79 protein-coding genes are annotated in these 115,343 nt (G+C 46.7%); 15 read left to right on the forward strand and 64 right to left on the reverse strand.

Annotated elements, in window-relative coordinates; translation table 11 throughout:
* The 7 genes from MUG84_RS21115 to MUG84_RS21145 form a co-directional block, all read right to left on the reverse strand.
* The coding region (locus MUG84_RS21115; protein WP_244728610.1) for a DUF7402 domain-containing protein at positions 1-5,321 on the reverse strand (5,321 nt) is incomplete at its 3' end.
* A gap of 409 nt (positions 5,322-5,730) precedes the next feature.
* The gene (locus MUG84_RS21120; RefSeq protein WP_244728612.1) at positions 5,731-11,151 is read right to left on the reverse strand and encodes a discoidin domain-containing protein; all 5,421 of its coding nucleotides are present in this window, start codon (positions 11,149-11,151) and stop codon (positions 5,731-5,733) included.
* 317 nt (positions 11,152-11,468) lie between these two features.
* Positions 11,469-18,188, reverse strand: a complete 6,720-nt coding sequence (locus MUG84_RS21125; RefSeq protein ID WP_244728614.1) for an FN3 associated domain-containing protein — start codon at positions 18,186-18,188, stop codon at positions 11,469-11,471.
* Positions 18,189-18,351: 163 nt separating this feature from the next.
* Entirely contained in the window at positions 18,352-23,202 is a 4,851-nt protein-coding gene (locus MUG84_RS21130; protein WP_244728616.1) for a carbohydrate-binding protein, read from the reverse strand.
* Positions 23,203-23,317: 115 nt separating this feature from the next.
* Positions 23,318-24,919, reverse strand: coding sequence for an ABC transporter substrate-binding protein (locus tag MUG84_RS21135; protein WP_244728618.1), 1,602 nt, complete (start codon positions 24,917-24,919; stop codon positions 23,318-23,320).
* Between the two features lie 235 nt (positions 24,920-25,154).
* The gene (locus MUG84_RS21140) at positions 25,155-26,054 is read right to left on the reverse strand and encodes a carbohydrate ABC transporter permease (protein ID WP_244728621.1); all 900 of its coding nucleotides are present in this window, start codon (positions 26,052-26,054) and stop codon (positions 25,155-25,157) included.
* A 27-nt stretch (positions 26,055-26,081) separates the two neighbouring features.
* On the reverse strand, positions 26,082-27,071 hold the full coding sequence (locus MUG84_RS21145; RefSeq protein WP_244728623.1) for an ABC transporter permease: 990 nt from the start codon (positions 27,069-27,071) through the stop codon (positions 26,082-26,084).
* A 239-nt stretch (positions 27,072-27,310) separates the two neighbouring features.
* Between MUG84_RS21145 and MUG84_RS21150 the strand changes: the two genes are divergently transcribed.
* Positions 27,311-29,623, forward strand: coding sequence for a helix-turn-helix domain-containing protein (locus MUG84_RS21150; protein ID WP_244728625.1), 2,313 nt, complete (start codon positions 27,311-27,313; stop codon positions 29,621-29,623).
* Between the two features lie 66 nt (positions 29,624-29,689).
* Here MUG84_RS21150 and MUG84_RS21155 read toward each other — a convergent pair whose 3' ends face one another.
* Both MUG84_RS21155 and MUG84_RS21160 read right to left on the reverse strand, forming a co-directional pair.
* The gene (locus tag MUG84_RS21155; RefSeq protein WP_244728628.1) at positions 29,690-31,045 is read right to left on the reverse strand and encodes an MFS transporter; all 1,356 of its coding nucleotides are present in this window, start codon (positions 31,043-31,045) and stop codon (positions 29,690-29,692) included.
* A 38-nt stretch (positions 31,046-31,083) separates the two neighbouring features.
* Positions 31,084-32,190: an alpha/beta hydrolase gene (locus tag MUG84_RS21160; protein WP_244728859.1), complete on the reverse strand. Its 1,107-nt coding sequence runs from the start codon at positions 32,188-32,190 to the stop codon at positions 31,084-31,086.
* Between the two features lie 659 nt (positions 32,191-32,849).
* Between MUG84_RS21160 and MUG84_RS21165 the strand changes: the two genes are divergently transcribed.
* Positions 32,850-33,698 carry a hypothetical protein gene (locus MUG84_RS21165; protein WP_244728630.1) on the forward strand — a complete coding sequence of 283 codons (849 nt, stop codon included), beginning with the start codon at positions 32,850-32,852 and terminating at the stop codon, positions 33,696-33,698.
* 293 nt (positions 33,699-33,991) lie between these two features.
* Here MUG84_RS21165 and MUG84_RS21170 read toward each other — a convergent pair whose 3' ends face one another.
* The 7 genes from MUG84_RS21170 to MUG84_RS21200 all read right to left on the reverse strand — a co-directional run bounded on the left by MUG84_RS21170 (position 33,992) and on the right by MUG84_RS21200 (position 39,418).
* Positions 33,992-34,585, reverse strand: a complete 594-nt coding sequence (locus tag MUG84_RS21170) for a hydrolase (RefSeq protein ID WP_244728632.1) — start codon at positions 34,583-34,585, stop codon at positions 33,992-33,994.
* Positions 34,586-34,605: 20 nt separating this feature from the next.
* Entirely contained in the window at positions 34,606-35,817 is a 1,212-nt protein-coding gene (locus tag MUG84_RS21175; RefSeq protein WP_244728861.1) for a multidrug efflux MFS transporter, read from the reverse strand.
* 107 nt (positions 35,818-35,924) lie between these two features.
* Positions 35,925-36,755: a helix-turn-helix transcriptional regulator gene (locus tag MUG84_RS21180; RefSeq protein ID WP_244728634.1), complete on the reverse strand. Its 831-nt coding sequence runs from the start codon at positions 36,753-36,755 to the stop codon at positions 35,925-35,927.
* A 315-nt stretch (positions 36,756-37,070) separates the two neighbouring features.
* Positions 37,071-37,682, reverse strand: a complete 612-nt coding sequence (locus MUG84_RS21185; RefSeq protein WP_244728636.1) for a class I SAM-dependent methyltransferase — start codon at positions 37,680-37,682, stop codon at positions 37,071-37,073.
* 20 nt (positions 37,683-37,702) lie between these two features.
* Entirely contained in the window at positions 37,703-37,978 is a 276-nt protein-coding gene (locus MUG84_RS21190; RefSeq protein WP_244728638.1) for an Rrf2 family transcriptional regulator, read from the reverse strand.
* Positions 37,979-38,029: 51 nt separating this feature from the next.
* The gene (locus tag MUG84_RS21195; protein ID WP_244728863.1) at positions 38,030-38,935 is read right to left on the reverse strand and encodes an NAD(P)/FAD-dependent oxidoreductase; all 906 of its coding nucleotides are present in this window, start codon (positions 38,933-38,935) and stop codon (positions 38,030-38,032) included.
* 96 nt (positions 38,936-39,031) lie between these two features.
* Complete coding sequence (locus tag MUG84_RS21200) at positions 39,032-39,418, reverse strand: Rrf2 family transcriptional regulator (protein ID WP_244728640.1); 387 nt, start codon at positions 39,416-39,418, stop codon at positions 39,032-39,034.
* Between the two features lie 274 nt (positions 39,419-39,692).
* On the opposite strand from MUG84_RS21200, the gene MUG84_RS21205 reads away from it, so the two are divergent.
* Positions 39,693-40,853 carry a lyase family protein gene (locus MUG84_RS21205; protein WP_244728642.1) on the forward strand — a complete coding sequence of 387 codons (1,161 nt, stop codon included), beginning with the start codon at positions 39,693-39,695 and terminating at the stop codon, positions 40,851-40,853.
* Between the two features lie 133 nt (positions 40,854-40,986).
* On the opposite strand, the gene rpoN is transcribed toward MUG84_RS21205, so the two are convergent.
* Together rpoN and pruA are read right to left on the reverse strand one after the other, a co-directional pair.
* Positions 40,987-42,294: an RNA polymerase factor sigma-54 gene (gene rpoN, locus MUG84_RS21210; protein WP_244728644.1), complete on the reverse strand. Its 1,308-nt coding sequence runs from the start codon at positions 42,292-42,294 to the stop codon at positions 40,987-40,989.
* Between the two features lie 103 nt (positions 42,295-42,397).
* A complete protein-coding gene (pruA, locus tag MUG84_RS21215) occupies positions 42,398-43,945 on the reverse strand; it encodes an L-glutamate gamma-semialdehyde dehydrogenase (RefSeq protein WP_244728647.1) in 1,548 nt (515 codons plus the stop codon).
* Positions 43,946-44,113: 168 nt separating this feature from the next.
* Between pruA and MUG84_RS21220 the strand changes: the two genes are divergently transcribed.
* The 5 genes from MUG84_RS21220 to MUG84_RS21240 all read left to right on the forward strand — a co-directional run bounded on the left by MUG84_RS21220 (position 44,114) and on the right by MUG84_RS21240 (position 49,476).
* The gene (locus MUG84_RS21220; RefSeq protein WP_244728649.1) at positions 44,114-45,034 is read left to right on the forward strand and encodes a proline dehydrogenase family protein; all 921 of its coding nucleotides are present in this window, start codon (positions 44,114-44,116) and stop codon (positions 45,032-45,034) included.
* A gap of 88 nt (positions 45,035-45,122) precedes the next feature.
* A complete protein-coding gene (locus tag MUG84_RS21225; RefSeq protein WP_244728651.1) occupies positions 45,123-46,868 on the forward strand; it encodes a sigma-54 interaction domain-containing protein in 1,746 nt (581 codons plus the stop codon).
* A gap of 243 nt (positions 46,869-47,111) precedes the next feature.
* Positions 47,112-47,909, forward strand: coding sequence for a lipase family protein (locus tag MUG84_RS21230; RefSeq protein WP_244728866.1), 798 nt, complete (start codon positions 47,112-47,114; stop codon positions 47,907-47,909).
* A 157-nt stretch (positions 47,910-48,066) separates the two neighbouring features.
* Positions 48,067-48,663 carry a YjgB family protein gene (locus tag MUG84_RS21235; protein WP_244728653.1) on the forward strand — a complete coding sequence of 199 codons (597 nt, stop codon included), beginning with the start codon at positions 48,067-48,069 and terminating at the stop codon, positions 48,661-48,663.
* A gap of 108 nt (positions 48,664-48,771) precedes the next feature.
* Complete coding sequence (locus MUG84_RS21240) at positions 48,772-49,476, forward strand: DUF6199 family natural product biosynthesis protein (protein WP_244728654.1); 705 nt, start codon at positions 48,772-48,774, stop codon at positions 49,474-49,476.
* 104 nt (positions 49,477-49,580) lie between these two features.
* Here MUG84_RS21240 and MUG84_RS21245 read toward each other — a convergent pair whose 3' ends face one another.
* The 5 genes from MUG84_RS21245 to MUG84_RS21265 all read right to left on the reverse strand — a co-directional run bounded on the left by MUG84_RS21245 (position 49,581) and on the right by MUG84_RS21265 (position 55,674).
* Positions 49,581-50,357, reverse strand: coding sequence for a nucleotidyltransferase domain-containing protein (locus MUG84_RS21245; RefSeq protein ID WP_244728656.1), 777 nt, complete (start codon positions 50,355-50,357; stop codon positions 49,581-49,583).
* A gap of 43 nt (positions 50,358-50,400) precedes the next feature.
* The gene (locus MUG84_RS21250; protein ID WP_244728659.1) at positions 50,401-50,769 is read right to left on the reverse strand and encodes a helix-turn-helix domain-containing protein; all 369 of its coding nucleotides are present in this window, start codon (positions 50,767-50,769) and stop codon (positions 50,401-50,403) included.
* 340 nt (positions 50,770-51,109) lie between these two features.
* Positions 51,110-52,249 (reverse strand): GIY-YIG nuclease family protein, encoded by a 1,140-nt coding sequence (locus tag MUG84_RS21255; RefSeq protein WP_244728674.1) that lies wholly within the window; start codon positions 52,247-52,249, stop codon positions 51,110-51,112.
* 60 nt (positions 52,250-52,309) lie between these two features.
* Positions 52,310-53,851 carry a response regulator gene (locus MUG84_RS21260; RefSeq protein WP_244728681.1) on the reverse strand — a complete coding sequence of 514 codons (1,542 nt, stop codon included), beginning with the start codon at positions 53,849-53,851 and terminating at the stop codon, positions 52,310-52,312.
* A complete protein-coding gene (locus MUG84_RS21265; RefSeq protein ID WP_244728683.1) occupies positions 53,848-55,674 on the reverse strand; it encodes a sensor histidine kinase in 1,827 nt (608 codons plus the stop codon). The genes MUG84_RS21260 and MUG84_RS21265 overlap by 4 nt, the downstream gene beginning before the upstream one ends.
* A 203-nt stretch (positions 55,675-55,877) precedes the next feature.
* Between MUG84_RS21265 and MUG84_RS21270 the strand changes: the two genes are divergently transcribed.
* The 4 genes from MUG84_RS21270 to MUG84_RS21285 all read left to right on the forward strand — a co-directional run bounded on the left by MUG84_RS21270 (position 55,878) and on the right by MUG84_RS21285 (position 61,110).
* Positions 55,878-57,200, forward strand: coding sequence for an ABC transporter substrate-binding protein (locus MUG84_RS21270; protein ID WP_244728694.1), 1,323 nt, complete (start codon positions 55,878-55,880; stop codon positions 57,198-57,200).
* Positions 57,201-57,291: 91 nt separating this feature from the next.
* A complete protein-coding gene (locus MUG84_RS21275; RefSeq protein ID WP_244728696.1) occupies positions 57,292-58,164 on the forward strand; it encodes a carbohydrate ABC transporter permease in 873 nt (290 codons plus the stop codon).
* A complete protein-coding gene (locus tag MUG84_RS21280; RefSeq protein WP_244728698.1) occupies positions 58,161-58,982 on the forward strand; it encodes a carbohydrate ABC transporter permease in 822 nt (273 codons plus the stop codon). Before MUG84_RS21275 ends, MUG84_RS21280 begins: the two co-directional genes overlap by 4 nt.
* Before the next feature lie 13 nt (positions 58,983-58,995).
* Entirely contained in the window at positions 58,996-61,110 is a 2,115-nt protein-coding gene (locus MUG84_RS21285; protein ID WP_244728701.1) for an alpha-galactosidase, read from the forward strand.
* A 76-nt stretch (positions 61,111-61,186) separates the two neighbouring features.
* Here the strand turns inward: MUG84_RS21285 and MUG84_RS21290 are convergent, their stop codons facing one another.
* The 20 genes from MUG84_RS21290 to MUG84_RS21385 all read right to left on the reverse strand — a co-directional run bounded on the left by MUG84_RS21290 (position 61,187) and on the right by MUG84_RS21385 (position 88,811).
* Positions 61,187-65,311: an OmpL47-type beta-barrel domain-containing protein gene (locus tag MUG84_RS21290; protein WP_244728704.1), complete on the reverse strand. Its 4,125-nt coding sequence runs from the start codon at positions 65,309-65,311 to the stop codon at positions 61,187-61,189.
* Positions 65,312-65,679: 368 nt separating this feature from the next.
* Complete coding sequence (locus MUG84_RS21295) at positions 65,680-66,345, reverse strand: spermine/spermidine synthase domain-containing protein (protein ID WP_244728706.1); 666 nt, start codon at positions 66,343-66,345, stop codon at positions 65,680-65,682.
* Between the two features lie 179 nt (positions 66,346-66,524).
* Positions 66,525-67,742, reverse strand: a complete 1,218-nt coding sequence (locus MUG84_RS21300) for a VWA domain-containing protein (RefSeq protein ID WP_244728708.1) — start codon at positions 67,740-67,742, stop codon at positions 66,525-66,527.
* A 2-nt stretch (positions 67,743-67,744) separates the two neighbouring features.
* Positions 67,745-70,141 (reverse strand): DUF5682 family protein, encoded by a 2,397-nt coding sequence (locus MUG84_RS21305; protein ID WP_244728710.1) that lies wholly within the window; start codon positions 70,139-70,141, stop codon positions 67,745-67,747.
* Complete coding sequence (locus tag MUG84_RS21310) at positions 70,138-71,238, reverse strand: ATP-binding protein (RefSeq protein WP_244728712.1); 1,101 nt, start codon at positions 71,236-71,238, stop codon at positions 70,138-70,140. The genes MUG84_RS21305 and MUG84_RS21310 overlap by 4 nt, the downstream gene beginning before the upstream one ends.
* A gap of 15 nt (positions 71,239-71,253) precedes the next feature.
* Entirely contained in the window at positions 71,254-73,119 is a 1,866-nt protein-coding gene (locus tag MUG84_RS21315) for a HEAT repeat domain-containing protein (protein WP_244728714.1), read from the reverse strand.
* 27 nt (positions 73,120-73,146) lie between these two features.
* Entirely contained in the window at positions 73,147-74,580 is a 1,434-nt protein-coding gene (locus MUG84_RS21320; protein ID WP_244728716.1) for an SWIM zinc finger family protein, read from the reverse strand.
* A gap of 416 nt (positions 74,581-74,996) precedes the next feature.
* Positions 74,997-75,221 carry a hypothetical protein gene (locus MUG84_RS21325; protein WP_244728718.1) on the reverse strand — a complete coding sequence of 75 codons (225 nt, stop codon included), beginning with the start codon at positions 75,219-75,221 and terminating at the stop codon, positions 74,997-74,999.
* Between the two features lie 61 nt (positions 75,222-75,282).
* The gene (locus MUG84_RS21330; RefSeq protein ID WP_244728720.1) at positions 75,283-76,353 is read right to left on the reverse strand and encodes a hypothetical protein; all 1,071 of its coding nucleotides are present in this window, start codon (positions 76,351-76,353) and stop codon (positions 75,283-75,285) included.
* Positions 76,354-76,710: 357 nt separating this feature from the next.
* Positions 76,711-77,628 (reverse strand): N-acetylglucosamine kinase, encoded by a 918-nt coding sequence (locus MUG84_RS21335; protein WP_244728722.1) that lies wholly within the window; start codon positions 77,626-77,628, stop codon positions 76,711-76,713.
* A gap of 43 nt (positions 77,629-77,671) precedes the next feature.
* On the reverse strand, positions 77,672-79,225 hold the full coding sequence (gene nagZ / locus MUG84_RS21340; RefSeq protein WP_244728724.1) for a beta-N-acetylhexosaminidase: 1,554 nt from the start codon (positions 79,223-79,225) through the stop codon (positions 77,672-77,674).
* Positions 79,226-79,275: 50 nt separating this feature from the next.
* A complete protein-coding gene (locus MUG84_RS21345; RefSeq protein WP_244728727.1) occupies positions 79,276-80,415 on the reverse strand; it encodes an exo-beta-N-acetylmuramidase NamZ family protein in 1,140 nt (379 codons plus the stop codon).
* 88 nt (positions 80,416-80,503) lie between these two features.
* Entirely contained in the window at positions 80,504-81,211 is a 708-nt protein-coding gene (locus MUG84_RS21350) for a PIG-L deacetylase family protein (protein WP_244728729.1), read from the reverse strand.
* Positions 81,212-82,180: a GNAT family N-acetyltransferase gene (locus MUG84_RS21355; protein WP_244728731.1), complete on the reverse strand. Its 969-nt coding sequence runs from the start codon at positions 82,178-82,180 to the stop codon at positions 81,212-81,214.
* Between the two features lie 30 nt (positions 82,181-82,210).
* A complete protein-coding gene (locus MUG84_RS21360; RefSeq protein ID WP_244728733.1) occupies positions 82,211-83,407 on the reverse strand; it encodes an anhydro-N-acetylmuramic acid kinase in 1,197 nt (398 codons plus the stop codon).
* A gap of 1 nt (position 83,408) precedes the next feature.
* Entirely contained in the window at positions 83,409-84,269 is an 861-nt protein-coding gene (locus tag MUG84_RS21365; protein ID WP_244728735.1) for a carbohydrate ABC transporter permease, read from the reverse strand.
* A 20-nt stretch (positions 84,270-84,289) separates the two neighbouring features.
* On the reverse strand, positions 84,290-85,192 hold the full coding sequence (locus tag MUG84_RS21370; protein WP_244728737.1) for a carbohydrate ABC transporter permease: 903 nt from the start codon (positions 85,190-85,192) through the stop codon (positions 84,290-84,292).
* 87 nt (positions 85,193-85,279) lie between these two features.
* Entirely contained in the window at positions 85,280-86,701 is a 1,422-nt protein-coding gene (locus tag MUG84_RS21375) for an ABC transporter substrate-binding protein (RefSeq protein ID WP_244728740.1), read from the reverse strand.
* Between the two features lie 36 nt (positions 86,702-86,737).
* Positions 86,738-87,652, reverse strand: coding sequence for an N-acetylmuramic acid 6-phosphate etherase (gene murQ, locus MUG84_RS21380; RefSeq protein WP_244728742.1), 915 nt, complete (start codon positions 87,650-87,652; stop codon positions 86,738-86,740).
* Between the two features lie 301 nt (positions 87,653-87,953).
* Positions 87,954-88,811, reverse strand: coding sequence for a MurR/RpiR family transcriptional regulator (locus MUG84_RS21385; RefSeq protein ID WP_244728744.1), 858 nt, complete (start codon positions 88,809-88,811; stop codon positions 87,954-87,956).
* A 460-nt stretch (positions 88,812-89,271) separates the two neighbouring features.
* On the opposite strand from MUG84_RS21385, the gene MUG84_RS21390 reads away from it, so the two are divergent.
* Positions 89,272-89,520, forward strand: coding sequence for a hypothetical protein (locus tag MUG84_RS21390; RefSeq protein WP_244728746.1), 249 nt, complete (start codon positions 89,272-89,274; stop codon positions 89,518-89,520).
* A 114-nt stretch (positions 89,521-89,634) separates the two neighbouring features.
* On the opposite strand, the gene MUG84_RS21395 is transcribed toward MUG84_RS21390, so the two are convergent.
* From MUG84_RS21395 to MUG84_RS21425, 7 genes are all read right to left on the reverse strand, one after another.
* Complete coding sequence (locus tag MUG84_RS21395) at positions 89,635-90,597, reverse strand: Gfo/Idh/MocA family protein (RefSeq protein ID WP_244728748.1); 963 nt, start codon at positions 90,595-90,597, stop codon at positions 89,635-89,637.
* Between the two features lie 25 nt (positions 90,598-90,622).
* Positions 90,623-91,453 carry a sugar phosphate isomerase/epimerase family protein gene (locus MUG84_RS21400; RefSeq protein WP_244728750.1) on the reverse strand — a complete coding sequence of 277 codons (831 nt, stop codon included), beginning with the start codon at positions 91,451-91,453 and terminating at the stop codon, positions 90,623-90,625.
* A gap of 81 nt (positions 91,454-91,534) precedes the next feature.
* A complete protein-coding gene (locus tag MUG84_RS21405; protein ID WP_244728752.1) occupies positions 91,535-92,914 on the reverse strand; it encodes an ABC transporter substrate-binding protein in 1,380 nt (459 codons plus the stop codon).
* Between the two features lie 82 nt (positions 92,915-92,996).
* Positions 92,997-93,863, reverse strand: coding sequence for a carbohydrate ABC transporter permease (locus MUG84_RS21410; protein WP_244728754.1), 867 nt, complete (start codon positions 93,861-93,863; stop codon positions 92,997-92,999).
* A 56-nt stretch (positions 93,864-93,919) separates the two neighbouring features.
* The gene (locus MUG84_RS21415) at positions 93,920-94,852 is read right to left on the reverse strand and encodes a carbohydrate ABC transporter permease (RefSeq protein ID WP_280521449.1); all 933 of its coding nucleotides are present in this window, start codon (positions 94,850-94,852) and stop codon (positions 93,920-93,922) included.
* Positions 94,853-95,284: 432 nt separating this feature from the next.
* Entirely contained in the window at positions 95,285-96,748 is a 1,464-nt protein-coding gene (hpaB, locus tag MUG84_RS21420; RefSeq protein ID WP_244728759.1) for a 4-hydroxyphenylacetate 3-monooxygenase, oxygenase component, read from the reverse strand.
* Between the two features lie 85 nt (positions 96,749-96,833).
* Complete coding sequence (locus tag MUG84_RS21425) at positions 96,834-97,244, reverse strand: hypothetical protein (RefSeq protein ID WP_244728761.1); 411 nt, start codon at positions 97,242-97,244, stop codon at positions 96,834-96,836.
* Between the two features lie 137 nt (positions 97,245-97,381).
* Between MUG84_RS21425 and MUG84_RS21430 the strand changes: the two genes are divergently transcribed.
* Complete coding sequence (locus tag MUG84_RS21430) at positions 97,382-98,245, forward strand: class I SAM-dependent methyltransferase (protein ID WP_244728763.1); 864 nt, start codon at positions 97,382-97,384, stop codon at positions 98,243-98,245.
* A gap of 7 nt (positions 98,246-98,252) precedes the next feature.
* Positions 98,253-98,972, forward strand: coding sequence for an RluA family pseudouridine synthase (locus tag MUG84_RS21435; RefSeq protein WP_244728765.1), 720 nt, complete (start codon positions 98,253-98,255; stop codon positions 98,970-98,972).
* A gap of 96 nt (positions 98,973-99,068) precedes the next feature.
* Here the strand turns inward: MUG84_RS21435 and MUG84_RS21440 are convergent, their stop codons facing one another.
* The 14 genes from MUG84_RS21440 to MUG84_RS21505 form a co-directional block, all read right to left on the reverse strand.
* Positions 99,069-99,827 carry an SAM-dependent methyltransferase gene (locus MUG84_RS21440; RefSeq protein ID WP_425313257.1) on the reverse strand — a complete coding sequence of 253 codons (759 nt, stop codon included), beginning with the start codon at positions 99,825-99,827 and terminating at the stop codon, positions 99,069-99,071.
* Positions 99,828-99,898: 71 nt separating this feature from the next.
* The gene (bshB2, locus tag MUG84_RS21445) at positions 99,899-100,555 is read right to left on the reverse strand and encodes a bacillithiol biosynthesis deacetylase BshB2 (protein WP_244728767.1); all 657 of its coding nucleotides are present in this window, start codon (positions 100,553-100,555) and stop codon (positions 99,899-99,901) included.
* A gap of 47 nt (positions 100,556-100,602) precedes the next feature.
* The gene (locus tag MUG84_RS21450) at positions 100,603-100,947 is read right to left on the reverse strand and encodes a YojF family protein (RefSeq protein ID WP_244728769.1); all 345 of its coding nucleotides are present in this window, start codon (positions 100,945-100,947) and stop codon (positions 100,603-100,605) included.
* 196 nt (positions 100,948-101,143) lie between these two features.
* On the reverse strand, positions 101,144-102,364 hold the full coding sequence (locus MUG84_RS21455; protein WP_244728772.1) for an MFS transporter: 1,221 nt from the start codon (positions 102,362-102,364) through the stop codon (positions 101,144-101,146).
* 37 nt (positions 102,365-102,401) lie between these two features.
* Positions 102,402-102,812 (reverse strand): MarR family winged helix-turn-helix transcriptional regulator, encoded by a 411-nt coding sequence (locus MUG84_RS21460; RefSeq protein WP_244728774.1) that lies wholly within the window; start codon positions 102,810-102,812, stop codon positions 102,402-102,404.
* A gap of 164 nt (positions 102,813-102,976) precedes the next feature.
* Positions 102,977-105,421 carry a DNA gyrase subunit A gene (gyrA, locus tag MUG84_RS21465; protein ID WP_244728776.1) on the reverse strand — a complete coding sequence of 815 codons (2,445 nt, stop codon included), beginning with the start codon at positions 105,419-105,421 and terminating at the stop codon, positions 102,977-102,979.
* 11 nt (positions 105,422-105,432) lie between these two features.
* Complete coding sequence (gene parE / locus MUG84_RS21470) at positions 105,433-107,418, reverse strand: DNA topoisomerase IV subunit B (protein WP_244728779.1); 1,986 nt, start codon at positions 107,416-107,418, stop codon at positions 105,433-105,435.
* A gap of 79 nt (positions 107,419-107,497) precedes the next feature.
* Positions 107,498-108,487 carry an ABC transporter permease gene (locus MUG84_RS21475; RefSeq protein WP_244728781.1) on the reverse strand — a complete coding sequence of 330 codons (990 nt, stop codon included), beginning with the start codon at positions 108,485-108,487 and terminating at the stop codon, positions 107,498-107,500.
* Positions 108,480-109,463: an ABC transporter ATP-binding protein gene (locus MUG84_RS21480; RefSeq protein WP_244728783.1), complete on the reverse strand. Its 984-nt coding sequence runs from the start codon at positions 109,461-109,463 to the stop codon at positions 108,480-108,482. Before MUG84_RS21480 ends, MUG84_RS21475 begins: the two co-directional genes overlap by 8 nt.
* A gap of 30 nt (positions 109,464-109,493) precedes the next feature.
* A complete protein-coding gene (locus tag MUG84_RS21485) occupies positions 109,494-110,333 on the reverse strand; it encodes a GDSL-type esterase/lipase family protein (RefSeq protein ID WP_244728785.1) in 840 nt (279 codons plus the stop codon).
* 218 nt (positions 110,334-110,551) lie between these two features.
* The gene (locus MUG84_RS21490) at positions 110,552-111,334 is read right to left on the reverse strand and encodes a CAP domain-containing protein (RefSeq protein WP_244728788.1); all 783 of its coding nucleotides are present in this window, start codon (positions 111,332-111,334) and stop codon (positions 110,552-110,554) included.
* A 204-nt stretch (positions 111,335-111,538) separates the two neighbouring features.
* Positions 111,539-112,567: a galactose/methyl galactoside ABC transporter permease MglC gene (mglC, locus tag MUG84_RS21495; RefSeq protein ID WP_244728791.1), complete on the reverse strand. Its 1,029-nt coding sequence runs from the start codon at positions 112,565-112,567 to the stop codon at positions 111,539-111,541.
* 21 nt (positions 112,568-112,588) lie between these two features.
* On the reverse strand, positions 112,589-114,100 hold the full coding sequence (locus MUG84_RS21500; RefSeq protein WP_244728793.1) for a sugar ABC transporter ATP-binding protein: 1,512 nt from the start codon (positions 114,098-114,100) through the stop codon (positions 112,589-112,591).
* A gap of 105 nt (positions 114,101-114,205) precedes the next feature.
* Positions 114,206-115,258 (reverse strand): galactose ABC transporter substrate-binding protein, encoded by a 1,053-nt coding sequence (locus MUG84_RS21505; RefSeq protein ID WP_244728795.1) that lies wholly within the window; start codon positions 115,256-115,258, stop codon positions 114,206-114,208.
* Between the last annotated feature and the right edge of the window lie 85 nt (positions 115,259-115,343).

A 115,343-nucleotide genomic window follows, 5' to 3' on the forward strand; every position in this document is an offset into this window, starting at 1 on the left:
CCTGTTCCTTCGCCTGATCTTTCAGCACGTAAACTAAATGATGTGTCCTCTGACCCGATACGAGCTTGAATATCGCCTTCTTCGCTTTCCGGTTCATTGCTTGTGATGGAGGTTAACACAACGGAGGCGATTCCAGACAAGCTGTCACTGACATCCAGCGTAGCATTCACCTTCACCATTTTGTGATTTGCCGGCCAGAGCGTTACTGGATCCAGCTGAACCGTGAGGTTTGGACCCGTCTTGTCGATCTTCACGGTGACGGTATGACGCTCTTCTACATTTCCTGCCTTGTCTTTGCTCCAGTACACTAGGGTGTGAACGCCTTCTTCAGTGAAAACGACCGAATTTCCGGTTTGCTCCTCTCCATCGTTTACAATGTAATGGGTGCTAGCCACTCCTGTTCCACTGTCGGTTGCGTCCAGGAGTACCGTAACGTCTTGGTTCACCCATCCCTCGGGTGCATTATCTGATGTCGTTGGCGCTTGTTTATCCACTAATTTGACTCTGTAAGTAGCCTTCGCTTTCAGTACAGTTCCTTCAACAGATCCGTAGACCGAGAACACACCTTCCTTGGCAACCATCTCTGGGGTGATTTCCTCCCATTTAACATCCACTTGACCTGTTGTTCCATCGTTGTACACGGCATCAACCTGTTCTGGAAGTGTCGGGAATTGACCCAGGTTCGTATCTATTACGGGAACCGTTTTGTATTCTACGATGGTCTTCTCCATTTTTTGTGCTTCATAAACTTCAAATTCTGCCAAGCCGCATTCTGCATCGGTCGGATTATTGTATTTATTGTCAGGGTCAATCGTAAATTTAATCCAGCTTGTCGTTATTGGTGTTTCAAATGTCACAATATTATCCGGTTGACCATTCCACTTGATATTTTCAACCTTTCGGCTGCCGCCTTCCCATTCCAGAAGACCTTCAACAATCTGATTCACGTCGTGTCCTCGGTCAACCAAGTTAATACGCCCTATTTGTATAGGTTCAGAAAATTGAAGTTTTATCCAAGGCGTTCTATCCGCTTTTTTCGCCGCCCAAGATGTCGACTTATTCCTATCCGTAGCCTTTACGCCCAAATAACGATCATCCTGATTATTCCCATTCGGATCACCATTTCGATCCCTAACGGACGATACGGATACATTCGCTATGCTGGCGATATTCCCGCTTAATGCCGTGATCGTTGCCTCATTGGTATCCATGGTTAGGCCATCAAGCGTTACTCTTCCCTTCACCGTCGATTGGAATGGCTGAGTAACAGCATCTTTTAAGACAATGGTATTGCTGCCCGGAACGGCCTCTAATCGAGGATCACCGAAGACATACTCAACTGTGGCTGCAGATAAGTCAGCCTGTTCGCCTGTGTTTAACGTTCCCGTCAGAGCGCCTACGATCGGTTCGTTCTTCTTAATAGTGTTACTACTTAGCGAAAGCTTTACTTCCCTCAGATATGGGTTCAGATGCATGATTCCATTAGCATCTACATCGACATAGAAGAAATCGCTAGCACTGTAGCCATTAAGACTTGCGGTGACTTGGATTCTCGCCTTACCTTGTGATCCAGCTGTAATCACCCCATCCGCGCCAACTGCTGCAACCGACGGGTTTTCGCTTATCATCGTGATTTTCGCATTGGTCAGGTCAAGAGGATCACCTAGGAAGGAATAACCTTTTACATCAACCGTTACCGCTTTGTTATCCGCTCCGATTTTCGGATCAAGCTTAAGGTTCGCAAGTGCAGTTAAATCTCCTGATGAAAACACTTGAGCTTCCAGCACATCGATCGGACTACCGCCTTGACCGCCGCCCGGGAAGGATATTCTTACATAACGTGCCTGCACGCTTGGTTTGCTCGGATCAACCGGATAGTTGTAATACAGACCTTCTTGCTCCCAAGCATATAAGGTTGTATCGCTTTTCGGAACCGCCAGCGTATCTCTCGATGTTGGCAATCCGCCGCCAGATAATTTGCTTGTTTCATGACCAGCTATCCAATTTACACCGTCAACGCTATACTCAATCTTTACTTTGTTAGGTACATTGTAGTAAGTAACGTTGTCGGCGTTCGGCATATGGTTGTTGAAGAATACATTGACACGGGAAAGATCGTGCATTTTGCCCAAGTCATAGGTAATGCTTGGATTTTGATCACTTGCCGGTGCTGACCACTTTGTGCGATTGCCGCCGGTAGAATCGTTGATTATGCCATCAGATAATTTTCCGGCATTACTGCTATCGCTTGTAACCGTCGGCGTAATACCAGCTGCTACATTTACATCCTGAATGATCGTAATGTAGTTACGGGTTGTCGTATACGTCTTTCCATCTACTGTGATGTCAGCCCAGTAGCAGTACATTGTAGAATTAGTAACAGTATTGGTAAAGTTCATCATGTTGCCGTTTACAGCGAACGGTACTTGATCGGCAGGCACTTCAGTTACAACGATTTTGCCTGTAGGGTTGTTACGGTTACCGTCTACGGTTGCATAGTGATATTTGATATTTGTGCCGCCCAGAATATCAACTGCGCCACCTTTTTGCGTGAAACCTTGGAATGTCACGGGTATATCTTTGTTCGTGGAGAATTGTCCCCAGAACAAATTACCGTCCGTAAACATATTCACGCCGACAAGAGGTAGCGCAGCCGAAATTGCGCCGCCGGATACCTTTACAGGGTATGTGTCGGTCTTAACCTGCGGAGCATTCACGCCATCATTGTAGGTTGCGGTTGCCGTGATTGTCGCTGTGCCGTCACCGACAGCCGTAACCAAACCCGTAGCAGCGTCAACCGTCGCAACGCTTGTTTTGTCGCTTGTGTAGCTAAGCGTTGCAGGCGCGAAAACATTGGTAAAGTCGTTCATGTAGCATTCCGCTCTGAGCTGCAGCTTATCTGTTGATGTCTGGCTGCTGAACAACTTCACGCTTGTCATCGCAAAATTTCTTGCAGGGTCTTCGGTTGTAATTTTCAATATCGTGTCGATTGGATCGGCAACAACACTTGAAGTGTCGATGGTAATGTAGTATTTGCCTCCGCTTTGTTGTGTGGTGAAGGGCAGAGAAACTCCCTTGTTCAGCCATTCGATCCTTTTAATCGGATCATTGAAGGGACCAATTCCGCTCATGGAGGCTTGGCCGGTAAACCCTGTCTTGCTCGTACCGGAAATAAGGTTTTTGATCATATGCATATAGACATACTGATCACGGGACATGGCGTAACCCCAGTCCGGACCCTGACCGTGGGCGATCGCCATCTGCGGGTCCGTATACCAGCCTGGTTTAATGGTGCAATCCATCGTATATGGCATTGTGCCGTACAGCGACTCGCGCAGGTCGGGACCGCCGGCGTTTGCCATCCATTTTACAATGGAAGTACGCATATCCGACAATTGCTGCGAGGAAATCGGCACCATGGCAAAAATGTTGTTGTTATCCAAATTGCTGCTCAGGTTATCCATACCGCGGGTAACCGTTATGGATGAATCATAATTCATGACATAACCGTGTCCGTATTGGTTAATGATTTCCTTTGTTGCTTCCGGCCAATGGTCGCGTTCGTTTCCTTTGGCGTAAATTGTCCAAACGTCCAATGCGGTTGTGTACGGGTCGTTCCATTCTTCATGGGCAACTTTTCTCGTTTGCGTCAAAATACCGTTTCTCCAGCCGCCTTCATTATATGGTTCACTATGCCAGAACGGTCGCTCATGAAGCGTAATATCTTGGTCACCGGTTTGAGCATTAGGGTTAGCATCAATTAATACACGATCGTTATAGTTGCGGGCAGAACTCCACGCCACGTCAACATTGGAATAGCTCTCGGGGCCGCCATCGGCAAAGACATACCATGGATCGTATCTTTCTACCAAACCTTGGATATCGCTTTCTAAAATTTCTTTACCTTCGTAAAGTGACGATACGTACACACCGAATTTCAATCCGTAACGCTCTGCAGCCTGCTTGGCTTGCATCACTCTGTCTTTTACTTGCCATTTACCGTCCTCAGACTGGTACAAGGCGCCAAATTTATACAATTTGTTGCTATCGCTCGGGGTTAAATTTGCGTTGGGTGACGGCCAGTAGTAAACGGTATTTTGTAAGGATTCTGTCGAAAGCATCGTCATTCCCATTTCTTTCGCTGTCTGTGCCCACTCGTCATAGTTGAAGTTCGGGTCATACAGGTTCGGCATTGTACCTGTGGTATGTGAAAGAGCCGACATTTTACCTTGGATAAACCAATCAACCGGGTTTTTCTTGACCGTTATCGTATATTGCTGTGTTGCCGTAGAACCTTGAGCATCAGTGACCTTCACCGCGAACTTGTAATCCTTTTGTGATGTACCATGAGCACCGTCTGCCACCATACCTGCAATGTGACCGTCTTCTGCCAATGTCAGACCTGGCGGCAATGCTCCATCCACAATACCCCAGGTGTAGCCGGGATTTCCGCCTGTAGCCTGGAATGTAAAAGGAGATGCCTGAGGGGCAACGGAAGATGTGTTCTCCTTCCCGTCAATTTTACCAACCATCCATACATATGGATTTTCATCGTAAGCGTATGGCAGTGTGTTAGACGGATAGTCGTTAGCCGGAACATTTGCATTGCGGGCAATAAAAGCATCCTTATCAACAGTAAGGCCCTGTGTAACAATTTTCAGTTGGTTGTTAGTTACGTTTGGTCCCGTTACAGAATAGGTGAGACCGGAAATTTCGTTTCCATTGTTGTCGGAAAGTCTTGTGTAAAAACCGAGGAAATTCTTATTCGTGCCGGGGTTTTTGTGCTGCATTTCAATGAGAAGCTTGTTCCAGCCTTGTTTTAATGCGATTGGATATTTAGTACCGTTCTTGTTCACACGCGATGCGGCTGAGGTTTGTTGCCCGCTTAGCGTGTCGCCCGCGAAAAGCTTATACACCCCCGAACCACCGACCTGCCACTGAACCGTTTGTACTTTGGGACTGTAAACATAGGTTGCGGCCACAACCCATTTGTCGGTTGTATTCTGTCCCTGCTTCACATCAAAATAGCCCATCAAGTCATTGTAATCATCATAGTTGCGGTTGAAGATACGATCGTCAAAATATTGCCAGATGGATGTTTCTGAGTTGCTCTGATCGATTATAGACTCGCCAATGACGGGATCGACGTTTCCAATCGGCTGCTCTTTGGTGAAAGGACCGGTAACCGCCCATTGATTGATGTAGGGCGCAGTGCCGCTCGTTCGAGCCGCTTCTGCCGTTTTCGTATCCAACGAAAATGATGGAACCACAATTGCACTGGCTAATAAAAAAGTAAAGACTTGCTTTATTTTTTTCCTCACTCGTATATTCCTCCATTTAAGTTTTTTGTTAAGTACTTCGTGTTGATCGTTGCTTAACAAATCTGTAGGAACTACTCGATAAGCATCCTCCCCCGTGTTTCAAAAATCAAAATAGTACGTTGCAATTTCACCTTAGTGGATCAACTAAATATTGAATACAGAAAATAGGTGCTCTTTCTCTAAAAATAGGCTTTTCGGGTCTTTAAAATAAGCACTTTTCTTTAAGAATGTTAGTTTTCGATTCTTTTTACTGAAATGGATGAAAAAACCGTTCGGACGATAGAGATCGTCCGAACGGTTTTTGGTGTGGTGTTAGGATTCAATTATCTTCGCAATCGCCACAAGGTCAGCGATCGAGATTTTACCGTTGTGGTTGATGTCGCCAGGCAATTCAATGGTCGTCGTTATCTTACTTTTCAGATTTCCCTGACTGATCATGCGGCACAGATACGGTTGCAGTCGCAACCGTTTGGTTACCCGCTTTGTCGGTTGCGGTGTAGGTAATCGTATAGATACGGCCTGTTCCTTCGCCTGATCTTTCAGCACGTAAACTAAATGATGTGTCCTCTGACCCGATACGAGCTTGAATATCGCCTTCTTCGCTTTCCGGTTCATTGCTTGTGATGGAGGTTAACACAACGGAGGCGATTCCAGACAAGCTGTCACTGACATCCAGCGTAGCATTCACCTTCACCATTTTGTGATTTGCCGGCCAGAGCGTTACTGGATCCAGCTGAACCGTGAGGTTTGGACCCGTCTTGTCGATCTTCACAGTGACGGTATGACGTTCTTCTACATTTCCTGCCTTGTCTACGCTCCAGTATTCCAGCTTATGGATACCTTCATCGGTGAATACAACCGAATTTCCGGTTTGCTCCTCTCCATTGTTTACGATGTAATGGGTGCTAGCCACTCCGGTTCCACTGTCAGTTGCGTCCAGAAGTACCGTAACGTCTTGATTCACCCAATCAGTAGGCGCATTGTCTGTGGTTGATGGCGCTTCTTGATCGACTACTTTGACTCTGTAAGTAGCCTTCGCTTTCAGTACAGTTCCTTCAACAGATCCGTAGACCGAGAACACACCTTCCTTGGCAACCATCTCTGGGGTGATTTCCTCCCATTTAACATCCACTTGCCCTGTTGTTCCATCGTTGTACACGGCTTCAACCTGTTCTGGAAGTGTCGGGATCTGTCCCTGATTCGTATCTATTACGGCAACGGATTTGTAGTCTACGATGGTCTTTACGATGTCTTCATCCGCTTTGAACACATTAATCTCCGCAGCCGAAGCCCACCCGCCAACCCCTGCCGTTGCTTCAAGCTTCACATGCGATGCATTCGTTCCCGTAAAACTTGCGGCTTTCTCCGCACTGTCGCTCGCCCAATTGCCGCTAGCGACTTTCGTAAAGGTCGCCCCATCGGTGCTGACATAGACGTTATAGCTTGTAATCTTTCCGTTATCACCAGACTGCCTTGGCAAATAAGTAATTTTATTGATTTTGTAGGTTCCTCCAAGGTTTAAGGTAATCGATTGAGGAAGCGGATTGGATTTATCCCACTTGGTATGCCATATCGTTTGCGGGTTTCCGTCAATCGCCATAGATGCTGCATTATTCTCTCCGCTCGTTTCCTGGCTTGTCGCCGTTGCTGTCATTTGCGATTGAGGTACATTATTGCCATTCGCTGTAATCGCGATCGGATCGCTTAGAACGGTCACCCCGTCTAAGGTCGCTTTTACTGCAGCGGTCGCTTTAAATCCAAGCCCGATATCGCCTGTCACCACGATCGTATTACTGCCCTCAACGACGGAAAGCCTTTTATCGCTCAATTGATATTCGATCGTTGCTTCCGACAAATCAACCTTTTCTCCAGTGCTTAACGTTCCCTCAAGAGCGCCTACAATCGGTTCGTTCGTCTTGATGGTGTTTTGATTGAGAGTAAGCTTTACTTCCCTCAGATAAGGGTTCAGATGTATGCTTCCGTTAGCATCTACATCTGCAAAGAAATAATCGCTAGCATTGTAGCCGTTAAGCCTTGCGGTTACAAGGATTCTCGCCTTACCTTGTAATCCAGCTGTAATCACTCCATCTGCACCAACTACTGCAACGGACGGATTTTCGCTTGTGAGTGTAATTTTCGCATCTGCAAGGTCAAGAGGATCCCCTAAAAAGGAATATCCTTTTACATCAACCGTTACCGTTTTGTTATCCGCTCCGATTTTCGGATCCAGCTTAAGGCTCCCGAGTGCTGTTAAATCTCCTGATGAGAACACCTGAACTTCCATCACATCAACCGGGCTGCCGCCTTGACCACCGCCAGGGAAGGAAACTCTTACATAACGTGCCTTCACGCTAGATTTGCTTGGGTCAACTGGATAGTTGTAATACAAGCCTTCTTGTTCCCAAGCATACAAGGTTGTATCTTTCTTTGGAACCGCCAGTGTATCTCTCGATGTTGGCAATCCTCCGCCAGACAATTTGCTTGTTTCATGACCTGCTATCCAATTCTCGCCGTCATCACTATACTCAATCTTTACTTTGTTAGGCACATTGTAGTATGTAACGTAGTCAGCATTCGGCATATGGTGGTTGAAGAATACATTAACACGGGTAAGATCATACGGTTTGCCCAAGTCATATGTGATGCTTGGATTTTGATCACTTGCCGGTGCAACCCACTTTGCGAGATTGCCGCCGGTCGAATCATTAATTATGCCGTCGGATAAAGCTCCTGCGTTATTGTTATCGCTTGTAACCATCGGCGTAATCCCAGCTGCTACATTTACATCTGGAATAAGCGTAATGTAGTTACGAGTTGACGTATATGTCTGTCCATCTACCGTAATTTCAGCCCAGTAGCTGTACATCGTAGGGGTTAAAACATTACCTGTAAATTGCATGGTGTTGCCGTTTACAACAAACGGTACTTTATCGGCAGGCACTTCCGTTACAATGATTTTGCCTGTAGGGTTGTTACGGTTACCGTCAACGGTTGCATAGTGATATTTGATATTTGTACTGCCCAGAATGTCAATCGCGCCGCCTTTTTGTGTAAAGCCTTGGAATGTCACAGGAAGGTCTTTGTTTGTGGAGAATTGACCCCAGTACAAATTACCGTCCGTAAACATATTCACGCCAACAAGCGGAAGTTCAGCCGAAATCAAGCCGCCGGATACCTTTACAGGGTATGTGTCGGTCTTAACCTGTGGACCGTTCACACCATCATCATAGGTTGCCGTAACGGTGATTGTAGCTTTACCGTCACCGACAGCCTTAACCAAACCTGTTGTAGAATCTACCGTTGCTACGCTTGTATTGTTACTTGTGTAGCGAAGCGTTGCAGGCGCGAAAACATTAGTAAAGTCGTTCATGTAGCACTCCGCTCTGAGCTGCAGCTTATCTGTTGAAGTCTGGCTGCTGAACAACTTGACGCTTGTCATCGCAAAATTTCTTGTCTTGTCTTCGGTTGTAATTTTCAAGATGGTGTCGATGGGGTCGGCAACAACGCTTGAAGTGTCGATTGTGACATAGTAATTGCCATTGTTTTGTTGTGTCGTGAAGGGCAGAGAAACTCCCTTGTTCAGCCATTCGATCCTTTTAACCGGATCATTGAAGGGACCAATTCCGCTCATCGAGGCTTGGCCGGTAAATCCTGCCTTGCTCACACCGGAAATGAGGTTTTTGATCATATGCATATAGACATACTGGTCACGGGACATGGTGTATCCCCAGTCTGGACCCTGACCGTGGGCAATAGCCTTCTGCGGATCGGTATACCAGCCTGGTTTAATAGTGTAATCCATTGTATAAGGCATTGTACCGTATAGGGACTCATGCAAGTCGGGACCGCCGGCATTTACCATCCACTTCGCAATGGAAGCACGCATATCTGACAATTGCTGCGAGGAAATCGGCACCATGGCGAAAATGTTGTTGTTATCCAAATTGCTGCTCAGGTTATCCATACCGCGGGTAACCGTTATGGACGAGTCATAATTCATGACATAGCCGTGTCCGTATTGATTAATGATTTCCTTTGTTGCTTCAGGCCAATTGTCGCGTTCGTTGCCGTTTGCGTAAATTGTCCAAACATCCAATGCGGTTGTATACGGATCGTTCCATTCCTCATGGGCGACTTTTCTCGTTTGCGGCAAAACACCATTTCCCCAGCCGCCGTTGTTGTAAGGTTCACTGTGCCAGAAAGGACGCTCATGCAGTGTAATATCTTGGTCACCAGTTTGAGGATCCGGGTTTGCATCAATTAAAATACGGTCGTTATAGTTGCGGGCTGAACTCCATGCCACGTCTACATTAGCAGTGTCCTGAGGGTTACCATCGGCAAAGATATACCATGGATTGTATCTTGCTACCAACCCTTGGATATCACTTTCTATGATGTCCATACCATTATACTGTGACGAAAGGTACACGCCGAACTTCAAGCCGTAACGCTCTGCAGCCTGCTTAGCCTGCATCACTCTGTCTTTAACATGCCATGTGCCGTCCTCAGACTGGTACAAAGCGTTGTATTTGTACATTTTGTTGCTGCTGCTCGGAGTTAAGTCCGCATTGGTTGAAGGCCAGTAGTAAATGGTATTTTGAATGCTTTCTGTTGAGAGCATGGTCATACCCATTTCTTTCGCTGTCTGCGCCCACACGTCATAGTTGAAATTCGGGTCATAAAGGTTTGGCATTGTACCTGTAGTGTGCGACAGAGCCGACATTTTGCCCAGAATAAACCAATCCACCGGATTTTCCTTAACCGTTATCGTATATTGCTGTGTTGCCGTAGAGCCTTGCGCGTCCGTCACCTTTACCGTGAACGTGTAATCCTTTTGTGATCTGCCATGCGCGCCGTCTGCCACCGTACCTTCGATGTGACCGTCAGATGCCAATGTCAGACCAGGCGGCAATGCGCCATCCACAATTTCCCAAGTGTAACCGGGATTTCCACCTGCAGCCTGGAATGTAAAAGGAGACGCCTGCGAAGCATTGGATGATGTATTCTCCTTCCCGTCAATTTTACCAACCATCCATACATATGGATTTTCGTCGTAAGCGTATGGCAGCGTGTTGGACGGATAGTCGTTAGCCGGGACATTTGCATTCCTTGCATCAAACGCATCTTTATCAATTGCAAGACCCTGTGTAACAATTTCCAGTTGGTTGTTTGTTACGTTTGGTCCCGTAACGGAGTATGTGAGACCAGAAATTTCATTCCCATTGTTGTCGGAAAGTCTTGTGTAAAAACCGAGGAAATTCTTGTTCGTACTGGGGTTTTTGTGCTGAATTTCAATAAGAAGCTTGTTCCAACCTTGGTTTAATGTGATTGGATATTTTGTACCACTCTTGCTCACACGAGATGCAACTTGGGTTTGCTGTCCACTAAGCGTGTCGCCCACGAAAAGCTTATATACCCCCGAACCGCCGACCTGCCATTGAACCGTTTGCGCTCTGGGGCTGTACACATAGGTGGCGGCCACAACCCACTTGTCGGTTGTATTCTGTCCTTGCTTCACATCAAAATAACCCATCAGATCGTTGTAATCGTCATAATTTCGGTTGAAGATCCGGTCGTCGAAATATTGCCATGTGGATGTTTCCGTACTGTTCGGATCGGCAAAAGACTCGCCAATAACAGGAACGATGTTTCCAAGAGGTTGCTCATTGGTAAAAGGACCGGAAACAGCCCATTGGTTAATGTAGGGGGCGGTGCCGTTCGTTCGAGCCGCATACGCATGGGGTCCAAAGTAAGCATCGCTGGCTACAAAGTTTGCAGCTACAATTGCTGTTGCGGTAACAATGGATAGGACTTTTCGAAATCTGTTCATAATCTACCTCCTCGTATAATCGTATTTGATAAGATCATTTGCTCTTTTTCCAGTTGATCCGGTCAACTTAAAGCTTTATAGTCGGCCCCCCTGCTTAATGAATGATTTTTAGAGTCGAATTGAAATCCCATAATAAAAGATCAAAGTAAAATTGAATACATAAAAAAGCATATCTTCCTTTGATAATTTGCAATGACAGTCTCTAAAAAGTGTATATTTCACTAAATTTGAGATCTTTTAAACCAAACAAAGCCCCCTATCACACTGTTGACTTTTGTAGGTGATAGAGGGCTAGATATTAAACTACTGCTGTTACCTTACTTTCCAGGTTTCCCGGATTGATCATGCGGCACGGTTACGGTTGCAGTCGCAACCGTTTGGTTGCCTGCATTGTCGGTCGCCGTGTAGGTGATCGTATAGACGCGCCCGGAGCCTGCGCCCAATCTTACGGCACGCAGACCGAACGTGGTGTCCTCCGAGCCGATGTTCGCTTGAATGTCGCCTTGTCCGCTGTCCGGTTCATTGCACGTGATGGATGTTAGCACGACTGACTTCACTCCCGACTCGGCCCTCGCGTTTACTGTAGCCTTCACGGTCACCATTTTATTGTTCGCCGGCCATATCGTCGTTTGATCCAGCTCAATCGTCAGCTCCGGTCCCGTCTTGTCTATCATTTCATTTACAGTCACGCTAATGCTTGTTGTCAATGGTACCTGATTGGGGTTTGCGACTCCCTCAGGCAGGGTTACCGTCCCCGACACCGTGAAGGTTTGTTCCGTTTTTACAGAAGGATCATAGCTCGAAGCTTCGACATCCCATGTCACATTGGCATTCATGCTTTCCGCCGAATTGGTTTCCAGTTGGACGGTTGCAGGCAAGCCGAGATCATCCGCCGTCTTTGCCGTTCCGTTGGCAACCCCAGTAACAGGTGCCGGTGTCATGATTGCTGCTAATGTCTTCGCAATTGGAATATCGGTTGTGCCTAGCAAGTTGCCGCTTTGGTCATAAAGCTGAACGGTCATCTTATTGCTGCTTGAAGGGGCTACAACATTTACATTCTGAGTGCCCGCTGTTACTGCATAGCTTTTGCCATTAACTAAAACATACATGCCAACGGCGGCGCCCGGATTGTTTAGATTTGTACCCTCAACATCAATATTTAAATCGATGTTTGTTCCGCCGTTCACGGTGCCAGTAGTTGTTACATTGAAGTTCGATACATTGTAGAAGTTAGCTGTTACGGTATTGTCATAGAACGAAGTTACGAATTCCGTTGATGAGCTGTTCGCATCCGCAAACACCCCTCCATTGGATGTTGTCCAATTCAGGAAGTAGAACCCCTCAGCCGGCGTTGCGACAACGGGCATGGCCGTACCCGAAAGATATCGGCCCCCACTGCCTTGGGTTACAGTTCCGTTACCGGATGTTGAGAAACCAAGAGTCGGTGTGCCGCTCCCAATATCCATTTTGAGAATGTTGCTGAGCTTACCGTTCGAATCCTTCTCTTGAATATAGACCGTATACGGCACATATGGCGCGAGATTCGGGATACTGAAGGTGTTATCACCCGCAATGCCGGCTGCTCCGGTTCCAGATGTGTTAAGCGTTGGTTTTGCGGCGCCGCTGTACACCACCGAATAGTAATATGTGCCAGCTTGAGTGGCGGTGAATGTCACGGTTGCGGTACCCGTCGGCCCGTTCGTTCCATCGCTGACACTGTTCGAAGGAGTTACGCTCTTTGCCGAGATCTTAAAAGAATCCGTAATCGTCGATGTCGGCATCGCTACAACATTTAGGATCACCGCGGGTGTTGTATAGATTGCTGGGATGAGCGAGCCTTCTGTGTTCGTGATCATGCATTGATATTGTGTACCATCGTCCGCAACTGTTACCGGTGAAACCGTTGTATACGTGCTGCTTGTCGCGCCGCTGATGTTACTCCATGTCGTACCGTTATCGGTTGAAACCTGCCACTGATAAGTGAGCGTTCCACCATCGGAAGCGTATGCCATCGTACCGAATGATACGGGTTGTGGATCGGTTACACTCTGTGAACGCGGATTTACAACCATTACCGGAGTGGCAGAAGCAGGATTCGTGATTGTGTAGGCATAAGACGAAATAGAAGAAAAATACCCACTGCTGCTCACTTCAACCACTTTTAATGTACAACTTTTATTGATGGCGATAGGACCCGTTTGCAGCGTTCCGTTAATTGTCGGGTCGGAGCCATCCAGCGTATAGTAAACGCTGTTGCCGGAAGTGCCGGGCGTTACATTCACTGTAACCGGGTTTGCGAATGTTCCGGCGGCTTTGTCTACCGTAGGCGAAGTCACTGACGATGCATTGTTCGTAACGGTAAGGTTGTCAATGCGGAATTCGTTGTTTATTCCGCCAAAGCCAACACCACCAAAAGCATTTGATGGATTTGGTACTTGCGCCACCTGCGTGCCGTTAACGTAGAAAGTGATCGACGAGGGGCTGACGACAGCTTTGTAAGAATTCCAGTTGTTCATATCGAACCCGGACGGCATTTGAATGTTGCTAACAAGCGTTTTATCTGCCGGTGAACCGCTATTGTTACGCTGATAGATAATCCATGAACCGTTTGCAAGATTATTATAAACGTACCTAAGCTCGTAACGGTTTACATTTCCACCGCTTCTGGCGCTTACATAGACCGAAATAGGCGCAAAGTTTGCGTATGCCGCTGAACCCGGGTTTGATCCCCAGCCAGCAAATTTGATATTCGCGGTGGCTGTGTAACTCGTCCACGACGAATTGCCTAAATTGGTGTAGACAATGTTATCAGGTGTTTTGATATTCAATGCCTTGCCGCTTGCGTTATTCGGGTTTGTCGTGTCCGAAACAATGCTATAAACAGGTGCAGGGCTGAGACCGGCTGCTGTTCTGTTATCCGTCCAGCCAGTTGGCGCCGAGGTGCTGCCTACCGTGTATCCGCTGAAGTCTTCCGAATAAAGGGTAGTAGTGCCAGAAGTGAACGTCGGAATAAGCTTAGCCCTGGCGGTTTGAAGCAGAGCAACAGCGTTTATTACATCGGAATCACTTGCATTGGTATTTTTGAGCACCGAATTAGCACTTGCTATTGCAGATTTAAAAGCATTCCAACATGCAGTTGAATAGTTTCCTTGCTTAACAGACATTGCATTGGTTATTGCATCTCTGAGCGGTTGTTTGTTAACCCCTGCTGCAGTCTGCGCGGCCGTTGTTCCGCTGATCGTGTAGTTATATCCGACTGTCGCGCTATATACCCCGGCACTGTTCACCTCTGCAACTTTGAGTATACTACTAGCATTAATTTTAATCGGATTTCCGGTATAAAGGGTTCCGAAAATGGCCGGGTCGGAACCATCCGTGGTGTAATATACGGAATCGCTTGCATTTGCCGGCGTAAGGGTTACGCTTTGCGGATTGCTATACGTGCCGGATGATAGGTTCGCCGATGGAGGATTAATAGGATTCTGCACAAGGCTAATGTTTGCCACATCAAACGTAGCATCGTATCCACCAAGACCAAAGCCGCCAAAAGCGTTGCCGGGATTGGAAACTTGTGCAACCTGAGTACCATTGACGAAGAATGTAATATAACCGTTTCCGGCTACGATTTTGTAGGTGTTCCAGTCATTCATGTTAAAGCCGGCAGGCATTTGGATATTGGTTACCAAATTGTTGTCTGCGGGATTGCCGCCCCTTTGGTAGATCACCCATTGACCGTTTGAGAGATTCGGATAATTATATCTCAGCTCATAACGAGATACATTACCTCCATTATTGCCGCTGACATATACGGATGGGCCAAAGGTTGCGTAAGTGCCGTTCGAATTGCCCGACCATGACACGAATTTTGATTGCAAAGTCAATGTATAATTGGTCAGCGAATTATCGCCCAAGCCATAGAATATGACATTGTCCGGCTCCGTGATCCGCATGACCTTGCCGACCGTTGCATCTTGCACGATTTGATAGGAAGCCTTGGGATTTGAAGAACCGTCTCTGCTATCTGCCCAGCCGGTTGGTCTGGCCGTACTGCCTAACGGATATTGACTGAAATTCTCGACATAGGCCCGGGGTTGGACCGCCGTGGGCGGAATGGTTACAAGAGGTTGAACCGGCGGAGCGTCCTGACCGCCATAGATATAAAAATCGCCGAAATCCGTCGAGCTGCCGACCGGTTTTCCATCCGGCCAACTTTTTCCCCAGTCGCCCATTCCAACATATGTGAATGCTGTAGCGATACCGTCTGCCACGGTGTAATCAGCAACCTGCTGATTGTCTATGGAAATTTTTACATCCGTTCCGGAGGAATAGTCCATCGTTAGGGTACGCCAACCGAAATCGCGACGCACATTTGTTACAATCGACTGATTGCCTTTTTGGATTGTATAGTAATCTTTCGATACTTCGCCGTTGGCACCAATTCCCAATATATTTTTACCGTCATCGACCCGCAAGTACGTATGCGCCAAATAAGGGTCATTCGGAGAGGTTGTCGGCGGGTCTCCAAAGAAATAATCTTTATGTCTGTCAAAAAACTTGACGGTTACAACCTTATTTATAGGTTGTTCAAAGAGACGACTAACCACAACGCCGTTAAGATTAGTCGGGGTAAAGATCGGAAGCGACCTGATGCCAAGCCGCGGGTCGTTCGGACTTGCCAACACGCCCAAAGACATATCCACACTGCCTTTTTCTACTGTCCACTTTGTTGCGTCGAGAGCGGAATCGTTAAATGTATCCGAGAAATATACATTTGACGGAGATGTTTGCGGGTAGGTGTGTGGATTGGTTCCGAGCAATGGAGTCGGGAATGAAGAAGTTAACCCGATTAAATCGTATTGCATTTTTGACGGATCAAACGACTGTACGCTGGATATATCATCAATATTGTTGGTGACGTTCTGGAAAATGTACATATCGCCATAGCCGCCAGAGTTGCCGGGGCGAATAGCCAATGAGTGACTTTGCGTGTTTATGGCTTGAACATTTGAAAACACAAAACCGGTTGCACCCATGGCAGTATCCAATCCGCCGACCGAATCCTTTTCATGCACGGACGCCGCAGTGCCAATATTAGCGATGAGCACTTGATCCATGTAGTTATAACGGTCAACTGACGGATCAATCTGTGAGAGGTTCGTGGTTAGATGGTTAACGTCATTGGATCCGTGTTGCGTTGCAGCAGAATACCATTGTCCACCTCCGGCAGTAAGCCATGACATAAACAGTGAGCTGTCTTCGCCGGCATCTTGGTGGGTGTGGTGCAAGTAGATGTATGAGAAGTGGTTACCGACGGTATAGTTATCTCTCACATTATCGAAATTCGGATTTGCGCTTTTCCCTCCGCGAGGATATCCGCCAAGAATAAGCATTCCGCGTTTTGGCGAATTATAGATCTCCAAGTGGCTGAATGTACTTTGCCCGCAACTCATAACGGTAAGGCCAACCCCATGACCTACGAGCTGACCGACGTCATGGATAAGAACATTGTTAATCGTATGATGGTTGGAATATTTGCCGACGCCAGGATATCCGCCGTCGATGGAAATCCCCCCGTCACCCGTGTTTTCAACCGTGGAGTTTACAATCGTGTTGTACTGATTGTCACCGAGCATGAAGATGCCATATATGCCGGCATTTTTAATGAGGCTGTTTTTGATTGTGATGTTGTTGGTGCCTTGCATCGTGATACTGCCCACTTGGAAAGCCGGACGATCGGCAGATTCGGCATAGGCCGGCATGGTTACGCCCTGTGCCAACGCTACCGGCGGGAATGCACCAATGCCTCCCATATCGCCATAGTTATATGAATAGCTGTAATAGTCGCTAAACTCTGTGTCCATTACGGCAAGACCGTCAAAAACAATGTTATGGACTTGAAGCGCTGGATCGGGTTGATCGCCAGGGTTTGCCTTTGGTGTACCTTGCATATTGATAACCGTTTGCATGGTTGGCGTGACAACGGTTTTATTTGTCATCGTTCCATCGGCCGGATAGTAGTACAGGATGCCATGCGTTTTGTCATAATAGTATTCGTCCGGAGTATCGAGGAACGAGAGGTTGTGTTGCAGGAAATATCTTGAACCATTGCTTACTGGGTACTTTACGTAATATTGGTATTTGTGATAGAAATCCGAGCCATTTGCTTGCGGCTGGTTAAGTGTAATTGTTGAGGTACCAACGTTTATACTTGCGACAGGTTCCGTATCGGTAAACCAGTCCCACGAACCGGAAACGCCGCCGGTACCGCCATCCCAAGTAAATACTTGAGCGACTTCAATACCGTTTTGCTGCGCCAATTGTAAGCCATTGATCTGTTCAGGAGTTAAATCGCTTTTATTGATTTGAATATTGCTGCCATTGGAACTTCCGGATACGCGGTTATAGTTATCCTTGGCTTCGGGGAATCCTGCTTGAGGCATAAGGTTGGGCGTTCTTGCCATCGTCGCCCGCGCATCATTAACATATAATGTATTAAAAGCCGGTGAATTCAGTCCGCTGAATGTTGTAGGATAGTTCGCCGTGTCCAGTTGAATTTTCCATACTTTACCTACCATACTGGTAAGCATACCGTAGTTGGTAGCGTCGCTTTGTTCGGCAAGAGTCCATGTGCCTGTGACAGGTATGCCGCCATAAAGCTTTGCAGCACCAATTCCGCCTGAGCTTTCATAGACGATGTTGTAGCCGTTCGTGCCGGAATCTTGCGACGTAAAGTTAAGAGTACCTGGCATGTAATAGTCGCCTGGTGCAATGCTAACTTTTATATCGCCTGTCATGTTTTGATTGATTTGTCGAACGGCTTGTTGCGCCTTTTGTAAAGTAGCAAATGGATTGGCCTGTGAACCGTCACCGGAGGTGTCGTTGCCGGTTGTTGAAACATAAATGGTTGCCATTGCATTGCTTTGAGCTTGAACATTTACATCACTTGCGCTTACTTTTGTATTTGTAAATGCAAATGTTGTGGTTGCCATTGCAAAAGCCAATGCCGCAGAAGTTATTTTCTTGTAATATTTTTTCATTTGATCCCTCCTACGAAAAAAATAACTTATCAAAATAACATTTTCTTCTCGGTTGACTATCCGGATTAGTGAACAAAAGCTCACCAACCCGGATGCTGCAATAAAACTTCCTCCGAAATACCGTGCTTCACAAGTATCGAAAATACGACCTTTTCATAAATGCTTACTTCTGCGCCAATACATACTGAGCGTCCCGCAGCAAATATTCTGCTGCTTCACTTGAGATATGCTTCCCGCTTTGCGCCTGCACTTCATTCACGAAGCTGTTCAAATTGTTATTCTTCAATTTGGCCTGAAGACTATTGGCAATGCCAGCATTGTCGATTTCATTGTTACTCACAAAATAATTGACCAGCGCCTGTAAAGAAGCAACGCTTGCCACCGTCTGGAATTGAACGGTCTTGCTTCCCTGATTACCGGCCATATCGCTAGAGGTAACAACGAGTGTGTGCAGCCCAAGCGGCAGCTTATAAAGCGGAACCGTCGTTCCGATTTGGTAAGCATTCGTATCGAGCGTTACTGTCGTCTTGCTGTTGTCGATACCGGACATGTTATCTGTTAGCGCAATCTGAGGCGTAAAATCCCCGGAATCTTCATAAGTACTGCCGTCTTCTGGTACGGTCACTTCGATCACCGGGGCAGTTGTATCCAGGTTAAAGCTGACGATCTTTACATCTTCCACATTGCCAGCTTTGTCTGTTGAGCGATAACTAACGGCAGCCTTCCCATCTTGATCGAGTACTACCGGCCCGTCATATGGAATCCAAGTGGAACCGCCATCAAGACTGTATTCCAACTTCGCTACACCGGATTCTTTGTCCGACGAGGCAAGCTCCAGTGTAAGCGGATGGGTGTACCAGCCGTTCTGCCCATCAGGTTCAGCTGGTGTAACGGCCACGCTGCTCTCGGGCGCAACCTTGTCGATATTGCTGACTTCATAGCTGGTGACGTTCGATGTGCTACCCGCATCATCCGTACTTCTGGCATAGACCGTCCCATTCGCAGTCATGACAATTGGATCGGTGTACATTGTCCATGTTCCGTCTGTACCTGTTTTATATTCTTTCTTCGATACGTTATCCGGATAGTGAATCGTTACGTTGACATCGGTGTTGGTTGGACCGGTTTCATCGGCTGTAAACGTTGCGTCCGCCGGAAGTATCTTATCCGTCATGAACTTGAACCAGTCAATATTGCCGACCCCTTCTCCGCTTCCGGCTCCGACAATATAAAGATTATGCACTCCGCTCACGCCGGATACAGCGCATGTCTGTGTCGCATAGGTATCCCATCCGCCTGTTGACTTTATGGTTAATGTGCCGATTAACGGTCCCGTCGTGCTATCAAGCCGTAACTGAAGCTGCTTGCCAGCATATCCAGAATCGACAGCTACACTGGCCACGAACTGGCTGATACCCGTACCAAAATCGATATTGTTGTATGCCATCCAATCGCCAGGATCTATATTCCCTACTACAGTTCCGGTCCCTGCGCTATGGGTTGCGGTTCCTTTCTGGGAGCTATAGTTCTCAGCTTGAATTGTGTTTGTACTTGGCGTTGAAGCAACTGATTGTAATTCAAACCAGTTAATATTCCAGCCATTTTTGCTGACATACAGCCTCATCGTCTGAGGGCCTGATTGGAGTGTCACCTTATCACTTACCGTCACCCAATTCTGCCACCCGCCGGTGCTAGGGAATGAGGTCGTTTTCAAATTAACCCCGTTCACCTGCAGCTGAACTTCGCCGGAATAACCCGTATTCACTGCAACACGATAATTCACAGTATAGGTTCCTGCAGAAGCAACATTGACGTTGTAATCCATCCAGTCGCCCACATCCAAATAGCCCGCTAACAAGGTGCCTTCCGAGGCTGGTTCAGTTTGGATGCCATACATCGCATTGTAATCTTCCGCTTCGATCTTTCCAGGTACCGGCACATACTTCTCAAACTGGAACCAATTCAGGTTCCACCCGTCTTTGGTGATATACAGCCTTATCGTTTGAAGTCCTGCGCTTAGGGTTACGGTATCGCTCACCGTCACCCAATTTTGCATTCCGCCTGTGCTCGGTAATGAAGTTGTCTTCAGTTTGACTCCGTTCAATTGCAACTCGACTTCACCGGTGGATCCCGAATTAACGGCTACCCGATAATTCACCTTATAGGCGCCGGCGGCCGCGACATTGACTTTATAGTCTATCCAGTCGCCAGCGTCGAAATCTCCTACAGCTAGGGTGCCTTCTGAGGCTGTAACCTTTTGTATGCCTGACATATCGATGAAATCTTCGGCTTCGATCTTTCCAGGAATCGATTCTGGAGGCATCGGCAGCGGGTTAGGCGGTGGTGTCACTGTACCGCCATAGATATAAAACTGATCGTAGAAACTTACCCCTTTGCCACTGTCAGACCCGAGCTCGACACGACTAAAATTAGTTATCGTGGTTAAAGTCTGAACCAGCACGCCGTCAATATAAAGCTTCACGTCATTTCCGCTGGTATAATCCCATTTCAGCTCATGCCAGCCGTAGGTACGAGGGATTGAGGTTGCCGTTTCGGTTGAACCATTCATAACAACGTAATATTTGTTATTTACCGTCGTGTCCAGCCCCATCCCTACAGCTTGAACGCCATTATCTACTCGCGCCAGCGATTTCACCGTTGAAGAGATGGTCGTGCCTGAATCGTAAGGAACTAAGTTACTGCTTTGTCGATCAAACATTTTTACTGTGACAATTTTGTTGAGCGAACCGCCAAAATCTCTGTACAACACAGGCTTTGAACCGCTCGGTGCAGCATCGCTGTCTATTTTCAGCGCTTTTTTACCATGAAGACCGCCTTCAGACATCCATTCCGTCGTAACAACGGGCTTCACACCTTGATAAGTCCATTTCGTCCAATCCATTCCGCTTTCAAAATCATCTTTGATATAAATATTGTCCGGTTCTTGAAATGAATCCCTAGCAGGTAAATAGACACTTGGGAAATCTGCCCCGATACCGATGTTCGCATAATCCATTAAGGAGTCGTTAAAAGTAGCAAGCTGATTAGTATGCTTACCAAAATCAATGTTTGTATTGGTGAATGTAATCTTATCGCCATATTGCGTCGTCGTATTGACCTCCGCATTAAAATGCTGAGGGTTAACAATTTTAAGATTGCTAACTTGAAATCCGGAAGCGCCCATATCAAGATTCATACCATTCGGGGCGATGTCAGTCATGCTTGGGTTTGCTCCCACGCTGTCTATCACCATCTGGTTGATATAGTTAGGCTTATAATTGGTCGAACCCTTGAATAAATAACAGGCGAAGAACGCACCGTCATCTCCACCATCTTGCTGCATGTCGTGCAGGTAAATATACTCAAACGTGTTATGATGCGTATACAAATCAGTCATCGGATTGTAGTTCTTATCTCCGTTAGGAAAGGCAACGTTAGGATTGCGGCTCCAACCTGCTGTTACAAATATCCCTCTTCTTGGCGAGTTGTATATTTCAAGATGCGAAAACGTATTATAGCCGGAATTATTGACTGTAATCCCTGCGGATTGACCAACCAGCTGGCCAGCGTCGTGGATCATCGTATTGGTGACCGTATTATGATGGCTATATCCGTCCCCATTTGCATCTCCGCCGACGCCTGGATATCCGCCTTCAATATTCACACCTCCATGTCCCGTATATTCAATAAGGGAGTTATTGATATTCGTGTACTGATTGGCTAGATAGAGTTCGATCCCGAACATGCCCGCATTTTTGATATGCGAATTGCTGATCGTGATGTTGCTCGTATTGGTCAAGGTAATTACACCGACCTGAAACTCTACTCTTTCGGTCTGCTCGCAGTAGGATGGTTGTGTACTTCCCGCTGCCGATGGCGGATAGAATCCTACACCTACGCCGCCATCCCCCCAGTTCCAACCATAGCTATAATAGTCAGAGAAATCCGTATCTTTAAATTCCAAACCGTTGAATGTAATATGCGATACCATGCTGGTACGGGAAGCGCCCTTGATATCAATAATCTTCTTTACGGCTGGAATCACGATATCCTGATTCTCAATGCTTCCGGATCCAGCTAGTGGATAGTAATATAAATAACCTGTCGTTTTGTTGAAGTAATACTCACCAGGTTGGTCCAGAAATCCCAGGTTTCCCTGTAAAAAGTATCTTGCATTCGTGCCGGTCGCATATTTGGGACGATATGCTGCAGCATTTTTCGGATCAGTTTTGAATGTGAGTGTTCGTGTAGACGTATTAATACCGGATAGCGGAATCGTATCCGTCATCCAATCCCAGTATCCGCCATCCCACATATACACCTGTGCATCGAGCTCGCCTCGTGCTTGCGCGTTCACTAAGCCGGCTAAGGATGTTGCATCAATATCGCTAGAATTATAGATCAAAGTGCTGATTCCACCACCCGCTGATCTCATATAATCCGTTTGTGAGGCAGGAAATCTCGGATCGACATTTAAATTTTTGGTTCTTGCCATAACTGCCCTGGAATCGTTAACGTATAATGTATTGAATTGAATCCCGGTACCAACATAGGTTTTGTACACGTTCCCAGCAGCGCTTGCCGGCAGGTCTGCATCAGCGCCTGTACGGGTGACCAGATTCCAAGCAGAGGTGACTTTATTGCCGCCAATGAATTTCGCCGTGCCTAGACCGTCCAAATTCGTGTAAATCACCTGAAATCCATTAGTCCCCGAATCTCTTTCATCGAAGCTGATCGGACTGTTTACGTAGTAATTGCCTGAAGCTATATACACGTATATATCTCCGGTCATATTGCTGTTTATAGCCCTAACAGCATCACGGGCTTTCGCGAGAGTAGCAAATGGCTGCTCTTGTGTGCCCGGATTCGAATCACTGCCGTTTGGGGCAACATAAAATGCCGATTGAGCGGCTGCATGGACCGTTTCCGGATAAACAGGCACTATCATAGCAAAAAGCATCAATAAGCACATTACAAAACTTGCTTTTTTGTTCGGTTTAATATGGAATAACATGAGACAACACCTCCTTTGATTTTTAAGCATCCGCCATGTTGAAATTACTAAAAATCATAGGTCGACACCCGACATGTTATCGGTTAATGTAATCTGAGGCGTTAAATCTATTCTCTTACTTGCCGTTAGCCTTCTTCCATTCGTCAATCTGCTTCTGTTTCTCGGCAATAATATCGTCGGCTCCGGCCTTTTTCAATTTGTTCAGAAATTCCGTATAGTATTTGTCAGGATCTACCGAACCGGAATCAAGTGTGTACAAATATTCCTTCAGCGTCGCATCCACGTTGGCAATTTGGGTTTTAACCGGTTCCGAGTTGAATACGAAGCCCATCACAGGAGATACCGCAGCAGTCTTGTCAGCCTCGTAAATCATACTAAGCATCTTTTCTGAAAGTTCCACATTGGCATTTTGATCCCACAGCATCCTGCCGTATGACTGCCCGATCTCCCATTCGCTCCAGTTGAAGTTGTACATGTCCTTGATCATTTCAATTTGTTTATCGCTAATCTTCTTGTAATCCTTTCCTTCTTCTCCAAAAGCTAATAAATGGAACAAGGAATCATCGGTATTCAATAGTTCGATCAATTGAACCGCCTTCTCCGGATGCTTTGAGTTGGCACCGACCGCGACAATTGCAGTCGACGGGCTATTCGCAGGGATAAAAGGCTCGGTAAACCTTTTGGAGTAACTGTATACCTTATCCTCCGGCGGCGCTTGGGACATAAAAGATTGGACCCCTAGCTCAGGCATGTCAACTAGGTCAGGATAAGGGTTCGCATATAAGGCAGCAATTCGTTTCGCTTTCCTATCCGGGAGGTAATCCTTCATTGTTGCGGCATCTTTCTTGATGTAACCGTTCACATACCAATTTCTGAATGTTTTCAGGTAATCCTTGTACTCCTCCGTTTCATACTGGTTGAACACCTTGACATCCTTGTCATTAATCCGTATCCAGCCTGGAATCTTATTGTCTCCCACGGAATCCATGCCATAGATGAGTGGCATATCCGCAAAATTGTCGGCCTGGTTGCTATATTCCCAAGGGATGATACCCGGTTCTCCCTTTTTCACGGCATCCAGAAACGGCGTCAGGTCATTCCAATTTTTTATCGATTTCCAGTCAAAATTATACTTGTCGGCAAAGTCCTTTCTTAGCTGCACCCCTTTGGCTCCTGCCATTCCCCATACCTGATAGTTGATGGAACCGTAAATTTTTCCGTTCACCTTTACGCCCTGCCATATACTCTCCGGCACTCTCGACTTTGTCACGGGAGCATACTTATCCAGCAGATCCGTGATATCCAAGTAAGCACCTTTGGAAGCATTTTGGAAGTAGTTCAGTTCTCCCCAGCTTCCGGTAAAGGCGAGATCAAACGGTTCACCCGACGAAATCATGAGATTCATTTTTTGCGGATATGCACTCCAGTCGGTAACGACCAGCTTCAAGGTGGCGTTGATTTTTTCCTTAATAATCTTGTTCGCCGCATCCATGATGCGATCCATGTCTTTCACCGGTGCGTTGGCGATATAAAATGTTAATTCTACTGGCGGATCATTCGGTTTCGCCGTCTCTTGGGTAGTCTTGGTCTGATTCTGATTCTCAGATGTGCTGGGGGTATTTCCTGAATCGCTGCTGGTTCCGCATCCGACGAGCGTAAGGGCTAGAATGAGTATGTATGCAATGACGGATGGAATATATTTTGAACGATGAAGCATATCAAGTCCTCCTTTTTTTCTCTTGTTTATCATCAAAACCATACTCGCAAAACATTTACGACTCCCCCTGATAGGCGCCACTCCCCCATACTCATTTCAAGGATCATTATGTTCGTATTCCGTTTCAGATTATTGGACCCGAAAGATCATGTATACACGAAAAAGTATACTTTCCTTAGATATTTCGCCAATTCCTGTTCTTTAAAAAAGATACTTTTCATGAAAATGATGTTTTCTATGCTTTAACGGCGCCAAGCGTAAGCCCTTTGACAAAATATCGCTGCAAAACAGGATACATCAAAATAATCGGCCCGATGGACAGCACGCAAGCGGCCATTCTGGCACTTTCCCCCGGCAGCATCCCTATCGACTTTTCAATCGCTCTCGATGCCTGTTCATTGCTAAGCAAATATTGGATATTCGACATTAAAGCCTGAAGTAAATATTGAAGGGTATACAGTTTATTGTTTTCGATGAATAGCGCACTAGTAAACCAGTCATTCCAGTAGGCGATTGAAATGAACAATCCGATGGTCGCAAGCACAGGCGTAGACAAGGGCAGCACAATCCGGAAAAACGTATTGAATTCTCCCGATCCGTCGATCCTGGCCGATTCAATAATCGAGTCAGGCAGCGCCTTAAAGAAATTACGCATGATGAGCACATGCACCGGGGAAACGAGCAGCACGATGATCAATACGAGCAGCGTATCCTTCAGATGGAGATATTTCGTTATCAGAATGTAGTAAGGAGCAAGTCCTCCGTTAAACAGAATGGTAAAGAACACAAGAAACGAAACCTGATTTCTGTACCTCACTTCATTTCTGGAAATGGCATAGGACATTAAGGAGGTCACGAGCAAGTGAAGAAATGAGCCGACGGCCGTTACAATCATCGTGATCTTGTATGCGTTCAAGATAGATGTCGTACCGGAGAATACATACTGGTAACCTATGAGACTGAATTCCTTCGGAATCAGATGATAGCCATCTGTGAGCAGCGATTTCTCATTCGTTAATGAAATGGATAACACGAGCAACACGGGAATAAGGCACATTGCACAATATACGATGAACATCAGATTGATCGCGAGCTTGGAAAATAATCCCTCACGTTTCATCTTCAACTGTCCCATTTTTGCACACTCCCTCCTGCAGCCAGATTAGAATAATGAACTATCAGAATCATATTTTTTTACCAGATAATTAGAGATGAGTACCAGCACCAAACCTACAACCGCTTGATATAAGCCTACGGCAGAGGACATCCCGATATCGTTAACGGTACGCAGCGACCTGAACACATAGGTATCGATCACGTCGGTCGAAGAGAACAAAATTCCCGATTCCCGAGGTAAGTTATAGAAAGCACCCCAGTCACCAAGCCCGCCATTGAAAATCTTCCCGAGCCAGAGGAGCATAAGAATAATCACGACCGGCATTAAGAGTGGAATGGTGATGAACCTTGCCTTCTGCCACTTGCTCGCACCATCGATTTCCGCAGCTTCATAATAATCCGATGATATTCCCGTAACGGCAGCGACATAGATGACCGAAGTATATCCCACTTGCTTGAGCAGATAAGCCAGAGGCATAATAAATCGCCAGTATATCGCATCACTGTACCAATCGATCGCTTCCAGCCCAAGGGATTTGCGGATTCCGTTCACCAGCCCCTGGTCGGTGTTAAGCAGAGCGTATACAATATACTCTCCCACGATCCAAGACAGAAAGAACGGCATTAACATCACGCTTTTGTACACAGCTGTCCGCATCCGGCTGCCCGTTTCTTGCAGTAGAATGGCAAACAATACGGAAATGACGGTTACAAGCACGATAATGAGCAGGTTGTAAAAGATCGTATTAAATGTAACCCTCCATGCCGCATCGGATTTGAAAAAAAACTCGAAGTTTTTAAATCCGATCCATTTGCTCCCCCATATGCCCTTGACCGGATTATAATCCTTAAATGCGATGACCGCTCCGAACATGGGCAAGTAATTAAATATGACGATATAAAGCATTCCGGGCAGAATCATGAGATAGAACGGCCAACGCCTGACCATTTCCTGCAAAAAAGTTCGGTGATGCAGAAAACCGGTCTTTTTGAATCTTTTCTGTGCAGCTGCCGCGGCTGACAGGTTGTTATTCATATACCCACTCCTTCTTTCATAAAAGTCAATGTATACTCGATTTCATTTTCACGATAATCGATAATACATCACGCTCATACAGGGAAAAGCATATTTTCCTTTGACAATTCGCTATGGTCCTTCTCTAAAAATTAAACATTTCAATAATATTAGGATTTTCGAATAGAAAATGGATGAGTTTCGCAGGAATACCGAAGGGAATGTTGAAAGAAATCATACACGAAAAAAGGGGGGACAGTATGGCTGTTCCAGTCAAATTACAATCTAATCGTTTGTACACCAAATTGCTGCTCGCATTTACTGTAACCGTTACCATTTTGATTCTCGGTTTGTCCGCCCTTTTGTATCAGAATTATAGCTCGGCTTCGCTGGCTAACGAGAACCGGCTGAGAACGTCTATGCTGAATCAGATTAGCTACAGCATGAATTACATGGATAATTTAGCTCATAAATTCATGTCCTCAGCCATTGTTGGATCAAACGTTCCCAACCTCCTATATAATCAGAACGATGACAAAATGGTGCTCGACAATGCTCTACGGAATTTGGATATGCTTGTAGTCACCAATGATTACGTGTATTCGGTATATACCATTTCCCTTTCTTTAGATCGGATCGCATCGACGGAGGACGGAGGGTTCTATTCCGCTCTTAGTTTTTACGATCAGGATGTTATCAGCTTGCTTCAAAAATGGGACGATCAAGATTTGTCTACCATGCCTATAGCCCGCAGAATCCCAAAAGCAAATTCCTCTTCAGGATTTATCAACGTATATTCGTATATCCTTCCCTTCCAGTTGGATCCTGGCAAACATCCGAGTCAAGCGGTCGTTGTTAATATTAAGTCGAACGCCCTCCGCGAGCTTATTGCTTCATTGAACAACAAAATTGACGATACAGGGAACGATATCATCGTAATCGATTCGAATGGAACCGTCGTAAATCACGCTGAGGAAAACATGTTTCTGCGAAACATTCGGGATGAAGAGTATATTCGAACTGTGTTAGATTCGGATCAAGCAACAGGCAGCTTTAAGACGACAATCGACGGTCAATCCTACAATATCGCCTACGTGTCCTCGCAATCATTGAACTGGAAATTCATCAGCCGGATTTCGTACCAATCATTCATGTCCCCGGTGGATGCCGTCAAATCCTCTACGCTGTTTACCAGCATCGTCGTGCTTTTCCTGGGATTTCTCTGTTCTTTCTTCATGTCAAAATCGATCTATTCTCCGTTCGGAAGGCTGATTGAAACCGTTCGTCTGAAGAGCGATGAATTGGATCGGAAGCAGCGGAATCATCGACAATCCTTGCGTAACCATTGGTTAAAAGATTTGTTGCTCGGGAATAAGGATGCCGCTCATAAGGAGCTGCTATCTCAGACAGCAGAGCTTGGCATCAAAACGGATTTAACCGGTTCACTCCGGATCATTGTATTCCGTTTGGATCATTATCGAATGTTCTTGGATAAATATAATGAAAGAGAACGCGGTCTGCTGAAATATGGAATCGCTAACATCATTGAAACCATTACTTCAGGCGAATTTACAAGCGACGTGATTGAAATGGATTCCGATAAGCTCGTCTTGCTGCTAGAGTCTACGGGTTCAGAGGAAGAGGCATCAAATATTTTGACGTTGGTGAAAAGCATTCAACATTTGGTGCACGATTATTTGCATTTCTCGCTCTCCGCTGCAATCAGCGAAACGATCGAATCCCGCGCCCTGCTTAGTGAAACGTATTCTGACACGCTGGCGCTATCTATGTACCGGATGATCGCGGGACATGGCAGTATTCTTACTCCAACATTTCGATCTTCGATCCGTACGGAACCATCGCCTTTCCCTGAAGGAAAGGCTAAGCTCTTGTTGGATTCGCTAAAGCTTGGACATTTGGATAAAGTCAAGAAGTACTTTGACGAATTTGTTCACGGTTTAGTCGATGCGCCGTACGAAACGATGCTGTCATCGTACATACATCTCATGTTTATGATCAGCAGTTCCTTTCATTCAGTTGCAGACAACAGCAATTCCCGAATATCGAACGCGTTTCACACGTATTTTTCTAAAATAGACTATTTTGAAACAATTGAAGAGATTCACCAAACGTTCGATTCTCTGTTCTCTGAAATTGTCTTGACTGTAGACTCCATGAAACATAACAAACGCAATATCGTCGTGGATCGTATCAAGAAAATGATTGAGGAAAAGTACCCAGATAAAAACTTAAACCTAAGCATCCTTGCCGAAGAGTTTCAAATGTCGAATGTTTATTTGGGAAGGTTATTCAAAGAGGCGACAGGAGAATCCGTTGCCGAATATATTACAAAAGTTCGAATGGCTCAGGTCAAACAATTGCTTAACGAAAGTAATTTGTCGACCAAGGAGATTTTGGAGAAGTGCGGTTGGGAGGATTTGAACTATTTTTATACACTGTTCAAGAAGCATTTCGGGGTATCTCTTTCCCAATACAGATTATTGATCAAAAGTAGCGATCATCAGGGAACGAACGGCCTTGACCTCAATCCATTCGAACTGGTTGAAGAATAAAACCGCTTGTTATGAACAAAACTTGCCTCCCCCAGATAAACATAATCTGAAGAAGGCAAGTTTTTTCTACATACTTATCCCATTATTTCTCTGCGTTTCTAACCCTTCGGAAATGGTGCCAATTTGACGATCCAGCTTGTAGAACAGCATGATGATAATGCCTAGTCCGGCTGAAAGAAGCGGCGCCCATAAATAGTTCACTTGTATAGCAGCAAGTGCGGACTGCGATTGCTGTGCTGCACCAGGTACGTAGTTCCCTAATGATAGCATGCCTGCGGATAAGGCCCCGCCAACGCCCATACCTACTTTCGCTCCAAAGCTGACAGCCGCGGATAATAACCCTTGTGCTCGCACACCAGATTTCCACTCACCATAATCAACCACATCTGCAATCATCGCAAATCCCATACTCATCGAAAGGCCTTGTGCTAAGCTGGTGATGATCATACCTGTCAAAATGAGCGGAATCGATTGATTGTAGCTGCCCGTTAAAGCAATGGCATAGCCCACAATCATGATCGAAGAGCCGGTAATCATCGTGTTTCTTTTTCCAATTCTTTTGGATACAAACGGAGAAATGGCAAGTGTAATCAGAGATATCATCGACAAAGACATGATTGCCGCTATGAGTTCCGGTCGTTTCATGTTATAAGTCCAGAAATATACCGTTGTCTGCGTCTGCATCGTCATAATAGTCATTTGGATAAACCCGCTAATTAAAAGCAAGAACCACGGTACATTCCCTTTTATTGCTTTGATCGATTCACGAAATGGAAGCGGTTTATCATTTGCCGAAACGACTCGTTCTTTTACATTAAAGAAAGTGATGAGAAAAAAGATTCCGCCAATCACACCGAATAAAACCATGGTGAAAAAGAAACCATGTTGCTGGTTGCCACCGCCCAGTGCTTTAACGATTGGAAGGGTTCCAACAGATACAATAATCATCCCGACAAAAGCAAATAGCATCCGGATTGAAGCCAGTTCGGTTCTCTCCTGCGGATTGCTCGTCATACTTGGCAAAATGGATGTAATCGGAATATTAATACCCGAATATACGATACCAAGCAGCGTATACGTGATGTAAGCGTATACAATTTTACCAATATTACCGATATCCGGTGTAAAGAAGGTCATCATCGCAATCACAGCAAAAGGTATCCCTAACCACAAGAAGTATGGCCGGCTTTTGCCCCACTTCGAGTTCGTCTTATCGATCAGGATGCCCATCATCGGATCCGCAAAAGCATCGAGTATGCGCGTAACCAGGAACAAAGTAGCCACGGCGGAAGTGCTAATTCCATATACATCCGTATAAAAGAACATTAAATAGATCGTAATCATTTGAAAAATTAAATTGGATGCCGTGTCTGAGAGACCATAGCTGATCCGTTCTCTCCAGCCTACTTGTTTTGTCATCATGACAATTTGCTCCCCCCGGGAAACATGAATTAATAGAATTAGGCAAACACTCGCTTGATCTCTTTTGCAATTTCATTCATTAAATCTTCTGCTTGCGGGTATAAACCAATTTTATCCATAAAAGCATGATCTACACCATTGTACTGAATAAGCTTCGTTGGAACGCCGCTGCGTGCAAGCTTCGCTGCATAAACTTCACATTCTACTGCCAAATAATCGTATTGAGCAATGGCGATCAGCGTCTCCGGCATGCCACCAAGCTTATCCGACAACAGCGGGGAAACGTGAGGATCTGTGATTTCTGCGTTATTTTGCAGATAGAGCTGGTAAACGGCTCCGCCGCTTTCACCGAGTGCTGTAATCATTGGCGTGATTAGCTCCGCATGGTTACGAATTTCATAGTGGTCTAGACTCCAGTTGAAGTCCTCGGTTTGTACACCGGCCATATTCACTGTCGGATAAATAAGCGCCTGGAACTTAATCATTCCCGTCCCCTTCTCATGATCCATAAGCGCACACACCGTAGACAAATTACCACCCGCACTGTCTCCCAATACGGCGATTTGCTCTCGATTCACACGAATTTCATCCGCATGCTCATATACCCATGTTACGGCATCGAAACAGTCTGTCAGCCCTGCTGGGAACGCATGCTCAGGCGCTAAACGGTAATCAACGGAAATAACAACGGCGCCTGCTTTTTCCGCCAAGGATTTACACGGATTTTCTACTACATCAACACTTCCAGCCAAGAACCCGCCGCCGTGAATGAAGACAACTGCTGGCAGAATCCCTTCATTCGATGGCGTATAGATTCGCAGAGGAATTGGTCCATTCGCTCCCTCAATGGTTTTATAAGTAGTTTCAACTTTGCTTTTCGTTACATCGTCATTGTTCCAGCCAAACATCGCACGCATTCCCTGAACAAAAGCCGTTGTATCCGAAAGATCGAATGGTTGGTCTGCCATCTCTGCCATTTTTTCAGCCATTTGCAAAGTCACTTGAAGAACCCGAGGATCCAATTCACCTATTGCATCCGAATCAGGAATCGGTTTCACGATGAAATCGAAGCCTTTCTTTTTGACAGCAGAGATCTCCTCGCCCAGTTTCGATACCAAATCTTCGTAGGAAGTTGTACCGCTCATCATAATCGCCCCTTATAAGATTGTCACATGGTTGAATATTGACCTAAAAAAGTGATCTATTAATTTAAGAAAACGTTTACATTTTGATTATAGAAAAAACGATCGTCCTCGAATAGGCAGTGGTTTATCGAGTTGTAAGGCAATATTTAATCTTTTTTATTGAACAACATCATTATTTCAGTAAAAAGAGATTAATTTTTGACCTAAATTGTTAACACATGAATTCATTACCAAGTTTAGCGGAAGTTTTTCTTGCGATTATAGAACGGTTCAGCTTCGCTGAAATTTATAAGTTCTATAATCTTAACAACTTAAAAAAGCACCCGACTTTGAAATGACAGCCGAGTGCTTGTTAAGTCTAGTTCTTGCTTGTTTTTTAGACTTATTTTAGACTTTATTCAGGCTCTTCCCTACCTTGCTTAGAACTTCCTTGGCCGCCCGTTCTCCGGTTTCGACCGCTCCGTTAAAGAACTGTTGGAATTGCAATGACGTATATTGTTAGTCAGATCACACATGATCTTCACTTGATTTATTGCCCGCATCATCCGATACAATAAGAGATAACTCGGGAACCCTTGCATGTTCGTTGATATTCATAATTGACCATTCCCGGGATTCGCTATAGACTCAATAGTATCTTTTTGAGAGGAGATCGAAACTTGGAAAGGGAAATGACTCAAATAAAAAACAGCGTGGATTCTCTGGTTACGATGCTTCGGATGGCTCATTCACTTGAAAATTGGGATAACCTGATCGACTTGTCTGACAGACTTTTAGATAAAGTGTATGGCCCTTTTCAGGAAAATGAGGAAATACAATTACCGATCATGGAAAAACCTCTGGTTTATTATATAGGTTACGGTAATTTAATGAAGGGCGTTGCATACCAGAAGAAAAAACAGTATAGGGAAGCGAAAATGTGCATTGAGAATTATAAGCATCTCCATCTATTCTCAGACGGAAGCGAAAACAATCAAAAGATCGTCGATGACTTCAAGTTTTTTGCGAAGGCCAATGCGTATACGGCGGATATTCTTTCAGGAAAATTAACGATTTTGGCGGAGTATGCCACGTTCATTCAAAAATATCCTTCCGAAACACTTCCTGGACTCATTACTATCCTGGAATGCGCCAACACACGAAATATAGACGTGGACGAGATCATCGAGCCGCTGGCGACTCTTGTAAACAATATTAAATTCGAGGATTTGAGTTCGACGGATTGCACCTACTATCTTTCAATCCTGCATCTGCTTTCGATCTATTATTACAAAAGAAGCCATTTCGAACATGCTTTAAATTCTACTATACAAGCATTGATTTTTTCTGATAAAATTGGTGATGATAAGCAGTTTAAAAAATCTGCTGCGCTTTTCGAAATATGCAGGCCGCGAGCTTTGCCGGAACATCTCGAAAAGTATTACAATGTATTACAAGACTACTTATTAGGAGTGATTAAGAATGAAGAATGTATTTCTCTCGACATTGTTGCTGCTAGGGATCGTTAGCACAGGAATCATTTCCACACCGTCTGCTTCTACAGGAATTCAACCTCTGAATCATGGCGTAGGATACGACGGTAAGTAATTTTAGTTCATTGAAGCACGACCTTATGGTTGATGATACATAGAAGATCCATCCTACATACATCCATCCGAAGAATCAGCCATAAGGGTCCTCCAAATTCCCCTTGATTGACGGAATCCAGCTCGGAGCCTGTTGAATAACGGCGCCAGCTTCACGTTCAAATCCTTTTTCCATTCTTAAATGAATCTGGGGAAGGGCAACGCCCTCCACCATCTTATTTCAGCATCTCCACTACTTCCCCGCTTGTACGCACCTTGCCGATCCGAGGAAAAATCGTTTGGCACACGTAATCATGCTCTGCCTGCGTGGAAGCCGTCATCGCATCTTCCGCAAATACTTGATGATATCCATGCTGATAGGCTTCCCTGGCCGTCGTGTCCACGCCGATGGATGTCGAAATACCGCACAGCACGATCGTGTCGATCCCGCGGCGGCGCAGCTGCAGATCCAAATCCGTCCCAAAGAAGGCACCCCATTGGCGTTTGGTAATGACATGGGCGCTTTGAACATCCGCAAATTCCGGCGCAAGGCGATCCCAACCTTCCGGCATCTGCATCGGAGGTGCTTTGAAGTCCGCGTCCGGTTTCAGCATATCTTTGCCATCCAGCCACGAGACTTTGACGAAGACGACAAAACCTCCCTTTTCCGTGAATGCATCCACCAGCTTGCTTGCGTTCTGAATGACTTCGGCACTCGTATAAGGAGCGCTTTGACGTGCGGCGATCGCGATTCCCTGCTGCAAGTCGATGACCACCAGCGCCGTTTTATCTGCTTTTAACCATTCCGTTTCTTGTTTTACTTGTTCCATGTTCATCTCTCCTGTTCATTCTATTTGTTGGCTGAGGCCAATTGTTGGTTGTTTAGCTTTTGATATACTTTAAAATATACCCACACCGCATTCAGCAGCAGCAAAGCACTCGTGATGAAAAATACATCCCTAATGCTAAACCACGCCGCCACCTGTCCGCCTAATACGGCACCCCCGAATGTGCCCAAATACCCTGCCGACATGCTAAACCCAAACACTCTTCCTGTCAGGGCATTCGGCGTAATCTTTTTGATCAGAATATTGACGGAGGGAATCAGCCCCGCAGCCGTAAGTCCAAACAAAAATCGCAAGCCCATCAGCTGCCATGGATTCTGTACAAAGGCTTGGGGGATAAAGAGGATTCCCGCGGCGATCAGGGCTACTAGAATCACTTTATGCGCTCCTATTTTGTCAGAAAGCTTCCCAAGTCTTGGAGCGGCAATGATATTGGCGAGTCCCGAGGCCGAAAATACCAACCCGGATAACAAGGCAACATGTCCGGCATGAACGGAAATTTGCGTAATGTACACGGTGATGATGGGCTCGACCGAGTACAGGGCGACCGTTAGCACGAAGAATGTCACGAACAGAGTAATGGTCAAGCTCTTTTCGGGTACGGTGTGCCATACTTCCTTAATGCCTGGCGTTTTCTTTTGTTCACGCACGAAATTCTCTTTGACGAAAAATACCGTGGTGATAAAAGCAATAAACAGAAGTAGGCCGGTAATAAAAAATGAATTCTGCAAACCAAAGTTCTCTGCGACAAATCCGCCAATCGTCGGCCCCAGCAGCGAACCCGCAATATTGGCCGTTGATAGCGTGCCTAACGCATAACCCGCGTGTTCCTGATCCGTCTGTGTGGCAATCAGTGTCGTACACGCCGTGCTGTAACCGGTGATCGCGCCCTGTAGTAACCTAAGTCCAATCAACACATATACATTCTGCGCAAAACCCATGCAACCTACAACAACGGCCATGCCCAGACTCGCCCGTAAAAGCATCGGTTTACGCCCGAATTTATCCGCTGCCTTTCCCCAAATGGGCGAGAATATCGCTGAAATGATAAAGGTAATGCCAAAAGCGATTCCGGAGAACTGTGCAATGGATTCCGTATTGTCCACACCGAGCTGTTTTATATACAAGGGCAAAATCGGAGCAATCTGACTCATGCCGATCCCGGTGACGAACATGCCAAACCAGCACACGATGAGATTTCTCTTCCACATCGGCATCATCAATAGACCTCCCTTCTGCTGTATGCAAGAGTTATTGCACAAAAACCATGAACAATAACATCCCTCATATTAGCTCGAAGATTGGCCTTATACCATGCACGATTTTAAATTCCATGGACATTTTTGCTGTAAAACTCCGACGGACTGACGCCTTCGATTCTTTTGAACATCCTGCTGAAATAAAATTCATCCGTAAATCCAAGGATTTGCGCGACTTCTTTTACTTTCCGATCTCCCTCGATGAGAAGCTCTTTGGCTTTATCGATTTTAAGTTTGTTAAAAAATTCAATTACCGTATATCCGGTTGTTTCTTTAAACGTTCTCGATAAATATGTTGGCGCCATCTGAACCAATTCCGACAATTCTCCCAAGGTGACTTTGCCACTCAGATGCTGATGCATATACTGAATGATTTTTTCGACTTTTAAGGAAGCAGCGTCATTCTGATGCTTTTTTTTCAGATGATGGATGATGGCCATGAATAATTGCTGGAGCAGTATTTTGCTCACGAACTCATATCCAGGAAGTTTGGCATTCCAGCAGTCCACGAGTTTGTGGAAAAGCTCCTGAGCCGGATAGGCATCCTTTATGGATTGGGCAGGCTCTAAATGGAGCGCAGGCATTTCGTCCGCAATCTCCCAGCGGCTATCATTTAAGTTCACGCGCGTACAGCTGAAATGGACGGTCAGTAAACCGGTAGTCTCTGCAGTATGCAGTTCCAAAACATGGAATAATCCCGGACGGATGTAATACAGCATTCCTTCTTTAAGGGTGTAACTCTTTTCTCCAAGGGTCAATCTTCCAGTTCCGTCTGTAACCAATACGAGTTCGTGGTGAGAAAGGGTTCTGGAGATTTTGCGGGGAAGCTTGACCGGTTCCCTCCATTTCCTGCCGTTGCAATAATGAATGTGGAAAAAAAGCTGGTTGATATTCATATTTCCCTCCATGGAACAAATACAGACAAGCTAAGATCCTAAACTTATGCATATTATAACCGAAAGGATCGGAAATGAACTGAAGCGAAAAAAAGGTACCCCGTCATCGTTTAAGGGCTACCTGTGGTTTCGTATTCGATTTACTGATGTCTGTCTATAAACTGCCTCAGTTCCACTATGGACATGATTCCGACACCCTAAAAAATAAGGTTTCCTTCATCCTTCTTCAACTAACGCCCCCGTTCAACAACAAACTCTTTTACTTACGGTACGGTTCTCCGTGTTGTTTGACACTGCAAGTTTTAAGTCCATTCTTTAACGATGTCCCTTTTTTGAATCAAGAATAAACATAGACGCATCTTGTCCCATGAATATTTTATTTCCTGTATAAAAAGTTTTGAATTGAATATCCCTATAACCTATTTTAGTCATAATGTCGGTTAGCTCTTCTGGATTAAATCCGTTATGAACAATATCTGAAACTATTTTTTCATTTTTATTAAAATCTACGACCAGTAGATGTCCTCCTTCATCAAGAACATCAAATAATCTTGATAAAACTAATTCAACATCATGAATATGGAGTAGAACCTGAGACATAAAAATATAGTCGGCATGTAAATCCGATATACTTTCCTTTTCAATATCAAAGCATAATGTATCTACATTCTTAATTTTAAAATCAGTAGTTTTTTGCTTTATTTGATTAATCATGTTTTGTGACGTATCCAGAAAAAGTATAGAATTAAACTCGTCTAACAAGTTCATTCCGACAAGACCAGTTCCACACCCAAAATCAATAGCATTCTTACTTTTAGCGTCAACTAAATAATTACGGATGGCATCTGATGATACCTTTGCAATTTGGATTCTTTCAGGAGTGTCGTATATATTAGCTATCATTTCAAATTTATCAGTATTTCCCATTATTATCTCTCCAATCAAGCTTAATAAACAAACCTAAACACTTTCATTACTACGACTATCAAATCGGCAACCTTATATTTTCGTAAGCATGCCAATTTGTATCCGCCATCGCGGCCTTCCTTGGCTTCGACGAGACCGCTTACCAGCAGCGGAGAGATGATTTTCCTCAAATAAACGGCGTGAATCCGGATCTCTCTTGCCATTTGCGCACTGTTCAATATTCCTCCATGCTCACCAAGCAGCAGAATGACGCTTTGCGTGGTACGATATCGCAGCGAACCCAATCGGGGATTCATTGATGTCTCCCTCCTCCCATGTTGACGAATGAAGCACGTAATACAGATCCGTTACAGGATAAAATCTTCTTCCGTCAGATCCATATGGACGCTCATAGCCGCTTTGCTGCCCGCGGCAGCCGCAAATATCAGCTGCGAAAGTCGAACGGATTCCGCATCTCCGGCCGCATAAAGACCTGCAACAGAGCTCCTTCCCATCGGATCGGTTGCTATGCCGCCTTGTTCATTCGTTTCATATCCCAATTGACTTGAGAATGCGGCTTTCGGAAGCAATTTCGGCGCAATAAATCCTCCGCTTCGTTCCACCGAAGTACCGTCCTCAAAATGGACCCGCTCCAGCAACCCTTCCCGGCCGGAAAAAGCGGCGATGGGCGTTTCTATGATGCGAATTCCTTTGGATTCGAGGAGTTTCTGCTCTTCAGCCTTAAGAGGTGCATGGCCATTTGTGCAGACGATGAAATCCTTCGTCCAGTTGTAAAGCAATTTTGCCGTGTGCATCAATCCAGAATCTTCAGAAACGAGAACAAGCGGCTGATCCCTTAGTTCCCATCCATCGCAATAAGGACAGTTGAACAGGCTTTTACCGTAAAAGTCATGCAGACCTGCAATGTCGGGGAAGATTTCCTTCAAACCGGTAGCCAGGATCAATTTCCGGGCATGCAATTCTTCTCCAGATTGCAATGATAATCTAAAACCGCTTTCCGTCTTCTGAATATCAGTGACATCAACCTGCCAATGGCGGACCGAAGGATACCCCAGAACTTCTTTATATCCAATACGCCTAAACTCTGCAGGTGTAATTCCGTCCCGGGTAATAAAACCGTGCGATGCATGGGTTACTTTATTCCGCGGCTGGTTATTGTCAAGCAGTGCAACGTTTCGTCTTGCCCGGCCAAGCACCAACGCGGCATTCAGTCCTGCTGGTCCCCCACCGACAATGGCGCAATCATATAACATCATGTGTCATCCATCCTTTCGTTCCTCTTTAGGTATATTAAAGATATATTATATCTGTAATTGGGTCAAAAATAACCGTATCTTGAACCGATACCGTTATTTCAACGCAAGTTCGATGATCTTTTGGTTTCTCAATTGCTGCTCCATCGCTTCTTCAGCTTCAACCATCACTTTACGGATGACGCATTCCTCTTCATCATGAAGGTAGCATTGAAACAATGAAGTCGTTCCTTCAATCGCATGGATGACATCCAAAAACGAAACCTCTTCTTTCTTGGCCTTGATCCGATACCCTCCGTTTGCCCCCGATGCCGATTCGATTAATCCCGCTTTCACCAGTTTGGTCAGTATTTTGGACAGGTATGTGGGAGAAACCCCTTGCTTTTCGGCAAGCTGCTGCACTCCGGTCGGCTTATCGGAAGCTTCGGTCATCAAAAAGAGCATTGTGTGAAGGGCATAATCCGTTGCTTTTGAAAATTTCATCTTTCCACCTCAATCACAGACTTAATATGTCTATAATAACTATGATATGACCAGAAGTCAAGGTTTGATAAGTACCCATCGCCTGTAATAAAACCCGACTGAAGTCTTCATCACCCGGGTTCATATGTAATGCGCCTAAGCCATTTTTTTATAACACCATCTCATTTTGGAACAAGAATTGCTTGTAAATATATAGTACGGCGGGGCACAGATTTCAGTTGCAGACTTGAAACCGATTACAAGAATAATAAACTTTTTCTCGGAGGGAAAATATATGACCAGAACCGAACAAGATCGTTTAGGGACACGAGAGGTCCCCTCCCATGCTTACTATGGCATTCAGACGCTGCGAGCCGCTGAGAAATTCCCGATGGAAGGCACGCATGTTCATGAAGAAATCATTATGGCGATGGCTGGTATAAAAAAAGCTTCTGCTCAGGCTCATTTGGATCTGGGGAGATTGCCGTATCCAATCGGAAGATGCATCGTGAAAGCCGCAGAAGAAATCATCCATGGAGAACATCTGGAGGACTTCATCTTGGATTATATCCAGGCAGGCACCCACGATTCATTAAATACAAACATGAACGAGGTCATCGCCAATCGGGCGCTTGAGTTAATGATGGAGGATAAAGGGAATTACGCATTAATCAACCCAGATCATCACGTGAATCTGGCGCAAACGGCGAGTGGGCTGATGTCTGTTTCTTACCGAATCGCTGCCCATCATTTATCCCATGTCCTGATTCAGTCCACCGATCAGCTTCTAACCACTTTACTTACCAAAGAAAAAACAATCGATGAACGATATACGTCGGAAAGTACGTCTTTGACGCCTGGAACGCCGGTTTGGCTCGGCCGTCAATTCGGAAATTCCGCTCGTAATCTGCTGCAGGATATGAAACGTCTCGTCTTGGCTTCCTCGCAGCTGCACACGGTCTCTCTGGATCTCCCGTTATCCGGTTCAGAGTCTAACGGAAACGTTGAGTTCGTCGAAAGAGCCTCGGTCCATTTAAAGAACATCATCAAGCTTAATATTCGAATAAATAAAGACGATGGCGATTTCTCGGGAAGCAATGAGGCTTTTCTTGATCTCTCTTCGGCGATGATGCAATGCGCCATGGATATATCGAAATTATGCGGCGATATTCGCCTAGCAGCAGCTGTGATATCACCGGGCGGAAACGAAGGAATCGATTTGAACATCGGAATGCTGTCTGAAGCGGGGGAGGTTCTCGCCCAAATCGCTTTTCAGGCCGTCGGTCTGAACCACAGCATCCGCTTTGCAGCAGATTTCGGAATGCCGGACCGGAATGCCATGCCTCCCATTTTGGCCAATAATCTCATGGAGTCCATGAAACTGCTCATTAAGGGTATGGAGTCGTTCACCCTTACGATGACGGAAGACAACGAGCAGCGAATCGTATACCGGTAAAAACTGCTCAAGCGATATGGCGGCTCTTATAAGATGTATTCCATCATTGATGAAAGACTTAGATGAAAGACTTATATGAGGAAGCAAAAGGGGCTGACCTCAGACATTCAACTGTCTGAAGGCTGCCCCTATTTTAAATGGTCCTTCTTCGGCTCGAAGAGGATAAAATCTTTAACTCTTCACGATATTTGGTGACCGTTCTGCGCGATAGCCGCACCCCTTCCGAAAATAACAAATCTACAATCTTCTGGTCAGAGTATGGACGGCTTTTATTCTCGGAATCGATCAGCTCTTTAATTCTCGCTTTCACTTTCCGGGAGGATGCGCAGCTTCCATCCGATGTCGACAAGCCTGCCGCAAAGAAATACTTTAACGGGAATACACCATGCGGGGTCAACAGGAACTTGTCATGTACCGCCCGGCTGACGGTCGATTCGTGCATATCCAACTTGCCCGCAATCCTACTCAGCGTCATAGGTTTGAGACCTTTAACTCCATCAGTTAAAAACTCCCGCTGCTCCTCAATCATGGCGTATATAACCTTCATCAAGGTCATCTTCCGCAGCTCCACACTGCGGACAATCCACTGCGCCGACTTCAGGCATTGGTTCAAATACGAGGACGCTTCTGCGGATTGACGCAGATGAACCCAGTCCCTATACTCGCTGCTTATGGTGAGTTTGGGCAAGCTTGAAGGGTACGTGGAAACCGTGAAACTGTCCGCATGATTCTCGACGATAGCGTCCGGAACGACATACTGCTGTTCGAAAACGCCGATCGACAGTCCGGGACGAGGATTCAGGCTTTGGATATATTGAACAGCCATCATCGCCTGCTCCCTCGCAATCCGTAAAGCCGAAGCAATACGTCCCAAGCTTCCATTCGCAAGGTCCGGCAAATATCCGTCCACGATCTCATATGCGTACGGAACGGGGGCAGGATCCCGAGTGATCTGCAGCAGCAGGCTTTCCCGCAAATTTCTGCAGCCTATGCCTGCCGGTTCTAGTGATTGCAGCTGCTCAAGCGCTTTCAACACGATCGCCTCGGTTACGTTCATTTCTGTACAAACGTCCGCTACTGTGATCTCTAAATAACCGTCATCGCTCAGATTGCCGGCCATGAATGCAGCGGCTCTGTACACTTCAGCCGGGAGCGGGAGAAGGCGCAGCTGACTTTGCAGCCTCGCCTCCATCGTATCCTGTGACTGCTTCACGTTCCAGTAAGGATCCTGCATGACCTGCTTTCCTGTGGAACGGTTCCTACCGTACGCACCGGTATCCCTTCGATATGCAAGTTCCAGGACCGGATTCTCCATCGCCTGCTCCTGCAAGTACTGCATTAGCTCATAGCTAGACAAAGACAATATAAGAATGGACTGTTTCAGTTCAGGAGTGATCGCCAGTTTCAAGCGCTGGTCTTGCACCAATTGATAGCCTATCAACGGAACCTCCTCCTTCGCGCTTGTCGTTTCTTTACAATATGCCGATTACTTTCACTATACTCAATAATTTTCAAATTGAACATCGTTGCCACTGTACAAAATATTAGAAACGATCGGACACCAGCTTCGCCTGTGTGAAGAGCAGCAGATAATCCCGGCCGCCGGCTTTTGAATCCGTCCCCGACATATTGAATCCGCCGAATGGATGCGTACCTACCAGTGCGCCAGTGCATTTCCGGTTGAAATAGAGATTTCCTACGAAAAATTCCCGTCTTGCTTTTTCCAAATTGGCTCCATTCCGTGAGATCACCGCTCCGGTCAAGCCGTAGTCGGTATTATTGGCAAAATCCAGCGCTTCATCAAAGGATTTGGCCTTTGTGAATGCAACGACGGGCCCGAATATTTCTTCTTGGGAAATCCGGGCTCTAGAATCCACATCCGCAAAGATCGTTGGCTCGATGAAAAAGCCGTTCGAGTCCCCCGTACCGCCGCCAAGCACCAGACGGCCTTCCTGCTTGCCGATTTCGATATATTCCAGAATTTTCGCATAAGCCTTCTCGTCAATCACAGGCCCCAAGTTCGCAGAGACATCCGCCGGATTGCTCATGACCAATTGGCTTGCGCGCTCCACGACTTTCTCCAGAACGATGTCATAGACGTCCTCATGTACGATGACGCGGGAGCAAGCCGAACATTTCTGTCCAGAGAACCCGAATGCCGAAAGCGTAATCGTATCTGCAGCCAAATCCAGATCGGCTTCTTTATCAACAACGATGGCATCTTTGCCGCCCATTTCCGCAACGACGCGCTTAATCCATTTTTGTCCCGGATGCGTTTTTGCCGCCCGTTCATTAATTCTCAGACCCACATCGCGGGAGCCTGTAAAGCTGATAAACCGGGTGAGAGGATGGTCTACGAGGTAATCGCCGACTTGCCCGCCAGGTCCAGGCAGAAAGTTGACCACTCCAGGTGGAAGACCTACCTCTTCCAGCAAGGCCATGAACTTCGCGGCGATGACCGGCGTCGTGCTCGCAGGCTTCAAAACGACCGTGTTGCCTGTTACTAGAGCCGCCGAAGTCATGCCGGCCATGATCGCGAGCGGGAAGTTCCATGGAGGAATAACGACACCTACGCCGAGAGGAATATAGTACAATTCATTCTCTTCCTCTTCGCTTACTGTCAAAGGCTGTGGTTGGCTAAGACGCTGCATCTCGCGCCCGTAGAATTCAAGGAAATCGATCGCTTCGGCCGTTTCGACGTCCGCTTCTATTCGGGTTTTTCCAGCCTCGAAAGTCATCAAAGCGGAGAACTCATGCTTGCGACGGCGCAGAATCGCCGCGGCTCGGAATAGATAACGTGCTCGTTCTCCCGGATCGGTACGTTTCCATGTTTCGAATGTAGCCGCCGCAGTTTGGATCGCTTTCTCCGCAAGATCCGTGTCGGCTTGTGACACGATACCAATCGTTTGCTTTTTGTTCGCCGGATTTAATGAAGCAACTTTTCTGTCAGTCATAATTCTCTCGCCGCCGATAATAAGTGGATATTCTTTTCCCAGCTCCGCCTCTGCCTTCTTCAGAGCTGCATCGTATTCTACATTGCTTTGTTCTTCCTTAAAGTTAACGAATGCCTCGTTCTTGAATTCTGATCTCATAAATCGAAAACCATCCTCTCCCATGATTTTGCGTTATTTCACCAGCTCTATAATTTAAAAGCAAAAATCATGCCAACTCCGCTTTCGTTTCTTTTGGTATAAATTTTGCTTGAATAATAATGGAGCTCGAATTACGACAACATATAACACCTGAAAGGGGAACAACCCATGGACAGTACCGAATTATACCGTAAGGTGCTGCTCTCGATTTCCGGCAATACGCTGGTCGAGAAGCTGTCCCTTAAATATGGAAAGAAATTAGCAAGCAAATTCATTTCAGGCGATACCTTGGCCGAGGCCTTGGCCGAAATAGAAAACCTGAACAGCAAAGGCATCATGGTCACCCTGGATCATTTGGGGGAAGGCATCAAACAATTATCGGAAGCGACTGGTTACAAGGAAGAGTATATCCGTCTCATTGACGGCATCGCGGAACGCGGAGTAAATTCCAATGTCTCCTTGAAACCCACCCAAATGGGTCTCGCTCTCGATCCAGAGGCTTGTTATAGCAATATTCGGGCCGTTGTCAGCCAAGCCAAAAAACATAACAATTTCGTACGCATCGATATGGAGGATACGCCGTTCACCCAAGCGACGATTGATATCGTCCTGCGGCTGCACGCGGAAGGCCTCACCAATGTCGGTACCGTCATTCAAGCCTACTTGTTCCGCACAGAAGAAGACGTAAAACAATTGATCGATGCGAAGGTAAAACTTCGTTTGGTTAAAGGTGCTTACAAAGAACCGGGAACGGTTGCTTATCAACAGATGAGCGAAGTCATTAACAACTACAAGAAAATCATCAGGATGCATTTGGACAAAGGGGTTTACACTGCCATCGCCTCCCATGATGACCGCGTGATTGAATGGGTTAAGGATTATGCTGCCAAGCACAGCATTTCCAAGGACGCTTTTGAATTTCAGATGCTGTACGGCTTGCGAATGAACGATCAGGAGCAGCTGGCCAGAGACGGATACCGCATCCGATGCTATATGCCATACGGCACCATGTGGTATCCCTACTATACGCGCCGACTGGCCGAAAAACCCGCAAACTTATGGATGGTCGTCAAAAATATGTTCAAATAGTCTAAAAATATTTACACCATAAATCAGGCTGGGTATAATGACCCTAACAATGAAAGCATACATTCGTCATATATAAGGGGGCAGCCGAATGAAGCATCTATTGCCCAGTCTGAAAAGTCTTATTCGAACGGATTACAGAATCATCAATCAGGCTGATCTCGCAGCACTCCAAGACAGCTATGGATTAGCGGAGGAATTCCCTGTATTTCTGAAAAACGAAGCTGGCTATTATTCGCTATTAAACCGGTCATCTGACGTCAATGACTCCTTAAATTCGTCACACATGATGGAAGTCCGAACCGTCAATGTAGAAGATTCGTTGACCGACATCGCTCCAGTCTTCGGTTCCTGCTCTCTCGTGCTTGCCATGAAGAATAGTCAGCCTGTCGGTTATGTCTCAGCCCACGATATCATCGAATCAACCGTGCAGGCCCACAGGTACTTGGAAGCTTATTTTTCGACGACTTTGGAAGCGCTTAACCCGGATGTCGCGATTACGCTTATTAATGAGGAAGGACATGTAGCTGTCTGGACGTCCGGCGCAGAGCATATTTTCTCAATCCAGCGACACGAGATCATCGGAAAGCCCGCTTCGGATTTCTTCGCTGTCGATCGTCTGCAATCGCTTAAAACGCTTGAAACCGGCGAATCCGTTCACAGGATGCAGCATAGGCCGCGCCAGGATATGTTTGTCCTCATTAACTCAAACCCCGTCAAATTAGACGATAAGATCATCGGTGCTGTAGCTGCTGAATCGGATCTAACCACACAGATGAGACTTCATCAAGAATTGCTGCAAATGACAAGCAAGGTCCATCATCTGCAGAAGGAAGTCGCGATGCTCAGTCCTTCAAGCGATCCTTTCCAACACATCAAGGGAACGAGCACCACGATAAAAAACTGCATCAACACCATCAAGAAGATCAGTACTACGAAAGCGACGGTCCTGATCCAGGGTGAAAGCGGCACAGGAAAAGAATTGTTCGCCCAGGCAATTCACAATTCCCGTGAACAGAGCAATGCTCCGTTTATCGCGATCAATTGCGGTGCGATCCCGGCCGCACTGTTTGAGAGCGAACTTTTTGGTTACGAGAGGGGTGCCTTCTCCGGAGCTGATCCGAAAGGAAAGAAAGGTAAAATCGAATTAGCCAATGGAGGGACGCTATTTCTCGATGAAATCGGGGAAATGCCTCTGGATATGCAGGTCAAGATGCTCCGTGTTCTTCAGGAGAAAAATTATTTTTCGGTCGGCGGTACTCAGCTGAAAAGAGCAGATTGCCGAATTATCGCGGCTACAAACCGTGATCTGAAAAAAATGATCGCAGAAGGCTCCTTCCGCGAGGATCTCTATTATCGGCTGAACGTCGTATCCTTGGACATTCCTCCCTTGCGGGAACGCAAAGAAGATATATATGAACTAACGCAGTCCTTTCTGCACGAATTTTCACTCGTTTACGGCCGTCATATCCAAACATTTACTCCCGATGTATTTGAGGATTTGCTTCAATATGATTGGCCGGGCAACATTCGGGAGCTTCGAAACACGATCGAGCGGCTCATTATTTTCTCCACCGACGGGGAAATTAAGCGCGAATATTTGCCCGCAAATATTTATTCAGGAGATAAAACGCGAAGTACTCCCGGCCCAGCAGCAGATGAACTGAACATTACAGAATTGGACGGAACGGCATTTCAGGCCAAACTCGACGAATTCGAACGCAATCTTTTGATGCAGGCACTTGAATCGGCCAATGGCAATAAACTTGCGATCGCGAAGCGGCTCGGCATCTCGAGAGCAACGCTCTACAATAAGCTTAAGCGGTTAAATTTGTAGCATCTTACGAATGTTCGTTTTATTAGACACCAAAAATTCAAAAGTCTAAAATTTTAAACACCACACCCAAAAGGATAAGCTCACCAAAGGAAACAACGGCGTGCTTATCCTATTTTCACAGCGATTTCTGTCATTATTGCTCCATCTAAAAATATCATCCCCATCAGAGCAAAGCTGTCCCGCTGGCACCTCTCCTTCCTCTCTCTAATATAGTGTAGGAGGAAAGGTGGGATGCATGTGAGTATGATGGAGGATCTGGAGAAGCGGGCTATTTTTCTGGCAGCAATCTGTGGACAGACCTATGCACAATTTTCGAATACGGACGGTTCGTTTATCGTTCCACTGAATTATTCGGTCCGTGATACCATTAAAGCGAAATCCATTACGAGCGTATGGGAACGCTTCGGATTTATTCTGGAGTCTCAGCAGGAGATCATCATTGCCTTTCGGGGGACCAGTTCGAAGACAAATTGGATATCTGACATGATCGCTTCTCAAAAGAGCTTTAAATATATTAAGGAAGACTGTCTTACACATCGCGGGTTTACAGACATATATTCTTCCGCCCGCGGACGAATTATTGCTGAACTTGCCAAGTTGTCTCCCTTAAAGACACTATATATAACAGGTCATAGTCTCGGTGCAGCACTTGCGACATTATGCGCGATTGATATTGCGGCTAATACCGCATTCTGTTTCCCCATCCTATTTACTTACGGGTCTCCTCGAGTAGGCGATCCAGCCTTTGCCAAGGCTTTTACGAAGTATGTTCGGAATAGCTATCGTAGCGCCAATCTGTTTGATGTCGTTACACATGCTCCACCAACGGTCTACAAGCTGCCGAAGCGAGAAAAAAAATACTATTACAGTCATGTCCACACCTTGTCGTCCCAGCGTTTTCAAAATGGATCAGTAGGCGCCAATCATGTCATCTCAAGTTATTTCGCGGCGCTTTCCAAGCTACAACCACAATTCACCGAGCTGATGTGTTCGTCGAATCCTGGATTCTGTCCGGTCCTGGAAACGAGCACACAAGAGTAGTTAAAACCGCCCGGTTTCAAAACTGAAACATCCTTTTCATAGATTCGTAACACAATCACTTTCCGGTTCTACTATGATGTAAAAAGAAACAAAACTCACAATAGTTGGATAATAAAGAAAACATGTGTTAAAACATGTTACAAGGAGAGGATACCATATGAACATGAAACAAACAGCTAAAAAAACCATAATCGCCGTTACCATGGCGGGAGTCGTGGGACTAAGCGCACTTGGAGTAGATCATATCGTTTTCCCTACACATCACGCAGAAGCTGCCGCAGCAGCAAGCACTAATAACTACGCGACCGAGCAGGCCATCAAAACGCTGAACAGCTTTTATAAACCTGCTTTGAAAGGTCAGTTTCCGGGTTCCGTGAGCGGCCTCACGGTTGGAAAAAGCACCAAACAAAACGTCATCAAAGCCATTGGCGAGCCTACAGTACCAGGTAAAAATGCGAATGACTTTGACCTGTATGGCGCTGAAATGGGTCATCCCGGCTATGCCTTCTCTTATAAACAAAACAAGATTCACGAAATTCGTTATTTCGGAACCAATGTGGAACGCCAAACCAATATCGGCGGGATTACGATGAAAATGCTGAAACAGAACTGGTTTGCCCCGAATTCCACGACGACATTCAAGAACGGTAAGACTACGCAAACCAAACTCACGTACATCCGCGGAGATTACAAACTGGAATTCATCTTTAACAGCAGCACGAACTTGGACCACATTAATCTTTTGGCAAAATAATACCATTTATAGAGGGCAGCGATGAACTGATCGCTGTCTTTTTAGATTCATCTGAAGCACATGCAAAGGGGATGATCTATTATTCTAAGAACCCGTTCGATCAAGAGAATGAAGCTCTCCACCCTAATCATTATCTTCTGCCTTATAGTCGCAGCATTTCTACTAACTTGGTTTGCGAAATCGTATTTTTCCGAAAAAGTGTTTTATCTAAATACTCATATGTATAAAAAGGGATCTGAGCAAGACAATCTCCTCATTTACCATACGTTTTCAGGTCCTTCCATAGAAGTTCATGTACTTGATCAAGACCGAAAAGTCATCATTAACAACGAAGAATATTCTATTCAACATACGGCGGACTCGAACAGCCAAACGTATCAGGTGACATATCCGAGTGGCCATCGATATAAGGTTGAAGATCAATCCGGATATTTACTCAGCTTTGATGAGAAAGGGGAGCTTTTTATACCTGGGGTGATTGTATATTCTGGCAATTGGAGAATACTTCAACCTGGTGAAGAAGAATATGTGCCAAGTTCTCTTGTGACCGCTGCGTATGCTGATTATCATTACAAGCGAGGCAACGTCGAGCTTTTTATCTTATCGTTTGTCTTACTAATATACGGCTGGTGTGGATTCCGGTATGAAAAATTCCAAAATTTCATGTTTCTCATCTCGTTGCGTTCGGTTTGGGTGAACGATCCGGAGCCAAGCGATTTTTATTATTTCATGTGTAAAGTTGGAGGCGTGCTCACCATGATTGGGGCCTTTATTCTTGCCATCAGTTCACTAGAACTTGATATCTTTCAATAATTCATTACAATAGTAAAATTCAATGTGTGATATTACGGTCCTCAATGTAAAAAGGGACTACCGGTTTCTTCCGGTCGTCCCTTTTGCGTTCAAATCAACACCTCTTATCCAAAGTTCCAGACGACTTTTAAATACTTCCTATACAACTGGTCGAGCAAGTCTGTTGGGTCATTCATGTCGGTTTGAGTCGAGTTGGAAAACTCTGTCAAGTAAGCAATCTCTTTTTCAATAAAATCATTGATGACATCCACACGTTTCTCAAGGTTCAACTCTTCTCCCGCAATTTTTCTTCTTAGCAAATCTTCTATTGCCGCCTTCAGCTCCGGTTCCGTAACTAGCTCATGAACCAGATCTTGGAACAGAATAGGAGGGTTCGTGTTATACTTTTCAATCCATTTGCAAGCCAGAATCGGCCTAAGGACATAAAAGTATTTTTTAATCTTCACCTGCTCCCCCTGCAAATACTCTCTGAAGTTTCCTTTGGCCATGTTTAGATAATGATGAACTGATGCTCTTGGCGAGAAAACTCGGTCTCTCAGATGAAGCATCTCTTCTTTGAAGCCGTAGGCTTCGTAATAGTGTATGTCCGAAACAAGCCACTCGAGCAGCGGCGGATTTGATTTCCGGAAAAGCTTGAGCGCCTTCCTGATGTCCCAGCCGTTGATGTCCAGCATGTCGTTGATCGGAACTTCGATGACATCCCGCTTCTCATCGATGGACAAATACCATTCAGGCTTGTGAATATATACAAATCGAACATCGTAGTCGCTATCTCGTGACGGAAATCCCCAAGCCCGGCTGCCGGATTCAACGGCAAACAGGACTTTGACCAGATGTTCACGCTCAATCTCATGAATTTTCTCTACAATGGTGTCTTTCAATGTTCTATTCTCTCCATTCGTTAGCAAGTTACCTATTGCGAATTTAACTACCTAATCGTTTTGCAGGCATCGAATCCATTACTCCGCCGTTCACCACTTTCTGAATCGTTGTAAGCATATTTGCCTGCTCATCAACGATCTTTTGTAAGCGTCTAACTTCTCTTTCAGCAGCAAAAAGTCTGCTCCTTGAATTGAACTCAAAGCCGGTGATCATCCAATCCAGAGATACCTTGTAGGTGTCAGCAAGCTTGGATAACGCAATCAAATCAGGTTCAGCCTGAGCTGATTCATATAAACGGATCGTATCTGGATCAATTTGTGTCAGTTTGTATACTTCCATTTGCGTCAGTTTCCTGTTGATCCTTGCCGCCTTCAAGCGTTCTCCCATTTCTTCAAGCAGAGTCTTCGCCACAGTAATCACCGCTTTTCTTTTTTGAAGTTTATGGAAATATTCGTGAAAGTGTTATATTTTTCCTTTAGTTCTTGATAATTTAGCGAGCTGGCCGCTACGGTTACGGATCGATCCTCCGATCGCTGTTGTCTCCAAATTTCTTTGATTTTATTTTTCAACATAGTAGAAATTCGGAGACAAAGGCGAACGCTGCCGCTTCTTCAGATCGATTCCGTCCCCTTCGCTACTTTCGCATTTTTTTAGATATTGCGCCGTTTTACCTCAAACAAAAACCCCGGAATTTTCCCGAGGCTGGTTGTCATTAGTATATTGTCAATGAATCCGGATTATTCTTTGCAGCCTATCCCTGTTGTTGATTCAGCCATAATTCAAGACCTTGATCGAGCTTGGACTGCTCCTCCATCTCAAGCCATTCATCAGGAATGACCAGATAGCGGTCGGCACTACTCTGTAGATAACTGTATACGATTTGCGCCTCATCAATCTCATCTCTGACCACTTCTTCCGAATAGGCGGATTCGTCCCGCTTGAAATACCCCCAAATGAGCATTTTTATTTCCGTCTGAAGTTGACCCATCCCCAAGCCGTTTTCATTCACAGAAAATTTTCTACTAAATAAAATCGAGCTCCGCTTGATTAAAAACAGCTTGATGGTTTCATCGTCCATATGCTCATAGATCACGATATTGCAGTTTTGTTCGGCATATTCAATCACCTTCTCCTTTTGCCTAAGGAACTGAACTGATTGGACACAGTCTCTCCATTTCGCCGCAGCTTCAAAGTCAAACCGTTCTGCAGCATCCGTCATCCGTTTCTCCATTTCTTCATACAAGCTCTTATCTGATCCATCCAGCAGCCCGATGAAACGGTCCATGAGCTGATTGTATTCGAGTAAGCTGCTTCCGCCGAGACACATCCCTAGGCATAATCCGAGCGAATGGTTCAAGCATGGCCTGCTTGCACTTGCTACCGTCTGACTGCAGGCGATTTTGAAGCATTCCAGTATCTGCTCCACCGCTTTTTCAACCGTAATTCTGCCTGCGGTATAAGGTCCAAATACGATCCGATCGGGAGCTGTTTCCAGGCAATTTGTGATTTTGATGCGGCGGAGACCATCAACAGCAGGAATGACAATGTAGGTGTAAGCTAACGGATTTTTCATCTTCCGATTATACATTGGCTTGTATCGGTGGATTAGGCTGCACTCCAGCATAAAAGCCTCAAATTCGGTATCCGTTTGAATGATGTCAAGATCCTTCACATGCTGAACGAGCTTCTTAATTTTGGGGGCATGTGATTTGTTGTTATAAAAATAGGACTGCACACGTTTTTTCAGGCTTTTGGACTTACCTACGTATATGATGCCCCCATGGGCATCTTTCATCAGATAGACTCCGGGTGTCAGCGGCAGGTTTTGTACTTTCTCCTGTACAGCTGTATTAGGAGCATCCAGGCGATACAGCTCGCTTGTACTCCTCATGTAATAGCATCCTTTCACACGTTAATATTCGATTATCCACTGCCATGCAGTGCGGCCTTTCTATGGATTTTGATATCTAAATTCGGAAGGACTCATCCCAGTTGCATTCTTGAATACCCGGCTAAAATAATGTTGATCGGCATAGCCAACGATTTCCGCGATTTTACCAACTTCGCGCTCAGGATTCTCAATGATCAATCTCTTCGCTTCTTCGATTCTTAATTTAATGATATATTTGAGCGGTGTCTCCCGGTAATGCTTTTTAAATATCTTGGATAAATAAGACGACGTAAAATGAAATCTTATCGCCAGCTCTTCGAGATTGATATCTTTCGTATAATTTAATTCTAAATAGTTGGCGACATGTTTGACAAGTTGATATGTATCATAATCCTCATCCCCGATCAAAATCATCTTCTCTATCAACTCCCATAGATGACCGAAGAAAACGGACAGTTCAGGACAAATGGCCAGCTTGGAATAAAGCTCGGACTCCAAAGAAAATAGCTTCTCCTCGGAGAGCACTCCTGTTTGTAAATGAATGCTTCTGATCAAATGCATTGTAACCTTCTCCAGAAGCCGTTGAGGGTATTCGGCATTTTCCCATTGTTTGAACACTTGGAAGAGCTCATTCTTGAGTATATCCGTCTGTCCAGACTGGATCAATGCATTCACTTTATTTTTCAACACCTGATCTGCCATATAAGAAGCGAATGGAGTTTCCGATTTATTAGAGGTGAGTAGAATACTGGATTTGCATGGTACCAATTCGCGATCCAAGAGGCCTCGGATGGTCTGGGCTTGCTTCCAAATATCAGTCCAGTTTACGTAAAACTCATGATGGCAGACTTGAACGGGTAGCCCCCTGGAATATTTAGATAGACAAGCCTGTATCTCAGCAGCCATTGCTGGGATTTCTTCAGGATGTTTATCCTCGGCGGATACGAGCACAAATTTCTGATTCGGCGCTTTCTCGTCGACGACGATCCAGAGGTCATTCTGTCCAGGGAAAAGATTCTTGATCGATTCGAAGGATACGTCTCTCCAAAGCTCGCGGAATAACTCATATTGTTCCGGCGGAATAACGGAAGCGCAAAGATTACCTATGCAAACCAAAAAGGTAGCGAACGATTGATTGGATAGTGTAAATGACTCTAATCCTTCATGAGCCCCATTGATCGATAACGTTAGCATCTCTCTCGTCATTTGATAGTTTCGGTACTGCAGACTAACGCTTATATTCTTCAAACATTCGTTTAAGGCTTCAAGACTGACGGGTTTAAGCAAATAATCACGAACGCCCAGCTTCATCGCGGATTGAGCATATTCAAATTCATCGTATCCACTGATAATCACAAAGTGTATTTCCGGACTATTTTCCTTGACCCGACGTATCAGCTCCAGACCATCCATCTTCGGCATTTTGATATCGGTAAAGACGACAGCGGGCATAAGCTCCATAATAACGTTCATAGCCTCGACTCCATCCGAAGCCATCCCGACGATCTCGTAGGAATCCGATCCTTCTATTTTTTGCGCAATGTTTCTGCGGATTTTAGGTTCATCTTCCACGATAACGACCCTATGCTTGGAAGTGTTCATCTTGATCTCTCCCCAGGTTCATGTTTGACGATAATCGATACGAGCGCACCGCCGTGAGGATGATTCGCGATGTTCATCGCAAACCGATTACCGAATAGCAGCTTCAATCGAGAATAAATATTCAGAAGACCCATCCCATTAATTCGTAATGTCGGGATTTTGACTAAAGGATCGGTTGCCCTGAACTGTTCCGTTAATTGACGAATTCGTTCCTCTTCGAAGCCGTGACCATTATCATGAATGATCAGCTCCCATCGATCTGCATAAAGAGTTCCCGTAATCGAGATAATCCAAGGTGGTTCAACATGAATCCCGTATTTCATAGCGTTCTCGACAATAGGCTGAACGATAAGCTTCGGTACTTCAATTTGTTGGAGTGGCTCTGGGACATCAATAACGAATTGAATGTTATCCTCATAACGCAGCTTCATCAGATTTAAATAGTTGCTCGTATGCTCCAGCTCTTCGGACAACGGTACGGGAGCAGCATGATTTGATGAGATATACCTCAACATTTGCGATAAGCGCTCGCACCATTCCACAATCGATTGTTGACCGCTCTCCTCAGCCAAAATGCTAATGTTCGTAATTGTATTATAGAGAAAATGTGGATTCATCTGAGCCTGAAGCGCGAAATTATGGGCTTCTAGCTCGTGCGCGCGTGATGCGACCGTCTCCTCAAGAGATTGTTGTAATCTTAAACGCATTTCGTTAAATGCCAGATTCAGATGTTCTAATTCATTTAGACTGCTTGGTACATCGGATTCGGTCTTCGGGGGAAGCGTATTCAAACTTAGAAGCTTAATGGACTTCTGAACTTTCTTAATCGGAATTGTCAGTGATCTAGAAACCAAATAGGAGATTGCCAATGTGATAAAGATCGTTAATATCCCTAGCAATAAAATGATGTTTCGAAAAGTGTTGACGGGTGCCAGAAGCCGTTTTTTAGATTCCGCTGCGATAACCGTCCAATTCGATACTTCCGAGTAACTGTAAGCGATAATATTTTTATCTCTGCCGTTAGAGTTAATAAGCGAATTGGAAGAATGGTCATTACTCTTATCATTCACCAATTTCCAATATGCTTGTGATTCAGCCTCACTTGCCTCTGAACCTAGAGGATAAATCAGGAGCCCTTGTTCGTTCATCACGTAAATTTCGATGTCCTTATTTGTTTGTAGATTTGGGTTCACTTGAGCATTCTCAATAATATCCGCGAATACTTGATAATCCTGCTGCACTTCGAGAATGCTAGACACTTTTTCGCCCCAGCCGGGCGGAAATGCCCGGCATAAAGAAATAACGAGATCGTTTCCCCCTTTCCAAGAATCCGAATGAGGAAGTGTGATGTATCGTTTTCCATTTAAGAGAAGCGTATCGTTAACCCAAGGGACAGATGTCATTCGGCTTGGAGAAAACATCGTGAACCGTGAAACGTCTCCTATATTGGCGAACTCACCAGATAAGCGAAACATGTTGATTTGTTTGAAGGGATTGTCGTAGCCTATGATCGGAAAAATAATATTGTTAAACCGGCGCTGCCGATCAATCGAAGACTTATTGATTTCGAACATATCGGAGAAAAATAACTCGTGAAGTGGTTCGGAAAACAAGATTTTGGTGGACGCAGAGTTCATGTTTTTAATTTGAGAATCGAATTCGGTAGAGATGTGTCCGGATAATTGAAATAGTACTTCGGACTTACTCCTCTGTAAAATATCAGAAATATAAAAGTAAAACGAAAAGACGATGACGATAATGACGGAAATGATTAATAACGAATAATTGTAAAACAACTTTGCTTGAATACTTTTCGGTTTCATTAGGGCGAAAATCCTCTCGCAAGATATACCCACATTATATAAATCGAAATATAGGATTTACAATCATTTTTTTGAACTGTGAGTGCGAAAATATCCACATGTAAACGCTTAAAAAATCCATGTAATTTATCTCCTACATATCTTATTATAGACTCAAGGTTGGCCACCCAAAAGATAGAGATTAAAAGGAGGCGTCAGTTCGTATGAGCAGCTCTAATAAAAACAAATGGGTTAACAAAATTTTCGCATCTGTCGCATTAATTGGTTTATTGACAGGTTGCGGTTCTTCCGAATCGAATTCCAATTCCACCACAACCTCATCAGCTAACGCACCTGATAGCGCGACGACCAAAAAGAGTGCCGTTACGATTACGGTAGCGACATCCGCCAACTGGACCAAAGACATCGACAAGGAACTCGCCAAAGATTTCGAAGCTCAAACGGGTAATAAAATCGAATTCCTTATATCTCCCGACGATCAATACGTTAACGTATTGAAATCTAAGTTCCAAACCGGCGAAGGTCCTGACGTTTATTTAACTCCAAGCGGCGTAGCAATGGAACAATTCTTGCCTGACCAGCATGCGCTTGATTTGAGCAACGAGCCATGGGTATCCAGATATGCCGATTGGGCAAAGGCCGGAACTACATATAACGGCAAGGTCATTGCACTTAATACCTGGTCCGTGGACGGTTGGGGAGTGCTGTACAATCCAGCATTGTTCGAGCAAGCTGGATTAACCGTACCGACGAACTACCAAGAATTCGTCAAAGTGTGCGAGGCGCTGCTTGCAAAAGGTACCACACCGATTTACGAGCCTGGGAAAGCAGAATGGCATCAAGAAGTTTTGTTAAATACAATGGGCTCCATGCTGTCGAAGAAAACTCCGGGAATCTATGATCAATTCAACACAAATCAAGCCAAATTGGCCGATCAAAAGGACTTAGAAACGGGTCTGACGCAATTGAAAGAACTCGCGGACAAAGGATTCTTCGGCAAAGACTTCTTGTCTCAAACGTGGGAAAATTCGGTCGACGCCATGGGCTCCGGCAAATACGCCATGATGCTAACGTACTCGACGTTCCAGAATGAAGTATTGGCTAAATTTCCAGACAGTAAAGCCGATACTTGGAGTATGTTCCCTCTTCCTCTTGCGGACAACAAGACATGGGCCACCAGCTCCGGCGGTATCGTTCGCTCAATTAATAAGGATTCGAAAGTCATTGATGCGGCTAAACAATATTTCGACTTCTTGGCAAAGACTGAAAACTTGAAGAAGTACTATGCTGCGCGTCCCGATTTAGGACCGATCTCCTTTACAGACGTCGAAGGTAAAACTAGCAATGCTTACACTTCCGTTATTACGAATGCAACCGATGGAACGGGGCTGGACTTTGAAGGCGGAGTTAAGTTCTGGAACCAATCTGTCATCGGCAAATTGGTACAGGATCTGTATCTTGGTGGTAAAACACCGAAACAAGTGCTGGAAGCAATCGATTCGGACCGAGCGAAAATGTTCCAATAATAGAGCTATTAACCGGGAGCCTGGCAGGTAGACAATTCGTTCATCCATCAGGCTCCTCTTCTATTCACTCAAGACATTAGGAGATATCTGTATGCAAAATAAAAAAATCTACAGCCGCCTTTTTGTAATGCCTGCATTCATTCTGTATACGATTCTTTTCATCCTCCCTGTTCTTGGGGGGTTGTATTACTCGTTTACGAATTGGTCGGATATGAAACCAACCATTTCTTTTATCGGTCTGGATAATTACAAAGAAATCTTCTTTTCCTCAGGTTCGTACCTGAAAAGCATCTATCATACGCTCTCTTTTACGTTGTATACCGTTGTTTTCAAATTGGGCATCGGTTTGGTTCTGGCACTCCTACTGAATGAAGGTTTAAAAACGAAAAAAGTGTTGCGAACGGTGTTCTTCTTACCTTACATGCTGTCGCCACTCATTATCGGGATCATATTCATCTCTATTCTAGGTCCGGATGGACCGCTTAACATGGTTCTTAGATTTATTGGGCTGGATCACTTGACGCATAGCTGGCTGACCGATAAGAACTTCGTACTCGGTTCCACGATGGGCGTTGAAATATGGCGTATGGCCGGATGGAATATGGTCATCATTCTGGCTGGGCTTCAGACGATTTCAAAATCCTACTATGAAGCGGCTGCCTTGGATGGTGCGGGAAGATGGAAGCAGTTTACGCAAATTACGATTCCGTTCCTTATTCCAACGCTGATGATCGCGACGATTCTGAATATTATCCACGGACTTCGCGTATTTGAAATCATCTATGCCCTGACCAATGGAGGACCTGGAGATTTGACCGAAGTCATCAACACCCAGGTTTACAAGGAATTTTCTACGGGAAGATACGGCATGTCCAATGCGCTGAGCATGGTCGCGTTCATATTTACACTCATGATCGCTTACCTGATTAAGCTTGTGTCTTCGCGTGAGGAGGCTTCATCGTGAGACAAAAACCGCTCTTGCTGATCATGAAGGAGTTATTTACCTGGATTCTTGCTTTATCTATCTTGTGCCCCTTGAGTTTAATTGTCGTCAATTCACTCAAGACGGCTGAGGATGCGAATACCGTAACTATGAACCTTCCGCACAAGCTGCAGTGGATCAATTACAAGGAAGCATTCGAAGGCGGCAATCTTCTTCATTCCTTTTTCAACAGTTTACTAATGTCGTCCGTATCCGCAGCAATCAGCATCCTTGTCACCTCGATGGCGGCTTTCGTTCTCGTACGCAACAAAGATAGATGGAACAAGATGATTTACAACTATTTCTTCCTGGGGCTCGTTGCACCATTAAATTATGTTACGACGATCAAAGTATTGCAGACGCTTCATCTGCAAAACACGTTTCCGGGCATTATTCTAGTATTTGCGACTCTTGGGATTCCGTTCGCCGTATTCCTCTTTTACGGCTTCATTAGCAGCGTCCCGACAGAACTGGACGAGGCCGCGATTATCGACGGATGCGGATTAGGAAGGCTCTTCTTTAGCGTAGTGTTCCCATTGCTGATGCCTGTTACGATTACTGGATTCATTTTAAATTTTCTAGGGGCATGGAACGATTTCGTCACGCCACTTTATCTTTTGAATAAACAGAATAAATTAGGTATGATCAATGCGATATACAACTACTTCGGCGTCCATTTCAACGAATGGAATATGATCTTTACAATTATCGTACTCACCGTGCTACCCGTGTTGGTTCTGTATTTGGTCTGTCAAAAATATATCATTTCCGGCATGGTGTCGGGATCATTAAAGGGATAAGAGGTGAAACGTCATGATTAAACACGATTCTGAACGCAAAATATGGGTTCTTGAGGGAGAACGCTTCGCATACGCATTGGGGTTAAGTAAAACAGGGACAATCATTCAAACCTATTTCGGAGCAAAGCTTCCTTATTTGTCCGATTATCCGGAACCAGAGCTTATCGCGGAATATCCATATACGGTTGGCAGTGAAGTGTATCAAGAGACATTTATGGGCTTTGGAAAAGCCTCCTACACGGAACCTTGCTTAAAGGCAACGTTCGAAGACGGTGTCCGTGATTTAAAGCTCGTTTTCATCGATTTCAAGATTTCGGACGGAGTCCTTTCACTTCAAATGAAAGATTCGTTCTATCCACTTGAGGTCATCCTACATTATAAGATCATTCCAGCGTATGATCTGCTCGAAATGCACAGTGAAGTCATAAATTGTGGAAACGCAAACATCCTTTTGGAGCAAGCACTAACAGGTTCCTTATATGTACCACGTGATGAAGCCTACAGGCTCACATACCTGTCGGGCAAATGGGCAGGCGAAACGCAGCTTAGTCATACTCAGCTGCCGGATACCAAGCTGGTTTTGGAGAGCAGACGAGGCACGACCAGCCATTTTACCAATCCGTTCTTCATGTTAGATCGTGACAGCAAATCTCAAGAAGATCATGGCGAAGTCTATTTCGGGGCATTGGCTTTCAGCGGGAATTGGAAAATCGTAATTGAGAAAGACAGGCTTGGTATGGTCAAAATCAGCGCGGGGACCAACGATTTCGACTTTGCCTGGAATTTAAAGCCCGGTGACAACTTCGTTACTCCGATATTAGTCCTTGGATTCGTAAAAGAAGGTTTTGGCGCAGTCAGTCGAAATTTGCATCGCTACCAGCGGGAAGAAGTTCTTCCGGCCGAACACCGTTCAAATCCAAGGAAGGTTCTATATAACTCCTGGGAAGCCACCTCTTTTGACGTCAACGAGGATCAACAAATCCATCTGGCGAAAATCGCCGCGTCGATAGGCGTAGAATTATTCGTCATGGATGACGGCTGGTTCGGAGCAAGAAACTCCGACAGAGCCGGTCTTGGAGATTGGGTCGTCAATCCCGTCAAATTCCCGAACGGTCTTCACAGATTAATTCGGGAAGTCAACGAATTGGGCATGGATTTCGGACTTTGGATCGAACCTGAAATGGTTAACCCTGATAGCGATTTATATCGGACGCACCCAGATTGGGTTTATCACTTTCCAACTAGGGACAGCACACTGATTCGTAATCAGCTCATTTTGAATCTGGCTAGAGCTGACGTACGGCAGTATCTCTTCGAAAGCATCGATCGTCTACTATCTGATCATAATATCCGATTCATCAAATGGGACATGAATCGCAACTTTAGCGAACCAGGTTATCCTTCAGCTCCGAGAGAAGAACAAAAGGAAATTTGGTTCCGGCATGCGGAAGGCGTTTATGAATTAGCCCGGAAACTAAAGCAAGCCCACCCGGAGGTGATCTTTCAATCTTGTTCCGGCGGCGGAGGACGGGTCGACCTGGGCATTCTGCGTTATTTCGACCAAGTCTGGACGAGCGATAATACCGACGCATTCGACCGGCTGAAGATTCAAGAGGGCTTCTCTTATGCTTATTGTTCCAAAATTATGGAATCATGGGTCACCGATGAAGTGAGCTGGATAAGCAGCCGCAAGCTTACCTTGACCTATCGCTTTCATTGCGCCATGATGGGCAATTTGGGTATTGGTGATAATTTGTTAAAATGGAGTCCAGAAGAGCAGCAAGAGGCACGTGAACTCATCTATTTATATAAGGAAATCAGGCATATCGTTCAAGACGGAGATCAATATCGGCTTAAATCGCCTAGCCAAGGCCCGCTCGCATCGGTGATGTATGTAGGAGAACAACAAGAGGAAGCTGTCGTATTTGCTTTCTTACACTCAAGGAACTTCAATAATAATCTTCCTAGATTACGGTTGAAGGGGTTGCGGAGTGAGTGGCTCTATCAGATCGATGGTTTGGAACAACTCTTTAGCGGGCAAGCGCTAATGGCTATCGGAATTAAGCTTGATTTCAATGGTGATTTTCAAAGTAAGGTTATCCGTATAAGTAAAGCAAAGACGCCATAAAAAGAAGCCCCCTATCATTATGTCTAATATAGATAAATGATAGGGGGCTAGATTGTCTTAGAATTGTGCTACTATTTTACTTTCCGGACTGATCATGTGGCACGGTTACCGTTGCCGTCGAAACCGTTTGGTTGCCTGCGTTGTCTGTAGCCGTGTAGGTAATTGTGTAAATCCGACCTGTTCCTTCACCAGATCTTGTCGCGCGCAAGCTAAACGAAGTATCCTCAGACCCCAAATTTGCTTCGATATCGCCTTCACCGCTATCCGGTTCATTGCTGGTGATGGAGGTTAACACGACAGATGCGATTCCTGACATGGTATCACTTGAATCCAGTTTGGCATTCACCTTCACCAATTTGTTATTTGCCGGCCAGAGCGTCGCCGGATCTAGCTGAACCATGAGGTTCGGTCCCGTCTTGTCGATCTTCACAGTTACGTTATGACGCTCTTCTACATTTCTTGCCTTGTCTACACTCCAGTACACCAGAGTGTGTATGCCTTCTTCAGTGAATTCAACCGAATTGCCGGTTTGTTCCTCTCCATCATTTACGATGTAATGGGTGCTAGCGACTCCAGTTCCACTATCGGTTGCTTCCAAGAGTACAGTAACATCTTCATTCACCCAACCTTCAGGCGCATTGTCTGTGGTCGTTGGTGCTTCTTGATCCACAACTTCTTCTGCATTTACAGTTACAGTGATGGTTACTACTAAATCTACATGGTTTGGATTCACCACTTCTTCGGGCAACGTTACCTTTCCATTTACAGTAAAGGTCTGTGCAGTCTTAAAGGTCGGATCATAACTCGAAGCATCCACATCCCATGTTACATCGGTTTTGACATTCCCTGTATCTGTGACCATGACGACTTGATCAGGTAATCCTAGAGCCGCCATCGTCTTGGCTGTGCCATTCGTCAGTCCCGTAATATCGTCCGGCGCCGTGATGCTCTTCAGTTCGGAATCTCGGTATACCTTCAACGCATCCAATACCATCCAGTACCCCGATCTCTTCACTACTTTTATTGTATGTGTTCCCCTCGCAAGGTTTTTGTTGCTGTAAATTATCGCCTGAGGGGTATATCTCGCAGCAGTTCCGCTTACTGTTTGTACAAGTACGCCGTCAATGTAGATATCTTGGTTACCGATATCTCCGTTTTTCACACCGATGTATTCGATGCCCGTACCCGTAAATGTGTACTGGAAGTAATCATTGTTCGCTTGCGTTTGGTGTACGTCGTTCTCATAATCGCCTAAATTACGGTTATTCGAGTAAGAGAACGATCCCGTATAGGATATTCCCGCATCCGTATCGTTAATGAGCGAAGAAACGGTAATCGTAATTTGTCCGGAGGCAATAACCGTCGAACCTGACATGGCGTTCACGGTGATCACGGCCGTTCCGTTCCCGTTAGCTGTAACAAGACCACTACTACTAACCGAAGCGATGGAAGAATTGTTGCTCGCATAGGAGATCGTAGCCCCGGACAAGTTCGAGCCTGCAACGGCTAACTGAGTCGATTCACCTGCTCGCAAAGTCTTATTTCCTGCATTGACGAAGATCGGTTTAGCATAAGAGATCGTCCTCTGATACTGGCTAGGCGATGTTCCCGATTTAACAATAATTACATCTTCCCCAACAGATGTCTGGAAGCTAAGTAGTCTTCCCGTAAGAGTCTCAGCTTTAACGCCATTGCGATACAAGTCAACGCTCTGCGCGGCTCCCCATGGGTTGTTGACATCGGCGGTTTGCCCGAGGCTGGAGTGAATTTCTACGAATTCGATGTTCTTCGATCTTTGCGACGCCGTGACAGTGAATCCTTTTTTAGCTTGCAGTTGGAAAGCCGCATCGATATCCGCTGGCCACGCTCCAAAAGCATAAATCACAGGGTTTTCGCCTGGACCTTTAGCTAACGACTGAAGCAATCCGTTCTGCATTCCCTCTACAAATACGCCGTCTTCTTGAATAGACATCGTCTGTGTTCCTCCGTTCGTGGACGGAAGACGGTTCGGATTAGATACGATCAAGCTTTGCCACTGTTTCAAATTCGAAGCTAGCCCCAATTTCACCAAGTCGCTTCGACCCATTCGGGCTGCATCGGTCATGAACCTGGACCAGGAGCGTCCACCTAGACCTGCAACTTGACCATTCATGTAATCCTTATAAGCTTGCTGCGTTTCCAACGTATTCATGTTCAGGTCCCATGCATATAAGTTAACACCGCTTGCTTTGGATTCAAGATTGACCTGATCGAAGTCAAGCAGTTCTACCTGGTACTCATCCCAGACCGTCGGAGCGCTCTGTAGTAAATAAATGATGGGGCTTCTCCCCAAAGCATAAGTCGGTTTGCCATCCGCTCTTGTTCTCTTAAGTATTGAATTCGAGTCACTACTGAGCGGATTCGGAGCCAAATTGTCGACGATATCCTGCCACAACGGGATCAAATCGGAATCGACATTCAGCAGCTGCGCTGCTTTAATCGCTGTTGGTAAAAGGCCTCGGATATAGTTCAAGTCATTCAAGATATCGTCGGCTCCCCAGATTGTTTCCGCAAAACCCGTTTTGTAGATATGATATTTATTATCGGAACCTTTCTTCAAGTTCGGGAAATTACGGTAGAACTCAGCGGCTCCTTTAATGACCGGATATGCGGTAGTACGCAGATAATCGAGATCCATCGTGTACAAATACCGATCCCAATACATATTCGCAATATCGGCAGTATCATAAACGAGATGGGAATGCCAACCCGATTTCCATTGTCCACCAGTTCCGTCTATCGTCCATCTGGAATCAGATCCGGCAATTCTGTTGTTTCTGAAGTTCTTTACCTCTGTCGTGAGGTCAAGACCGTTCAATAAGCTATTCTGGAGCGAAGCCGCGATATTGTCCGGTAATACCTCGGGTCCGTCGAAGGGTGATGTCTCTGGAATGTAGAGCCCCTGGCTTCCCCACTGTTGCTGGGCAGCTGTTTGGTATTTATTCAGATTTCTTGTAATCATGTTCATGAACGGATCGAGAAGATCCGAATGGTTTCCGGTTTCTAACCCGTAATAAGCTCTGCTGTCATTAAAAATCCAGTATTCCGTTCCCCACATTGCCTTACCGTTATCAGTGTTGAATAGTAGCCCATTAAATTTAGCAGGATATTCACCTCTAAAGCACGAGGCCATGAGGTAATAGAAATTTACGAAGTGGGCGCCATAATCTTTGTCGTATCCCATTCCTTGTACGGCCGGGAAGGAGACGAACGACTTAGACCAATAATCGTGCCACCATGCCGTGTGGGAGTTATATATGTTGGTGTAGCCGGCGCTCCTGGCAGTATCTACTGCTGACGTGGCGAATGCTGTCACATCGTCTGCATGATTCATGCTTGCAGCACTGCCGATTAAAATGATAAAGCTTCCTGTGCTTGCTGGAATGGAGAGCCGCATCGTTTTGGCATCCAACTGGCTTGCAGTTGCCGTTCTTCCCGCTACGTCGATGACGGCTGCCGACATATTATAGAAATTGTTGATGGGGAGATTGGTATCGGTTGGCTCTTCGTACTTCTGGGTGAGTATAATCTTTCCGTTGTTCTGGCTGATGACCGAAGTCGCTGTGTACTTGTTTTTGGTTTCAAGCGGCCCTGACCGGGTCATGGACAGATCAATATTGATTGGTGCAGGCGTCGTCCGGTTGTCATTCACCTGAATGGCAATAACGTCTTGATCGCTCCATGCCAGTACATCCGCGGTCAAGTCCGTCCCCTGAATGTTCTCAGTCGCGTTATACATCGAGAGATACTGCGGAACGTTATTGGATGGGAATACCGTTCCGCCAAAATCGACGCTGACGTTACCAACAGCACCGAAGTAATCGCCGTGTATGCTTGTAGCCGACGAAGCCCCGTTGTGACCAAATACATCAACTCGGTTGACTTGGGTTTTCAACTTCGTCGGTTCCGTCCATACCAACCCGCCGACTCGACCGTTACCGATTGGCATTCCCAAGTAACTAGCCGATACTTGTTTGTTGAAATAGAGGTCTGCCTGCGAGACCAGACTATCGTAATCCACATTTAACATCGATGAGCGTCCCGGCCCTCCTGCGGCATGCGTAACGTTAGGTTTGGCCATATCCAAGCCGGTAACCCCGGAGGAAACAAGCGTCAGCGCAAGGGGATATGTAATGAGTTGGCGCTTAATTCTTGACAACATATCTAAACCTCCTCGTATTGTCATTGCTTTTATTGCCGATTCAATCTGGTGAGCGAAACTTTTTTTCTAGAGAGTAAACCTCCTTTCTTTTCTATTTGAAACGCTTACAATAATGGAAGAAAATATAACGGGGAATTCCATCCGGAACCATTCCTTACCTGAGTCCCCTCTATTTCCTTTTGATATCATATATCTATATTTTGTTTATTAACATGGATGAAACCTGCATGTTTATGTGGATATTTTTGCTATTTGAAGCTTGTCATAATGAATCTAATTGAACAGTTATATATTCTGATAGAGCTAAAAAGACACCGGCAAATGCCGGTGTCTTCCGTAATCAAGCGAACTGTATAAAAGTGCCGTTGTTAATGCTTTATCTTAGGAGAGGAAGCCAGATAGATATTGTCAGGTTCTCCCCGCTCCTGCGGAACGGATTCCACAGCGACATCATCAAAAAACAGCTTTAAGTAATCCACAAACTGAGGCGAAGCTGTTGCGCTCCAAAAGGACACGATTCCTCCCGGATTCATAAGTCTGATTACAGAGTTAATGCCTTTTTCCGAATACAGTCCGGTATTCGATTCCGAGACCGTCCAATCCGGGCCGTTGTCGATATCCAGACAAATGGCATCGTATGTTTCATCGGATTCATTCATCCATTGTACCAGGTCCGTATGGATTACATTGGTGCGGGGGTCATTGAGTGCATAACCCGAGAGCGGCGCCAAATGCTTGCGGTTCCATTGAATAATCACTTCCTCAATCTCGACGACATCGACCTTCACGACTCTCGGATCGGATAACGCTTCCTCTAGGGAAAATCCAACCCCGAGGCCGCCGATCAATACCCTGTGAGGGCTCCTGCATCGTTCCAAGGCTCTGCTCACAAGCAGCCTTTCCGACTCCCCATTATACGTTGCCATTAAAAAAGTACCGTTGTAGATGATTTCATAATGATTTTCTCTTTTTTGCAGCTGAATGTCTCCGCGGTCTGTGTGAGTACGTTCAATGATTTCCGGTGTGTAATTCATGGTTCCAACCTCCTGTTCTGGTCGTAGATCTTATTCACCTATCACTCTCTATTATAACCCTTCAATCCAGTGATAGTCCCGTTCCATGCAGAAAGGCATCCAAAAAGCCGAAATCGGCTTTTTGGACGCCCCTCTAATGATTAAATAACATATGATTTGCAACGGAATTAATGCTATTTTTATATCCCCTTGGACGCCAGCCTCTTGGCTAGCTCCGACAAATCCTGCCCTTTCAGCGCGCCTTCCACCAACTGCGGCAGCAGCGCAGGCGTACAGGCAAAACAAGGTGTCCCATCCTTCGATAATGCCTTGGCCAACTGTTCATCGTAAAAGGGCTTGCCCTCATCGGACAAAGCGAGCAGGCAGAGCGTCTTAACGCCAGATTCCTTCATTTCCCGCATACGCCGGATCAGCCTGGACTGGTTGCCTCCTTCATAGAGGTCAGAGATGATGATAAACAGTGTTTTTTTCGGTTCCTGGATAAACTGCTCACAATAGGCCACGGATTTATCGATATTCGTCCCGCCGCCTAGCTGAATTCCAAACAGCATATCCACGGGATCATTCGCACACTGTTCCGTCAAATCTACCACTTCCGTATCAAATACAACCACGTGGGTATCGAGCGCAGGTATGCTGGCAAATATCGATCCGATAACCGATGCCCAGATAACCGATTCCGCCATGGAGCCGCTTTGGTCGATATCTACGATGACCGTCCATTCCTTATTTCGTTTGGCACGATCAAAGAAATAAAACCTTTCCGGAATGATCCGCTGCAGGCCGGCATCGTAATTTTTGAGATTTCTTTGGATCGTACGCTTCCAGTCAATTCCGCTTAATGAAGAGATCGGCGTATGCTGCCTCCGGTTCAATGCGCCGGTGACCGCCCTTTGGATATCCTGCTCCATCCGCTTCACCAGCTCATCCACCACGGCCTGTACGAGCATCCGCGCGGTATCTTTCGTCTTCTCCGGTATTTTGCCTTTGAGTGACAACAGCGTTCCGACCAGCTGAATGTCCGGTTTTACGGTTGCAAGTATCTCAGGCTCAAACAAAAGCTGCTTCCAGCCCTTTCGCTCCATGGCATCGTTCTGTATAACGGAAACCACGTCTTCCGGAAAAAAAGTACGCACATCCCCAAGCCACTGTGCCAGCCGGGGGGCGGATTTACCTTGACCTGCACTGCGAGCTCGTGAGCCTGAAGAAGCCGTGCTGCCTTCTCCGGTATCCACCGTTTGATCGTAAATCGCTGCAAGCGCACGGTCCATAATCAGCTCATCGCTGGTCAGCTCCACATGTCCGCTGCTGCTGCATCGGTTCAGCTCCTCCTCGGCGGCCATGCCCAGTATGAGCCGCCAACGGGATATTGCCTGGTGATCAGCTGCTTTACCCATATTTAAAAGTCCTCAAAATCAAAATCGTTTAGTTCATTCAGCATCTGGGCTTCTTCCTCCTTAAGGTCATCCATGAGAATTTCAGCGATCTGCTCTGTGTTGGCCCCCCACAGCTCGCCAAGCAGCTCGGCAACCATCGTCTTCTCTTTCGGGCTAAATGCACTAAAAGCACGCCGCAAAAATACTAGCGCCCGCACAAATTCTTCATTCTCAAGTGTGCAGATATATTCGTTTAGCTGCTCCCACAAACTCATACGCGATAAAAGAGCGTAGCGGTTGCGCATCGCAAGCCCCTCGAACCATCCGGCACCAAGATCTGCCGGAATACCGGGCGATAAACGCCGGGATACCTCGCCTGCGCATTGTTCTGCCGAGATGTCGCTCCTCTCCAGCAAAATCGCACAGGCAAGCCCGGAAAGCAACGGATGTGCATCGTCCCGGTCAGACAATCGGCTCAGCTCCTGAAGCCACAGCCTCTCATCAACTTCATCACTATGTTCCGAAGCAATATGATTCATCTCACTCATCGCCGACGCCATTGCCTGCGCCACTTCGTCATTACACTGACTGGCATCGTATAAAAACAGGCAGGCTCGCATAAACAACTGCTGAAGCAGCGGAACAAGCGGCGACGTATCCATTCTGCGGATTCCGCCGTAACGGATGAGCTGTGACAGCTTTCTTGCCGCTGCTGCAATTTGTACGACATCCTGACTCTCGACAGCAAGTCTCTGTAAGGTCTGCCTCCCCGCTTCCATCTGATGAATCATTCCGCATTCATAAGCGATGGCAATAAGCGCAGAAGCTTCTGCTATGGTGCCACAGTTTTCCAGCCGCTGCTGCAGGACAAAACCCGCAGCGGTTTCTACGGTTTCGCCGAGAAGTGTTGATTCGACGACTTCGATCTCCACTTCCGGCGACCATTGGACAATCCATTGCTCCGCCCAGATGGCACGTTCCTCGGAACTGGCCTTATCCTGAGCAAAGTGAATCCCGAGCAGCTTCAAGCGATGAAACAAGAATGACCGATTCAGATCCAGATAAGCGGCTTCTTCCGAAGACACCCTGCGGTTCTCGCGCAGGTCGAGGACCAGATCGCTTGCAACTGCAGTTTTGTATTTCTCCAGCTTCAGCCGTTTCAGCTGGCGGTTCATATCATCCTGGATTGGTGTCTGGCTGACGCCTTCGGCTAATGATCCGATCGCCGTTCCAACCTCTGTACGCGCCAATGATTCTGCGATCACCGAGAGCTCGCCACGTCCCAGAAGGGTTTTGGCTGCATCTCTTAGATCTCTGAGCGTTGGAGCCTGACCGTCATGCAGTGCAGCTAGGGATTCAGCCAGCCGGACTGCTTCGATCACCTCAGCAGTCGAACGGTGTGTGCCGGCTTTTCTCATGTCGACAGCAACGGAAGACAGATAATGATGCGGCAAATCTCCAAGCGTTCCTCGGCGCATATGCTCCCACATCATTTCAAAATAGTACGGAGCAATATTGCCGGCACCATAGCCGGCAAGAGACGAAAGCTTCAAATAGGAATAAGGCATGAGCGTCAGCTTCGTCTTGCGGGAAGGAAGCTCCTTCAGTTCATCATCAGTCATGGCCATGGAAAGATCATGTAAAGCCGAAGCATGATAAGCCCCGCAGATCACCACAACGTTCTCCGGTTTATGACCTGCCGCGATAGTCTCTGCAATTTGCCGGCACATGTAGGCTTCGCGGACCGCATTATAGGCATATTCCAGCCTGTGATTTTTCCTCTCCTGTTCCTCTGTAAGCTCCCGCATCTGGCCCGAATAAGCCAATATCGCCTGCCGGTAAGCATCCGGGCATAAATTATGTTCGAAGCTGCGCTCCCAATACGTATCGTAATCGACCTCGCCAGATATTTCTGCGATCCTATTGTATAAGTAATTGCTGTCTCTCCCTACTTCATCCGGGACACCTTCTGGATCAAGCTCTATCTCTTCTGAATCTCGATTGCCTGTTTCCGATGTCTCGGTTCCTCCATCTTCATCGGCTTTCTGCGTAAGAGGATGCGTTATTTCTCCGCGTACATCCTGTAAGCATACAGCCGATGATGAAGGCAAATCGATAAAAGCACAGTGCGCTCCTTTTTTGCAGGCCCACAGCATCGCCTGATATTCGGGTGAATACACGGCAAAAGGCCATAGGACGGTTCGAACCGGCAGTTCCTCGGTAAATGCCAAGATAGCAACAGGAGGTTTCGTTGAGCCGTTCGTCAAATGCGTAATTTCGGACGTTGCATCCGAAGGCCCTTCGATCAATACCGCCGTAGGCTGTACCTGCTCCAAATAATCTGTGACATGGTAAGCGCCTGCCGGCGACAGGTGCCGGACGCCAAATACATGTACACCAGCGCCGCGGGCCGCATTCATTGATTCATCTCCTTGCAGGCCGTATAAAGACCACGCCAGCTGGCACCGCGTTTTTTCATCACATTATCCAGGTATTCCTTCCATACGAGACGGTCCTTGTCATCATCCTTCACGATGGCCCCCTGCAGCCCCGCCGCCAGATCTTCATCCGTCATTTCCCCGTTTCCGAAGCTTGCCGCCAGCGCCATGCTGTTCGTAAACAGCGAAATAGCTTCAGCGGTAGAGATCACGCCAGCCGGTGATTTAACCTTCTCCTTTTTATCGAGTGTCATCCCGCTGCGCAGCTCCCTAAAAATGGTTACTACCTTCTGCAGCGCTTCATCTGCAGGAACTGCCGCCTGCAAATCGTATGATGCGGCGATCTCTGCGACCCGCTTCTTCACGATTTCCACTTCCGTTTCGAGATCAGCCGGTGCAGGCAGGACAATAATATTGAAACGCCGCTTCAGCGCAGTCGACATCTCGTTTACACCGCGGTCACGGGTATTGGCAGTGGCAATAATGCTGAAGCCTTTGCGGGCATTCAGTTCCTTGCCAAGCTCTGGTATGGAAATCGTCTTTTCCGATAGGATCGATATTAACGCATCCTGCACTTCGGAGGCGCAACGGGATATTTCCTCAAACCGAGCAATCCCTCCAGCCTCCATCGCTCTCATCACCGGACTTTTGACGAGCGCCTCAGGTGTAGGTCCCTGAGCAAGCAGCATGGCGTAATTCCATGAATAACGAACCTGTTCTTCCGTTGTCCCTGCCGTCCCCTGCACGACCAGACCGGAATTGCCGTAAATGGCAGCAGCCAGATTTTCAGACAGCCAGGATTTCGCCGTACCTGGTTCACCAATGAGTAGCAGCGCCCGATCCGTAACGAGCGTCGCGATCGCCATTTCGACAATCCGCGGATTTCCAATATATTTCGGAGTAATGACCTGCTTACAAGCCATGCCGCCTACGATAAATTTCAAAACCGACTGCGGGGACATCTGCCACCCTGTCGGAATTTTGCCTTGATCCTCACGTATTAACGCACTCAGCTCCTCCTGGTATAAAAGCTCGGACGGACGGCGCATGATATCCTGCATGGTTTGTTCCGTACTCATCGATCTAACTCTCCTTTAGGATGAAATGGATGATTGCATATTCTTTAAAATGTATTCCAGCTGCTGCTCGCCATCGGATTTGAATCGAGGCATAGCTGCCCGAATTCGCTCTTCATAACTTGCAGGCAAACGGCACAGTTGATCGAAAAGAAAAGGCTCGATTTCGTGACACTCTGTATTCCGCTCGTCCTCCAGCGCTCGAACAAGAGCTTCATGCAGCTGATCTCCCGCTACGCCTGCACGAACCAGTCCCATCACTGCCAAATTCGCGAAACGATTGCGGAATTCCGGTGAATTCTTCAGCTTGTCTAGCAAATAAGAAGCAGCCTCCGCATGTCCAGGGCGTGCAAATGCGCTAACCAGCGCCATGTGATCCAGCTCGATAAAATGGTCAAGCCACCTTGGATCCCAGTTTGCGGTGATCTCCTCCTGCGGCAGCATCTCCACATGGTAAGCATAGCTTTCTTTTTCTCCGTAGGTCCATACCTGCCTGAATGCCTGGTATCTCCGAGAAACGACCATATCCTCCATCGTATCCAGAAGCTGTTTACAGTAATTAGCGCTGCGGCTCAGGGCCGAAACATGCACTCGGTCCTTGAGAATTCTGGCATACTCCTCGTATAGCCGCTCAGGGGACAATATAGGCTGCGCTTTAATGAATATCTCGCGAGCATAAGAGTTAGTACCGGCATAATGCTTCAGATCCATCTCTATAGCAGCCTCAGCAAGCTGCAGCCCCTCTTCGGAGCCGGTATTTCTAATATAGTTCATCGCTTCATTCGCCAAAAATACCCAGCCGAGTTTAAACATATACAGCTTGTAATGCCGCAGAACCTCCAAATACAGCGCCTCCAGCTCAAGGCTCTTTTTCTGATGAAGCGACCAGAGGTAACGTTTGGCTTTCGTCCAGATTTCCTCCACCTTTTGCTTCTCATCGATATGCGCATGCACAGAATGCAAAAGTTCTGAGAAATCCCTTATGAGCCATTCGTTCAGCCGTTCCGACTGGCATCGAGCTAACGATGGATTCACCAGATCACAATCTTTGCCTTGAGAAGCCTCATAGAGGCGTTCTGCAGCTCTTTGAGAGCCGGTGTCCGCGAGCGCATGGTATGCAGCTTCACGAATTCCTTTTTTCTTGTCTCGGCTGAAGTCCAGCAGCGCTTGCTCGTATTCAGGATGTCCAGCGAGCAGACGGATGGCTGTTGTGCGCACCTCATCCGAACCCGACACGGAAGCTTCATGAACTATACCGAACACACCTGGATCGCCGCTTCGCGCTATGACGGTCAGCTTGCGGGATTCCAGCTTACCTCCCTTGGGATCAAAGCTTTCCAGCAGATGAGGTACGATCTCCGGCCCATACGAAGGCAATATATCTGTCATGGCGAGCTCCGCAATTTCAACATAAGGATCATTAAGAGCTTCTATGGCAAACGGCAAAAGGCGCAGATCCCGGAATACTCCTTCATGGTAAGCTTCCAGAATCACTTCATGACGTCCACCGCCGCGCGTCGTCAGCGCGGTCCGAACCGCAGATAGCTTGCGGTAAGAAAGCCGCGTTGGAAGCAAGACTGATTTGCTTGTAAATGGAGCTGTCTGCCCGTCTGCCGCTGCTTTTCCTTGGGTATTCAGTACCGACTGCAGAAGCAGGTTCACATCCTGAAGCAACCGGGCAGAATCCGCTCCATTCCCGGAACCCGGGCCGATCAAAGCTTCAACCCCTTCGCCAAGCTTTTTAAATACCGGCGCCCGTTCACCAAGCTGTTGGAATGTAGGAAGCAGCCGTTTAAGCCTGTAGTCCCCAGCAGCCAAATCACTCCCTGCGATATATAGTCGTCTGATTTCTTCATTCAGTTCCATCAGCAATGCTTGACTCATTGTGCGTGTCTCCTCCAATTCTGCAAGCTAATATAGCAAGCGGATAATTTCATGTTTATTAACGATACTCAGCGGCTGCGCGCGCAGTTGTCCGCTTTGAGGCTGATGATCAAACAAGACAAGCATGGCTATGTCCTTCAAGCTGTCTTCTGGCAAATATTTAACTAGCTGAACTGTAGTGTCCCCGATCACATCCTGCAGCCCGAGTGTATCTCCGCCCGCATCAGCGATGAACAACCGGCCTTCTTCGTCCGTAACCACCTTATCCACATGCAGCAGCATTACGGGATTGGGGTCGCCCAGCGGATTTTTAAGCTGGTTCTTTACTTTTTTAATTGCTTCGATATAAGAACCTGCAGCATATTGCCGTATTTGGGCGATATCCTGCTCTTCGAGCGGCCTTGAAGTAAAGGACTCATAGCGCACACGACGGTTCATATCACCTGGATAACGGTAGAGAGCCGGAACACGGGCCACCTCAAAAAAGCTGTCTTCTTCACGCATCAGCTTCGCTGCTTTGTATGGCCGGTACTGTACCGTACTGTGAATCTCACCACTGTCCATTTGCATCCAATAACCGTTATCGACGAACTCCAGGCGCGAGGCATCATCATAGCTGAGGAAGGATAACTGGATCAATTCAGCCTCTGGGCTGACCAGCCTTGCTTCCTTAAGTTCCGAGAGCTGCCATGCATGACCCAGCCATTCTTCTATCGTAGATTCATGGTCCAGCGCCAGTTCGGGATCCTCAAGCTTCGCATTCAAATGTGCACGACCTTTTTTAATAAAAGCATGTATAACGGCAAACTGTTCCGCTGCAAAGCTGTATGTATATTCCGGATTTCCTCCTGCAGACAAGATCATATGAAGCTTGCGCAGCTGGATCTGGGCTCCGTTCAAATAGAAGCTTCCCATTTGCTTGACATGTTCCTGAATGATTTTGAGCTCTTTGGCATCCAATGTTCCGAGTCCGCGGCGTATCAGGGAAAAGGTCAGCTTTTCGAGCACATCCAGTCCTTGGAGCTGAGCCATGATCTTTTTCTTAAGCGCTGATTTATTCACTTTCTTCGTCTTCGGAGCCGTTCCTTCGGCTGCTTCTTTCGCCTTCTTCTCTTCCCGTTTTTCGGCCTTCTCACGTTTGGCTGCCAGCTCATCCGGCACCACCTCTGTGGAGAAAGGCTTGCCATCCGAATAGGCATACAGCAAACCAAGTACGTGCTTGCATGGAATTTGCCGGCTAGGGCAACTGCAGCGCATCACCGGCTTATCCGGAAACACAAAATCCGCTGAAGGTGTATATGGCGTCTTTCCACTGCCTGCGCAGATCCCAAAAAGCACTAGCTCATCTTCTGACTGGTGAAATGCCGTAAACTTTCCTTTTTTGATAAGATCATGGCCATTTTTTATCGCAGCACTGTTCGGTGCCAATGAATCAATCCAAGTCTCCGTAATTTCAACCAAACCAATTCCCTCCTGCTTCGGTTAGTAATGCAGTACAACCAAGATTATGATATTAACCCTATTAGATAAATTGAACTAAAAAATAGGTAATTATCTTTTTGATAACAAGTGAATTAAACTTTATTTCAATTTATATAGGTAAATCATACCTAATAATTGAATATGACCCTACCCTCTTAAGACCTATTTAAGAACACACATTCTTATTTCCAAAAAGTAGGAAAATAATAAAAAACAGATCAATCCTGGTGTTTTACACCAAAATCAATCTGTTATTAGTTTATATCATAAAATAAATAGGGTATTATCTACCATTTATTCAATTGGCGAAGCCGGTTACTCTACGTACTTATGAAAGACATGTTACCCATGATGAAACATGAGAAAAATACCGTAGCGCTCAATTACTTGTCTTACTACATTTCAGCTCTTTCTTTAACTGTATTAAACATTTGATAGTAACCATCATTCACTTCCACAGCAATCGCATCATCCGTGCTCATCCCAGGAATTGAGTACAGCTTCGTCTCCTCAGCAAATCTGTTGGAGTAAATTCCATGTCCAATTATACTTTCATCAGTAATAAGAGATTCTACTCTGCCTATTTCCCGATCAATTTGCGTTACTTTGTTATCTGTCAACCGGTAAAATGCATCGTTCCAATGCACAAACTCATATGCCCAGGAATGCGATAAGACGTAATCAATTGCGAAAAGTTGCATGACCGCTGGATTGGTCTGTGATATCCGGATTTGCTAGCATTATCTTTTCTGCAATCTTCCATAATTCAGGCATAAAACGGATGACCTCCTGACTGCGGAGGACAAGCTCCCCAGACGTATGGATTCCCAAATCTGCCAGCAACGCATGGAAAGCAGGTTCGAGCGAATGCTGCATTTCCGTCGATGCGTCAACGGCTAAGATCTGATGACATCTTGCGTACGTAGCTACAATCCAAAACACCGCTTCACGGTGATTTCCTGCATGAATGAGTTCCCTACTGCCGTCAATGGCAATTGAACGTGCTTCAGGAGTAATGTCGGAGCTGAAAAAAAACGGCGTTCGAGCCGCGGAAGCTGCCGCATCAAAGGTCCGTTCGAGTCCCTCCAGATGATGCTCCACTTGATCCGCCGTCCAATCTCCACATCCCAATAAAGTAAGCAACTGTGGATAAACCTCATCTAAACCATATTCCGTCAAAACTTTGCGTGCCGCCAAATATCTGAGTCTTACTGTCGGATTCCGAAGAGCTGCAACCAGGATGACATGTGTCATTACTCCTGTCGGAAACAACCACGCTGTTGCCTGCTCATATAAGGGGGCAGCGGGATCCAGTGAACGCAGTCCGGTTACAATCCGGTTTCGGGCCTCTTCACACCGCAGCTGCACCCATTTTTTCTCTGCAAAATGCTCTGAGACCTGCTTTTGCAGCAGGCTTAGGCGCCCTGTTGGATCATCGATTAACGTATTAACACGGAAGCTTCCTGCAAGGTGATAGGATCGTAAAACATCTTCAACCGATTCGAGCTGCTGAGAAGCTAAATAAGTAATCTCAATTAATGTATCCCTGAACCGGATTTTCCCCGGCTTTGCCGGAGCCTTCTCCCCCTCTCTTACGACAACGACGTCAATGTCGGAACCTACAGGCAGCATGTCCAGATCAGACCGTCCAACAGTCGAACCGCTAAAATAGGCGCCCAGATATCCTTCTTCCTTTTGAGCATAGGTTTGAACCCATATTACCGCATTTTGCCGTGCCAATCCGATTTTCATAAAACAGACAACCTCCCGCCAATTTGAGGTTCATATAAACATAGTTTTCTATGAGCATATGTCAGGGAAATGCCGATTATTTCTCGGGTAATCGCAGAATATCTATGATTTCGACGTTTTTTTACCATGATGAACGCAATCTAGGTACTCCCTGGGGTAATTTCCAAGCTGTATAGTAAAGATATCATTTTCCAGAAGAACAAAGGTTAATCACATGAAGATTAGCTGAAAGGGCTGCCTATCGGTCTTACGATCGAGCTGTTATCTCCCCGTTAATAATGGCAAAAAGCAGCTCTCCTAAAAATGGAAAGCTGCTCCTATTTGCAATGTTCACATTCTCATACCGCCGCTGCCCTTTTAATTGGATTGCAATTGTCTTAAAGCCATAAACACAGCTCCCATGGATGCATCACTCTTCGGCGTAATGCATTCCATCGCGGGATAGTGTTCACGGAGTTTCTCCTGGAATATGGTCCGTACAAACGTATTTTTGAGCAATACACTGCCGGCCACGGCCAGACTGTCCTCCTGAAGCGAAAGAGCTTCCGCCACCGGAATCACCAGCTGAAGCAGGGAAGACGCGCTCTTCTCCGCAATGCCCAGCGCTGCCGGATCTCCGGCTGCACAGGCTTCCGAAAGGACTGGCGCCAGCGCGGCAATGTCTTTTTTATTCGTACGTTTATCGTATACAAAGCCGATAATTTCCTGGATCGAATTGATTTGAAGCTCCTTGTATACGAGCCCGGTGATGACCGTTTCTGGTATACGGCCGTCATGGGCCTGCACCACAGCAGACAACAGATCGCGTCCGATTGCATACCCGCTTCCTTCATCATCAATCAGGTGACCGTACCCTCCCGAACGATGGGTCTTTCCGGCCTTATTTTTGCCAAGTCCGATCGACCCGGTGCCTGCAATTAGGATCATGCCATACTCTCTCTGGTGGGCTCCGTACATTGCCGTCTCATGATCACCCGTAATTTGGAGACCGCCCTGATAGCCACTGCTTCTGATCTGGTCCGTCAGCCGGCTCACTACGCTGGGATTGCTGACGCCAGCGGCGCCGACGCACATTTGCAAGCAATGCTCTATCCCGCCACATGCATCTCCGATGAGTTCCACGATTTCTTTCAAACTTGCAGCGACGCTTTCCTCATCCTGCCCGTTATAATTGATGGCTCCGGAGGTAAAGGTCTTTACCACCATACCATGCTCATCCGCTAGCGTTACCGCTGTTTTGGTACCACCGCCGTCTAAACCGGCTACAAATCTCATTGCTGTCACTTCCTCACTTCATTAACTTCAGGAATCCATTATTTTATTGTCGGAGACTGAGCTTACCTGTCGGCTCCGTTGCTCCGCTCAGAATACGGATCACAGACTGGATCGCCATCTTGGTATATTCGAATGCAAGCAGACCACAAACCTCACCCTCCAGCATTTCCAGGTCATAAGGCTTGCCGAGAGCAATCGCTGTAACCTGATGCCCCGCACGGGATAACCGGTGTACGAGTTCTAGCTGTCCCGTGTGATCGCAGCCGTTGTACATCCCAACAACAACTTTGGAGTAGCCCCGTACTTTTGCTAAAATATCGTTCAGCTGCTGCTCATCCGGATTGATATCTGTCATCAGATATGAAACTCCGAGCGCCTCCCCTGTTTCCACTGGGAAAGAGAGCTCCGTCCCGATTTGGCTTGACGCCTGATCCGGACGGTAAGGGAGACTGCCAATGATAATCGTATCGGCTGCGTTCGGCTGAATAGGGTCCAGCTTGCCACCAACATGGCAAATGCTTTCCAAACTGATGGCTTCCGCTGCACGCTTGTTGACTGCATGTTCAGCAGCCGTCAGCTCTCCATCCGTCACTATACCGTATTTCGCTTTGTAAAACAGCACCTTTTCCACGGCTTCATCCACAATCTCGATTGGCAGTTCACCGGATTCGACTGCCTGCTCAATCCGCTCTACCGCATCCATGATCAGCTGGCCGGAATGGCTGATGAACAGCAGGTGAACTCCCGCTTTAAGCGCTCCGACCGCTCCTTCAGCGGTACCGTAAAATTTTTGGATCGCGTTCATTTCCAGGCAATCCGAGATAACGAGGCCTTGATAGCCCATTTTATTTTTGAGCAGGTCCGTGATGATCGTTCTGGACATCGTTGCAGGAACCCCGTTTTTCTCAATAGAAGGGAACAGGATATGAGCGCTGGTTAGGGCTTCAGCACCGCTGTCGATGGCCGCCTGGAAAGGCTTCAGTTCCAGCTCGGCGAGCTCTTCAAGCGATTTGTCGATGGAAGGTAGTCCAAGATGGGAGTCCACCGCCGTATCCCCGTGACCCGGAAAATGCTTGATCGCGGCCAGGACGCCGCCTTCCTGAAGACCTCGCATCATTTGCAGACCGTATTCAGTCACAACCTCTGCCGTATCCCCGTATGAACGCACGTTAATAACCGGATTTTTCTTGTTATTGTTGATGTCCAGCACAGGAGCCAGATTAAAATTGATTCCAAGCGCCCGCATTTCACGTGCCGTAATCCGGCCTGCCGCATAAGCGTTCTCCGGTCGTCCCGTAGAAGCAATAGCCATTGCTCCGGATACGTTGACTGCATCCTTAGGCAGACGTGTCACACGACCGCCTTCCTGATCGATGGAGATCAGCGCCGGATGGCCTGTGTGCTCCGTAATCTTCTTCTGAAGCTTCGAGCACAGGTCTTTCACCTGCTCCTTATCCTTCACGTTATGCGCGAACAAAATGATATTCCCAATTTTATAGTCGGCAATCAGACGATTCGTCTGTTCATCCAGATCTAGACCAGGTAAGCCCGCTACGATGAGCTGGCCGATTTTTTCTCTTAATGTTAGTTCTCTCATCAGGATATTCGGCTCCTTTTTCTCTAAAATTGAACGAAGTCCATTTTCGCTTAGTACAGATGATATTCGGATTTCAGCTTCGCAAACTCGCGGCTTTCTTCACGGAACTGCTCAAGCAGCGCAGGGACGTCAATATTTTCATCGCGGTACATTTTATCGCCGGCCAGCAGATCGATAAAAGGTCTTGAATTCTCCTTCAACGGAGGGAGGAATGCAAACTCTTCATAGTTGTTTTTCAAGGTGAACAGCAGTCTGACCCCGGTCTCGAGCGGCTGTACTGTCCGATGATCCATGATATGGATTTGGACACCGCTGCACTGTTCTCCCTCAAACTTCGAGAAGGATGGCTTGAAGTATACCGGACGGAAAATAACCCCCGGCAGCTTCAGGCTGTTCATTTCAGCAGCAAGCTTCTCGGCATCCACGAAAGGAGCACCGATCATCTCGAACGGAGCCGTCGTCCCGCGGCCTTCGGACATATTCGTTCCCTCGAATAAGCAGGTTCCCGGATATATCAGAGCCGTTTCAAACCGAGGCACCCCTAAAGAAGGCATGATCCACTGGCGTCCAGTTTCAGGGAACAGCATTTTACGATCCCAGCCTTGGCACCGGACAACATGAAGCTTAGCGTTCCAGCCTGTCTGCTCATTCGCCATCATCGCCACTTCGCCCGCTGTGAGCCCGTAACGAACGGCAAGCGGATAATTACCCACGAACGATTCATAGCCCGGTTTCAAAATATTTCCTTCCACCGTTACGCCATCCAGTGGGTTGATCCGGTCGAGAATCACGATCTCTTTGCCCGCCTTCGCACAATCTTCGAGCGCATACAGCATCGTATAAATGAATGTATAGTAACGGGTGCCGACATCCTGTATATCATAGACGACCATATCCACTTCATCGAGCATTTCTTGGCTCAGACGTTTGGAATCCTTACGGTACAAACTGTACACAGGTACGCCGGTAATCGGATCGGTATACGTTTCAACCATGGCTCCCGCTGCCTGATCCCCTCGCACGCCATGCTCCGGTGAAAAAAGCGCAGCTAGATGGAAGTTTTCATGCAAAATCTGAATCGTAGACACAAAATCCTTATTTAAACCGGTCGGTGAAGTGATCAGTCCGAGTTTCTTTCCCTTGAACAAATGCGCCGCTTCCATGATCGTATCAATCCCGTTAAGAATCATCGCAGCTTCCTCCTAGAAAACGATTATTTTGAAAAAAATGACTGCCGCAATATTCATTGCTTGCAGTCATTTTAAAATTATTATTTAACTACAACAGTTCACTCTTCAGCACACGCTTAGTTTCTTCCGGTACCATGAAGGTCTCAGCGTATTCCTTGCGTGCTTCGATACCGCGTACTCGAGCCAGATGCTTGTAGTACTCCAGGTAAGGGAAGGATTTGCTGCCCGTCACAAACCAATGCTGCGCCGTTGCTTTCACCCACAGGTCAAATGCTTCTTTCGAAAAGTCCACGTATACGTACGGCTTGTAATCGACGGCATCTTCCCAGTTTTCCGCATAATACAGTTTGGAAGCGAAATGAGCTGGCAGTTCTCTTGCAAATGAAGCCAGTCCCGCAAAGAAACGTGCGTCATTTACGATGTTATGAGTCGTCGCATGGTCCTTGTGCATGCTGTTTTTCCAGTGCGTGATGATGACGTTCGGTTTCACCTGGCGAATGACGTCGCACACACGCAGACGCATTTCCTCGGTGTCTTTCAGCTCGCCGTCAGGGATATCAAAGACGATGGATTCGCCGCCCAGCATATCGGCAAAAACTTTTGCTTCATTCACCTTTTGCTGACGGTATTCTGCCATGTCCTGGCCTGCCGGTACGCCCCGCTCGCCTGCGGTAAGCGCTAGCGTTACGATTTTATCCCCTTTCAGGGAATGGCTTGCAAGTACGCCACCTGCTGTCAACTCCGCATCTCCTACATGTCCACCAATCGCCAAAATCGTCAATTTCTGCTCGCTCATTTATGAAAACTCCCTTCTCATGACTGCAAATTGTTTTACGGTTTGGAAGCCTGCTTTTTCATAAATCCGGATGGCCGGATTGCTGCTGCCTGTGTATAAAGACATATAATCGGTACCGATTGCCTTGAATGCTTCGCAGAGCTTGAAGAACAAAATGGTTCCGAGCCCATGTCCCTCGTGATCTGGATGTACGCCGATGCCGGCAAAATACCCGCGTCCGTTATCCTGACGGATCACCGGTCCTGCGAAGCCGACTACCTGATTTCCATGTGCAGCAACCACAACGGGTGTGCCGTCAGAGGTGCATTTGCCGATTTCCTTTTCCCACAGCGGATTGTTAAGGCCCTGAAGCATCTCTGCTACACCTTGATGTTTACCTGCGTCAAACAGCTCCACGCTGTAGCCACTCGCGGCCGCTTTTTCTTCCTTACTGCGGATTTCCTCTGGCATAGCAAATTGTTCGAGATTCAAATACATGGCGCATTCCTTGGCTCGCTCCACGTATCCCTCTTGCTGTAAAAAGGAATACAGCCTGCTGTCCACCGGCACTCCAGGTGCATTATTGTGCTCATGCTTCGGTGTATCCGGTATGTACCACGGCAGCATCATCGGATTGAAAAACAAAACATCCGACTGTTTTTTCCCAAGCTCCTGAAAACGATTTTCAAGCGCATCAAGCAACTGCTTGTAGTTTTCATCGGTTTGGCTGTTCTCATCTAGAACAATACAGGTAATGTAACCGGCCACCTGCCCGAGGGGCAGATCATCGCCAGTGCATCCACAGGCAAAGCCCGTCACCTGATCATTCTCTAGCAGAACAAACGCATTGTCTTTGTCAAAATAAGGGTTCGAAGCAAAAATCCACTCAAAGCTTTGCTCCGTAAGCTCCTTGTATCCATCCTTTACGGCTTGCTTGTTCCATAAATCGATAACCGCCTGCGTATACTGCTTTTCCCAGGTGTTCATCATGATCAGCGGCACCTCCGTCCTTTGTCAGGATTAGTAGCTTATTTTCCCCATGATAATAGGCCTATTCGCTCCCGTGACATTCGGGAGATTGTTCGGCTGCCGTTTCAGCGTATGGTCAGCCAGCAGTGCGAAAGCAACAGCTTCCTTAGCGTCACTGCTGTATCCGACCTCCTCCTGCGTCATGACCTGGACTCCCATGGGCTCCATTTCTTGTCGCAGAAATTCGACCAATACCGGATTATAGCTCCCGCCACCGCCTACAAGTAGGGCGTCCGCCGAATGATGATCACGGACGTACCGGCGGTATGCATCACCGATCGACCATGCGGTCAGTTTGGTGACCGTAGCCACCACATCCTCCGCTTTTATGCTCTGGTCTTTGGTATAATCCAACAGCCAATCTATATAAGATGAGCCGAAATGCTCTCTGCCGGTAGATTTCGGAAGTGGCTGTGAATAATAAGGCTCCTGCATAAGCAGATTCAGCAGTCCTTCATGAATTGTACCTTGGCGAGCTATGGCCCCTCCGATATCCATCGTTAGTTGTCCCGGATACAGACGCTCGACGACTCCGTCGATAATCATGTTTCCCGGACCAGTATCAAACGCATATACTTGCTCCTGCGAGCACCCGGCAGGTATAACGGTCATGTTACCGATGCCGCCGATATTTTGCAGCAGAAGAGTCCGGTGAGCCTCTCTGTACAGCAGGTATTCCGTAAACGGAACGAGCGGCGCCCCCTGCCCTCCAACTGCCATATCCGCCGGCCGGAAATCGGACACGCACGGAATTCCAGTCCGTGCTGCGATCACCGATCCTTCGCCGATCTGCACCGTATAATGAATGTCGTAACCATGCAGCTGCTCGGATTCCGGAGCATGGTAAATCGTTTGTCCATGCGAACCGATGACGGCGATATCCACGGGACTTAAGCCCGCTGACGTAATCACGGATAAAGCAGCTTCCGCGTACAGTTCGCCGAGTAATACATTCATGCTGCCGATTTTGTTCACCGTGGCTTGCAGTGGATCAAACAGAGTGAAGATCTCCTGCCTGACGGCAGCCGGGTATGGTGTATTTTCGAATCCAATCAGCTCGGCTGACACTCCGCCGTCCGGCTCATCCGTAATTCGTACCACTGCTGCGTCTATTCCATCCACTGAAGTACCGGACATCAGTCCCACGACATAGCGGCTTGAATGCATAACACAGGTTTCGCTGTTCATATCAGCCCTTCACCGCGCCTACAGTAACGCCTTCAAGGAAGTATTTTTGCAGGCTGAAGAACAGGATAAACATTGGCAGCGCAGAAATGGTTGCACCCGCCATCATTGGAGCAAATAAAGTCGTATTCGCAAACTTGAAGCTCTTGAGTCCGACCTGGATTGTCTGCATATCCATGGAGTTCGTTACCAGAAGCGGCCAGAAGAACGTATTCCAGTTGTCCATAAAGGTAAGAATCGCCATTACCGCAAGAACGGTCTTGGAAAGAGGCAAAATAATACGGAAATAGATTTGGAACTGGTTACAACCTTCAATTTTTGCACACTCCAGAATCTCGTTCGGAATGCTGCTCATAAACTGCTTGGCAAGAAAGATGTTATAAACCGTAACAAGACCCGGCAGAATCAAAGCGGTATACGTATTTTCAATATGGAAAACATTTACGATCAGGATATACAGAGGAACCTGTGTTACCTGATAAGGAATCATCATGGCGACCAGCATCAGCGAGAAGATAACTGCTCTACCTTTAAACTTGATTTTAGAGAAAGCGTAACCTGCCATGCTGGCGAACAGCACGTTAGTCACCATTACGGTGGTTGCCACAATCAGCGAGTTCAGCAGCCAGCGCCAAGTGTAAGGACTGAATTGAAAGAAGAACTTGTAAGATTCAAGCGAGAAGCTGGTTGGAAATAATTTATAATCCATGGACCCGGCTGCAACGGGTTCACCAAAGGAAGAAATAATCATAAAGTAGATCGGGAAAATCGTTGCTGCAGCAAACAGCAGAAGCACGGTGATAATACCCGTATTTCTGATGATTCTGATCTGCGGTTTCCCGGTATGGGCGTTATAAAGTGCCATAATTGTACATCTCCCTTCCTTTAATATTCCACGTCTTTGCCCAGGAATTTGAATTGGATTACCGAAATACCAGCGATAATTGCGGCCAGAATCAGAGACTGTGCTGCTGCCTTGCCGAATTCGAAGTATTTAAATGCGTTATTGAAAATGAGCAAGCCTACCATTGTGGTTGCATTGTCCGGTCCGCCGCCGGTCATCAGATATGCATTTTGGAATACCTGGAATGAACCGATGACGCCTGTAACCAGCAAGAACAAGGTGGTTGGTTTCAAACATGGGACAACAATATACCACAGCTTTTTGAAGAAATTCGCTCCATCAAGCTCAGCTGCTTCATAGTAGCTTCCATCAATGCCAAGTAAAGCTGCAAGATAAATAATGATGCTCGTGCCATGACTGGACAACCAAGCCATCAAAACCAGCGAGAACATCGCATAAGTGCTGGATCCGAGCCAGTTGTGGGTGCCCAAGCCGAAAAATGCTGTAAGCTTATTGAAAATACCTTCTGGCATTGGATCGTAGATCCACAGCCAAACAACGGACAGTGCAACGCCTGAAGCGACAGCCGGAAGATAATATATCGCTTTAAATGCGGTTTGCATTCTTTTCTTAAAAGGTAAGATCAGTATAGATACTGAAAAGGATAAGAAAAGCGATACGGGTACAGTTAACAACGTATAAACAATGGTATTTACTATTGCCTTCCAGAACAGAGAGTCTTTGAAGGTTTCTGTATAGTTATCAAATCCGATAAACGTGGAACCCAGCGGCTTATAATCTTGAAAGCTAATAATCAAAGCACTTACAACCGGGTATGCGGTAAACATGATAAAAATCAGCAGGGCTGCAGCAATAAAAGCATACCCCCAAGCTGCATCGCTATTGAACTTCCGCCGTTTGATCGGTTTAGCATATTCAGTCATATTTGCGAAACCCCTTTCATACTTACATATCACAGGCATTGGAGGAAAAGCCGTATGGAAGTCATACGGCTTTCCAATGTATTATCTCTAGTCTTTTACAACGCCGTCTTCACCGAAGGCCGCAACTGCTGCAGTCTTCACTGCATCGTACATCGCTTCAGGAGTAATTTCGCCGGCGATCAATGCTTGCAGTTTAGGAACGATAACTTCATCTTCAAGCTTGAGTGCTTTAGCGCCAAGGTCCGTAGGGATGTCAGGACGGGCTGGAACTGCATGCTGGAGCATCGTTTCAACGGCTGCTTTGTTGTCCGGATCGCGGTCAACAGGCATGCTTTCAGCTGCTTTTCTGCTCGATTCTGTAATTTGCGCTACATACAGTTCATTGTTCGTCGTCGCTGCGACTTGACCGCTGGACAAGAAGTTAGCCGCTTTAACTACGTTAGCTTTGTGAGCTGCTGTTGGCTCTTTCGTGCCGCGGAAAGTAACGTAACCGTCAACCGCAACTCTTGTTTGTGCTTCAGCACCTGCAAATGAAGGAACTGGAAGTACAACATACTCTACAGGAATGGATCCTTTAACCGCATTTGGATCATTGTTTTTAAGCTTTTCGTTGTTCTCCTTCGCGGATCTTTCAAAGCCTGCAAGACCTTTACCTGTGATCATGGTTTGACCCGTCAAGAACATGTTCCAACGTTTACCTGCATCGATGGAACTGAGTTCTTTCGGCATGGAGCCGTCATCGATCATCACGCGCATGTCTTTCAGAACTTCAAGGAAGTTTTTGCTTGTGTAAGTATATTTCAGATCTTTATTGAAAGCTGATGGCATACCGGCGCTTTTCACCAGAATATCGAGATAGTCTTTAGAAGTTACGCCTGCCGTTGCAAATACGAAGCCGTAACGGGATGTTTTGCCGTTTTCAGTGACAACACCCTTTTTGATCGCTTCACGGAACTCATCGAAGGTCCAGCCTTCTTTTTGTACCTTCTTGTAGTCAATGCCGGCTTTTTCCATGAACTCTTTGTTACCACCGATCGCGTGAGCTTCCATGTATGCCGGGAATCCGTAAAGTCCCTTGCCGTTCTTCATGTACTCGAGTGGAGCTGGGTCATAATCTTTGATCATTTCATCTGTTGCCGTATCCGAAATATCCATGAGCATTCCTGAATCCACATATTTCGGAATACCGTCGGAAGGAATAAATGCGATATCTGGTGGGCTGCCCGCGTTTACCTGTGTATCCAGCTTTTGTGTCATATCTTCCCAGCTGGCAGGTTCAATTTTGAGCGTCAGGTTTGGATATTTCGCAGTGAAATCTTTCGAGATTTGGTCAAAACTGCTTTGGAAGTTCGCAGACACCGGCGGCAGCAAAGCTGTGATGGTGTCTTTTGCATTCGGGTCATCCGTGGCAGCTGTTTTAGCGTTATCTTTGCTTCCGCAGGCGGTCAAGGCTGTCACAGCCATGCTGAGTGCGCACACTGATGCCAATACTCGCATTTTCTTTTTCATGAAAAACAAGCCTCCTTGAAAATATAAATAGATTTTTTAGACTACTTGATTAAAGTTGCGTATTGCCTTTTTCAATCTTCCTTCGGCCCGGTTCAGTGCTTCTTCAGCAGCTTCTGCCGTGAGACCGGTTTCAATCATCATGATAGCCAGCTTGCAATTCATGGAAGCGCTTTCTAGATAGACAGCAGCCTTCTCTTCATCGACCCCTGTTGCCGACTTGATGATGCGAACGGATCGATCTCGGAGCTTAATGTTGCTTGCTTTCAAGTCAACCATTAGATTGTCGTAAGTCTTCCCTAGCTTCACCATAGTACAAGTGCTAAGCATATTCAAAACCAATTTCTGGGCAGTGCCTGCTTTCAGCCTTGTTGAACCCGTAATGACCTCTGGCCCTACAACCGGCGCAATACAGATATCACAGACTTTCTCTAGTTTAGATGCCTTGTTATTCACGACGCCGATCGTTGCCGCTCCAAGTTCCCGGGCCTTTTGAAGTCCCGCGATCACGAATGTCGCGCTTCCGCTCGCCGTAATTCCGATAACCGCATCTTTGTCTGTTACTCCGCATTGCTCGATTAATGCGACCCCCTCCTCTGCACTATCTTCGCTACCTTCTACAGCCAGTCTCAGAGCTCCATCGCCTCCGGCAATATGGCCTTGCACTTTCGAAGGATCAATGCCGAATGTCGGCGGACATTCAGATGCGTCCAGAACACCCAATCTGCCCGAAGTTCCAGCCCCTATATAAAACATTCTGCCGCCATTCTTAAGCACGTGGTACAGTACATCAACCGCTTTCGCAATCTGCGGGATTTCCGCTGCCACAGCGGCCGGGACCTTGGCATCTTGTTCGTTCATGAGACGAAGCATTTCTTCTGTGGTGCAATCATCAATCATCCGAGTCTGCTCATTGATCTCCTCTGTTGTTAGCCCCGCCAGATACTCATCCATTGCGATCCCTCCTATCCATTTTTTAATTTCTGGGAAATCGCAGATCCAAAGAACGGGATCAAGGCACAATATGTAGTTATTTTTATAGAGAACGTGACTACATGATGTGTATCTTGTTTAAACCGCGCTTTTGATATTTGCCAAATCCTCTTCTTGATTTCATATTAACGATAAATTTCAGTTTGGTCAACAGTTTTTGAAATATTATTTTATAATAAAATAAATATTTGTTTTTTATTTTTAGTTTTGCAACAAAAAAAAGACATCGCCAGCCATGCGGCTCCGATGCCTTATCCGTTGTTTAACGATTCTTGCTGGCTATAATGTTATGCGTTTTGGTCAAGTATTTCTTTACGTTCTTGTACTCCGCACTTGCCACTCCGGCAAATAAAATATCAATGACGGTCAACATTGCAATGCGTGAACCCATAGCTCCGCTGCGGATCGTGACCTCCGGCGTCGAGATGTTCAGCACGATATTGGCCTTGTCCGCCAGCTCGCTCTTATTATATTTGGTGATCGCAATGATCGTAGCTCCGGTTTTCTTGACAATCTCCAGAGTCTCGAGGATTTCAGACGTCGCGCCTGAATTGGATATGAAGACAGCCACGTCCCCTTTATCGAGTAAAGTTGCTGCTGTAAGCTGACTATGTCTGTCGGTATACGTGTGGCACATTTTATTGATTCGTGAGAACTTTTGCTCCGCGTCAACACCCACAAGACCTGACGCACCGATGCCAAAGAACACAATCCGGTTGCTCTGACGGAGCACCTGTACTGCACGGTCCACTGCATTTTTATCGATGACACTCAGGGTGTCCTCAATGGATTTAATATTGTTCCTTGACGTGTTAGAAATAATGACGGATAGATCATCTCCAGGTTGAATATCCGTATACGAATCCTTCGGCTCTTCCATCGAACCGAGCGAAGCTGAAATGCTGACGATAAAACTCCGATAGCCCGAATACCCCATCGTTTTGCAAAAACGAAGCACGGACGCGTCGCTGGTCTTGGTGAGCTGCGCCAGATTTTTTATTGAGAGATGGGGAATTTCCTCCAAATTTTGCAGCACATAATCCGCCACCATTTTCTCAACCGGAGTCAAGCTGTCCTTCATTTCCCTAATTTTGATTAAAATATTATCATGAATTGACATATGTATTCCCTACTCATCACAGTTTAGTAGAAACCCATTCCATCATAAGTACATCATATCCGAAAAACAAGAATTAGAGCAATATGATAGAACATTTAACAATTTCATGCATTATAGTGAAATTTAATTTCAAAGCAAAATTATCAATATAAAATTTTAAATCTATTTTATATTACAGGAAAGGAAATTGCAATAAACCTGATATACTGCGTATGCTTGTTTTTGGTAAAGCGCATACAAATGAATGTTTGGTAAAATTTGTTGCGTTCGTTTATTTCCTCCTCTTTGAATTTTGATATTTCTATTGTGCACAAACCTTTCTTATATCATAACCGAAAAACATATCTGGAATCTATCATAAGTATCGCAGCAGTTATAATCGCTAACTGCGGGTATAACTGCCGTTTCCTTTTGTCCAAAGTATTCATATGATGCTTTGTGTCAAGAAAGGGGTGATGAGATGGAAATATATCACAACTGTATGCGATGCATGAACCGTAGAGTCCGCGTTTTGACAAGAGACGGAAGAATTCATGAAGGAACAATCGTAAGAGTGGATCGTGATAACGTGTACTTGGATACAGATCGAAGAGACGGACCTGTAACAATCTCCGCTTATGGACCCTATGGGTACGGGTACGGATTCAGGGGTCGCAACACCATTTTAACATTAAGCCTATTCACGCTGCTCGCGATTGCTTTAATCTGATATCTTGAATCTCCTCGCCATGGGGAGATTTTTTCACTCCAAATCCATATCTTAAGCATCTGATTACAAAAAACGGCAACCCAACTGGGCTGCCGTTCTTCAATAGATTTATGATTAAATAAGAGATACTGCCTGACCTGTTTTGGCGGATTCATTGGCGGCGAGCGTTACCTCTAGCGTCCTGAGCGCCTCGCAGTAAGGAGCCAGGATCAAGCTGCGGTCTCCGGTTTCTACTGCACGGATGAAGGCGTCATCCTGCGCCTGATAGAAATCGCCCTTGCCACGAAGGATCGTCGTCTGCTCGGGCTCCATTATGGTCAAATCCTGGCCTTCGAGGGTCAGCCTGAAATTGCGTCCCATCACTTCCAGCGACGCCCGGCCATCCGGCTGTGGAAAGAATCCGGTATCGATATGTCCGATAGCCCCGGAATCAAATACCAGGTTGACAGAAGCCGCATCCGGTGTTGTTATGCCAGGCACATCACGGCTTAACAGAAGCGCCATGTCTGCGGATACTTTACGTACATCTCCCGCCAGATATATCATCATATCCAGATTATGCGTCGTCTGCTCAACTAGCTGTCCGCCGGACTTGGCATGATCCACCCACCAGACATTCGGCGGAAGCCCTCCGAAGCGGTACGCTCGGATCATGGCAATCTCTTTACCTTCAAGATAACGTTTGGCCCGCTGTACGGACTCCATATATCGCAAGCAGTATCCCGAGCCTGTAATAATCCCCGATTGTTCAAGTACTTTTGCTTTCCTGCGAACCACATCCATATTTAGCCCAAGCGGCTTTTCGACCAGGAGATGTATCCCCCGCTCCGCGGCCTTTTCTTCCATGTCGCCATGGGCAAAAGGCGGGACGCAGAGAAACAGTGCATCCAGCTGCTCCTGATCCAACATGTCGTCATAATTAGTGTAGGCTGTTCCCCCATACCGCTGAGCAGCCAGCTCCGCAGCGCCTGGTGCAACATCACAGATAGCCGTAAGCTCAGCATGTTCATGATGATGAATATGCTTCATGTGCTCAGCTGCAATAATGCCAGCTCCCACAACTCCGATTCTAATCACTGCTAAGTCCCCTTTCGTTTCTCTTCTAGTGCGGATTTTTGCCCATAATAACATCCAGATGTCGGGATGTATCAAAGATCAACTGATCTGGGAAGGTGGCATAAGGCTCGAGCTCTGCGGTCAAGCTATCGCGATATTGGATATCGCTTAAGGCCAAACGGACATTCAACCAATCCACGTCTCCGGACAAGAGCGGTACAAAACCATGGTAATTGCCGACCTGCGTCCGGAAATCCTTCACGTGAATCTTGCGTATGCGGTCTCCGAGTGTACGGATCCAGTGCTCCGGTCTGCCGAAAGCCAAGGTGTTGCCTACATCAAAATAAGCACCGACATGGCTGGATTCAAACTGATCGATATATCGTGCCATTTCGAGCGGACTCCACAGGAATTTGTTCCATACATTTTCAATGGCAATGCTCACGGAGCTGCCATCAATATCATCGATGAGCGGCTGCAAAGCCATCCGTGAACGTTCCCACACGTCCTCATAGGTTACATCCGCTTCGATTCTTCCCGGGACGACAAGAATCGTATCTACCTCGAGCTCCAGTGCCAGCTCGATTTGCTTGCGGATGGACTCCACTCCGAGGCTTCGAATCTCTTTGTCCGGAGAACTCAAGGGATAGAGGCCTAGCATCTCGGTGGACAGGCTGCTGATGGACAGCCCGTAGCTGCGGACAAGTCGCCCTATTGCTTTGGCTTCTTCAGGCGTCGTGTCCATCGTTAATCCAACACCGCCTGAAGCATATAAATTCAGCTCAATGGTCTCAAACCCTGCCGCCGAGCTTGCTCGGAGCACCTTGCCCATAGGAGTTCCAGCCGGAAAGCACCATTGGTTGATTCCCTTTTTCATATTCATCCTCCTTTATTCATCTCTAATGATTCATATGAAATGGATGAGTGCAAAGCCCGCGAGGGTTTTGCACTCTACGTATTACTTTAAGTTCGCAGTCCATTTTTCCGCGCGCTGCTGCAGATCGTCCAGGAACTTCTGGATATCCGGAGCGTTGCCAGTTGCCGCCTTACTGATAAATCCGTTCACCGCTGGTACAATGTCGCTCATATAGAACGGGTTGGCTTCATCCATCAGCTCCGAATGGCCTACTTCCGCAATTTCAAGCGCTTTTTTGACATATTTGTCTTCAGGGAGCACGAAATCAGCCTTTTTCAACGTCGGTGTCTGTGCAAAGTTCTCATACATATATTTTTGTGTCATCGGGCTCGTCAAGAACTTCAGCACTTCCCAGGAGGCTTTGACGTCCTTGGCATTTTTGGCCATGATGAACGGATCAACCGCTACCCAGCCTTCACCCTTCGGGCCCATATTCAATACCGGCTCAAATCGGTCAAGGAGATCTTTGTTTTTCTTGCTCTGATATTCGTTCATCGTTGAACCTCCTGAGGAATCAAGCGCAATGGCTATATTGTTTTTTTCGAGGCCAAAGTTTTCCGCGCCCTGGGCGTTTACAAAACCTGCTGGCGGCAGTTTGGCTGCTTCCTTCAGCCATTCCATGACCTTTACCATTTCTGGCGTGTTCAAATGCCACTTGATGCTTTTTACATCTTTCAGGCTTCCCTCTGCTCCCTTCGCGCCAAATGCCAGCGTCAAAGCAACGAAGGTTGATCCGTTCAGAGAGTTTCCGCTCCAGAAAAGGCCGTAATTGTCCTCGCCAGTTTTCGGATTTTTACCCGACATTTTTTTGGCCTTTTCGAGAATCTCTGCCGGATCAGCTTTAGCGGTTAATGGTTCAACTCCCCAGTCTTCAAAAAGCTTCTTGTCATAGATCGTCATTCTGCGGCCGAGAGCTACCGGAATGCCAAACTGCTTGCTGCCGTCCGGTGATTTGGTGCTGTAGGAATTGTTCATGATGCCGGCCAGATAGATACTTGGATCAAAGCTCTTATCTTCCTTGATAAGATCATCCAGATCACGAAGCAGGCCTTCCTGATACCACTGAGAAGCAAAGGCTCCGCCTGTGTACAGTACATCCGCATCACCTGAGAGCAGCATGGCGGATTGCTTGGCTTTGACGTTCTCCCATGGGATTTGGTACAGCTCCAGCTTGATATTCGGATACATTTTATTAAAGGTTTGATCCAGGTACTCGTTCAGTCCTATCGTCGGATTGCCTGTCTGTGTATTAATACCGTTATCGAGCTGCCAGCCAGCTAAAGCAACCCTAACTGTCCCTTTCATATCGGAAACCTTTTTAATTTCCACTCCACCCGTCACATCCGTATCCGAGCCGCCCGAACAAGCCGCAAGAGACATGACGAGCACACAGGACATGACCAGTAATAATAGCTTTTTCATGAATCCGTTCCTCCTTTTTCATCAAACTTGGGTTACGGTACCTTTGAAGTCTGTCATTCGGCTGATTCATGGCGTAACGCTGCTACTGCTTGATGCCCGATAAAGCAATACTTTCGATAATATAACGCTGTAGAAACATATATACGACGACGACCGGAATCAGGCTTACAGTCGTAGCAGCCATAATAATGGAAGGCTGTTTGTCAATCCCATTGTTGTAGGTGAACATGGCCAAACCGATCTGGATGGTATACTTGGTTGCTTTTTTAAGAATAAGCAGCGGCCACAGCATATCATTCCACACGCCCAGAAACAGCAGGATCACCATCGTGGCGATGATCGGTGTGGACAGCGGCAGGTATACTCTGCTGAACACGGACACTTCCTTGGCTCCATCCAAAATAGCTGCCTCCCGCAGCGTCGTGGGGAGCTGGTCGAAAAAAGCTTTTGCCAGAAAAGTCCCGAAAGCGTAATTAAGAGCAGGAAGATAAAATGCCAAATAGTTGTCAACAAGTCCCAGCTTGCTGAACAGCAGATATTGGGGAATCATGGTCATTTCAAATGGAATCATCATCGTGCTCAGGGCGAGCAGCAGCACAATATTCGCACCCTTGAACCGCAGCTTTGATAACGCGTAACCCGAAAGCAGCGCCGATAAGGAACTGATGATGATGACGCCTGCACTGACCACGATCGAATTCGTAATATAGCGGAACATTTTGATGCTGGTAAATGCCGCTTCGAAGGTTTTGATAGAGGGTTCTTCCGGCCAGAACCTGGGCGGGAAATTAATATGAAGCCGGGCAGCCCAGTCGAAGCTCGTAGCTAGCATCCATAGAAAAGGAACGATCATAACGAACGATCCCACCAAAAGCACGATGGTCAGAATCCATTGATTCAGGGATATCTTCTTGCGCCTTTGCGAAAGCTTGGCGTCCACGGTGTTCATCCTACTGACCTCCTAACTCAGATTGGATCTGCTTAAGCCGCCTATGCCGTACGGGATTAATCAAAGCTGTCCTTGCGCCGGTTTAGCAGCATCAGGAATGCGGTTAGTACAAAAATTATGATGAAGAGCAGATAAGAGGCTGCCGTCGCCATCCCCATCTGTGAAGCCAGGAAGGCGTTGCGGTAAATATAGAGCACCACGGTCATCAGGCTTCCGCCCGGATTTCCCGCCGTTCCTCCGATGAGCCACACGTCGGTAAACCGCTTCATGCCGCCGATCGTACCCATAATGAGCATGAAGACAAATATCGGCCTCAGATATGGAATCGTAATATACAGCCATTTGCGGTATGTCCCTGCTCCGTCTACCTCGGCTGCTTCGTAAAGATCACGCGGAACGCTTTGCAGCCCGGCCAAAAAAATAATCGTATTGTAACCTAGCGCTCCCCACAAGCTCATCAGGACGATACTGTATCTGGAAACCTGCGGGTTGGTGAACCAGCCTACAGGCTCAATGCCGAACAGTCCGATGACAAAATTGAGCAGTCCTTCCTTGGAAGGAAAAAACAAAAATGAGAACAGCAGTGTTGTCGCAACACCTGACACGACATTTGGCAGAAAGAAGACGGCCTTGAAAAAGTTTTTCCCCATGCTCCATTTTAGGTTGTTGATCAGGCTCGCCAAGACAAAAGATAAAACGATTCCAAGCAGCACAGACCATATCCCGATAAAAAACGTATTCGTAAGCGCTTGCCAAAATAACGAATCCGAGAGCACATAATCATAATTGCTGAACCCCACCCATTTTCCACCGACGGAGAGTCCCGTGGTTTGATGAAAGCTCATGATCAGTGCAGCGATCATCGGGTAAATGGCAAATGCCAGCACCCCAATGATCAGAGGCGCACTAAACAGGTACCCCATCCAGTCGTTTTGGGTGAATCGCTTCTTCCGCTTGGCCTTTTTCTCTAGAAATGTATCCGTTTTCATTTTTTCGTTGAATGACACTCCGGTTTCCTCCTTCCGGGTAGCTGCGACGTATTCAGAAGATAACATCAGGAACTGTGAAGCTTTTGATAAATATGTATGTGTACCTGGTTTGATTATGTCCTCTTTTTTATCCACCTGCTCCCTGAGAATAGTTATGTAAAGCGTATTTTCGGGATATCTTCTTGTAATCTAAAAGAAAAAGAGAGCCTAATGGCTCCCCCTTCATGGCTATTGCCTTACTGATTTGGTTTATCGTGGTTTACTGCAAGCGTGATGATCATAACGACAAGTGTTAACAATGCGATCAGCTGATCAATAGTCAACCCGTCCGCCTCCCCTACACTCCAGGATAGCTCTTACGGACGGCTTCTTGCTCCCATGATTGGCCGAATTTCGTTTCCCCACTCTATAACTATTCGAGCCAGCAAGTCTTTATTCCTCTTTCTCCCCCAAAAATGCTTTTACCTTGTCGATGTATGCCCCAAGGTCGCTGTATGAATGATACAGCCTGTTGGTAACAACTGACGTATCCCCGAAGAAAAACCGTTCGTATAAGGTTTGACGGCCGCCAAAGCTGCTGGAACTCAGATCCCATGCGAGCCTGAACAGAGCTGTTTTCGCGGTTGCGCTCACCTCGCTGCCCCGAAGGTATTTATCCAGATCGGGCTTTATTCTACTAGCAAAGTCATGCTCTGACGGAATCATAATAACGCCGCTTGAGCCTAGGATTTGAATCATCTCCATCATTCGAGGATATACCTTCGGAAAAATCACATTAGCCGTCCACAGAGGTCTGCGGTCCGGAAGCATACTCCCGAAACGGTCGAGAGTCGCACCAGCCTCGGAAGCAAGCAGAAGGGATTTCAAAGTCTCCAGGTGAACGATCACCTCGGAAACCTTGTCAATGGTTGCAGGCAGGGAGGACCGGTCCAGCGTTTCCGCCATATAAAGAATAACACCCAGCGTAAACTCCGTTTTCGCAATATATCTGCACAGCACCTGATGAGCACAATGAACATGAAAGCCGCTTTCCGAGAAAAGACGAATGGACAATCGGTCGTTTCCCAGAATAAACACGCGGTCCCAAGGTACCAGAACATTCTCGAAAAGAACCAGCGTATCCATTTCTTCAAAACGCGAACTCAGCGGGTAATCAAATACGGAGTCTCCGGCAACCAGGCTTTCGCGGCAAATCCATCGGATCCCCGGAAGATTGGTGGGAACAGCAAAAGCAAAGGTTCTCGGATTATCTTCTTCTGGAATAAAGGCTGATGCCGGAGGATATACAAGAATTTCATCGGTTGTCACGCCCTGTGTTGCCAATAAAAACGCACCGTCGACAATGATCCCATCCTCGTTTTCCTCAACGATCCGGGCCGCGCAGCTTTGGATGCTTCCATCTTCAAGGAGCTCATCATACCGGCTTGCATGCGGCTGAATAAATGCATGAGACAGCGATATATCATTCTCCCGGCAAAATTCGTAGTACTTCCGCATGTTATCCGCAAACTGAGGTTCTTTCTCACCCAGCAGATCCGCTGCCGCATAAAAAGCCATCAGTCCGGTGTTCATGTAATCTGGTGACCTTCCTAACAATCCATGATGTTTTTCGCCCCAGAGCATCATCATCTGCCTGCGCTTCTTCAGGTCTTCCTTGGTTTTGGGCTGTAAAAAAGATAATCCTACCGGATCACCAGTCGTTGGTGACGCGTAGGTCATACGTTCTTTGTAGTCAGGATGAATCTGCATATCGTACAGCTGCGCCTGCGTAGACATCAGTCCACGAAAAGCAGAATGATCCGAGAGCCTCCCATCGATTTGTTCTCCACGAAACCAAACGCTGGGTTTGGCAAGGTTGATTCGGTCTACGAACTGCTTTCCGTTTTTTGCCGGCACAGGCGAGGCCCCCTTTGATTGAATAGTTATCTTCATCATATTCAGGCTGATGAGGATGAGTAAGGGCCAGATGACTAAATTGATGCTACACTCTCTCCGCGCTTAATTTTTCCTCTGTCGACAAAAAGGCTTGTACTTCATATACAAAAGCTCCGTTATCTGCTACCTTCAACTGAAGAAACCCTTTTCGTCTCATCTCCTCAAGCGTCTCTCCTGACTGTTCCATATTTAATGGCGTATTTAAAGCTACGTCTGCTGCCGTCAGCAGATTTTGCTGCTCCGCCGCTAGTCTCAGGATCTCTTTTTCCATGTGATCATAAGCTTTTTTGCGATAACTCAGGTCGAGCATGATCCCATACCCGATGGGTAATACTGCGAATAGTAATAAACCGAAGAAGTCCCACATGCCATACTTGAACGCTCCGATACCGTATAGCAGGATGCTGAGCACGCCAAAGCCGATTAATATTTTGGAAATCATCCGTCTGCTTTCCACTTCGTCACTCCCCTTTCGCACGTTGCTTCTTTCATCTTACATCTTTACGCATAATCAGGACAAGAAAGTGCATTGTTGCCGCCAAATGTTGTACAATATAAGCTAGTCGAAAAATAGTACAGAAGGATGGATCGTACATGTATGTAGCTCGTGATTGGCAAGACTACGAATTGATCGATACGGGATCAGGCGAAAAGTTGGAGCGCTGGGGAGATGTTATCCTACGCAGACCTGACCCGCAAATTATATGGCCTCTGGAAAAAGACTCTGGAATGTGGCGCGAAGTGCATGGACACTATCACAGAAGCTCATCCGGCGGCGGAGAATGGGACATGAAAAAAAAGCTCCCAGAACGATGGACGATTTCATATGACCAGTTGAAATTCTATATCCGCCCTACCAACTTTAAACATACGGGTCTGTTTCCTGAGCAAGCAGCCAATTGGCGCTGGATGATGGATAAGATCGCAGCAGCCAAACGCCCGATCAAGGTCCTGAATTTGTTCGCATATACCGGGGGAGCTACTGTAGCTGCAGCCTATGCTGGAGCAGAGGTCGTGCATGTCGATGCGGCCAAAGGAATGGTGCAATGGGCCAAAGAAAATCTTCAATTATCCGGAATCGGTGACCGTCCGGTCCGTTTTATCACCGATGATGTATTTAAATTCGTACAGCGCGAACAGCGTAGAGGCAACCTCTATGACGCCATTATCATGGATCCTCCTTCCTATGGACGCGGTCCCGGCGGAGAAATGTGGAAGCTAGAGCAGAGCTTGTATCCATTCGTTGAGAGCTGCATGAGCATTATGTCCGAGCAGCCACTGTTCATGCTCATTAACTCCTATACAACGGGTATTTCACCGACTGTTCTTCATAATATCCTGGCCATGACCGCCGGACGCCGGTTTGGAGGAAGCATTTCCTGCGGTGAGCTCGGACTTCCGATTACGGAATCGGGACTTCATCTGCCGTGCGGAATCTTGGGACGCTGGGAGTCGTAAGCTGAATATGAGTCATGAACATCTTTCCCAAATTCCGATTTTATATGAAGACAACCATCTGTTAGGCATCGTAAAACCGGTCAATATACCGACTCAAGCCGATATTTCCGGAGACCCGGACTTATTGTCCCTGCTGAAGGATGATATCAAAGAGCGCTTCAACAAACCGGGAAATGTGTATCTGGGACTTGTGCACAGATTGGATCGGCCGGTTGGTGGTGCTATGATCTTTGCCAAAACCTCCAAAGCCGCATCCCGTTTATCCGAAACGGTGCGCAGCCGCAGCTTCCGAAAGATTTACGCGGCCGTGGTGCATGGTCAGCTTCCGGCGGCCCGCGGTACATTGAAGGACATGCTCTTGAAAGATCCCAAGACGAATATGGTCTCAGTTGTCAAGAAAGGTACACCCGGAGCCAAGGAAGCTGTGCTCGACTATGAAGTTCTCGGTACAGCCGGCGGCTTCAGCCTCGTCCGAATTGAGCTTCATACCGGTAGGTCCCATCAGATCCGTGTACAGATGAATCAGGCAGGTTGTCCCTTGTACGGTGATCAGAAATACGGAAGCCGAGTGAATAAGCCGGGACAGCAGATCGCTTTATGGTCCGTGATTGTAGGCTTTCCGCATCCGGTAACCAAAGAGGACGTAAAGCTTACGTCCCTTCCTCCTGCTATGCATCCATGGAATTTATGGACGGAATCGGTTATGGACCGTTTGGTCATGGAATAACAGTAGTCCATCTTAATAAACCACAACAAATAAACGAAAGGACCTCAAATCCCACTGCAGGTGGGGATGAGGTCCTTTTTTCCGTATTTTAATAGTTTATTTTTCGGTTTTCCGTAAAACAAGCACATGGTTGGCATTCCTCTGAAAATGGTATGGCACAGCTTGAATGTCAGGTTCCCATCCCTGTATACGTGCGTAACAGATCAGGATGTCAACGTGTTCAGGCTGTCTTCCGCTCTGATCGACGAGTGGGAAAATCCGTACTTCATGCCGGGTCACGCGGAATAGCTCCCGTAAGGTTCGGAGATGAAAATCAGCATCCAGCCTGTCGGCATAGGTGAAGAGAAAATGCGCCGACAAGGTCATATCAAATTGTCCATCTTCAAAGGGAAGCACAGGCAGCGTAACCGGTATGTAGCGTTCCGGATGAAGACGCATATCCCTTGCACAGGTCTCCAAAGCCTTGATCCGCTCTGTCCGCAGTTCCTCCACCGATTGAAACTCGGTCCAAAGATACCTTTTTTTCTCGGTTTCGACATGCTCCATGGCATGAATGATATCGCCAATCCCTTTCCTGTAGAGCATCTCCGTGTCGTGATAATAAACAATATCCGCTGCAATGACGTCAGAGCCATGCTTGTTGGCTCCTGCCGCAAACGAACAGGCGCCCCCAGGACAATCTAGAATTTTGCGCCCGCTCAAGGCCCTTTCATCCAGATTAAACATTCGAATATATTCTTCGAACGTCCTTCCAATGAAAACGATCCGCTCTAATCTGCTGTCGGCATCGTTTTCGGCACGAATCCCATGTCCTTGAATCTGTTCCTGTACTTTCCTGTTCTCTGCTTCGCTCATCTCGTCTCATCTCAACTCGCCTTCCGAATATCTTCCACAAACTGTAAGTCTGTGTGTAGCCGTAAATTATCTTATTCGAAATGATAAGTCCAGAATCTTTCCGTGCTGAAACGGCTTTTGATCTGTTCGTCATTTTCCGAGTAGCTTCCGAGCATGTCTTTCCAGCGGAACTGTGAGCTGTGCGCACGGATGGAGCCATATTTATTAGGGAGGAAATCCCTCACGTCTACCAGCACATCCGGTTTGCCCAATATTTTCTCGCAGCCTTTGGAAAAAGCAACACAGTTGACGACAGGACGCTGTTCTTTCGGCATGGCGGATACCGTCCGAATAACTGCTGCTCCCGTCGCATCGTGGTCCGGATGTACGCTGTATCCCGGATAAAAGGTAATGATCAATGAAGGCTTAACTTCGTCAATCAGATCTCGAAGCATGTCATCCAGCATATTTTGATCCTCAAATTCGATAGTTTTGTCATGCAAGCCCATCAAGCGCACATCCTGTATGCCGATGGAACGGGCGGATTCTGCAAGCTCTCTACGGCGGAGCTCCGGAAGCGTGATCCGGTTAGCCATCAGCGGCTTGCCCATATTGCGGGCCATTTCGCCCAGCGTCAGGCAGGCATAGGTTACTTTTGCACCTTCATGTATTCGTTTAGCCAGCGTTCCGGATGCACCAAACGATTCATCATCCGGATGCGGGAATACCATCAGTATATGATTCTCCATATCCTCTTTCACCCTTTCTCTATTTAAACCCCTTAAGTTTAACCGATTTAGAATGGTTCTTTGCTAAGCTGAAGTGCCACAACAAGCTTTCCTTCACTGTCATGGCCTGCCATAATAAGGCGTTCCGTCTCCGTCTCTTCGATATGAGTCAGTCCCTGCGCATAGATCCAGCCTTGCTCCATTTTGAGTCCCACTCGGTACGGGCCAAAGCCTGCAATGGATCCATGCATATAGCGAACCATTCCGTTTTTGATAAAGGTGGATGCCGTAAACTTGGACTCATCCTCATGCGAGGCATATGCACCGGTTGTCATTTCCAAATGTATATAAAGATCCTGCTCCTGAAGTTTGTCGAGAAGTTCCTGAACCATTCGTGGGTTAATCAGCTGCATCTTAAATCCCTCCGTTTCAATGATGTCTATATAAATCGATTCATACCATAAAACTGCAACATATTTTATTATAATTCAAATCAGAGAGTTTTCACAAACCCGATTTTCGTGTATTTGTTATCGAACATTCGAATAAGCTGGGCCCAGACAGAAAAAAGGCCGCCTTCACGGCCGCCTTTCTTTTCATCACATGCAATTAATCCGTCAATTCTCTGCCCTTTGTCTCTGTTCCAAGAAGCAGTACGCCGATCGCACCGATCAGGATGATAACAAAAAACATCATGAAAATGGTGCTGATCTGAACCTGATGCTGTACCATGTAACCGACCAGAAATGGAGCAATGACTCCCCCGATCCGTCCCACAGAAGTCGCAAGGCCTACGCCCGTGGAGCGTATCGAGGTTGGATACAGCTCCGGTGTATAAGCGTACAGACCGCCCCATGCACCCAGATTGAAGAAGGAGAGGCAGATTCCCGCTGCGATCAGCATACCTGCTGAATCGGCGATACCGAACCATGCTGCGCTTACTGCCGTCAGAACCAGATACGTAATCATCACGAACTTCCGACCGAACTTTTCAATGAAGTACGCAGCCGTAAAATAGCCTGGCAGCTGCGCGATGGTCATAATCAGGACATATTCAAAGCTCTTGATCAGACTGAAGCCCTTCATCGTCATCACGGACGGTAGCCAAAGAAACATGCCGTAATACGAAAATACAACAGAAAACCATAAAATCCAGAGCATCAGCGTCGTGCGGCTATGCTTGCTTGTCCAGATAGAGCTTAATTTGCTTGAAAAAGATATGGAAGCGACCTGATTCTGATTGCTCTTGTACACAGGCGAGTCATCGATCGCACGCCGTAAATACAGCGCATATAGTGCCGGAAGCGCTCCGATCACGAAAGCAATCTGCCAGCCATAGGTCGGGATCAGAAAATACGAAATCAGCGCTGCAACCAGCCAGCCGCCTGCCCAGAAGCTTTCGAGCAGCACCACAGCCCGCCCGCGCTGGCTTGCCGGCATGCTTTCGGAAACAAGCGTGGAAGCGACAGGAAGTTCTCCTCCAAGACCAATACCCGTTATGAAGCGGAGCAGGCAGAGCACCCAAAAACTTGAAGCCAGTGCTGACAATCCGCTAGCCACGGAAAAGATCAGCAAGGTCCATAGAAGTACCTTTTTGCGGCCAAAACGGTCTGCCAAATAACCGGCTGCCGCAGCACCAAATACCATCCCGAGTGAGTTCATACTGGTTAATATGCCAACCTCTTGCGGGGACAGCTTCCAATCCAAGGCCAGAGCCGTCACGATAAAAGAAATAATACCTACGTCCATCGCATCAAATAGCCAGCTAAAGCCGGCGCTGAAAAGCAGTTTTCTTGTTTTCGCATTTTTCAAAAGCGCTGCATCATTCATCAAGTTGTCTTCCTCTACATGTATTCTTTGGCGCTGCTTAAGGCACCACGGTTAGTTTACCTAATAAATATATCAATAATTGCTGATTATGTGCGGAAATACGTGAAAGTATGGTAGCAAGGAATGCGTCCCTGATCTGCAAGCCGCGAATGACCTCCTGCCGTCCTTTGTCCGAAATTGACACCCAGACAATTCGTCGATCATTACCATCGCGATCGCGTGTGATCAATCCGTTCTTCTCCATCCGGTCCAGCAGCATCGTTACGGCAGCCGGGCTAGTCGCCAGCAGAGGTGTCAGCTCAGAAGGCTTCATCCGCTCTTGTTCCTCAAGTACCTCAAGAACAGCAAGCTGGGCTTCTGTAAGCGCGGGAGCCAGTTCATTCTCCATATGTAATTTGTAATCTTTACTCAGTTTAGACCATATTTTCGCAAATTCGGAAGTCTGCACGGAATTTCCTTCCTTTCGTAAGCAATCTTTTACAGGATTAACTTTCGCGCAATTTCGTTCCAATTCCTTCCTCACTCCGAAAAAAATTTGAGAAAAAGGCATCCCCGCCCGGAGTGGGCAAGGATACCTTTAAAGGGTTTCTACACATGGCTTGACAAGGTTCATCAAGATGATTCCGGATGCACCAGCAAAACAGAAATTTCGTCTTTTTTCTCAAGATGCACGAGCAATTTTCCTGTCGATTTGCGATCCGCGATCGGAGCCTGTTCTGAACTGAAAGTATAACTTTGTCCTTCGCTGCTGATCGCAGTAATTTGCAGCGGTTCCCGGCAGTAGAACGCTCCAGCAATCCGGTTTCCGTTTGGTTTTACACGTTTGCCTTCCTTGAATTCGAAGCTCGCGAGGCCCTTGCCTCCACGGCTTTGCGGCTGGTAATCCGCCAGCAGGGAACGCTTGCCGTAACCAAGATCCGTCAGCGTCAGTATTTCGCCTTCATCTTCCTCCACCCATAACGCTGAGACGACCTCGTCTCCTTCCCGAAGCTGAATCCCCTTCACACCTGCGGACACACGGCCCATGGCATTGACGTCACTTTCCCTGAAACGGATGCTCATGCCGTCTTTGCTGACCAGCAGGATATCCTTGATTCCATCGCTGAGCGTGACCGATATAATCTCGTCGTCGGCGCCAACCTTGCAGGCCGCCACCGCACTCGAGCGGTTCGTCATATATTCCTTGAGCTCCGTCCGTTTGACCTGCCCTTTTTTCGTGACAAAAACAAGCGACTGATTCGGTTCATCAAAATTGCTCACCGGAATCACGCCGGCAATGATGTCTTCCTTGGAAAGGTGAATGACATTGACGATCGCCGTGCCTGGATCCTTCCATTTGAATTCCGGTATCTGGTGAACCGGCAGCAGGAAGTATTGACCCTTTTGCGTGAAGATCAGCAAATTATCCAGTGTATTGATCTCCAGAATTTTGGAGGTAAAGTCGCCTTCCTTGACGCCTGAACCGCCGCGCTCTCCGCCGGATCTTGTAAAGGAAAGCATGCTTGTCCGCTTGATGTAGCCTTCTTGCGATAAGGTCACCAGCACATCCTCGGAGCTGACCATGACTTCCAAATTGACCTTGATCTCCTCTACTTCGCCCTGGATGGAGCATCTACGGTCAATGCCGTATTTATCGCGGATTTCCAGCAGTTCTTTGCGGATCAATGCAATCAGCTTTTTGTCGCTATCCAAGATGGCACGGTAGGTATCGATTCTCTTCAAAAGCTCTTCGAGCTCTTTCTGTAGTGTCGTAATCTCCAGATTCGTTAAGCGGTACAACTGGAGGGTCAAAATGGAATCCGCCTGCCGCTCGGTGAATCCGAACATCCACATAAGGTTGTTCTGCGCATCCTGGCGGTTCTTCGAGGCTTTGATCGCCGCGATAACCTCATCGAGGATATTCAGGGCTTTAACGAGTCCTTCCAGCACGTGAGCACGGTCCTCGGCCTTCTCCAGATCATAGCGGGTGCGGTTACTGACCACTTCACGCTGATGCTCGATATAAGCCTCCAGCATAGCTTTGAGCCCCAGTTGCTGAGGAGCCTTATTCACAATAGAGACCATGTTGAAGTTATAGGTCACCTGAAGATCTGTCTTTTTCAGCAAATAAGCCAAAATCCCCTGCGCATCGGCTTCCTTTTTAATCTCAACGACGATTCGAAGGCCATCACGTCCGCTCTCGTCGCGGACCTCAGCGATCCCCTCGATTTTTTTCTCCAGACGGATGTTTTCCATCTGCGTAACGAGCCGGGATTTAACCACCTGATAAGGTATTTCCGTTACTACGATTTGCTGTTTGCCGCCGCGTAAAAACTCAATATCAGCTTTGGAACGCAGATAAATGCGTCCTTTTCCTGTACGGTAGGCTTCCTTGATTCCCTCTTCGCCCATGATCAGGCCGCCTGTCGGGAAATCGGGGCCTTTGATGAAGGTCATGATCTCCTCAAGTTCAATTTCCGGTTTTTGCATGATCGCTACGCAGGCATCGATGACCTCACGCAGGTTATGCGGCGGAATCTCCGTGGCAAAGCCTGCCGAAATCCCGCTGACGCCATTGACCAGAAGGTTGGGATAACGGGATGGAAGTACAACTGGCTCCTTCGCGGTATTATCGAAGTTGTCTTTAAACTGAACCGTACGTTTATCAATATCTCGCAGCATTTCCAAAGCGATTGGCGACAGTCTAGCTTCGGTATAACGCATCGCTGCAGGCGGATCATCATCAATCGAACCCCAGTTGCCATGACCATCGACAAGCACATGTCCCATTTTCCACGGCTGAGCCATTCTGACCATACCGTCATAGATGGAAGTATCCCCGTGCGGATGGTAATTACCCATGACATCGCCGACCGTTTTCGCAGATTTGCGATAGCCTTTATCCGGCATATTACCCGACTCATACATGGCGTACAGAATACGGCGCTGTACCGGCTTGAGTCCATCCCGGACATCCGGAATCGCGCGGTCCTGAATAATATATTTGGAATACCGGCCGAAGCGGTCGCCAACCACCTCTTCCAGAAAAGCCGGCATAAACTGTTCTGATAAACTCATGAATTCACCTTCTATTCCTCGAGCTCTCTAAAGTCAACATTTTCCACGATCCAGCGCTTGCGCGGGTCGATTTTATCGCCCATTAGCGTGGATACCCGGCGTTCCGCTTTGGCCGCATCTTCAATCTGAACCTGCAGCAGCGTGCGCGTTTCCGGATTCATGGTTGTCTCCCACAGCTGATCAGGATTCATTTCGCCGAGACCTTTGTAACGCTGCAGTTCGTAATTTTTGCCGAATTCCTTGAGATAGTTTTGGAGCTGCTCGTCATTGTAAGCATAACGTACCGTCTCAAGCTTGCCCGACTTGCGCGTGATCTTGTATAAAGGCGGTTGGGCGATATATACTCTGCCTTCGTCAATCAGCGGCTTCATGTACCGGTAAAAGAATGTCAGAAGTAGAACTTGAATATGCGCTCCGTCCGTATCGGCATCCGTCATAATTATGATTTTGGAGTAATTGCTGTCTTCGATTTCAAACTCGGTTCCGATTCCCGCGCCAATCGCGTTAATGATGATGCGGTATTCTTCATTTTTCATAATATCGGCGAGCTTCGCTTTCTCCGGATTCAGTGGCTTCCCTTTCAGAGGAAGAATAGCCTGAATCTTGGAGTCACGGCCCTGCTTGGCCGAACCGCCGGCGGAGTTCCCTTCGACAACAAACAGCTCAGTACGGGTGAAATCCTTGGACTGGGCTGGACTAAGCTTCCCTCCGAGGCTCGTACCTTCACTACGCTTCTTGCCGCTGCGCATATCGTCGCGGGCTTTACGAGCCACTTCGCGCGCTTTGGAGGCTTGAATTGCTTTTTTGATCAGAGTCTGTGCTATCTGCGGATTCTCCTCAAGGAACGTCTGCATCTTCTCGGTAACGATGGCATCCACCGTACTGCGGGCAGATGCGCTTCCCAGCTGATCCTTCGTCTGACCGACAAACTCAACTTCAGCCATTTTGACGCTGATGACTGCCATCATGCCTTCGCGGAGGTCATTGCCCTCAAGGTTCTTGTCCTTTTCTTTAAGCATGTTGTTCTTGCGGGCATAATCATTCATGATGCGAGTGTATGCCGTCTTAAAACCAGTTTCATGCGTACCCCCGCCACGAGTCGGGATCGAGTTCACGAAAGAAGCAAGTGTTTCAGTATAGCCTGCGTTATATTGCAGCGCCACCTCAATCTCCACTTCATCCTTCTCGCCGTAAAAATGGATGACATCATGGAGAACATCCTTGCCATCATTCAAAAACGCGACGAATTGGCTGGCTCCGCCCTCATAATAAAATTCATCCGAATTACCTGAACGCTCATCTTTCAGCACGATGCGTAGTCCGGAGTTCAAAAAGGCGATTTCCTGCAAACGCTCTGCTAGCGTATCATAATTAAACTGGATGCCACCATGAAAAACGCGGATGTCAGGCTTGAAGGTCACCTTCGTTCCCGTTTTGTTGGTATTCCCCAGAACCTCAAGTCCCGTAACTGGCTCGCCAACATGTTCCTTGCCGTTTTTATCCTGCCAGTATTCGAAGCGTTGGCGGTGAATTTTACCGTCGCGGTAAATTTCGACCTCCAGCCATTCCGAAAGCGCGTTCGTTACCGAAGCACCAACACCATGCAGACCGCCGGATTTCTTGTATCCTCCACCGCCGAACTTGCCTCCGGCATGAAGGATCGTGTACACGACCTGTGGTGTCGGTATTCCTGTCTTATGCATTCCTGTCGGAATGCCTCGTCCATTATCAACGACGGTAATTGAACCGTCTTTGTGTAAAGTAAGATCAATTCTCGTGCAGTATTTGGCCAAGTGCTCATCGACGGCATTATCCACGATTTCCCATACCAGATGGTGAAGCCCTGATGAACTGGTGCTGCCAATATACATGCCTGGCCGTTTACGAACCGCAACCAGGCCTTCGAGCACTTGAATGTCGTCAGCATCGTATCCAGTGTGGCCGTTATTGCCGCCGCCCTGTGATGACTCTGCAAACATATCGATCTGCTCGACCATTCATGCTCCCCCTTTGTGCTTCTTTATGTAGGATTTCTATCCCGAAATGCAAACAGATGTTTTGTTATCCTTGTCCATTTTAATTCAAGATATCCCTTCTCGTAAAGACAAGGAATGAGATTATAAGCGCGGCAACCGCCCAAACGGACAAAACCGTAAGTGAAAACCCAAGTGTCATTCCCTCAATCGGAGCCGGTGTACCTGACAGATAGTCCGTCAAATCCAGGTTTACCATAAACAAATATTTGGCGCTGTTCCAGGCCGATGCCATGTTCGTCAAAATCGATCCCGCAATCAGCGCGGCCATCATGACAACGATGCTTGCCGCCGTACTCCGAATAAGGACCGATACCATGAAGGCGAGTGAAGCCACGGTCAGACTTACGAACCAGACCAATCCCCCCTGCATGAGCAGGTATTTCCACTGTGGAACAGCATGTACTGCAGAAAGATCCACGTTAGAGCCTGTAATTTGAAAGCCCGTAAATACCGGGAGATTAAATCCTTGATATCCAAAAAAAGCTCCCGATATCACGTACGTAATGACAAACGCGGCTACAACAGTAAGTGAAGTGAACATGTACAGCGCCACCAGTTTGCTCAGCAGCACCTTCCACCTTTTTACCGGCCTTGTTAGAAGCATTTTGATTGTGCCTGTCGTTCTCTCCCCGGATACTATATCGGATGCAATCGCCATAATCAAAAGAGGGATAAACAAAGTTATCGAATTTGCCATGAACTCCCGTGTAAATGTGACTCCATTCGGTTCATTCGGATTGATGTCATGATCCAGGTAATACTGAAGCTGCTGCACTAAAACTTTCCTGTACTTCTTCCATTCCTCAGGTACGCGATCACTTCCTAGGGAATTCTCATTATCGGTTATTTGCTGCTGCACTTCAAGCCTCCAGTCGCCGTGAAATTTCGCACGGGTCTGTTCAGCGGAGCGCATCTGGGCATAAGTGAAAATAGGAACCAGCACCAGCAAAATTAACAGAATAACATAAAAGCGTTTCTTTTTAATAATTTTGATGGTTTCATTTTTGATCAGAGGCAACACGCTATTCAATGCTTTCACCCTCCGTCATCTTCAGGAACAGCTGTTCCAAGGTCGGGTTGATCTTGTGCACGCCCTGAACAGAAATTCCCGAATTCACAAGATGCAACACCATTCCGGCAATGTCTTCTTCTTCCATACGGGTCACAATAGCGTTCGGTCCCATACCCGCAATAATCGTATCATCCAGTACCCTATCTACCTGCTCGATCACTTCGATCTCCTGCCGGCTGGTTAATTCCCGTTTCCCAGCTTCGACAGGCTCCAGATCCCAGATCACATATTTCGCGTTCGCAGCCACAAGCTCCTCTACTTCACCTACGGCCAGAACCCGTCCGAGGCTGATTATCGCCACCCGGTCGCATAAAAGCTGGATTTCGCTCAGCAAATGGCTTGATACAAATACCGCTAGCCCGTCCTCCGCCAGCTCTCTAATAAATTGACGCAGCTCCTTGATTCCTTTGGGGTCAAGACCGTTTGTCGGTTCATCGAGAATAAGCAGCTTCGGTCTGCCCAATAGAGCCTGTGCGATGCCAAGCCGCTGACGCATCCCGAGCGAATACGTGCTCACCTTATCATGAATGCGTTGATCAAGGCGGACGATATTGACAACTTCTTGAATCCTCTCCCTGTCAATTCCAGGCTGCATGCGGGCAAAATGCTCCAGGTTCTCCCAGCCGGTGAGATACGTATACATCTCGGGATTCTCCACGATCGAGCCGACATAACTCAGTGCTTGCTCCTGCTGCTTATTCACATCGAAGCCGCATACTTTGATGGTGCCGCTGCTCGGCTTGATCAGATCCACGAGCATACGGATCGTCGTCGTTTTCCCCGCTCCGTTCGGACCTAGAAACCCAAAGATCTCACCTTCACGGACGTCAAATGTCACATCTTCAATAATCCATTTTCTTCCGATCTTCTTCTTGACATGCTCAACCGATAACACGATATGATCTTGAGCACTCGGGTTGTCCGTCACAGGCATGTTCTTCGCTCCTTTCCTAAGCTAGCGCTTCTAACGTATCGCTTGAACAATACGCTCGGCAATTTGCTGGTAACCGTCGCCGTTCGGATGAAAATGATCTGAAGACAAATATTTATCCAGATTGTGCTGGAAAAGATCAAATGTCGGCACCAGCATCATGTTGCTGTTTTTGTTGATGGTCTCTAGCGCTGCTTGATTCCAGCTGGATACCGCCTGATTGCCCGGTATCTGCAAGTCCTTGATATCGCCAAACGGGTTATACAATCCGATATAGACAATCCATGCGTTAGGGTTAATGGCACGAATGCGTTCCAAAATGGCCTTAAGCTGAGTTGAAGCCTTAGGCAGCCCTTTTAACAGGTCTTTCGGATCAAGTTCTAGTCCGGTAGCTGTAGACGATGTTCCAGCGATGCCTTTGACAGCGGACTCGGCACCCTGAAATAGGTCATTGCCCCCGATGGACAAAAGGATGATATCTGCTTGTCCGAGTACATATTGTGTCCCCCGCTCCTCGAGCTTTGGTAGCAGTCCGGTCGTTGTAAGACCGTTAATGCCGAGATTGTTCAGGAGGATAACTTTTTTGCCCGTATCCTTCGCCAGCTCATTGACGGTACGCCTAGCAAATCCCATGCCGGTGTTGTCTCCTGTCCCTTTGGCCAGGGAATCACCAATCGCGGCAATCTTTATTTCCTTCTTGGCTTCAGGACCTTTAGCTTCATGATTCTCTTGCGGCTGCGCCGCCGAAGGGGTTTGCCCAGCCTGTGGATACTGGATATCCTTAATCGCATAGACAAAGCCGATAAGCAGAAGGAGCGTGGCCAAAATCGACACGATGCTCACGATACGCCATATCCATTTCGATGAATTCAAAACCGATCCCTCCAAGTTCATCTTTGATGGCTTTCATGTTTTTTAACCGTCAAATACATATGTACATAAACATAAAACTTCTATGCAAAATTTGCAAATCAGGGCAGGATCTCTCTTAAGCATGCCAAGTATAAGCCCTTAATATAAGGATGATCATATGTGTTGAACAGTAAAAAAAGCCCGCTTCCCTAAGGAAACGGACTTCGTTATAAGTTATATTAGTTCGCAATGAACTCTTGTACCCAAATTCCGTTGTAGTAAGCTACACCGATTTGCGTGTAGTTGCTGTTCAAAATGTTTGCACGGTGACCTTGACTATTCATCCATGCGTTCATAACTTCAGTCGGAGTTTTTTGGCCCTTAGCGATATTTTCTCCTGCGTAACTGTAAGAAATTCCGTATTTCTTCATCATGTCAAACGGAGAACCGTAAGTTGGAGAGTTATGGTCAAAATAGTTGTTGGTGTACATGTCTTTAGCCTTGTCCATCGCCATGCCAGACAGTTTAGTGTTTTCAGTCAACGGCTTCAGACCCGCTTTAGCACGTTCTTGGTTTACCAGCTTAATGACCTCAGAAGCATAGCTCGACTTATCGTCGGAAGGCTTCGAAGGCTTTTGATCTGGATTCGACGGTTTAGACGGAGTGGATGGCTTAGCAGGATTCGACGGTTTAGACGGAATCGATGGCTTGTTTCCTGGACCCGAAATTGGGTGAGATGGTTTAGGCTTGCTTATATCACCAGAACCTGGGGAATGGATTGGATAATCGCAGCTATTATTACCGCCATTGTTACCGCCATTATTTTGCAGCCATTGTTGCAGATAGGCTTGCAGATCCTGCAAGGATTGGAAATCTTGCAAGTTTTGCGGGTTGCTTGTAGTTGGAACAGTATTTTGCTGGGCAGATGCCGCCGAAGCCGGACCTGCTCCCATCAGACCTACTGCAAGTACTGCAGCACATGCGGTGCTGACCATAGTCTTCATCATGTGTTTCTTCTTCATGGATACATCTCCTTCTTCTTGAGGTATACAACCAGAATGGTGATCTGTTCCGGTTACAAAGTTGTAATGACTTACCTAAACAGTGTAACATAATTGTTTTTATTGTGGAGTCCTCAAATAATGGAAATATATTTCCATATTCATCAAACACGAATAAACCGCAACCAGCAGGCTGCGGCAATCCAGATTCAAGTTCAAATGAAGTTATTTCTTCGCTGCATACTTACGCATATCAAAAGCAACGGCAGCCACGATAATCAAGCCCTTAACGATCAGCTGCCAATATGGGCTGAGGCCGATAAAAGTAAGTCCATAGTTAATGATCGTAAAGATTAGCACCCCGACCATGACGCCTGGTACCGTTCCGATACCGCCTGTCGTGGACACACCGCCGACAACACAAGCCGCAATCGCATCGAGCTCATACATATTTCCATAGTTATTCGTCGCGCCGCCTGTTCTGGAGGCTTCTAGCACACCCGCCAGACCATACAGAGCACCAGCAATCATGTAAATATAAATCAGATTTCTGGCTACGTTGATGCCGGATACCTTGGCAGCCTGCATGTTGCCGCCGATGGCATACATGTTTTTGCCAAGCTTGGTTTTATTGAAAATAATCCAAACAACGAAGGCAATAAAGATGGCGATCAGCACAATGTAGGGAATAGAATATTGTCCGTTACCAATGGACCCTGAGCCTATGTTCTTAAAATCATTACGGAGACCGCCGATCGGTTGAGAGTTGTTAGGATCCATATCAAAGTACATGGAGTTAATGCCATATACCACGATCATGGTGCCAAGTGTAGCAATAAACGGAGGAACTTTCAGCTTTGCGACAACGAGTCCGTTAATCAGACCGCAGATCAATCCGACCAAAATGGCTAGTACGATCGGTAAGAATAACTTAACCTGCGGTAGATCTGGAAAGAATCGGTTGGCATAACTCGCCGTTTGCAGCATAGATGCAGATACGACGGCTGTAAGTCCAACAATACGCCCTGCTGACAAGTCCGTTCCAGCGGTAATCAGGGTAAATGCAACCCCTAAAGCAATAATGGCTCTTGTGGAAGATTGAATCAAAATATTGCGTAGTGAGTCTATCGATAAAAATGCCGGGTTATAAATGGTAATTCCGATCACGAGCAGCACGAGTACGATAAAAATCGCATACTGGGATGTAAAGCCCTGTATTTTTTTGATGCCGCCCATTTTCTTCGTATTCAGCATGGGTTCTCCTCCTTCGATGTCTTAATGCTGTGCGGCCAGCCGCATAATTTCTTTTTCCGAGGCGGCATCGCCATCCAGAATTCCCGTCAGGCGTCCTTCGGACATGACCATAATCCGGTCTGACATCCCGATCAGCTCAGGCATCTCGGAAGAGATCATAATAATGCTTTTGCCCTGCTTCGCAAGGTCTTTGATAATGGAATAAATTTCGAACTTCGCTCCGACATCGATTCCGCGCGTCGGTTCGTCAAGCAACAGAATTTCCGGCTCGGTTAGCAGCCAGCGGGCTAAAAGCACCTTTTGCTGGTTTCCCCCGGATAGGTTCATGATCAGCGTGTTAGACGAAGGTGTTTTAGTTCTCAGCTTCTCGACCATGATGTCTGCTTCTTTTCTCTTCTTGCGTCCATCCAGGAAAAAGAGCAATTTACGGTAACGGCTCAGGTTCGCGATCGATGCATTTTCATGAACAGGCAGCACTGGAAATATCCCAGTCACGCGGCGTTCCTCAGTCAAAAGCGCCATGCCCTGCTTGATCGCATCCTCCGGTGCTTTGATCTTGACCTCTTTGCCGTGTATCTTGATATGGCCAGATGATATTCCCCGTAAGCCAAACAGTGCTTCTATAAGCTCGGTACGCTGCGCGCCGACGAGACCGCCAATCCCCAGAATCTCACCTTTACGGAGCTCAAAGGAAATATCCTTAAAGGACTTGGGGAGCGGGGAGGTAATTCCTTTGACCTCAAGCAGAACTTCTCCAGGAACATTTTCGCGATCCGGAAAACGCTGCGTCAAATCACGGCCGACCATTTTGGAAATAATTAGGTCTGTAGTCAGCTCGGCCGCAGGCCAAGTGCCTATTTTCTGCCCGTCACGCATAATCGTGACCTCATCGCAGATTTGCAAAATCTCTTCCATTTTGTGCGAAATATAAATAATGGCAACGCCGCGTTTCTTGAGATCCCGGATGATTCGGAATAAATGCTCCACTTCGACACTGGTCAGCGAAGAGGTGGGTTCGTCCATGATAATAACTTTGGATTGAAAGGATACCGCTTTGGCGATCTCAATCGACTGAATCTTGGAAACCGACAGCTTGCCTACAATGGTGTCCGGCTCCAGATCAATATCAAGCTGCTTAAAAAGCGCTGCCGTATCCTTGTACATTTTCTTATGATCAATGAACTGGATCGGGCCCACACCTCTGGTAGGAAATCGTCCCAGCCAAATATTTTCCATCACATTACGGAACGGTACGGGATGCAGCTCCTGATGAATCATGGATATTCCGTAATTCAGCGCATCCTTGGAGTTTTCGATCTGTGCCTTCTGTCCATCCAGAATGATCTCACCCGCATCCGGAGAATAAATGCCGTACAAGCACTTCATAAGCGTTGATTTGCCGGCCCCGTTTTCCCCCATCAGGGCATGAACCGTGCCAGGTCTAACCTTTAACGTCACTTCATCCAACGCTTTGACACCGGGAAATTCTTTGGAAATCACGTTCATTTCCAACAAATACTCACCTTGAGCCATAGATTTCCGCTCCCTGCTCCTCATCCCCACCAAGTAGTGAGACGGCTGGCGCCGCCTCACTCGGCAGGATGGTTTTTATGTTGAAGTTTGACCTAAATATTGTTTTTATTTGGCGTCATTGATATTGTCTTTAGTGATTTTTTTGTATGGAATCCACACATATTGGTTATCTGTGATATCGAACCCGATATTGTCTTTGGAAGGCGTGTCGCCTTTAGCCAGCACCGTTGCAAGCGATACAGATGCTTTTCCTTGGTTGTTCGCATCGTTCAGAACCGTTCCGAGCAATGTTCCTTCCTGCAGAGCTTCAATCGCCGGAGCTGTTGCATCTACGCCTACGACAGGCATCATTTTACCGTCCTTGAAGTAACCGGCAGCTTTCAAAGCTTCGATCGCGCCGAGAGCCATGTCATCATTGTTTGCCAGCACGGCTTCGATTTTGTCGCCACGCGAGCCAAGGAAAGCAGCCATTTTCTCTTGGCCTTTTACGCGGTCCCACATGGCCGTGTCTTCTTCTAATTTTTCTACTTTTATGCCAGCTTTCTCAATCGCTTCAATCGAGTACTTCGTGCGCAGCTCGGCATCCTGGTGTCCAGGCTCGCCCTTCAGCATTACGTACTGCAACACGCCGTCCTTGTTCTTGTCTGCTTCCGGATGAGCTTTCCAATAATCGGCTATCAGTTCGCCGGACATGGTTCCGGATTCTTCCGCTTTGGCGCCAACATAGTACACTTTATCCCATTTCTTCATATCTTCAGGAAGAGGCTCGCGGTTCAGAAATACAACCGGAATATTGGCGGATTGTGCCTTGTCGATAATCACGCCTGCAGCCGTACGGTCCACCGGATTAATGACAAGAGCGTTGGTTTTCTTCGAAATAAATAGATCGATCTTATCGTTTTGAGTCGGCTGGGAGTTTTGGCTGTCTACGATGTCTACTTTCGCTTTGCCCTCAGCGTTGGCTTTTATCGAGTTGCGCACGCCTGTCATAAAGGTGTCGTCAAACTTATAAATCGCTACGCCGATGGATGGTTCTTTGCCGCCGTCCGTGCTTTTCGAGCCGCTGTCGCTTGCGCTTTTGTCGCTGCCACTGGAACAGCCTGCCATGACAGTTCCTAGTAGAGCACCTGCCAGCAATACGGAAGTTATTTTTTTCATCGTAATCATGACCTCCTGATTATCTTCTGGTTTATCGCATCCTCTTGGGATACGTTTTCATTATGCTGGATCGATCGCTGGATTC

This window comes from Paenibacillus mangrovi (assembly GCF_022898935.1).
Taxonomy (GTDB): domain Bacteria; phylum Bacillota; class Bacilli; order Paenibacillales; family Paenibacillaceae; genus Paenibacillus_AQ; species Paenibacillus_AQ mangrovi.

Excerpts from the sequence above, each read along its gene's own strand:
- MUG84_RS21120 (WP_244728612.1), bottom strand. The coding sequence starts at position 11,151 with ATGAACAGATTTCGAAAAGTCCTATCCATTGTTACCGCAACAGCAATT.
- MUG84_RS21125 (WP_244728614.1), bottom strand. The coding sequence starts at position 18,188 with ATGAAAAAATATTACAAGAAAATAACTTCTGCGGCATTGGCTTTTGCA.
- MUG84_RS21130 (WP_244728616.1), bottom strand. The coding sequence starts at position 23,202 with ATGTTATTCCATATTAAACCGAACAAAAAAGCAAGTTTTGTAATGTGC.
- MUG84_RS21135 (WP_244728618.1), bottom strand. The coding sequence starts at position 24,919 with ATGCTTCATCGTTCAAAATATATTCCATCCGTCATTGCATACATACTC.
- MUG84_RS21140 (WP_244728621.1), bottom strand. The coding sequence starts at position 26,054 with ATGGGACAGTTGAAGATGAAACGTGAGGGATTATTTTCCAAGCTCGCG.
- MUG84_RS21145 (WP_244728623.1), bottom strand. The coding sequence starts at position 27,071 with ATGAATAACAACCTGTCAGCCGCGGCAGCTGCACAGAAAAGATTCAAA.
- MUG84_RS21150 (WP_244728625.1), top strand. The coding sequence starts at position 27,311 with ATGGCTGTTCCAGTCAAATTACAATCTAATCGTTTGTACACCAAATTG.
- MUG84_RS21155 (WP_244728628.1), bottom strand. The coding sequence starts at position 31,045 with ATGATGACAAAACAAGTAGGCTGGAGAGAACGGATCAGCTATGGTCTC.
- MUG84_RS21160 (WP_244728859.1), bottom strand. The coding sequence starts at position 32,190 with ATGAGCGGTACAACTTCCTACGAAGATTTGGTATCGAAACTGGGCGAG.
- MUG84_RS21170 (WP_244728632.1), bottom strand. The coding sequence starts at position 34,585 with ATGGAACAAGTAAAACAAGAAACGGAATGGTTAAAAGCAGATAAAACG.
- MUG84_RS21175 (WP_244728861.1), bottom strand. The coding sequence starts at position 35,817 with ATGCCGATGTGGAAGAGAAATCTCATCGTGTGCTGGTTTGGCATGTTC.
- MUG84_RS21180 (WP_244728634.1), bottom strand. The coding sequence starts at position 36,755 with ATGAATATCAACCAGCTTTTTTTCCACATTCATTATTGCAACGGCAGG.
- MUG84_RS21185 (WP_244728636.1), bottom strand. The coding sequence starts at position 37,682 with ATGGGAAATACTGATAAATTTGAAATGATAGCTAATATATACGACACT.
- MUG84_RS21190 (WP_244728638.1), bottom strand. The coding sequence starts at position 37,978 with ATGAATCCCCGATTGGGTTCGCTGCGATATCGTACCACGCAAAGCGTC.
- MUG84_RS21195 (WP_244728863.1), bottom strand. The coding sequence starts at position 38,935 with ATGTTATATGATTGCGCCATTGTCGGTGGGGGACCAGCAGGACTGAAT.
- MUG84_RS21200 (WP_244728640.1), bottom strand. The coding sequence starts at position 39,418 with ATGAAATTTTCAAAAGCAACGGATTATGCCCTTCACACAATGCTCTTT.
- MUG84_RS21205 (WP_244728642.1), top strand. The coding sequence starts at position 39,693 with ATGACCAGAACCGAACAAGATCGTTTAGGGACACGAGAGGTCCCCTCC.
- pruA (WP_244728647.1), bottom strand. The coding sequence starts at position 43,945 with ATGAGATCAGAATTCAAGAACGAGGCATTCGTTAACTTTAAGGAAGAA.
- MUG84_RS21220 (WP_244728649.1), top strand. The coding sequence starts at position 44,114 with ATGGACAGTACCGAATTATACCGTAAGGTGCTGCTCTCGATTTCCGGC.
- MUG84_RS21225 (WP_244728651.1), top strand. The coding sequence starts at position 45,123 with ATGAAGCATCTATTGCCCAGTCTGAAAAGTCTTATTCGAACGGATTAC.
- MUG84_RS21230 (WP_244728866.1), top strand. The coding sequence starts at position 47,112 with ATGATGGAGGATCTGGAGAAGCGGGCTATTTTTCTGGCAGCAATCTGT.
- MUG84_RS21235 (WP_244728653.1), top strand. The coding sequence starts at position 48,067 with ATGAACATGAAACAAACAGCTAAAAAAACCATAATCGCCGTTACCATG.
- MUG84_RS21240 (WP_244728654.1), top strand. The coding sequence starts at position 48,772 with ATGAAGCTCTCCACCCTAATCATTATCTTCTGCCTTATAGTCGCAGCA.
- MUG84_RS21255 (WP_244728674.1), bottom strand. The coding sequence starts at position 52,249 with ATGAGGAGTACAAGCGAGCTGTATCGCCTGGATGCTCCTAATACAGCT.
- MUG84_RS21260 (WP_244728681.1), bottom strand. The coding sequence starts at position 53,851 with ATGAACACTTCCAAGCATAGGGTCGTTATCGTGGAAGATGAACCTAAA.
- MUG84_RS21265 (WP_244728683.1), bottom strand. The coding sequence starts at position 55,674 with ATGAAACCGAAAAGTATTCAAGCAAAGTTGTTTTACAATTATTCGTTA.
- MUG84_RS21270 (WP_244728694.1), top strand. The coding sequence starts at position 55,878 with ATGAGCAGCTCTAATAAAAACAAATGGGTTAACAAAATTTTCGCATCT.
- MUG84_RS21275 (WP_244728696.1), top strand. The coding sequence starts at position 57,292 with ATGCAAAATAAAAAAATCTACAGCCGCCTTTTTGTAATGCCTGCATTC.
- MUG84_RS21285 (WP_244728701.1), top strand. The coding sequence starts at position 58,996 with ATGATTAAACACGATTCTGAACGCAAAATATGGGTTCTTGAGGGAGAA.
- MUG84_RS21290 (WP_244728704.1), bottom strand. The coding sequence starts at position 65,311 with ATGTTGTCAAGAATTAAGCGCCAACTCATTACATATCCCCTTGCGCTG.
- MUG84_RS21295 (WP_244728706.1), bottom strand. The coding sequence starts at position 66,345 with ATGAATTACACACCGGAAATCATTGAACGTACTCACACAGACCGCGGA.
- MUG84_RS21300 (WP_244728708.1), bottom strand. The coding sequence starts at position 67,742 with ATGGGTAAAGCAGCTGATCACCAGGCAATATCCCGTTGGCGGCTCATA.
- MUG84_RS21305 (WP_244728710.1), bottom strand. The coding sequence starts at position 70,141 with ATGAATGCGGCCCGCGGCGCTGGTGTACATGTATTTGGCGTCCGGCAC.
- MUG84_RS21310 (WP_244728712.1), bottom strand. The coding sequence starts at position 71,238 with ATGAGTACGGAACAAACCATGCAGGATATCATGCGCCGTCCGTCCGAG.
- MUG84_RS21315 (WP_244728714.1), bottom strand. The coding sequence starts at position 73,119 with ATGAGTCAAGCATTGCTGATGGAACTGAATGAAGAAATCAGACGACTA.
- MUG84_RS21330 (WP_244728720.1), bottom strand. The coding sequence starts at position 76,353 with ATGAAAATCGGATTGGCACGGCAAAATGCGGTAATATGGGTTCAAACC.
- MUG84_RS21335 (WP_244728722.1), bottom strand. The coding sequence starts at position 77,628 with ATGAGATTTGTAGCCGGTTTAGACGGCGGTGGTACCAAAACAGCGGTA.
- nagZ (WP_244728724.1), bottom strand. The coding sequence starts at position 79,225 with ATGAGAGAACTAACATTAAGAGAAAAAATCGGCCAGCTCATCGTAGCG.
- MUG84_RS21345 (WP_244728727.1), bottom strand. The coding sequence starts at position 80,415 with ATGATTCTTAACGGGATTGATACGATCATGGAAGCGGCGCATTTGTTC.
- MUG84_RS21350 (WP_244728729.1), bottom strand. The coding sequence starts at position 81,211 with ATGAGCGAGCAGAAATTGACGATTTTGGCGATTGGTGGACATGTAGGA.
- MUG84_RS21355 (WP_244728731.1), bottom strand. The coding sequence starts at position 82,180 with ATGATGAACACCTGGGAAAAGCAGTATACGCAGGCGGTTATCGATTTA.
- MUG84_RS21360 (WP_244728733.1), bottom strand. The coding sequence starts at position 83,407 with ATGAACAGCGAAACCTGTGTTATGCATTCAAGCCGCTATGTCGTGGGA.
- MUG84_RS21365 (WP_244728735.1), bottom strand. The coding sequence starts at position 84,269 with ATGGCACTTTATAACGCCCATACCGGGAAACCGCAGATCAGAATCATC.
- MUG84_RS21370 (WP_244728737.1), bottom strand. The coding sequence starts at position 85,192 with ATGACTGAATATGCTAAACCGATCAAACGGCGGAAGTTCAATAGCGAT.
- MUG84_RS21375 (WP_244728740.1), bottom strand. The coding sequence starts at position 86,701 with ATGAAAAAGAAAATGCGAGTATTGGCATCAGTGTGCGCACTCAGCATG.
- murQ (WP_244728742.1), bottom strand. The coding sequence starts at position 87,652 with ATGGATGAGTATCTGGCGGGGCTAACAACAGAGGAGATCAATGAGCAG.
- MUG84_RS21385 (WP_244728744.1), bottom strand. The coding sequence starts at position 88,811 with ATGTCAATTCATGATAATATTTTAATCAAAATTAGGGAAATGAAGGAC.
- MUG84_RS21390 (WP_244728746.1), top strand. The coding sequence starts at position 89,272 with ATGGAAATATATCACAACTGTATGCGATGCATGAACCGTAGAGTCCGC.
- MUG84_RS21400 (WP_244728750.1), bottom strand. The coding sequence starts at position 91,453 with ATGAAAAAGGGAATCAACCAATGGTGCTTTCCGGCTGGAACTCCTATG.
- MUG84_RS21405 (WP_244728752.1), bottom strand. The coding sequence starts at position 92,914 with ATGAAAAAGCTATTATTACTGGTCATGTCCTGTGTGCTCGTCATGTCT.
- MUG84_RS21410 (WP_244728754.1), bottom strand. The coding sequence starts at position 93,863 with ATGAACACCGTGGACGCCAAGCTTTCGCAAAGGCGCAAGAAGATATCC.
- MUG84_RS21415 (WP_280521449.1), bottom strand. The coding sequence starts at position 94,852 with ATGAAAACGGATACATTTCTAGAGAAAAAGGCCAAGCGGAAGAAGCGA.
- MUG84_RS21430 (WP_244728763.1), top strand. The coding sequence starts at position 97,382 with ATGTATGTAGCTCGTGATTGGCAAGACTACGAATTGATCGATACGGGA.
- MUG84_RS21435 (WP_244728765.1), top strand. The coding sequence starts at position 98,253 with ATGAGTCATGAACATCTTTCCCAAATTCCGATTTTATATGAAGACAAC.
- MUG84_RS21440 (WP_425313257.1), bottom strand. The coding sequence starts at position 99,827 with ATGAGCGAAGCAGAGAACAGGAAAGTACAGGAACAGATTCAAGGACAT.
- bshB2 (WP_244728767.1), bottom strand. The coding sequence starts at position 100,555 with ATGGAGAATCATATACTGATGGTATTCCCGCATCCGGATGATGAATCG.
- MUG84_RS21450 (WP_244728769.1), bottom strand. The coding sequence starts at position 100,947 with ATGCAGCTGATTAACCCACGAATGGTTCAGGAACTTCTCGACAAACTT.
- MUG84_RS21455 (WP_244728772.1), bottom strand. The coding sequence starts at position 102,364 with ATGAATGATGCAGCGCTTTTGAAAAATGCGAAAACAAGAAAACTGCTT.
- gyrA (WP_244728776.1), bottom strand. The coding sequence starts at position 105,421 with ATGAGTTTATCAGAACAGTTTATGCCGGCTTTTCTGGAAGAGGTGGTT.
- parE (WP_244728779.1), bottom strand. The coding sequence starts at position 107,418 with ATGGTCGAGCAGATCGATATGTTTGCAGAGTCATCACAGGGCGGCGGC.
- MUG84_RS21480 (WP_244728783.1), bottom strand. The coding sequence starts at position 109,463 with ATGCCTGTGACGGACAACCCGAGTGCTCAAGATCATATCGTGTTATCG.
- MUG84_RS21490 (WP_244728788.1), bottom strand. The coding sequence starts at position 111,334 with ATGAAGAAGAAACACATGATGAAGACTATGGTCAGCACCGCATGTGCT.
- mglC (WP_244728791.1), bottom strand. The coding sequence starts at position 112,567 with ATGCTGAATACGAAGAAAATGGGCGGCATCAAAAAAATACAGGGCTTT.
- MUG84_RS21500 (WP_244728793.1), bottom strand. The coding sequence starts at position 114,100 with ATGGCTCAAGGTGAGTATTTGTTGGAAATGAACGTGATTTCCAAAGAA.
- MUG84_RS21505 (WP_244728795.1), bottom strand. The coding sequence starts at position 115,258 with ATGAAAAAAATAACTTCCGTATTGCTGGCAGGTGCTCTACTAGGAACT.